We start from the raw sequence: 115343 nt of genomic DNA, 5'->3' as shown, positions 1-115343 counted from the left end.
AACGCTCTTCAGCAAAAGCAAACACTTTTGCCCACCAACGCGCTTCAAGATGGCTTTCTAACTTAGGAATATAAAAATAAGGTCCTGAATTTTTAGCTAACAATTGACGATAGTTATGATAAAAATACATCGCGAAATCAACTAAACCACCAGGGATAGGTTTACCTTTGTATTCAATGTGCTTCTCGATGAGATGCAAACCACGTACACGAGCAATTAATACTGCATGATCAGGGTTAAGTGAATAATGCTTCCCTGTTTCTGGCGCTGTAAAATCAATATCACCGCGCACTGCATCACGAAGGTTAATTTGTCCTTCGACAATTTTCTGCCAACTCGGTGCCAAAGAATCTTCAAAATCAGCCATAAAGACTTTTACGTTGGCATTTAACGCATTGATAATCATTTTGCGATCAACTGGACCGGTAATTTCAACACGTCTGTCAGTTAAATCCGCAGGTATACCGCGAATGGTCCAATTACCATCTCGTATAGCGCGGGTTTCCGGTAAAAAATCAGGTAATTCGCCATTATCAATACGAGCTTGTTTTTGCTTACGCTGCTTTAACAGCTTAGGCACTTCATCTGCAAACTTGGCACATAAAGAATCAAGGAAAGCCACTGCGCCATCATTAAACACTTCATCTTGCCCATTAACAGCGGGGCCGATAAAGGTAAGATCGGTTTTAACCGAATCATCAGCATTTGCTGTGGACTTACTGTATTGAGCTACCAATTGTTCTGCCGTCATAATAATGGCTCCCTTAATGCTGTCTGTTTTGATGCTAATTGTCTTGCTTCATTAATGAATTTTGTTATCAATTACTATTCGTCTCACTCTCATTTATCCGTAAAGCTTAATGTCTCTGTTTAAACAATAAATGCGTTTAATGCGTTTAATGAGTTCAAATAATCAGTTAACGATTGATACTCAAGTGAAGTTAACGGTTATCACCTAAAACTTTCAAATGTCTATTTCGTACTAAAAACTAACCAAAAACGTTTGTAATTGCAACAGTTATCAGTTTACCAAATGACTCAAACACCATTGATGACGATCACAGAAATTGGTCAGGCCAAGATAAGGATAAAACCATAAGTAACTGTAAAACAACAATAAAAAATACAACACCTTATTATAAAAAAACTATAACTTAAATTCATCTTACCAATTTACCAACACATTAAAATGGTAAAAACAGTTGTAATAAAAAAACATATTGTAAATATAAGTTTACTAAACTTTGGTCTATATTATTGAATTAAACAATTTAATAACGTTTTGAGTTAACCTGCACGTAATCAATAAAACATCATAATAAACAGTAGATTAAGCAATCCCACCACATAGCAATATTCAAACAACCGTTTAATTATTACGTTTACGTAAACGTTAGAAACATCGAGTGTTTTAATGATTAAAATACGAGTTACGTAGGCCGATCAACAAGGTCATGTAAATTGGTTTATTTGAAAAAATAATTAAATTATTTTTCAAATAAACCAATAAATGTCATAAAGACCGACAATAAATGCGCCAAGAAGGTTTTTAGCATTAGCAACCCAGAGGCTAGGACGAGTGAGTCGTGCAGGAATGTTAAGCGGTTAGTTATGATAATTGAGATAAGGGTAATGAAGGACAACGCTAAGCCGACAGAGCAAGGGTTAACGAACTAAATACTCGCACAGATAAAGACGGTGTTAGCAATTTTATTATTAAGTGTGCGCTTGCAACCTAGCATTGGCTTTATCATAGAAGCGACCTGCAATGTTACGGAAAAAATGTGGATGAATAACTTTAAAGCTCTAGCCTAAACAGAGCATTTGATAAAATCATGCTTATTAGCCTTTATATATAATAAAAAGCCTAAACACGCGAATGCTTAGGCTTGTTATGTCAGTTAAACATTAACTCAACACAGACAATGAAGGGAATTATTGTAACTCATCGGTATAACAAGCAACGCAGTTACGCCCTATAGCCTTAGCATGATATAAGGCCATATCGGCACGATGAATTAAAGGATCAAGGCTTAAATCCTCTTTATGGACACTACTGACACCAATACTGACGGTAACGGTAAAGTCATGCCCAGAAAAACGAGTATTAATGTTGGCGATAGCATGACAAATATGTTCAGCAAATTCAGCGGCAAAATGCTCTGTTTGCTTTGGCATGAAAATGGCGAACTCCTCCCCACCCATTCGAGTGAATATGTCCGTCGACTTCAACATGTCATTTATTATATTAGTCACATTCTTTAATACCCAATCACCCGTTGCATGACCATATTGATCATTAATGTGTTTAAAAAAATCCAAATCTAGCAATAAAACCGAAAATGGTTCATCGAGGGTTTGGGTTTGAATAAACTCATTCTCTGCAATTTCTTGTCCCGCACGGCGATTGAAAATACCTGTTAAACCATCACGTTGTGCCTGCTTCATAAATTGATTACGTTGTAACCAAGCTGCTATCAGTAATAATAATAAGCCAACAGACAACCCCACAAGTAAAGTAGAGAACATAACAGATGAACTTTTCTCTTTCATAAATAAATCTTTTTGCTTCATCAGCAGTTCATGATCTTGAATTAAATTAGTATTTTCACGAGTTTTTTCAACACTATCGAAACGAACCATTTGATAAGCATTTTCTTTTACTTTCTGCTCATCAAGTAATTGCTTACCAAGTGCAGAAGCAACGACTTGAAACTGATATGCTTTATCAAACTGACCTCGCTTACCTGCAATTAAAGAAAGTACTTCATTAACACGCTTTTTTACTTGCATATTACTGGGTTTATTAGGCAAAGCGTTAACCAACTGCGCAAACATTTCAGCTTGTTGAAAATCGTCTAAATGAAAATAAATAACGCTTAAATAAGAGTGTATTTCATTAATTTCGACTTCAAATTTAAACTTTTGATAGCGCTCTAACGCCACAAGATAAAAATGCTCCGCGTCAGCATACTTTCCCTTATCGAACAGAACATTACCTTGTCCCTTGATTGACATAATCTCAATCAATGGAAAATCATGATCTTTACAATAAAGCTGAGTGTCTTTAAATAATGTATCGGCTTGATCGAAGTGGGTTAGCTTTAAATGGGCAACTGAGTGGTATAGCATCGAAAAACATTGGTTACGAGGGTCTGCACCTTGATTTAAACTTAATGCCAATTGAGCGATCCGTAACATCTCCTCGTAAGATTCAAGTTCTAAATACACATTCAGTAAACGATTATAAGATTTTACTCTTATACTTTGATCTTGATAGTTATCTATACGGGAAAGGTTTTCCTCTAAAAGAGAAAAGGCTTCTTGATAGTTACCAAGTCCTATATTAGCGGTAATTTTAAATAAATAAATATTGGTCAGTTGCTCACCGACAGGATTGAAGCTCAACGCTTTGTCCAAGCTTTTATCTGCTTCAACAAAGTCACCTAAATAAATATACTTTGTACTTAATAATCCATACAGACGACTGTGTTGCTGCGGAGTTAATAATGATTCAGATAAGAATGCCGTATTAATTTTTTCAACAGCATGACTAAAATCAACCTGCAAATACTTTTCTATGGCATCTAACTCTTTATCATAATCAATGATATCAGCAATCACCGCACGGCTTAAAAACAATGTGGTAATGACAAATAGGTAGCATAATTTTAAGAACAAAATATTTACTCTGTAGGGTTTATTACAATCATATACATAGCCATTTCTTTATCACCTGACAACTTGCTAATTTGTGCTTTATCTCCAGACATCACGGCTTCAACTTCTTTTTTTGTTAATCCATTCGCTTTCATAATGCCACGAGGATCAAGTTTATATGCTTCCAATAAAACAGCGTCAGTGCCAAGCTTGGTAAAAAATGTATTCATATTTGACATATGGTGACCTTTTTATTTTTCAAATTATATTGCTAATGGATAAGCAAAATTTACATCTATTTTTTAGCCATCTTTAACGTTACTGGATAATAGAGCCTGCCAAAGTAGCCTCTCAGTTAAACCATCTTAAAATAGCATGATTATATATCACAAGTCATTGTTACATAAAATATTTACATTTTTTTGACGATATTAAATTAACATCATATCATCCTCACACAATCACCACCCCCCTCATCAGCAGCTTGTTTAATAAAATTACTTAGCCAATATCTAAAGCTGTTATGCCTAATTTGGCCAATACTTCTTCATTAAGAGTCATCTTACTCGCTGGAGGGATTAATAATGTGCTAATCATCGTTAATTTAGCATCTGGTAACGTGGACAGCGTCATACGTTCTATAACAGGTAATTGAAATGGTAAATTTGCCGCTTCATATAAAATAATTTCATGACTTAGCGGATACCACTGATTTAAGTGTTCAACCAAAATCTGCAATTTTTCTGTAGTGGTACTAAATTGAGTCAAGGTATGTTCACCCGCAAGAGCTATCTGCCATAGTAAAAGATGCGTAGTCGGATCTGGCACATGGTTATAAAGCATGAACTGCGTAGCCTCAAAGCTTTGGTGACCACTATTTCCAGGATCAATGCCTAAATCAGCCCACAAACAAGCTTCCGCAGAAATCCCCGGTAACATGCTAGCGTCAAAACCTTCACTGCGGGCTTGTTTAATGGATAAATGCCCTACACAAGCAAATACGCCAGGATGACCATATAAAGCGCATACGACTAACTTGCCTAGGCGAACTTCATCTAAGATGGCACCCACCATTTCGGCATAAGTATCACGACGATTTTTTACTTCATTTTTTTGAGCATAATAAGGTTGAAGTGAGCGGACATCTGCATTGAGAGACTTAAGCCAGTGTTCACAAAATCCATCAGGAACAAGTGAAAACACCACATCAGCATGCTCTATATAACTCAAACTCAATGCACCGATTTGTCCGGCAAGTTGTAATCCAGTGCCAACACAAACAAGATTGCCTTTCTTTGGGCTAGTTAATATTGTGTTCTGTGATTGCTCAATCGTCATCGTGGTTTCTTATGTTGTAATGATTACTGTTTAAAATAAAGCATATGTTCAAACAATCAACAGCTTACGCCATTTAGCACTTGATATTTATAAGTTTTAGTTCAAGCGTTTAAATCAAACAATTGAATATTCGCACAGTTAAACAACATCATACCAACATTATTTATACAAGGTTGAATAAAGTTCAAAGTTTACGATAAATATATTTGTCACACTAAAATGGAACTTAGCACGTTAAATTGACTCAAAATCACAACATCTGCTCATAGCCCCTTGTCAGAATGGGGACAGCTTGGGTATGATGACCGACAGAATTTAGGAACTAGCGCAGACAATGATAAACAAAAAACAACGTCTTACCCTTGTAAGCGCAGTAGCGCTTACATTATCTCTTAGCGGATGCAGTGTTTTTGATTGGTTGATTTACAAGCCAGATGTGCCGCAAGGCAATTACATGGAAACACAGCAAGTCGACAAACTTCGTATAGACATGACCAAAGAACAAGCTGAATATATTTTAGGCCGCCCAGTATTGCGCGACAGCTTCTCAGATGACACTTGGTACTATGTATACCATTTCAAAAGTGGTCGAGATGCCAGTATTACGCATAAAGAATTGATCATTCACTTTGATGGCGACAAAATTTCGAGTGTTGTCGGAGATTATGATCTCAGTCCTGAATTCAATACTCCACTTGAAGAAAGTTCATTACCATCGGTGAACGAGCCTGAAGTTAAACCGCTTTTACCCGAAATTCGCCCCGACAGTAAACCTTTGGTTGAAGAGTTACGCCCAGAGTTAAACATTCAAGCTGAACAAAATAATGAATCAACATAAATTACACAATAACATGTGATTTATGTGAATAAAAAAGCAGGACCTCTTACGAGGATCCTGCTTTTTTGTTATATAACCACCAAAAACCTAACCTATCGTCTTACGAATTAAGGTTAATTAACTTTAGCGCCAGTAATTTTATTAATACGGCCTTCATCTTTGGCTTTTTCAGCACGCTTACGACGCACATCTTTAGGATCGGCAATTAACGGACGATAAATTTCTACACGCTGCCCAGGTACAAGAACCTCATCATGTTTAACCTGACGGCTAAATACCCCTAGCTTAACCTCTTCAAGATTAATCTCAGGAAAAAACTTAACCATATCACTTTGTTTAACCGCTTCAATAAATGTGGTTCCCGGCGACACCATCACCGAAATAATCTTTTGCTGTTTAGGCAATGCGTAAATGACATCTACCGAGAATTTTTCTGTTTCATTCGTCACGATAAATCACCTTTGCTCTGTCAGTAAATGCCATCACCATCGACGACATTAACTCTCTAAATACTTTACCAAACGCCATATCAACGAGCACGTTTGAAAATTCAAAATCTAAATCAAATTCAACTTTACAAGCATCTTCGGTCAGTTCAGTAAACTTCCATAAGCCGTGCATATACTTAAACGGGCCATTTTCTAGTTCAAGGGTAATCGATTTAGCTTCAATCACTTGGTTACGTGTAGTAAACGTTTTACTGATCCCCGCTTTACTAACATCAACCGAGGCCAACATGGTTTCACCATCAAATTCAAGTACCTTCCCGCCGACACAACCCGGTAAAAAAGCATGATATGACTCAACATCATTGACTAAATCATACATCTGTAAGGCACTAAATCTAACCAGTACATTCTTGGAAATTTTGGGCATCTGACATCACTATCCTTAATACAATAGTTCGATTTTATCACGTTAAATAAAAAAGGCATCTTAGAGAGTGGTTAAATCTCGTTGGAAATAACACAATCACCAAGAAACTGGGTATAATCGTTGTAATATCATAAATCTCCCCCATATCTCTTATATATTAGAGTTTATCAAATGGGCTCACTGCGGGTTGTCCAGCACCATCCTTCGGTCAACAACGACAATCAGAACGGTAATAAAATGGTAAAAAAGAAATCAACAAAAAATTCCTCAGCGAGCATTGCACGCAATAAACGTGCAACTTTTGAATTCCGCATCGAAGAAAAAGTCGAAGCAGGATTACAACTTATGGGTTGGGAAGTTAAGTCCATCCGCATGGGAAAAGTCAACTTATCTGACTGTTACGTCTATATTAAAGAAGGCGAAGCCTTTATGCATGGTTGTACTATTCAACCGCTTAATACTGCTTCTACCCATGTAATATGTGACCCAGTCAGAACTAAAAAATTGCTGTTAAAGCGCAAAGAAATTGACAAACTTGCCGGCCTAATTGAACGCCAAGGCTATACCTTAGTGCCATTATCAATGTACTGGCGTAAAGGTGCTTGGGTAAAAGTTGAAATTGGTTTAGGTAAAGGTAAAAAAGATCACGACAAACGTGAAGACACCAAAGAACGCGAATGGAAAATTGAAAAAGCTCGCGTAATGAAAAAAGACAAAGAAAGTGCTTAATCTCGTTAATAGACCGTTGAAGCCAATAGTGCCTATAAGTCTTTAGCCAACAAAGGTCTATAACGAACAGATAGTGAACAAACGATTATAATTTGTTAATGTCCGCTAGGTATTCACCTAACAACACGTTATAATTGCGTCAATTGGGGGCGATTCTGGATTCGACAGGATTCACGAAACCCAAGGAGCATGTCGAGGGGCGGTTGGCCTCGTAAAAAGCCGCACCGTTATAGTTGCAAACGACTCTAACTACTCTCTAGCAGCTTAGGCTAGCTAGCCATCAACCACACGTTTCGCACGTGGACAGTGGATTCTGATGGTCATATTACAGTGTGCTAGCGAGGGAACTCCGTCCGGGGGTGAACCGCGAAATAGTACCGGACTCACCAAGTAGCATCCTGTCTTTCGGAGACTGCTTGGTTAAATAAAAGAGAGACTAAACATGTAGTGCCGAGGATGTAGGCTTTCTGGACGCGGGTTCAAGTCCCGCCGCCTCCACCAATTTATAGAAGGGCTTAGCAGCAATGCTAAGCCCTTTTTGTTTGTCTGCTCGCCCAGAATTCTGCTTTGGTTATTATAGTAATGACTGTTACGTAACCAGCATTATTTACTCTGCACCAAAACGTCATTGGTACTTATTGCTTGCAGCAGATTTAAAGCAACTGGGCAAGCATGCGTTCGGGCATTGCTAAAAATATACTTTTGGAACAACAATAACCCGTTCAGATGTGGCAGTAAGACTTGAACCGTTGGCCATAAAAAATCCCTGCTGGCATTGCTGCCTGCTGGGATTTTTTGTTAATCAGGCAAAAGCTAATTAATGGTCACTTACAACGACTAGCTCTATCGCTATTAGCTTTGTTTTTTAACAAACTTCGATTTCAGCATCATTTGGCCATTGCCATCAACTTTACAATCGATGTCGTGGTCACCGTCGACTAAGTGGTTGATTACTGCTTTAGTGCCGACTTTAAGCACGAGTGATGAACCTTTTACTTTAAGATCTTTGATTAAGGTGACTTTGTCGCCTTCTGCTAATAAATTGCCGTTAGCATCTTTTAAAATGATTGCGTCAGGATCAACCACTTCTTCATTTGGGTTCCATTCATTGGCGCATTCTGGGCAAATTAATAATGTGCCGTCTGAATAAGCATACGGAGACTCACATTTTGGGCATGGCGGGATTATATCACTCATATCTTTACTCTCTGTGTTCTTTGCAGTTGTCGAACAAGTTAATCGCGCTAATACGCAGTTCGACAGGCTTTATCGATTGGCGTTAAATAGAAAAGTCTCTACCCTGCCGAATATTGTAATGGCATTATAATGCTATTATCACAAATTGACTACCCTAGGGTGATAACCAACAGACCCACTTACCCGTTAACGTACCTGCTGTCATAGCCACGTGCGTAATCAATAGCATTCAATAGCATAACAATAGGCGAATTGAAACTTAGCTTTTTACTTGTGGATTGGGACGACTTTGATTGTCACCAAAACTCACATCATGCTTTTCAAGATATTCGCGAATAAGCTGACGGGTGACTTGTGATGGAGTGAGATCTTGAGCGGCACACAGTTGTTCAAATGCCTGCTTTTTTAGCGGGTCCATTAATACAGTAAAACGTGCAGTTTTATTTTCCACAGTGAGCTAGCCTTTCATTACGACATGATAATTTGATTATAATCCAGTGTGTGGCTAAAGACCATATTCTGTATTCTTTATTCGCAGAACGATTCACTCGAGCGATTAACTCAGTCCATTAACTAGAGCTATTCACTCAAACTAAGAAACAACTAGGCAGGTTAAACCTAATCATGCCTTAGCCCGAGTGTGTTTATCTGTTAAGCAATGCTCGCTAAACGTGGTAACAGCGCTTTAAAACTCGGTCTTGTTGATAAACTGTGATGCAAGCAATCTTGCACTAATTCACGCAACATTGCCGCTTGTGGTGTGTTGGGGTTATCGATGAGGTTTAGCATGTCATCGACCAAATAACCAAACGCCCTAACCTCAATCGCTTGCATTAATTGCAAATGCTGTGGGGGAAATTGCTTTAAATTTGATGCGGCGCCAAAGTCACCAAACAACACGTTACCTTGGGTATTTATCATGATGTTGTGGGCATAAATATCACCATGACTTATACCATTTTGATGCAAATGAACCAAAATATCAGCCATTTGACTAGCTATATGAGTAATGCGTGCCCAGGTAAATACGGTTTCGGGCTCAAAAGTGTCGCGACTACAGGTTTGCAACGACGGCGGTAAACCTAAATTGCCATAGCTTGGCGGAATAAGTTGCATCACTAAACCCAGTTGCTCTGGTTGATTAATTTGTGCAACCACATTAATCAAGTTTGGGTGCTCGCCAGCGGTTAAGCAACAATCGAGCTCATCTGCTGGATAACCATCGCTGGTCACCATGCCCTTAAACAACTTAATCGCTACATTAGCATCACTACTAAAGCTGGTTTTATTTGAACGTTCAACGCGATGAGTTGCTTGATAAATCAATCCCGACGCACCCTGCCCGAGTAATTGGCCTAAATTAAACTTAGTTAATGGCACTGTAGGTACCCGAGTATTATCGCAATGTTCAACATGACTAAATGCGTTACCCGCAAAAGCCAACCACGCTAAGTTAGGTAGCTCAAATAACCAATCGGGTAACTTGGTGAGCTGGTTAGCAGACAAACGGATTAGGGCTAATTGATGACAGCTTGCCATGCTATTAGGCAGTGCGGTTAATCGGTTACCCGCTAGCGCAAGTTTCTCGAGACGATAACATTGACCTAAACTGTCTGGTAGTTGCTCAATGTGGTTATCGGTTAATATTAACCAACGGGTTTGCTTTGGAATGGATGCTTCAGGTACTGTGCGAATTTGATTGGCTTTAAAACCTATCATTTCTAATTTTGGACATTGGCCTAATACAGCAGGAAGATGTTCAAATAGGTTATTCGATATGAACAAGATTTTAAGTTGATGCAAGTCAGCAAAGTTATCGGGTAATGATGACAATTGGTTATTGCTAAGATCGAGTACTTCTAAAGTATCAGCTAAATCAAACAACTTATCTGGAAACTCTGTCAGTTGTTCTGCGATAGTGATCCGTTGATAACCTTTTAACGAACCATTATTTAATTGCTGCAGTGTTTGCATCATGTTTCTCTTTGGCGAAAATTGTCGTCATAGTAATGGACTACACTCACTGAGACAAATGTCTTACAAACTTTAACCAAAAAAAACCACAGCTAAAGCTGTGGTCAAGACGGATGCTAAAAAACAAAAATAGGGGTTGATGATTTTAGCGCCACTCCCCGCGCCTAACATAAGCATGGGAAAGGGATTCCTACAAACTACGTATAGCCACTTCACTTGAAGTGGTTAACGCAAAACAACAAACAAAAAATAACAAACAGGCTTAAATCAGTTCTGCTAGCATGTTGTCGGTGTAGGTGACTAATTCACCGCCATCACGCACTTTTTCCACATAGTCTGGGTTAGCGATAAATGGGCGACCAATAGCTAACAAGTCAAATTTATTAGCTTCAATTGCAGCGCTACCCGTTTCTGCGGTATAGCTGCCAACGCCCACTAATGTACCAGTGTAAACACTGCGCATGTAAGCAGATGCACTGCCACCTAAATAATCAAACTGAGTTGAATCGTCAAAAATCCCTACATGTAGATATGCGAGATTACGTTTTGATAATTCTGGTAATAAATAATCAAATACTGCACGGTCACGCGGATCCGCGGCCATATTGAAATAAGCACCAGGAGATAAGCGAAGCCCTGTGCGGTCTGCGCCAATTCTGGTTGTAATAGCATCAACGACTTCTAAGGCAAAACGAGACATGTTTTCTGGAGTCTGGCCGTATTCATCATCACGACGATTACTGTCATGGTGTAAGAACTGGTCAATTAAATAACCATTTGCACCATGTATTTCAACACCGTCAAAACCGGCTTCAATCGCATTTGCAGCGGCTTGAGCATAATCTGCGACTAACTGCTTAATATCGTCTAACGTGGCAGGCTTTGGTGTTTGATAAACCAATTCACGCATTCTAGGCACAGTACCTTCAACCGCTTGTGCTGAAGCAGATAACACCTCGCCACCACCAAAAAAGTGTGGATGTGCAACTCGACCAGTATGCCAAAGCTGGGCAAATATTTTACCGCCATTTTTGTGCACTGCATCGGTGACAACATGCCAGCCATTAATTTGAGCTGGAGTAAATAAGCCTGGGGTGTTTGGATAACCTTGGCCGTCAGGGCGAATAATGGTCGCTTCGCTGATGATAAGACCCGCGTCTGCACGGCGAGCATAGTAATCTACCATTTTTTGCGTCGGCACAAGATCATCATCTGCCATACAACGCGTTAACGGTGCCATTAAAATCTTATTTGATAATGTTAAGGTGTCATTGAGTTTGTAAGGTGTAAATAAATTGGCCAGCATTTGACTAACTCCTATCTTGAATATACATTCAAGATTAATCTTAATTGAATATACATTCAAGTAAATTTTGAATGTATATTCAAATTTAGTTAGACTTGAGTGTTATGAGTTATCACGCTTTGTTGTTGACCAAAAGTGAGCAGATATGAGACACGCTGAATTTAATAGAGAAACAGTTTTACGTGCTGCCATGAGCACCTTTTTAGTCAATGGATACGCTAAAACCAGCATGCAAGATCTCACTAAAGCCACGGGGTTGCATCCAGGTTCAATTTACTGTGCCTTTGATAATAAAAAAGGCTTGTTTATTGCTGCGATTGAACAATATCAACAACATCGCAGTGACCAGTTTGAGCAATTATTTGCTAATGATCACTCTGCGATAGACAACTTAGGTGATTATCTAGCAGTAATAGTACAAGAGTGTTTAAGTTGTGATGCGACTCAGTCATGCTTACTGACCAAATCATTAAGTGAGATGGGTGAGCAAGATGAACAAATTAAACAAATAACCTGCCAAATGTTGCAGCTTTGGCATCAATCATTAGCATCAGTGTTTGAAACAGCAAAAGTACAACAGTTGATATCACAAGAAAGCGATAGTCAATTTTTAGCGCAATATTTGGTGATGGGAATATACGGTTTACGGACCGTGGCTCACACTGAACCTAACACGGAAGTATTACAGCCTTTGGCTGATAAGTTGTTGGTCGATTTATTATGCAATAATTCGTTGTAGCATAACACTCCGATTGTAAGCTACGCACATCTCAAACAGCACAAAAAAAGACACCTTATGGTGTCTTTTTTTTGTTAAACTTACATCATTGAATCATAATATTAAGTTACTACGCGCTGTGAATAAACACGTTCACCTAATGAATTCAATATCTTACACTCGCCTTCTAGTACTGCAATAATCGATTTACCTTGACGAAATGAATCAGGGATCATCACACGGCCAGTTTGGCTGATGTGTAAATCAGTCAGCACTGCATTGAACATTTCAAGGCCGACTGGTGCATCATAATACAACACGGTTACCGTCGAAATTGGTGGTTGACCTGCTTCGGCAGATTTAAATTTCATATTTGGACTCTCAGTTCGAGCTTAGTGGTTAAGTGTTTAAATGATATTGATCATATTATTCATCAACACATCTCAGGATAAATAGGTGAAACGATGGCCTATTTATATAGGTTTCACCAAATGAGAGATCCTTTCCCTTATTTTATGGTTTGTTTTAAACAAAGACATACTATCAAATAGTGTTATTGATTAAAAACAATTGATACATAAAGTTAACACAATTGAGGTGTAAATAAGAATAATGCAACCCTGACGTTATGAAATGAGCCCTCTAAGATTAGTAAGTTTTATGCTGTTATCAAGCCTATTTATATAAAATTTAGAGCCAGCACCTAAACAGCACAACTTATTCCTGCTAGAATCGATGACAATTTTTAGCCTTAAACATTTAATAAAACGAGATTAAGATGGGCAGAGCATATCAAAATAAAAAAGAGTCCATGGCGAAAACCGCTGGCCAGAAGACACGTATTTACTCACGTTACGGTAAAGAGATTTATATTTGTGCTAAAGGTGGCGTTGACCCAGATGGCAACCTAGCACTACGTAGCTTGATTGCCCGCGCGAAGAAAGATCAAGTTCCAGCACACGTTATTGAACGTGCCATTGAAAAAGCTCGTGGTGGTGGTGGTGAAGATTATGATACCGCCCGCTATGAAGGCTTTGGTCCTGGCGGAACCATGGTAATTGTTGACTGCTTAACAGACAACGGTAATCGGACATTTACTCAGGTTCGCCAAGCATTTGTTAAAAATGATGCAAAATTAGGTAGCCCAGGTACGGTAGGCCACATGTTCGAACATCAGGCAGTATTTGTGTTTGATGGCGAAGACGATGAAGCCATTCTTGAATTGCTTATGATGGCTGACGTCGACGTTGCCGATGTAGAACTAGAAGATGGCATCATCAGCGTATATGCGCCAGTATCTGAGTTTAACAATGCCCGTACTGTATTAACTGAAGCCTTTCCAGAAATTGACTTTAAGGTAGAGAATTTAGCTTTTGTGCCACAAACCATGACGGAAATTACTGGTGAAGATGTTGAAAGTTTTGAAAAGTTCTTAGCCGCTCTTGATGATTGTGATGACGTACAGAACGTTTACCACAATGCAGATATTAACAACGAAGAATAACGCAAACGAAGTCTGTTAAAGCGTTCTCAGCCTAAGTGCTAGAACGCTCGGCAGCAGAATCTTATAAAGCAATAAAACTCTATAATCAAACAAAGTACCGTTCTCCCCCCTTGTTTCATTGCTGTACCGCTCTTATCGGTAAAACATAGTCTTCCATAATACTTGATATCTGACGTAAAGCCTGTGATCACATTTAGCATTATTATTGTGTTCGTCATTCCGATCTCGTTGAGCACTTTTGAAAAGATCATTTGATATAATTTCAATTCATGGCAATCTGAATGGTAACGTCTATACATATTGTTATTGAATATCAAACATCTTTGAAGTCAATCGTAGCTTCACTTCTGCCACAAAGTGTTTAAAGGATTAACCATTGCTAACATTTATGAACAATGAAGCTGAAAATAACGCAGACCAACAGCAAACTCGCGTTATATCCCTGTTTTCACTCGTCGGAATGTCAATGACTTTTATGATGGGATTCATAAGCTTATTTAATAGTAATCATGAGTTAACCATTACGCTATTCTTCGCCAGTATGATTTATTGTTTCGCTTACATTAGTCTCAAAAAATACCACACACTTAAACTTAGCTCTTATATTACGATTTACTCATTGTATTTATTAATGTTCTATTTGGTGTTTACTGGCGGGGTCGAACAAACGGGGCCATTGTGGATTTTTATTGTGGCGCCAGTATCCGTTTATATACTGGGGTTAACATCTGGTCTAATTAACCTTGCGTTTTTCTTGACTGTTATTGCTATTATTATATTTTTACCTACTGATAGTATCCCGCATGTAACTTATTCAATGGAATTCAAACTACGGTTAATATTGTCATTCCTAACCACTACTTTCCTCTCCGCATTATATGAATATTTAAGAATGATATCCTTCAAAAGTGCATTGGAATTAGGCAAAAAATATCAACAATTAGCGTTATCTGACCCGTTAACGAAACTGGCTAACCGACGTAATGCGTTAACCATTTTGCAGCAAGAAAAATCAAGAACATCAAGAAACGACGATCCCTTGTCTATTTTGCTCTGCGATCTTGATCATTTTAAAATGGTCAACGATAAATATGGTCATAATTGCGGCGATATGGTGCTTACTGAGCTAGCACAAGTATTTACAAAAAGTGTAAGACAGCAAGATTGTGTTGCGCGCTGGGGAGGTGAAGAGTTCTTGTTTATTCTCCCGCAAACTTCAGCTGAACAAGCTTTTGTCATTGCAGAAAAAATTCGCATTAACGTACAACGTCATAGCGTGTATTGTCATGAACAAGACATCAGCCTGACCATCAGTATCGGAATTTCACAGTTAACCGATAATCAAACTATTGATGAGATGATTAATAATGCCGATCGGTATCTGTATCAAGCTAAAAAGAATGGTAGAAACCAAGTATATCCTCAGTAAGCAGGTTCTATCGGCCTATGAGTTAAATTATTTGATAAACTTATCACTACCGCATTAATGCTGTCATTTACTCGATGACCTCGACTTATCATTAACTGTCATCAAAAAACAATAGGGTCTGTCATCGAACTAGATTGTATTTATAAGGCTGTGACATTGCACTATGTTGAGACCAAGAAAGGTTTATGAAGCAAACGGTTAAGGTATTCATGTTTATCAGTATTGGATATTTTCTTAGCATAATATCAATCTAAGTAAAACATTCACTAGCTTCTAGCTCCTAGGTTTTATTTTCATCAGCCTTACATTCGTTCTTGCTGACGTTGACATGATTATCGCTTTCGATAAAATTAAAACAAAAAACGCAGCGTAGGCTGCGTTTTGGGGACTCATTGAAAAAACGAGTATGGTTAACTTAAGTCCATTTCTTGAACTTTTTCGTAAGCAATTTCAGGCGCAGTAACATCTGGTTTATCATGCAAATCTGCTTTTAATTGGCCTTTACGTTGCTTTAGCGCCGCATCTAATTTTTTAGCTGCGCTGGTAATAGCAGGATACATGACTAAGTCAGTTCCTTTAGCCGCAATGCGAGTTCCTTCATAGTTAGTTCTAATTTCTACATCAAATTCACCATGCTCTTTGGCAATGATGACATCTAGCGAAATAAGTGTTGGAAAATGGCTAGCTATTTTAGCGAATTTTTCATCTACGTGTTGTTTGACAGTATCAGTAACATCAACATGGTGACCAGAAAGATTTATTTTCATAGATTGTCCTTAAAAGAATTTACTTGCCAAATTTGTCGCGTATTACAATTGCATGCTGACATAAATCGTGTTGTTGTACAAATGTAGGCAGACATATTTAGACATCGGACATGTGCTTTGTATCACAAGTACTCAAGCCTAAAATGTGTTTTATCTCTACCTGAACACTTTAATGGCTATATCAATATTAAACGTGCATGGGATATGTCAAATTAACCTAACCCCTACATTGATTAAACATCAGATTACTGATTAAGTATAGACACAATTCAGCTCTAAAGATTGCAATTTTTGTGTTGTTTACACAAGTGATGGTAAACCATTCAATTTACCGCTAAAAGCAGTTAATTTATAAGCAACTATACATTTATTATCTTTTCAGACTTTGGTAAATGAAGTCGAATTAATCATTAACAGGAACATTCATGGCGACTAAGCAGCTCCAAATTGACATAATTTCAGACGTAATGTGCCCTTGGTGTATTATCGGTTACCGCCGACTTGAGCAAGCATTAAGTCAATTCAATGATTTAGACGTTAACATTCAGTGGCATCCTTTTGAACTTAATCCAAAAATGGGGCCTGAAGGGCAACACCTAGGTGAACATATTGCCGAAAAATACGGTTCTACACCTGAGCAAAGTGCGCAAAATCGTCAACGATTAACTCAAATGGGTGCCGATTTAGGCTTTGAGTTTAACTTTTCTGACTCATCACGTATTTACAACACTCTTCAGGCCCATCAGCTACTCTATTGGGCGGCAGAGTCTGGTAAGCAAACTGAATTGAAACTGGCATTATTCAGCAGCTACTTTACTGAGCAGAAAAACCCAGATGATATTGAAGTCTTAATTGAAGCTGCAGCGCAAGTCGGTTTAGATACTAATGAAGCACGCGCAGTGCTCACTGACAAACGCTTTGAAGCTGCCGTAAAAGAGGAAGAGCAACTTTGGATCGGCCGTGGGATCCAAGCCGTGCCCGCCATAGTGTTTAATCAACAGTATTTAATCTCTGGCGCCCAAGAACCTGCCACTATTGCTGAATTAATTACCAAATTGACTACCGAAGAAGCTTAATCAGAATAAATAACACAACTAGCGTTCAGTGTTTGAGATTACTCGATAAGTGATAAAGGTGATTAATTTTTTTAAAACCTTTAATTAACTGATTTATATTGGTTTATTAAAATATAGACAAAGCTTGTATAAAGAAAAACCAGCGCAAGCTGGTTTTTCTTTTTAAACAGAAACATCATATCTTGACCTAGACGTCAACGCTTAGTGTTAATCACTCAGGCAGCAAGGTTAGCTGTAGTGATTTGAGGACATGTTTATGTACATTTATTCGACCGAGTTCATAGACAATAGGCGGTGCTTGGTGTTGAATATATAGATATTAATTACCATTAAAGAATACAATATAACGATGAATATTGTACGTTTTAAAAACGTTAAGTCGTTATAAACACCACTTTTATGTGGTTTTAGGAGTACAAAATGGGCTTTAAAGTAACAACCAATTGGCAATCTTCACCTAGTGAAGAAGGTGAATTTAATCGCGACCATGAGGTTAAGTTTGGCAGCGGACAAACCATCCAAACCTCATCTGCTCCTGAATACAAAGGCAATGCAGATAAAGTGAATCCTGAAGAATGTTTACTGGCGGCGCTATCGTCATGTCATATGCTGACCTTTTTAGCCATTGCTCATTTAAAACGGCTTCCTGTGGCGAGTTATATTGATAATGCCACTGCAGATTTAGGCCAAAATGCCGCTGGGAAAATTGCTGTAGTAAAAATGACGCTTGAACCTAAGGTGGTCTTTGCTGAAGGGGTTGAAGTAGATGACGATACATTGGCAAAAATTCATGAAAAGGCGCATGCAAACTGTTTTATTGCTAACTCATTAGCCTGTGAAGTTGACATTAAACATTAATATTTAGCGATACTAAATTCTTTAGAACCATAAATATAACCCTCCAAAAACAGTGTTTAAGGAGGGTTGTTTTTTAAGCTGTTTTACAACTTATTTCGTTTTAATGTCTGCCGCAGAACCTTTGGGAGGTAATGGCTCTCCTTGTAATGGTTTAATAGGCTGTTGCACTAATTCGTCTTTTAAATAATTAATTGCAGCTTCGAGCTGAGCGTCTTTACCGCTAAAAGTAGCATAAGGTAAGTTATCAACTTCAATGTCGGGCTCAACCCCGTGACCTTCAACCACCCAACGACCGTCTATGGCATATTGTGGGTATTCTGCCACTCGAGCCATGCCTTTGTCTGTAACGGAATTACGGCCCGATAACCACACTCCAGCGCCAGCGGTTTGCTTACCGATAATAGGCGCAATGTTTAACGCTCTGATCCCCGCGGAGAATGTTTCACCGTCTGAATAAGTCATTTGATCGGCTAACACCACTAAATGGCCTCTGAAAGTTTGCTGCATATTTGCATTCGTGCTGCCATGAGTTGGCTGCCAAAATGCCCAAGCTCGGCGCAATAGCTTTTCAATAATCCAGCTGTCGATGTTACCGCCACGATTGCGGCGAACATCAATGATTAACCCGTCTTTATCGTAGTTAGTATAAAACTCGCGAGCAAAGCTTTCTATATCACCGCTACCCATGGCGTATAAATGCAAATAGCCAATATTTCCTTTGGAGGCTTTAGCCACTTTATCGCCATTATGTTCAACCCAGTCCAAATAACGTAGCTTGGCATCGGTACCAATATCATGTGGTGTCACTATAGTATTAATGTGTGTTTTGCCACGCTGTAAACCTAATAGCACTTGTTTATTGCCTTGGTTACGTAGCAATTGTGTCACTTCAGCAATATTGGTGACATTTTTGCCATTAATGGTCTTAATCACATCGCCATCTTTAGCATTAACTTCAATACGAGCAAGTGGTGATACAGACAATGGTAACTCAGCATCAGTTTGATAAATATGACTGACGATTACACCTTTATCGGTTTGTGTCAGTCTAGCGCCTAAAGCAGCAGCTTTGGCGGCATCAGTGTCACGAATAATATCACCACCACGCACTTGTGAATGCAGTGAGTTCAGTTCGCCCATCATTTGCATGAAAATATCATTGAGCTCATTACGATCGGTCAGTCTATCGACCAAAGGTTGATACTTAGCTTTAGCGGCTTGCCAATCTACCCCACGCATTTTCGGATCAAAAAACGAATCGCGATGCATCAACCAAGCATCTTCAAAAATTTGCTGCCATTCTTGCGGTGGCGAAATACTTAATTGCCATTGATTAGTACTGACTTTGGCTTGAGATATATCGCTAGGCAGTTTGTCTCCGGCAGCGACAATCATGATATTTTTAGGATCTGATTTTTTGCGCAGCATTAATTTACTGCCATCTTTTGATAATGAGTATTGGCCCACATCTTCACTAAAGGATTCGACTTTCGGGCTTATAGGTTCAAACTTAACGAGTTTTAATTCACTACTTTGTTGATTACTATCAAGTAAGTACAGTTTGTCTTTAGCGACCGTTAAACTGTTGTAATTTCCAGCATCCACTGGTACTTGCCATAAACGTTGATTTAACCCATCCCAATCAACTTTAATTTTATTCACCGAATCAGAATCTTTTTCATCTGCTTTTTTAACGTCTTTATTGATCGTTAATTCAGTTGGTTTAGCAAATGGAAATGACGCTTTAGCATTTAAAGCTAATGCAAAAATTTGGGTGCGTTTGTCAAAAATAGGTCCCATATTACGATCGCCCCAAGGCGAACCTGGATTAGCTTTAAATTCGCGATTAGACAGAAAATATAACCATTTACCGTCAGGACTAAAACTCGGCGAAAAAGATTCATACTTATCTGTGGTGACGGTTTGTGCTTTTGAATCGTTAATTGAATACAACACAATTTGAGGACGTTGCTTTCCAACTTCTGCTTTGGTTAGGGCAATAAATTGACTATCACCAGACCAGTTAATATCTTGATAAGGACCAAGACCTTCGCCATTTTTGATGATTTTCTGGTTATCGTTACGGGTTAAATCCAATAACCACACATTGCCCATATAATCATCGTGAACCAAATAACGACCATTAGGTGATAACGATAAACTGGTGCGTAAGGTATTGCCATCTTTGGTGAGCTGTTTTGCCCCTGCTGAACCGTCGGCTGGATATTGCCAAATTTCTTGCTCGCCAGATGCGTCACTAATGCCATACACCCATTTCCCATCGTCACTTAATAGTGCATCGCGAACTCGGCTATCGGCGGGTGAGTTTATTTGTACTAAACGGCGGCCATCATTACTGGCAATAGCAACATGACTGCGAGCGGTAATCACTACATTATCGCCTTGAGGGGCGAATACCGTTGAAGTGGCATAATCCATAGGATCATTTACCCATTGCTCGCGGCGATGAGCAAAGTCACTGGTGAGTTCAATGTCGAGAGTGGACTCAAGCAGATTATCCAAATTAAGCAGTTTAATGTCGGCACCTTGCTGGAACACAATTCGGTCATGATTAAGTTGGGCGTCGCGCACTTGCCAGTCGGTATATTGGGTGTGCTGTTTAACATCTTTACCGTCTACAGTCATTGACCAAATATTGTCATTCCCAGACTGATCACTCACAAAGTAGACTCGATTATTCCATAACATCGGCTGTTTAACTGAGCCTTGATGTGTTGCCGTTAATTGCTGAGCTTCTTTTTTACTGCCTAACTTATAACGCCAAATCTCACCTTTTGCACCACCGCGATACACTTTGACATTGTCGCCACTGACTTGCAGACCAAATTGAGTAAAGTAAACATATTCACCTTTATCATCAATTGTACCTTCTACGGCGTCAGCTAAAGGTAAATTGGTGATGTTTAAGGTTTGTGGATTAACCGTTTTAAGTACCCAAAAGTTAGCAGGACCAAATGCATTATCAGTGGAATATAATACTTCGCCAGATGCGGTCCAGCCTTGTAAACGTACACGGCTGTTTTCAAAACTAACCCGTTTAGCCACGCCACCTTGAATAGGCATCACATAGACTTCGGTTGCGCCTTCATAATTAGCTGTATAAGCCACCCACTTACCATCTTTTGAAATGGTTGCATCCATTTCTTCAGCCGCCAAACTGGTTAAGCGACTGGCTTTAGTTTGGTTGTTGTTTTGACTGAGTTCAGTAGTCCACAGATCCCCCTCTGCAGTAAACACTAAAGTTTGATCATGCAAAGCGGGTGCGCGGTAATAACCTTGATTTGAAGCGTTAGCAAATATCATTGATGAGCAAGCTAAAGTGCCTAAAGCCAGCATACAATGCGTAACGGAGCGACGGAGTTTCATGGTGAGGAGCATCCTTATTAGCGTCGAGAATATGAATAAACGTGTTATCGAATCGGCTGTTCTATTTATTCTTTAACGTTATCAGAGTTGCAGTGGATTTAGCAGTACAAAAATGTAACTAAAAACGGCTAAACCATATTGGCTTAGCCGTTATTATTTTTAGCCTATTTTAATTTCGATTATTTCGAGGTTAATTGTATTTTAATCTTATGATATTGCTCATAAAGTGGATGTGATGGATTTGATAATTCAGGGAAACGTTGATCCATAGTAATCATATAACGCTCGGCTTGGATAAGTTTGTTGACTGCCATTAAGGCTTGTAAGCGAGCTAAGGCCACATCAGGTGTATCTAGTTGAATAATACCTTTTGATGCGTTTTCATTTTGCTGTTTCAATAACTGTATCTCTTTGTCATTGCGTTGTGACTGAAATTCAATGGTCTTTTTTTGCATTGCAACATCATTGGTTTTAGCTGCCTCCGCTTGTTTTGCACTGTCAGTAACAACTTGTGCCGGCTCTGCACTCATGAGTGTAGGCCGCTCACTTGATTTGATAGTTAATATTTCAGTGATTGGATCACTATTTTCTAAATCATTAATGGATGACTCACTATTAGTTGAAGGTTTGGCTTTCATCGACAAACCTTCAACAGCAATTGCTTTTTCGGCTGCGGCTACAACTGAAAGCGATTCTGCTTGTTGGGGTACAGCTTGCTTCGATAAGGCTGGTTGAGTGGGTAGACCTTGTTCAAGGTCGACACCTATTTGTTGTTGTAAACTCGGGCTGAGCATAAACAATCCGGCCACCAGCAATACCGACGCAGCACTTGAAAATAACCAAGCATTACGTTTCCATAGTGACTTTTTAATCTTTTTCCCCTTTGCTGACACATGAGCACTCGATCGTGCTTTAGCTAAAATAGCTTCATCGAGTTCATCAGATGGTTGCTCCAGAGTTTGCTGGTGATAAGCCTTATTAATTTCGGTTTGTAATACGGTGAACTCAGGCTCATGATCAGTTTGCTTACTCATAATGACGTCTCCTGCCATTGGTTAGCGATACATTGTTTAATACTTTGATAGGCATAGCGAATGCGACTTTTAGTTGCTTCTAAAGTGACATTGGCGATTTCACTTATCATGGCGGCCGTCATGCCCATTTCGATATTAAGCAAAAAGGCTTCTTTTTGCACTGGCGGCAGTTTAGCAATACAAGATTTCATCATATCAGCTTGTTGCAGTTGCTGAACTAGTGGCTCAGGAGAGGCTTGACCATCAGCTTCTAAACTATCCATAGTTTGATCTTCATCAAGTGCCGTGACCTTATCAAGCGGCTTAACCGCGCGCACGTGGTCAATCAATAAATTATGGGCAATTTTATACAACCAAGTGGTGAACTTTGCGGTGACTTGATATTGCACTGCTGCGCTAATCACTTTTCCCCAAGTGTCTTGATATAAGTCTTCTGCTAACTGCTGGTCATGTAATTGACGGACAAAATAACGATACAAAGGGCCTTTGTGTTTAAGGTACAAAGCTTCAAACGCACGTACGTCACCGGCTTGGTAGTCGAGCATCAGTTGCTCGTCACTTCCCACTTGGGGAATTGACGACTCATCCTTAGGGTGTATTGATGTTTGCACCATTTAATCCTTTTTGTGACGCATTTATTGGCTTACCGAACGAGTGTCTGGCTCAGTAATCATAACCTGTCTATCGAGTACACTTGCGGTTTTTACCATTTGTACAAACTCATGGCGATAACCAAAACGGTCTTGGCCCATTGCAGATTCGGCCAGAGTAATTAAGTTAGCATAATCAGTATCGTGGACATAATCATTCTGATTTAACAACTGCCCAAATCCTGCGACTGCCGCAGCAAATCTAAAGTCATCGCTGGTTTGGTGTAGATGCGTCAGCTGCTTATCGCGGTTAATAGGATAAGCGATTAATTGACTGGTTTGTTCGCCAATCGCTTTATATCGTAATTTTAAAAATGCCACTTCATCGGTGTTTACCATTGCGTCTTCAACAGCGGGCTTTTCGATGCCATAACGCAATGGATCGACTAATCGGTTGTGACTGTCGTTATAGCGTAACTCGTACAAGGCGGTAACGGTATGACCAGCACCAACCTCACCAGCATCGACGGCGTCGTTATTAAAGTCACTGCGATTTAACAAACGGTTTTCGTAACCAATCAGTCGGTACTCAGACACCACTGCTGGGTTAAACTCAATTTGCACTTTGACATCGTGAGCAATGGTTAACAAGGTGGCACTGAGTTGATCCACTAGTACTTTTCGTGCTTCATTTAAGGTGTCGATAAAGGCATATTGACCGTTAGCTTTATTCGATAATTGCTCCAATAAATGATCGTTATAACTTGCCGTACCTGAACCCAGACCAAAACCAAGTGTGGATAAACCAATACCGTTTTTGCTTTGACTGGCTACATAATCAACCAATTGCTGATGATCTGTCATCCCCAAATTAAAGTCACAGTCTGTGGCTAATATGACTCGGTTACTGCCGTTTGCAATGAAGTGCTTTTGCGCTAATTGATACGCCAACTGAATACCTTGGCTGCCGTTAGTGCCACCTTGCGCGTTTAACTGACTTAGGGCTGTTTTAATGGCGGTAAAGTTATTACCTGCAACCCCGTCAAGCACCACACCACTGGCACCTGCGTACACCACAATCGACACTTTATCATGCGCCGATAATTGCTGACTCAGCATCAGCATGGCTTGTTTCAATAGTGGCAACTTATCAATAGACGACATAGAGCCTGACACATCAAGTAATAACACCAAATTAGATGCGCCAAGTTGGTCTGCAGCAACATCAAAGCCTTTAATGCCAATGCGCAGTAACTGAGTGTCAGCATTGTACGGTGATGGTGCCAGTTCGGTATTAACGCTAAATGGTTGCTCAGTGCTTGTCGGTGCAGGGTAACTATAGCTAAAGTAGTTGACGAGCTCTTCTACCCTAACAGTATTCTTAGCTGGTAGTTGGCCTTGATTAATTAATCTACGGGTGGTGCTGTAACTGCCAGTATCAACATCAATTGAAAACGTCGATACTGGCGTTTCAGCGGCAAGCATATTGCCGTTTTGCACTACTGATTCAAACTTATCATTAGCAATGGGTACTGATGATAAATTGCGATCGCTTACGCGGATATGCTTATCGCGAACACTATTGCTGCCGATAAACTTACCACTAACCGTGCGCTGCTCAATTGATGCTGCATTGGCTTTAGCGCTGCTAGATTGTTGTTTAACTGGAATGTATAAATCAGCTTGTGGCTCCGATGCCCTCACTAATCCCGCTACCTCATGTAACTCGAGGTTGTCTTGTGAAGTTGAATGAGTTTCACTAGCAGATTGAGTTTTAGAGGTGGATTGAGGCAGACTGCGTTTCGCCGTGTCTGTTGATTCTTGCGCACAACCACTGACAATGATCGCGCTAATAACAATGGCTAATGTACTGCGAGTGAGTTGCTTATGGACATGGTTCATGGTTATACCCCTATCTATCGACCTGTTATTCATATTAGTTACGTACGCAAAGTGACCTTGTATACGGCTAATAACGAGCGCGATGAGTAAAAGGGTTATTTAAATAAAATGTATTTAAAGAGTTTTCGTATTTAGAAATTGAGTGTTAGCCTCATAAAACACTGAAATAGCAGCCAACAGAGCACGGCTTATGCTATTATCTAGCCCCTTTTTTATCGCCTTAATATTGACGTTGACCGCCGCCGTTTCCTACTGAGCGAATTAACTAGATATACTAATAGAATAAGTACGTTAAGGAGTTAACATGCAAGCCCTAGTTGCTGTTGTAATGGGTTCGAAAAGTGATTGGCCTACAATGGAAGCCGCCGCTGAAATTATGGATAAGTTACAAGTGCCTTATCATGTTGAAGTTGTTTCTGCTCATAGAACACCAGACAAGCTTATGGAATTTGCAAGTTCTGCTGCAGATAAAGGCTATAAAGTCATTATTGGTGGCGCAGGCGGAGCAGCCCATTTACCCGGCATGATCGCCTCGAAAACGCGTTTACCAGTATTGGGTGTCCCAGTGCAAAGCAAGGCGCTATCTGGCATGGACAGTCTATTGTCTATTGTACAAATGCCTAAAGGGATTGCTGTTGGCACCTTGGCGATTGGTACAGCTGGTGCATTTAACGCTGGTTTATTAGCCAGCCAAATTTTGGCAATTAGCGACACTGCTTTAGCTGAGCGTTTAGACGCATTTCGTGATGAGCAAACTCGCTCGATCCTTGATAATCCCGATCCGAGAGAAGACTAATGACGTTGCCAAAAAATTTATGGGTATTGGGCGATGGTCAATTAGGCGCCATGCTCAGTCACGCTGGTCAGCCACTGGGTATTAATGTGCGTCCGGTTGATATTATGACGCCATCAGATGTTAAATTACCATTAGAAGCTGATGACATTATTACCGCTGAACGCGAGCAATGGCCTGAGTCTCAACTTAGTTTACAACTCAGCCAACACCCACATTTTATTAATGGCCCAGTATTTGGCCGTTTAGCGGATCGTTTTACCCAAAAAAGTCTCTTAGATGAATTAGATGTTGCGACCTCGCCTTGGCAATTAGTTGATGACAATACCAGTACCGAAGCCCTGCATGAAGCTTATGGTGAACGGGTATTATTAAAACGCCGCACCGGCGGTTATGACGGTAAAGGACAACATTGGCTAAAACAGACAGAAGCGACAACCATTCCTGCCGATTGGCGCAATGAAGCCATCGCAGAACAAGCGATTAACTTTGATGAAGAAGTGTCATTAGTTGGGGTTCGCACTCAAGATGGCCGTTGTTTATTTTACCCACTGACGCTTAACCTACATCAAGACGGTATTCTAATGGCTTCTATTGCACCATTAACCCGTTTAGCCCCTTTGCAAGCTGAAGCTGAAGCCATGCTCAGCAAAGTGATGAATGGCCTTGAATATGTGGGTGTGATGGCAATGGAGTGTTTCCGTGTGGGTGAACACTTAATGGTGAATGAGTTAGCCCCGCGGGTACATAATTCTGGCCATTGGACTCAAGCAGGTTGTCACATCAACCAGTTTGAATTGCATTTACGTGCCTTGTGCAATTTACCTTTGCATCAGCCGCAAGTGAACTTTCAATGTGTGATGGTAAACTTAATTGGCGTTGATAAAGACGATAGATGGTTAAGCCTGCCTAATGCTGAACTATTTTGGTACAACAAAGAAGTTCGCGTAGGTCGAAAAGTGGGTCATTTAAATCTTTCTGTGCATAATACTGCTCAGCTCACTGACAGTATCAACCAACTTAAAGCTTGGATGCCACAGCAATATCAAGCACCATTAAATTGGATTTTGGCAGAGTTTATCAAATAAATCGGCTAAGTAAATTCGACCAATATGGTTATCAGATAAGTATAAGATAACAACAAAAGGAGCCTAGGCTCCTTTTTTATTACTAAATTGATATTAATGTTTGATGGTAGAGATATTATGAGTCATAACAAGTGTCTGATTATTTTAATTCGTTAAATTTAAGTCAATCATATTTAAGTCAGTCTATTATTTTGCATCTTATAGTTTTAATAAATCAGAATACTGCATGACTCTTTCATATTAACCAATGCCTCCAAAACTTCAATTCCTATCGTTCCGTTTTCTATATAAAATAAAGATAAATTATTATCGGTATATTACATATCATTGTTACTTTATATTTATTCACTATATTATGAACACTATTTAGTGTTCATAATATGTACAAAGCAAGTTCGAGCGCACGATTAAATGGTACATTTTTGCAACATTTAATCATTTGCGGTTAATCTATAAGTACCTGTATGAATCAACTCATTGCCATTCGAAATCTAGTCGTCAACATAATAAGGTTAATATTTTAACAAAGTAACTATTGACAAATTTGATGAGACCTATATAACTAATCAATAATGAATTTAACAAATGTAACAAAATCAAGCTACACAAAACTTAATCTCAGCTAATATTGTAAAAATGGAAAATACAACAAATGATAAAACATAACTCATAAACCACTTATATTAAATAAATCACATATACAAAAAACCGCCTTACAAATTAATTTATTATAATAATATTAAGTAAATATATATGTTAAAACACTGATAAATCTTATGAAAACCAACATATATACAAATATAATTCCGTTTCAAGGATAGAAATGGCTCAAATCCTTGGAGCTATATAAATGAGAAATAATCAACCAATAACACAAAAAGAATATGATTATCCGTTAGACTGGATTTTGTTATCCATAACTGACACCAACAGCCATATTAAATATGCCAATAGCTCTTTTTGTACCGTCGCGGGCTTTGAACAACAAGATTTAGTTGGCCAACCACATAACATGGTGCGTCATCCAGACATGCCTGCCGCTGCATTTAAAGATCTTTGGCAACATATTCAACAAGGAGATCCTTGGAAAGGTTTAGTTAAAAATCGTTGTGCTAATGGCGATTATTATTGGGTTGATGCTTTTATTACCCCTATTTCATATAAAGGTGAAATCGTTGAATATCAATCTATTCGAACCAAACCAACTCGTGAACAAATAAAACGAGCAGAAACGATTTATGCACACTTAAAACAAGACAAGATTCATTTTGTTACCCCGAGTAAAATATCCTTACCGATTAAAGTCTATGGCACTTTTACTATAGCAATGTTACCTATGGCTTATCTTGCTGGGCAAGGTAATCTAATGAACCTGGGGTTATTTGGTCTTTCCTATGGCGGTGGCTTGATTGCATTAAACATGGCATTCAAACGTTTTAATCTACTTGTAAAAAAAGCCAGCACAATTTATAACAACCCAATTTCCTCTGCGGTTTATACAGGGAAAACAGACGATATCGCAAAAATTGATTTAGCATTGCAGATGCAAGCCTCTGAACTTAGGGCCGTATTAGGTCGAACACTTGACTCTAGTGAGCAGGTTTCAGCTAGTGCTAAAGAATCTGCCGTTAAAGGAAGTGAAATTCAACAAAACAGTCAGTCACAAATGGCTGAAATTGAACAAGTTGCAACGGCTATGCAACAGATGACTGCTACTTTAACTGATATGGCTTCAAATTGTGCAGAAGCCGCTCAATCATCAAATAGTGCATTATCTCAAACTACATTAGGCGATGATGTGGTTAAGAAAATGGTTCTATCCATCCAAAAAATGTCAACACAATTGGGTACCATGTCTAGTGTTATTGCTGAATTAGAACAGCACAGTAAAAATATTGGTTCCGTATTGGATGTCATTGAAGCCATTGCAGCACAAACAAATTTGCTTGCCCTCAATGCTGCTATTGAAGCAGCAAGAGCTGGAGAGCAAGGTCGAGGGTTTGCTGTAGTAGCTGATGAAGTTCGCTCATTAGCGCAACGCACTCATACGTCAACTACAGAAATCCACGATATGATAAGCCGTTTACAACAAGGCACAGGCTCTGCGGTATCGAGTATGGAACAAGGGCTCAACGATGCCAATGTTTGCGTTGAACAAGCTGAGCAAGCGGGTGTCGCACTTAATGAAATACGCCTTGCCGTAGAGCAAATCACCGACATGACTCACCATATTGCCAGTGCCGTTGAGCAACAATCTCAAGTGTCTAATGAAGTCAATAGAAGCGTTGTTGTGGTGTCGCAATTAGTTAATAGTAGTCATGAATTAGGTGAAGATATGGTCCACCTCGGTAGTAATGTCGTAGATAAAGTCGATTCGCAAATGGTATTAGTTGATCAATTTTTAAAAAGAAATTTAAAAAATACTCACGAAAACCAAAAAAGTTAACTCAAATTAGCTTAAATAATAAAATGGCTTTTGCTTTTAATCGTTAGCAATAGTTGGCGTAGTTGTTAGTAGTTGCTGTTAGTTATGAATAGTTGCTTTGCTGCAAATCAATTTTATCGTTTTTTTTTCATAACAATATATAGCTTGAATTGAGTTAAAATAATACACCACTAATTTGGTGTATTATTTAATAAAAAATGGCCCCTCAATTAAGATTGGTCATTAATGACTCTCTCATTCTAAATGCTACAAAATGTTGATACGGCATTAATACTAACCAAAAAACACTCGCCATAACCATGAAGAATCTAAATCTTCTTTACATTGGTGATACTGAGCAGCATAGCGTTTTGAACGTTTATCGACTTTATTCGCTACTGGCGTTAACCATTTTTTTTCCTTATAGCTACCACGTTTATACCCGCCCCAACCTTCGTGATAGTTTAAGTACTGGTTTTTAGCATCCCACTTCGACACTCCGTTAATTTTATGGGTTTTATAAATAAACCATCCCATAAAATCCATGGCGTCGTCAAAATCACTTCGGCTAGACCAACTGTTACCTGTCTCGCGAACGTAATCGTCCCAGGTCATGGTTTTAGCTTGTGCATAACCATAAGCGTCACTGGCTCGTCCTGTGGGGATAAAGCCTAAAAAGTATTCCATTGGAGGGGCTGCATTGTGTTTGAATGAGCTTTCTTGATACATCATCGCTAAGGGAACATGTACAGGCACGCCCCACTTTTCTCTGGTGTCGACTGCAGCGTCGTACCATGAGCGATGTTCTTTAAAAATAGCACACAGATTATCTGGCTCTTTTGGCGGCGAGGTGGCACAGCCTGTTAGTGACAATAATACGATTGCGCTAACAACACCTAAAAAACACTTCATAACACCTCTACCAGTACCTAACATATTGATTCAAGAATTAGTTTTACATCAATTAAAAATCAATGCAATTATGCTCACATCTTTTGGTTGAATTGTTTTACAAGGGAACTGTCATTCTTTCAACAATGCGCCTCAAACTGAAAAACCTGAGTGACTCTGATTGAGCACATAATTAATGGAATGGGTATTACTGTTTCATTTCACATTGATGGGATTCTGTCTGCCAAATCACAGGTTGCCAGTAGCCTTGATTTTGGCCAATATAGATTTTGTCGGTATTGAATTGTGCTGCAATATGATAACGCTGATTGACGGCGACATCGACCATAAACACTTTCACTTTTCGCGCCGATAACGACACTTTCAATGCGGGTGAGTTAATCAATTCAGCGACAGTAAATTCATGCTGACCTGGTGATAATAAATAATTCGGTTTTGAAATGACGGGGACACCATCTAAATGAGTCACAACCACTCGGTATAAATTGGCACTGTTATCGAGAGGTAAATAACTCGACACAGTACCACATTCTACCATTTCATCAGGCGATGAAGCACAGCCATGTAGGGCTAGTGCTGCAACTACGACAACCGATATTCGCCAAGATGAATGAAGATACATTATTATTTAGCCTCAAAAGTGCCCGCAGGAACCACATCACTAAAATAATCTTCTAAGAAACTCGTAAAATCAGCTTGTGGCTGAGCCTCTAGTTTTTGCTGTTCAAGCAACGACTGTTTTGCTTCATTTTTATAGCTCTGAACCACCTCGTCGGTTAATGGGTACTGGCTTAAATATTGGTGATAATCATCAGCCAACGTTTTAACCCAAACACTGTGATCGGTGCCCTTAACGACCACTTCTTGTATTACTCGACCTGATAAGGTTTTGTCTGGGTCATCGATGGCTTCAGACCAAGTACTTAATGCGGTTTGGTAAGCATGGCTATCTTCACCGTCGAGTAAAATAGCTAAGATTGCTAACTCATCAAAAAGCTCATGCATCCATTGTTTTAAACTAATGGCCTCACCATTACGTTGCAGAGTGAGTCCAGGTTTACGCCCTTCTAATACCACTGCTTTTAAATTGGCAGCAATTTCAGCTTCACCAACGGCATCAGTATCTTTAGATGGAGATAATAAACAATGCAATAAAAATAAATCTAAAAAACGCACTTGCGTTGCGTCTATCCCAACTGGGCTAAATGGATTTACGTCTAAGGCGCGTACTTCAATATATTCAACACCTGCACGGGATAGAGCTTGCGAAGGTTTTTCACCTTTTTGGGTGACACGTTTAGCGCGGATTGGTGCATAAAACTCATTTTCAATTTGCAAAATATTACTATTGAGTTGACGGAACTCACCATCAACATTGACACCTATTTGAGCAAACTTTTTCGATGGCATTTTAATCGCAGCACCAACGCCTTCAAGATAGTCAGGTAATGAGTTATAGCTGATATTCAACGTATCTTGTTCTTTATTGGTATAACCTAAATCACTCATCCGTAATGATGTAGCAAAAGGTAGATATAACGTGCCTTTACCTGTTTTTTTAAACTCAAAATCAACTTCTTGATCTTTTATAAATGAGCTACATAATGCCGGAGTTGAACCAAATAAATACGGTAACACCCAGACTAAACGACGGTAATTGCGGATCAGGCCAAAATAAGATTCAGAAACGAAATCTTCAAAGTTAATGCTTTTGCTACAACAAGCGCTGCCATTGCCGTTAGCAATTTTATCGTCATATAGACGTTGCCATAACTCTTGTGAAACAGAAAAGTTAAAATGGACCCCAGAAATAATCTGCATTAACGCACCATAACGATGGGTTAATCCTTTGCGGTATAAGGTTTTCATTTTACCGTTATTGGAGGTTCCATAACGTGCTACGGGAATGTCGCTAACTGCACCCACATAACATGGCATGCTAACAGGCCAGAGTTCTTGGCCATTAAGGTTTCGAACACTATAAGCATGCGTTTGAGTTAATCCCTCTAATAGCTCGTCAATGCTGTGACATACTGGAGTAATAAATTCTAATAAGGATTCGCTATAATCAGTGGTTATACGCGAATGAGTCAGAGCAGAACCGAGTGCTTTAGGGTGTTCATCTTGTGCTAAGTGACCATTTCCATCGATACGCAATGCTTCACGTTCAATACCACGTGACATGCCCAATAATGCAGCTCGGCCTTGAGTGTCACTTAAGTTTTCGACTTTTTCATTGAAAGACTTCAATTTACTACTCTCTTTTATGGATTCGCATTGCGAGTAAATAGCTAGACCGGATAATAAACGAGATTATTACTGGAAAGCGAAAAATGTAACTCAGTATAAATCAGTTTGTTTGTGGGTCTTAAATAAAAACGGTAACAGTCGTTGTTACCGATGATGGAGCCTTAACATTATATGATATTTGTTGATAAACTGACACTGTATGAAATTCACGATTAAAACACATAATTTAGCTCAACCTATTTATAAAATAGATTGAGCTAAGACTATATGCGGTTAACATTAGCGTATTTCAAGGCTGGTGTTAACCCTATAAGTATCAAGTGTTCAACTAGTCAGCAAGTGTCATTATTTTAACTTGATATCCAAGTTCATGAAGTTGCGGTGCAACGGTTGCTTTATCACCGACCACCAACATGACCATATCATTGATATTTAATAACTTACCGGCAAGTTTATTTAATTCATCTATCGAAATGGTGTTAATTATTTCGTCTTGCTTGGCAGTAAAGTTTTTATCTAAGTGATAGCGTTGAATCATCCTTAAAAAGCCGGCCTTTTGATACGGTGTTTCGTATTCTAACGCTTGGCTTTGCGCAATCGAACTGCGCATAAAGGCGCTTTCTTCGGCGTTCATGCCTGACGCTTGGTAAGCGTTAATCTCTTTAACAAACTCAGCCAATGCTAAACCTGTCACATCACTTTTGACGCTAGCAGACGCAATAAATAGCCCTGAATCTTCGGCGCCACTAAATTGCGTGCGAGCGCCATAAGTGTAACCTTTATCCTCACGTAGATTGAGATTAATACGGCTGTTAAATGCGCCCCCTAACGGGTAGTTCATCAGATAGGCCTTAAAATAATCACCAGTAGTATCATAAGGTAATGATACTTGACCAATGTCAATGACAGATTGAGCAGCCCCAGGCTTATCAATCAAATAAATGGTGTTTTTAAGGTGTGAAGGCAATGCAGGTAATGCTGCAACCTGAGTAGCCTCACCTTCCCATTCATTAAACATCGATAATTTCGGCATAATCTGTTGTTGATTTAAATCCGATACAACAACCATTTGCGCATTACCAGCACGATATTGCTGCTGGTAAAATTGTTTCACATCATCAAGTGTTAGCGCTGATATTGATGTCATGGTGCCATCACTGCTGATCCCCTTTGGGCTATCTGCACCGTAGAGTAATTGAGCGAAACCACTACGAGCTAGATAATTAGGATCAGACATTTGATGTTGTAATCCTTGTAGTTGCTGCTGCTTCAATCGTTCAAAGTCAGCCGCTAAAAAGCCAGGACTAAATAAGCGCTCCTTAACAATAGCAAGCGTCGCATCTAAGTTTTCAGTTAAACTTGATACCTTGATGTAACTTTGTGAATCACTGGCACCAAAGCTAATTGATGACCCGAGCATATCAAGCGCACCAGCCAATTCTTCACTACTGCGTAACGAGCTTGACTCATTAAGCATCGAGGCGGTCAACTCTGCTAGGCCAGCTTTGTTGATCGGCGACAAACGATGTCCACCATCCAAATAAACCAGCAATTCGACCGTTGGCGTTTCATCACTTTCAGTGCCCATAACACTAATGCCGTTGGCCAGCTTGCTGTCCCATAACTGTGGCACAGTCAATAATGGCGCTGCGGTTGATGACGGTATTTTATTGCGATCAAATGATGATTTTGCAAAAGTGATATTGGTTAATCCGGTTACCGCATCTTGTGCAATTGGCATAATGCTCGGTTCAAAATTATCTGCATGGGCAATTAGCTGCGTTTGCCCTTCGGGTACCACGCTCATCACCACCATTGGCTTATTTTTAATGTAAGTATTAAATACTCGCATTACATCGGCTTTAGTGACATTGGCATAACGGGCTAAATCAGATGCCACCATGTCAGGTTTGCCAAAGAAGGTTTGATTAGCAGCAAGTGTTGATACTTTTCCTGCTACGCTTTGCATACCAAAGATGGTATCGGCTTCAAACTGCACTTTGACTTTTTGCAAATCGTCGTCAGTGACACCGCGTTGCTCAAACTCATTAATCGTTTGGTTTATTTTGGTTTCGAGTTCTGCAAGACTACCACCTTTGGCAGGATTCGCTACGGCATAAAGTGACAGCTGACAAGTAAGCTCTTGGCAAGGATGGCTCACTGCAGCTTGTACCGCATAACCATCTTTAACTAAGTTTTTATATATTAATGAGGTTTTACCACCACCGAGAATATTAGCCAGCAAATCTAATGCAGCTTCATCTTTGTGTTGCGCATAAACGGTTGGAAAACCCATATAAATAAGCGGTAAATGAACCTTATCTTCCATCGAGATATAGCGAGTTTTATCTAACGTGACTGCGGTTTTAGCTTCTGGTTTGACTTCTGGTCCACGAGGGATTTCACCAAAATATTTATTTACCCATGCCAATGTTTGCACTTCATCAAAGTCACCACCAATAGTTAAAGTGGCATTATTAGGCCCATACCAACGTTGGAAGAAATGTTTCACGTCATCAACGGTGGCGCGATCTAAGTCATCTGGCCAACCGATGACAGGCCAAGAATACGGATGACCGGCTGGATAAAATGCTTGATTAAAACGTTCATTTAAACGCCCATAAGGACGATTATCAATACGTTGTGCGCGTTCATTTTTAACCGTTTCACGTTGTACTTCGAATTTTTCACTCGTGAGTGCAGGTAAGAAAAAGCCCATACGATCTGATTCTAACCAGAGCATTTTTTCTAATTGATTACTCGGCACGGTTTCAAAGTAATTGGTTCGGTCAGTATTGGTAGAACCATTTAGTGTTCCGCCCGCTTCGGTAACAACTTTGAAATGCTGTTCGTCGGCTACATGTTGTGAGCCTTGGAACATCATGTGTTCAAATAAATGCGCAAAACCACTACGACCAGCTAATTCGCGAGCAGAACCAACATGATAGGTAACATCAACATGAACTAAAGGATCAGACTTATCTTGGTGAAAAATCACCGTTAAGCCATTCGCTAACTGATATTTTTTATAAGGGATACTGACTTGATTTTCAGAAGGTGCAACCGTTTCAATTAAACTTACACCTTGTGGCAAATTTGACGATTGATGCGCGTCGAATGCACAGCCACTTAATGCAGCACTGATTGCTGCAGCTAATATCCATTTATTCAAATTTAATTTCAAAATCGACTCCTTTCTTCATTAAGATAAATATAATCACAGAAAAAATAACGGTATAAAGTTACTCAACAGTATAAAGAACTAAAAACACAATTACGCTGTAACGTAGTAACTTACCGAAAAACATAAAAAATGATGCTGGCACTATAGGAATTTTTAACCAACCAGCCAACAGACATAACAAATCACCGATGATGGGTAACCAAGATAGTAATAAAGCCCACATACCATATTTTTCGAGCCATGCCAGAGCATAACGATATTGCCGACTTTGGATATCTTGTGGACTTTTAGCAAGCCGTCCGGCTCGACCTAAACCATAACTTGTCATCGCGCCAAACGTATTACCAATACTGGCCAACATCAATAATTCGAACCATGACGATGGCGTTTGATTAAGTAATGCCACGAGTAACACTTCGGAACCACCCGGCAATAAGGTTGCAGCCAAAAACGCACCGCTAAACATTAACCATAAACTCGTCATTAATAGACCTTATTGCGCATTAATAGTTTCATTTCAGATTTTATCGCAGTTCTCGCCATGGATATTTACACAGAACATGGATCTAGCTGAACCTATCTTGCAGAATTTTGAACCCGCAAACCTCTAACGTTAACTCACTCATATCAACATAGCGACCCAAACGCTACACAGGCTATAACGGCAAAACATCCATGATTCACGTTTGCAGATTCAATTAAATAAATTGAACAATAGGCCTTAATAAGTTAATTATTAGTAATAAATTTAAAGTTATAATAACAAATTTGTTTATTCATATAAGTTATAACAAAATAACGTTGTTTGTCATTGGATCACTTCATACAATACAATTAATATTAATTAACCTTAGCGGGTTTATTAGCGCATTATTTAGCATCAGCATCTAGTTCGGTCTTAATATAAACTAAATAGTTCCACTACTAAAAATCACCATAAGATGGTGTAGTTCTTGGTAATTCATCGCTCATTAGTGAACACAATGAGTCACGCACAACAACGTTACCTAATAAGATTAGTGACGTCACAATGACATAATTTGGAATTTTCATGATATTGCAAACGTTCAATCGTATCCCTTTTTGGCAAAAAGTCATTGCAGGTTTTGTATTGGGTACACTTACAGGGGTCGGATTAGGCGAGTCAGCCGTGATATTAAAACCCCTTGGCGATCTGTTTATTAGCGCCATAAAAATGCTCGTTGCTCCTTTAGTATTTTGTGCCATTGTGGTCAGCATTACCTCCTTGGGTTCACAAGGTAATTTAAAACGCTTAAGCTTTAAAACCTTGGCCATGTTTATGTTTACTGGCACCATTGCGTCATTTATTGGCTTAACGGTCGGAAGCCTAATCGACATGGGCGGTAATTTAGCTTTAGCGACATCGGAAGTGCGTGAGCGTGATATTCCTGGATTTGCACAAGTATTACTTAACATGATCCCAGTCAATCCATTTGCCTCGTTGGCAGAAGGTAATGTGCTGCAAATTATCGTGTTTGCAGCATTAATTGGTATCGCCATTAATGCTGTCGGCGAGAAAGCCACGCCGTTAAAGAACGTGATTGAAGCGGGTGCTGAAGTGATGTTTCAATTAACACGTATGGTATTAAAACTAACGCCTATTGGTGTATTTGGCTTAATGGCGTGGGTTGTTGGCGAATATGGCTTAAGTACATTGTTACCATTAGGTAAGTTTATTATTGCGATTTATATTGCCGCGCTAATTCATATTATCTTTGTGTATGGCGGTTTAGTGAAATTTGCTGCGGGTCTTAGCCCAGTTCAGTTTTTCCGTAAAGCCTTACCAGCACAAGTTGTGGCCTTTAGTACCGCATCAAGCTTCGGTACTTTACCGGCCAGCACACGAAGTACCGAAGCGATGGGCGTGTCGAAGCGCTACAGTGCTTTTGTACTCCCATTAGGTGCGACCATGAATATGGATGGTTGTGGCGGCATTTACCCTGCCATTGCGGCGATCTTTATTGCGCAAATTTACGGTATTCCGCTTGATATGACCGACTACATGCTAATTGCGGTAACGGCCACAGTCGCTTCTGTAGGCACCGCAGGAGTGCCAGGTAGCGCGATGGTGATGTTAACCGTAACCTTAGGCGTAATAGGTTTACCGCTCGAAGGGATTGCCTTTATCGCCGCGATAGACCGTATTATTGATATGATCCGCACTGCAACTAATGTGACCGGAGACATGATGACTGCGGTGGTGATTGGTAAAAGCGAAGGTCAGCTTGATGTAGAACAATTTTACTCAAATGAAACACCGCAACAGCAAGTAGTGTCTTAGTTTTTATTACGCTTCTTATTGCAGTTCTATCGTCATACAAGATTAATGACAATAAAAAAACGAGTATCAACTGATACTCGTTTTTTGTTATATCATGCTAATAAAATTAGAACTTAGCGTTTGCCCATAACCATACTTTATCGGCATCAACTTTTCCTGCTCCAGCATCACCCGCTGAATAAGATGCGTATTTAACGCCTACGGTGTAATGCTTATCAATTGGTAAACTAAATACCGCATCAATTTCATCACCTAAATCGTTAACAGTGGCACTTGACTCATCTGCTTCAAAATCATGATAAACCAGCGCCCATTTACCACCAACCACACTGCCGCCAATTGACACATAAGTGTCAACTAAGCCTTGCTTTGGTGTTGCCAAAAATTGGTCTGCCCAACCATTAAACGCATGCAAAGTCGCTAACGGAGTTGAAAAACCATATTCGCCATCGTCAGAGCCCAATAGCTCGTAACCAAGCTTAACGGTCAAACCACTAAAGCCAACGCCCACTTCACCAAGCATATAATTTGTAGAGTAAGATGTTGTTTCTGTATCAGTATCTTGAGTTGCGTACTCTAACGTATAAAGTAGTTTAATTTTATCGATATCTTTAGCACCCGCAAAACGAATACCATAGGTGTCGATACCATTGTCTATGTTGGTATCTTCTTCAAGTAAGTAGCTATATGCGCTAAGTTTACCCAAACCGAAATTGTAAGATGCGTTAATAACGTGATCTTTTGAATCAATGTCTTTAACTTCTGCAAAAATACGGTTGCGCTTGTAGATGTAACCATAATCAACACTAAAATCGTTTATCGCATATTGCATGGTAACTGCATCGAATGTTTGGCGATCTTGACGCCAGCCAACATGGCCGATAAAACGTTGGTTATCGATGGCGATAACTTGACGCCCAGCTTTAGCAGTAAAACCATTACGCTTGTATTGTAAGAAAGCTTGGTCTAATTCAGTTGTTTCAGGATCTGCTATCACAGAATAATCTGTATTATTACCAATCGCGTCGTTGTAGTCATTTACCCCAGCCACACTGCGAGAATCTTCAAATTCAACCAAGGCTGTTAACCCGTAATATTCAGCCGTAGCAAAGGTTAAACGAGTGCGTAAGGTCAAAGCATCTGCGTCTTTTAACGCATTGTCTTGATCGACAGATTCATAACGCAAATTTAAGTCTACTTTTGCTGTACCTTGAGTGATTGCATCAGCAACTGTATTAACATTGGTGTCTGCGGCATTAGCGCTGCCCATGGCTAATAACAACGAACAAGTTAATGCTGATAAAGCCCATTTTTTGGTCACAACAGAATTTTGGCAAGCCTTATCCGTAACTTGACTAGCAAGCAATTTATTATTCATCTTACATTCCTAATATTTATTTTAAGTTGAGTTATCAATCTGCTAAATATACGTAAAATATATGGCTAGCAAGTTAACTGGCCGTAACCTTAATAAGTTCACTGTTCAGTTTCCGTGACATATCTTGCATTTTACATACTTGTTTGACTAGATATTAATGGCAATTCAAAATTTGCGACTTTTGACCGTTAAAACTAACGGGCTGTCGAACTATTATTATTTTAGGGACATGTCTTGCTAATATAAAATTATGAATAAAAACGGCCGCTTACATACCTATAAAGAGGTACACTAATAAATTTCTGACTAAAAATTGGCTTTAGTACATATTACCTTTCGATTAATAATACTCAATATAATGGGCACACAAGTAAGCTAAAAAACGAATAATCCAAGTGAATTATCGACATATTTCAAACTGGATTAGTATGTTTATTGAACAAAAAAATTATTAATATTTTAATAACGTAATCGATTTTTTGTTTTTGATTTAAAGGTTAGCAGCCAAGTTCAACAGTAACCCCCGATGCTATTTCCCATATCAATATAACTTGTAATGCATACAGGTTTTATTATTTATCTTTGACAGCCATTAGATAAGACTAATTCTAATAAGGGTCAATAATTCTTTCACAACTATAACGTCACAACAGCTCAGTATTAAAAATTAAGTACACCAACTTGACATCCTCCCCCACCTCAAAATCCCCAAAAGGATTTTGCCGCTACGCGGAATGGAAGGGGATTCCTACGGCGCTAAGCAGTTTTCAGCTTAGTCGCTTCGATGGGTTCCTGCTTCACAGAGCGGCCTAAAGCTGCCGTTTCTCCACAGGCTAACAAGCGCTGCCCGCGCTCTAATATATTGATAGCGCCGACAACATCGGCGTTATTTTCGTAGTTACAATCTACACACAAAAATTGCGCTTGGGTTTTGCGATTATCCTTTGATACATAGCCACAGCAAGGGCAAGTTTGGCTGGTGTATTGCGCAGGCACGGCGAGCAAAACGCCGCCATTCCAAGCGGTTTTGTATTCCAGTTGTCGCCTAAACTCACCCCAGCCTTGGTCGAGAATGGCGCGGTTTAAGCCCGATTTTTGCGCTACTTTCTTGCCATGCTTTTCCGCCGTACCTTTTGATGATTTCGACATATTCTTAATCTGCAAGTCTTCTACACATACCAGCGCGTGGTTTTTGCTGAGGGTATGTGTGTGCTTATGCAGAAAATCCTTACGAACATTGCCGATATCGACGTGTATTTGTGTGACCTTGGCCTTGGCCTTTTTCCAATTGGCACTGAACTTCACTTTCTTGCTCATGCGCCGCTGATATTTAGCCAGCCGCTGCATCTGCGTTTTGAAGCTGTTTTTCGGCTCAATATAGCTACCGTCATTCATTGCCGCAAAACGCGCAATGCCCACATCAATACCTATGGCGCTTGTAGCCACTGGCACAATCTCAACATCGCGCCGTGTTTGAATCGACACAAACCACTTGCCACCTGATTGACTTACCGTGGCGTTACGCACTTCGCCCAATACATCTCTGCTTTTACGGTATTTTAGCCACCCCAGCTTGGGCAGGAAAATACGGTTATTGGCTTGGTCTAATTTGATTTGCTTGGGTTCTGGATAGCGAAAACTATCGCCACTGCCTTTCTTTTTGAAACGCGGAAAATCCGTGCGCTTTTCAAAAAATCCCTTGAAGGCTTTTTCTAAATCCTTGAGCGCATGTTGCAGCGCTTGCGAGGGGGAATTCTTAATCCAGTCGAAGCCCGCTTCGCGCTTCCACTTCGGCAGATCCGCCGCCATTGGCACATAGCCTATGAACTTATTTCCCGTTTCGTGGTTATCTTTCTGCAACGCCAACGCCTTGTTATAGACGAACCGACACGTACCTGCAAAGCGACGCATATTGCGCACTTGCTCGCCGTTGGGCTGTAGCTCGAATTTGAAGGCTTGTAGTCGTTCCATAGCCAAAGTATAGTTTGGCCTATGCAAACAAACAACGATATTCGACACGGTAGACATTGTGTATTCAATATGCACGTTCACTTGGTCTTTGTGACTAAGTATCGGCGCGAAGTATTCACCAAGGAAATACTCGATGAGCTTAAACCCATCTTTGCAGCTGTATGCGCGGATTTTGGGGCTGAATTGATTGAATTCGATGGCGAAGACGACCACGTTCACTTACTCGTTAATTACCCACCGAAAATAGCGGTATCGGCACTCGTGAATAGTCTAAAGGGCGTTTCCAGCCGCAGGATTCGCAAGAAAAAATATCCGTCCATCACGAAAAAATTGTGGGGCGGCGCACTGTGGTCTCCCAGCTATTTTGCGGGCAGTTGCGGTGGCGCACCTATCGACGTGATTCGCCGATACATTGAGCAGCAACAAACGCCGCACTAAAATCAAAACCGTGCCAGCTACGCTGCCAGTGCCTTACATCCCCGACCTGAAGGACTAATGCCGCTCGCTTAACAGTGAGCGGCTCTTTTCTTATGGGGGTAACGTGGTGCTTTATATAGCACTTGTCTTGGAAATGGTTTTCGCTTTCTTTTTTTCGGTAGGATTAATCGCTTTCCATTCTCCCTAAGGTTTTGCAGCTTTTTAGGGATCGTTCCAGGTGTACGTCCAGAGCACCATAGGAACTCATCTTGAATGAGTCTTAACGCATTGATAAAGCTTATTCTTAATGGCTCTACGTCATGAGATTCTGCCATCCTTTTCATTTCTAATCGAACTAGGTTATAAGAAATTAAAATTCCCCATAGTTCTTGATAAATACCTTCGACTTTTTGGCTTCTAAGGACGGCTTGATTGTTCAGTTGACCTTGCTTGAGTTCACCATAACTCTGCTCTATTTCCCATAGCTCCCAATAAACGTTAACGATATCTTTCAATGGATAGGTAATCGGGCATTCTAGTGAGGTTATAAACCCTTTGATTTCTCCTTTAGGCTCAGGAATAAGCACCAAACGAGCTTACCAGCTATCCCCAAGGTGAGGATGTTTTCCTTTTGCATCAGGTGACACAGGCATTTTTATCAGTTTATCGTGCTCTGAGTATTCTTCTAAAACTTCGTACCTAAATTTGCTTTTTATTGGTGTGAGCCAGTGAGTATTCGTTCCTGCTCCACGCCATGATTCAAAAAGCTCTGCAGACATGAAACCACGGTCAAAAAGAGTCAAAGAATTATCTGGGGCTGAGCCTACAAGTTGTTGAGCATAAGATATTTCACTGTTTGTTATGGTGCCAAATGCAGCATCAGAAATGAGGTGCGTTCGTGTTGACATGAGCGTCACAGCAAGGACTGAGGGGAATGTTGCTTTACCTCTGGCGTAGCCTAACTTTTTATTATCTTCAGTTTCTGGCGTTTTAAATTGAGTGCCATCAACGCTAAGAAGCTTAAGACCGCAGACAGAGTCTGACTGTCCTTCAGCTTCCCAGTGAGTTGCTGTGGTGTGAAATAGGTACCGCAATGGTTCATAACCAATGCGCTGTCTAGCTTTAACAATGCTGCTCGTGGCTAAGGGGGGCAAATCGCCTTTTGAATCAGGAAAAGCCAATTCCAATTTATCGCAAACATCGCTAATAGAACGGTTACGCATCAAACCAATCCCAAGTACCAACCAAACGGCTTGTTCAGCAGGGAATTGCCTCTTTCTGACGGCGGCACGGCCTGTTTGATTAACGGCTTCCGATAACCATTCGATAGGGATATTTTTGCGGAATGAGTCGATTGACTCAGGAAAATGAAATTCAGCAGTCGTTTGTAACTCTAGAGAAAATTCAGACATAAAAAAATCGGCCTCAGAAATAAATCTAAGACCGATTATGAAGCCTAGAAAAGATCGTTCAAGTCGCTTAAACGATCGGCATTAGACCTGAAGGACGGGGTTTTACGGCGCGTCTGATAAAAACAAAAAAGCCAATGCAATTGCATTGGCTTTTAAACTTAATCGTTAACGATTAACCTAAAACAGCCAACAACACACCAGCTGCAACCGCACTACCCAGCACACCAGCAACGTTGGGTCCCATTGCATGCATGAGTAAGAAGTTTTGGTTATTAGCCTCTAAACCTACCTTATTCACCACTCGAGCAGCCATTGGCACTGCAGAAACACCTGCTGCACCGATAAGTGGGTTAATTTTCCCACCGGAGAGCTTACTCATTAATTTGGCCATCAATACCCCTGAAGCAGTACCAATACTAAATGCAACCGCGCCAAGGATTAAAATACCCAAGGTTTCGATACGCAGAAATTGATCGGCGGATAACTTAGATCCAACAGCAAGACCTAAAAAGATAGTCACTATGTTGATTAACTCGTTTTGCGCCGTTTTCGATAAACGATCAACCACACCTGATTCACGCATCAAATTACCTAAACAGAACATACCAATTAATGGTGTTGCTGCGGGTAAAAACAAAATGGTTAAGCCAAGTACCATCAGTGGAAAGATAATTTTCTCTTTCTTACTGACTTCACGCAATTGTTCCATTTTAATTTCGCGTTCAGCTTTAGTGGTGAGCAGTTTCATTATCGGCGGCTGAATTAATGGCACTAGCGCCATATATGAATATGCAGCAACGGCAATCGCGCCTAGTAACTCTGGCGCCAACTTAGAGGCTAAGAAAATTGCAGTTGGACCATCTGCACCGCCAATGATGGCAATAGCAGCAGCATCTTGCATACTAAACTCAAATCCAGGTACAAGATTCAGCGCTATAGCACCAATTAAGGTAGAGAAAATACCAAATTGTGCCGCAGCCCCTAACAAAAGTGTTTTAGGGTTAGCAATTAGCGCCCCAAAATCAGTTAATGCACCTACCCCCATGAATATGAGCAATGGGAACACCCCAGTTTCAATGCCGACATGATAAGCGTAATACAGCAAACCACCTTCATCGGTGAAACCTGCATTAGGAATGTTAGCTAATATGGCACCAAACCCAATAGGTAATAATAATAACGGCTCAAAACCTTTAATTATAGCTAGAAATAACAATAAACAACCAACAGCCATCATCAGCAGTTGGCCACCAGTAAAGTTAGCCACACCCGTTTCAGCCCAAAAAGCCAGTAATCCTTCCATTTCGACCTCTTATGCTAGTGATAACAATGTTGAACCTACAGTTACACTGTCACCCTGCTTAACCGCTAACTGAGTTACAACACCATCTTCTTGAGCACGAATTTCGGTTTCCATTTTCATCGCTTCCAAGATAATGATCACTTCACCAGTTTTAACCGCTTGACCATTATTAACTAACACTTTGAAAATATTTCCCGATAACGGTGCAGCCATAGTGCATTTAACTTCGCCAACAGGCGCTGAAGCCACAGGAACCATGGCAACTGGTGCAGCTGAGACTGGCGCGATATGCCCTATTTCGCCACCTTCGCTCACTTCGACGACAAAATGTTGCCCCTCTACGTCAACGGTATACGTTTGTGGACCTTTATCGGCTTTCACTTGTAAATCATCTGCACTTGGGACAGGCTCAAACGCATCCGGGTTGCCACGATTTTTAAGAAATTTAAGACCAATTTGATTGAACAACGCGTAAGTCATCACATCATCATCAGATTCAGCTGCTAGGCTAAAGCCCTGCTCTTTAGCTGTTTTTGTAAGTTCTACACGTAACTTATCAAGTTCTGGTGCAATCAAATCTGCTGGACGACAGGTAATAGGCTGTTCACCCTTTAGCACTCTGGCTTGCAACTCGGCGTTAACTGGCGCCGGCGTCGCACCATATTCGCCTTTTAGAACGCCTTCAGTCTCTTTGGTCATCGACTTGTAACGTTCACCCATCAGCACGTTGATCACCGACTGTGAACCAACAATTTGCGAGGTAGGCGTAACTAAAGGTAAGAAGCCAAGATCTTCACGCACCCGAGGGATCTCTTCAAGCACGGCATCCATTTTGTCTGCTGCACCCTGCTCTTTTAATTGGTTTTCCATGTTAGTCAACATACCGCCAGGTACCTGAGCACGCAAAATACGTGAATCGATACCTTTAAGTGCACCTTCGAAACGCACATACTTTTTACGTACTTCACGAAAATAAGCGGCTATCTCTTCTAACAACACCATATCGTAACCGGTTGCTCTGTCAGTATCTTCAACCATTGCCACTAAGGTTTCTGTGGCACTGTGCCCATAGGTTTGGCTCATTGAAGATATTGCAGTGTCAAGCACATCAACCCCAGCTTCAATGGCTTTTTGGTATGTAGCAGTGCTTAAACCCGTTGTCGCATGACAATGCATCGATACCATTAAATCAGTTTGTGATTTTAGGCGACTGATTAACTCATAGGCTTGCATCGGTTTAAGTAAACCCGCCATATCTTTAATACATAATGAATCGGCGCCCATGTCTTCTAAACGCTTTGCCATGTCGACCCAAGTATCAATCGTATGAATAGGGCTAGTAGTGAACGAAATCGTCCCTTGCGCATGTCCGCCAACGTTTTTAACTGCTTTAACTGCGGTTTCAAGGTTACGTACATCATTCATTGCGTCAAAAATACGGAATACATCTACGCCATTGGTGTGAGCACGTTCAACGAATCGTGTAACAACATCGTCAGCATAATGACGATAGCCTAATAAATTTTGCCCTCGCAGTAACATTTGCTGCGGTGTATTAGGCATGACTTTTTTTAGTTCACGAATGCGGTCCCAAGGATCCTCACCAAGATAACGAATACAAGAGTCAAACGTTGCCCCCCCCCATGACTCAAGTGACCAAAACCCCACTTTGTCTAATAACGGCGCGATAGGTATCATATCGTCGAGGCGTAAACGTGTTGCCAGTATTGATTGGTGTGCGTCACGCAGGACGACATCGGTTAGTGCTAATGGCTTGCTCATAATGACTCCAAATTTATTTCGCGCGGTATTGATGTATCGCAGAGGTGATTGCGGCAACTAGCTTAGGATTTAAAGCTACCTGAGCCGGTGCTCTGGGTATTGCAGTTGCAGGCGCAGCTGTAGCTGCCGCTATAGGCGCAGGGAAAAGCTTAGCAACAATACCAATACCGATGATCAACATACTTAAAAAGATAAACACTAAGCCCATGCCCATTATCATAATGCCCAGCGCATCGGATAACTGCTCAGATATTGATGTCATGTGTCCTCACTTTTTTGTCAAACAGTTAAATTAAGATAAGTTGGTTTAGGCGCGCTAAATCGGTGCAAGAATTAATATTTATCAATTCACCACACCTATTTGACTTACCTATTAAACAAGCGCTAATTCAGCAAGCATAAATATTCAACTCAAGCTTTATTTAATTCAGGTTTTTATGAGCTGAATCCCCCCACTTGCGGGACATCAGCTCAAAATCTTGTCACAAAATATAAACAATATACCACAATAATGCTATCTTTTTGTAAATTGGTCTTACCAAGTGACATGCACAAAGACAGTGCAACTATACAATCAGTAAAAATAAAGCCGATAAAATGAAGATCCCATAACTAAGTAGCATTTTCTGATAGCTAAATAATAAATTCATCATCAATAAGCATGAAACAACATCACTTACCGCTAAACAGACGCAAACATATACATAAATATTCTCAATCAAACAAACACAATGAATAAAGATGTAATAACAAAAGGCGGCTAAGTCAGATACACAACGATATGACTAAGAAGCATCTAATGATGAAGATAATTTGAGGGGGTAAGTGTCAACTTATCTCAGGACGGGACAAATTAACATAAAAAAAGCCCTGCATAAATGCAGGGCTTTTTTTATTATGGTGCGCGTGGGAGGAGTCGAACCTCCGACCGCCTGGTTCGTAGCCAGGTACTCTATCCAGCTGAGCTACACGCGCAAAATCGGTACAACATATCATTCAAATGCATTGCTATAGTTAGTACGATAAAAAAATACCAACATTACATATGAATGAATGGCGGAGAAGGAGGGATTCGAACCCTCGATGGGATTTAAAGCCCATACTCCCTTAGCAGGGGAGCGCCTTCGGCCACTCGGCCACCTCTCCGCAATAAATGGTGCGCGTGGGAGGAGTCGAACCTCCGACCGCCTGGTTCGTAGCCAGGTACTCTATCCAGCTGAGCTACACGCGCATAAATTGGGTTTAGTGAAATATGAATGGTGCGCGTGGGAGGAGTCGAACCTCCGACCGCCTGGTTCGTAGCCAGGTACTCTATCCAGCTGAGCTACACGCGCATTCATATTTAACACTTTAATAGATAATGGTGCGGATGGGAGGAGTCGAACCTCCGACCGCCTGGTTCGTAGCCAGGTACTCTATCCAGCTGAGCTACATCCGCATCGTATATCTATTGTAAGAAATGGCGGAGAAGGAGGGATTCGAACCCTCGATGGGATTTAAAGCCCATACTCCCTTAGCAGGGGAGCGCCTTCGGCCACTCGGCCACCTCTCCGTTTCTTGGCGCACATATTACTGTTTGACGAAAATAAGTCAAACCCTTTTTAGGAAACCTAACTTCATTTGGAGTGTTTTTAAGCACATTGGAGATAATAGCCTCAAATAGTCATGAAAACTGCATTACTTTTTATAACTATTCACATCATCACCAACAATATCAGCTTCATTAAGTCGCTCGTGATTGTGGCAAGTTTACCTTTTTACTAAATTGCATCTTTCAGGGCATTATTGAACTTACCATGTTGTTTTTACAAAATCCCTATTCCACAAACATTAATAAATAATGGCTGGGTTTGTATTGATTGTATTGTGCTAATGCATATAAAAAGTCAAATAATGCGACATAAGCCTTGAATCGAGAATAATCAAAATAATTTGAATGCTAGGCTGGTAACAAAACCTGTTAATCACTGAAATTTCACATTTATTAATACATAAAAGTGGTATTGAACAAACAAAAAAGTCAGCAAATGCTGACTTTAATTATATCGACGACACAATCTGCCGAATATTAGAAATTACCATCTTCAGAAGGTGTTCCAGACTTCTCAGATTGAATACGTTGGTAGATCTCTTCACGATGAACAGAAACTTCCTTAGGCGCGTTAACACCGATACGTACCTGATTACCTTTTACACCTAGAACAGTAACGGTGACTTCATCACCAATCATTAATGTTTCGCCTACACGACGAGTCAAAATTAGCATTCTATTGCTCCTTTAGTTCAATCTGCATAACACGCTTTGTCCGTAATATGCGTTCATTATAAGGTCTGCTTTACATAAAATAATAGTATCTATTTCTAAATACGTCGGTTTATAAAGCACCATCTATTCGAAAATCGTAAATTTGACGATAAATCATCTATTGATACGCAATAAGTAACAAATTAATCACACTTGCTAATCACCACGCAGTTAAATAAATCAATACAGTAAAAACAATAACCAAAATAACTAGAATAAAATCAATAATGATTTGTGTCCAAAGACTTATCGAAAATCATCACCTAACAATACCTATAAACGCTTTTACTGTTCGCGAGTGAGTTCACTATGCCAAATCTACTGTTGGCACTCAAGTTATAAAGTTGAATATCATAGACTTTATAACTTAAGTACCAATATAAGCCCTAATTTACCGACTTATTAGCTTAAACGCTCACGGATCCAAGGTTCAACTGAGGCCAAGGCTGTTTTAAGGTTCTCAGGCTGAGAGCCACCGGCTTGAGCCATATCAGGACGTCCACCACCTTTGCCGCCTACTTGCTGGGCGACCATGGCAACAAGCTCACCAGCTTTGACTCGTTTGGTTAAGTCATTGCTCAAACCTGCTATTAAGTTTACTTTACCGTCTTTGGTAGTACCAAGCACAATAATGGCAGACTTAAGTTTTTGCTTTAACTCATCTTGTAGGCCACGTAAAGAGCCTGGGTCTATGCCATCAAGCATCTTAACCAGCACCTTAACACCATTGATATCAACAGCATCACCCGCCATATCGGCACTAGCCGCAGCGGCTAATTTATCTTTTAACTGAGACAAATCTTTTTCTAGCTGTTTCACTTTATCTAACTGAGCTTTTAATTTACTGACAACAGAAGCACTGTCTGATTTAAGTAACTGTGCAGCTTCATCTAGCACAGCTTGTTGCTCGGCAATATAAGCCATAGCAGCAATACCTGTGACAGCTTCAATACGACGCACTCCAGCAGCAATACCACCCTCAGAAGTGATTTTAAATAACCCAATATCACCAGTGCGGCCAACGTGCGTACCTCCACACAGTTCGATTGAAAAATCGCCCATGGTAACAACGCGTACCTGGTCATCGTATTTTTCACCAAACAATGCCATTGCGCCTTTTTCTTTGGCTTCATCAATAGCCATTTCAGCGGTGCAAAGTTCATGATTACGACGGATCTGGGTGTTAACTAAATCTTCTACCGCTTTCAACTCAGAAGGTTTAACAGCTTCAAAATGAGAGAAGTCAAAACGTAAACGTTCTGGGTTAACTAACGAACCTTTTTGAGTGACATGAGAACCCAGTATTTGGCGCAATGCAGCATGCAATAAGTGAGTCACAGAATGATTTAACTGAGTACGGTGACGTAACTTTTTATCTACTTGTGCAGTTAACTGCTGGCCAACAACCAATTGTCCTTGAGTTAACTTTCCTTGGTGACCTATTGCAGGGCCAAACTTTTGGGTATCCGTAACAGTAAATACTACGCCATCTGCTGTTAGTTGACCTTTATCACCGACCTGTCCACCAGACTCTGCGTAAAACGGAGTGTCATCTAGTACAACAACGGCATCTTGCCCAGCAACCACTGCCTCAGCTGGTTTACCGTCAACATATAAAGCAATCACGTTCGGCTGCCCAGTTAACTCGGTATAACCACTAAATGATGTTTCAGCATCAATAATTAAATGATTGTTATAATCGGCACCAAAGTTACCTGCGGCTTGTGCACGACTTCTTTGTTCAGCCATTGCAACTTCAAAGCCTGCTTCGTCAACATTAATGTCACGTTCACGACACACATCAGCAGTTAAATCGACTGGAAAACCATAGGTGTCATAAAGTTTAAATACAGTGTCACCGTCTAAAGTATTACCTTGTAGAGAATTCAGTGCACCATCTAAAATCACTAAACCACGCTCAAGAGTTCGAGCAAATTGTTCTTCTTCCGCTTTTAAGGCTTTTTCAACAATGGCTTGAGTTTGTTTTAAACCATTAGCTGGATCGCCCATTACACTGATTAGCGTAGGAACAAGCTTATAGAAAAACGCATCAGTAGCACCCAACTTGTTACCATGACGCACAGCACGACGAATAATACGACGTAATACATAACCACGGCCTTCATTTGATGGCATCACACCATCAGCAATTAAGAATGCACAAGAACGGATATGATCAGCAATGACGCGTAATGATTTGTTCTCTAAATCTGAAACTCCAATAATCTCGGCTGTTTTAGCAATCAACTGCTTAAAGATATCGATTTCGTAGTTGGAATGTACGCCCTGCATAATGGCTGCTATACGTTCAATGCCCATGCCTGTATCGACAGAAGGCTTAGGTAATGGCAACATTTCACCGTCTGCTTGACGGTTATACTGCATAAATACGATGTTCCAAATTTCAATAAAACGGTCGCCGTCTTCTTCAGGAGTACCAGGGCGACCACCCCAAATGTGATCGCCATGATCATAGAAAATTTCACTACAAGGGCCACAAGGACCGGTATCACCCATCTGCCAGAAGTTATCTGACGCAAATGGAGCACCTTTATTGTCGCCAATACGAATCATATTCTCAGGGGCTACACCAATTTTTTGAGTCCAAAGGTCATACGCTTCGTCATCTGTTTCATAAATGGTGACACATAAACGCTCTTTTGGTAGCTTGAGTGTTTCGGTTAAAAAGGTCCATGCGAAACGAATTGCATCTTCTTTAAAGTAATCGCCAAAACTGAAGTTACCTAACATTTCAAAAAAAGTATGGTGACGAGCGGTATAGCCTACATTATCAAGATCGTTATGTTTACCACCAGCACGCACACAACGTTGAGATGTGGTCGCTCGTGTATAACTGCGCTTATCCATTCCGAGGAACACGTCTTTAAACTGGTTCATACCCGCATTGGTGAATAGCAGTGTTGGGTCATTGGTGGGAACGAGCGAGCTGCTATCAACAACCTGATGTCCGTTATCTTCAAAGTACTTTAAAAAAGCGCTTCTTAATTCTGCTGTAGTCTGAAACATTAATTGGCCCTGAATATAGAAAATACAAAAGTAACGAGCTTGACAAGCAAGCCTGTAAATCTAGGCATTATATACTGAATTTGGCGAAAGAAGCGAGATGAGTGAATCGATTATAATAGCAGTAAAAAATGATACCTTGTGTGCCTGTAGGGGAATGAATTGTTGTATGGCGTGTTAAATACGACAGTATAAACAAGAGGGACAAGCGTTAAATATCGAATACAAATAAACAGGATGATCATTTTTTTACCCTAGGGTAAAGGCTTATTGATTGGTCTTCCAGGAACATAATTGAGCAAATATATTATTTGATCAAAACAAGAGTTTTACTCAACTTAACGCGACCGCTAAAATCACAATGTTAATTAACTATTTTTGCGTTACGACCTAAAAACCCAAACACCACGGGCTTAATTGATAAAACGTTTAAATGTAATAAAACATATCATCTAAAAAAATCAAATTAACAATAACCTAGAACCGACTAGATTTATTGCTCATAAATGCCTTTTGATTTTTTATTAAACATAGAGAGGTTTTCTTGATGGGAATATTCGCGGCGCGCAACATGCGCAACCGCGATAGATTTTGCGGACTAACTTAGAAAACTTCGCCAGTTTCGAGATCAACATTCTCGTCGCTGTCAGTACTTGAGCCTAATGAGCCAGGAGCAGCTAGTAGCATAGAACGTAAAGTGGTGTCGATTTCATTGGCAATAGCTGGATTTTCTGTAAGGAACTTACCTGCATTTGCACGGCCTTGACCAATTTTTTCACCTTTGTAGCTATACCAAGCACCTGCTTTATCAACAAGCTTATGTGCAACGCCTAAATCAACCAACTCGCCAGTACGATTAATACCTAATCCATAAAGAATTTGGAATTCAGCTTGCTTAAATGGTGCTGCAATTTTGTTTTTAACGACTTTTACGCGGGTTTCGTTACCGATAACTTCATCGCCGTTTTTAATGGCACCAATACGACGAATATCTAAACGAACAGAAGCGTAAAACTTCAGTGCGTTACCACCCGTAGTTGTTTCTGGGCTACCAAACATCACACCAATTTTCATACGAATTTGGTTAATAAAAATAAGCAAAGTATTTGATTGCTTAAGGTTACCAGCAAGTTTGCGCATTGCTTGGCTCATCATACGAGCAGCAAGGCCCATATGTGAATCACCAATTTCACCTTCAATTTCGGCTTTTGGCGTTAATGCAGCAACAGAATCGACAACAATAACGTCTACAGCACCAGAACGGGTTAATGCATCACAAATTTCTAATGCTTGCTCGCCAGTGTCTGGCTGCGAACAAAGTAGGTTATCAATATCTACGCCTAGCTTTTTTGCATAAATAGGGTCAAGTGCATGCTCTGCATCAATAAACGCACAGGTTTTACCTTCGCGTTGTGCTGCGGCAATCACTTCAAGTGTTAAAGTCGTTTTACCTGATGATTCAGGGCCATAGATCTCAACAATACGTCCTAATGGTAAACCACCAGCACCTAGGGCGACGTCCAATGAAAGTGAACCTGTAGAGATAGTTTCAACGTCCATTGTGCGATCTTCGCCCAATTTCATAATTGAGCCTTTACCAAATTGTTTTTCAATTTGACTTAACACGGCGGCAAGTGCTTTCTCTTTATTTGGATCAACCTTCATTATAAAACCCTCTTAAGGCATTCAATACGTTTAGTAAAATGCTATTTGTACTTAGGTGGAATGGTGTGGACCATTTCATTATGTTCATCAGTATACTGTATAGTCATACAGTATCAAGTGCTGATCGTAATTTTTTTCTTACCTTTGAAAATTGCCTTTTTACATCAATATATTATCTTCGTAGATTTTTATATGAATCTATTTATACCCAGAGGACAAATATTGTTAAGATTAGCCTCATAAGATTTACGACTTAAAAACGATTAATAGTGAAGTGTTCATAATGACAGTGATTGATACCAGCGATTTAGAAAAACACACCCCGATGATGCGTCAGTATTTGGGCTTAAAAGCCGCCCATCCTGATATGTTATTATTTTACCGTATGGGTGATTTTTATGAGCTATTTTACGATGATGCTAAACGAGCATCTGAAATGCTGGGTATTTCTCTTACTGCTCGCGGGAAAAGCGGCGGCGATCCTATTCCCATGGCTGGCATTCCCTATCATGCTGTCGAAGGCTATTTAGCAAAATTAGTTAACATTGGTCAGTCTGTGGCCATTTGCGAACAAATTGGCGATCCTGCCACATCAAAAGGCCCCGTTGAACGCCAAGTTGTGCGTATCGTTACTCCCGGCACCTTAACAGACGAAGCCCTACTGCAAGAAAAACAAGACAATTTACTGGCGGCGCTTTATCAAGGTAAAAATGGTTTTGGTTACGCAACTCTAGATATTTCATCCGGTCGTTTTGTGGTTGCAGAATTACCTACTCGTGAAGCATTAGAAGCCGAATTACAACGCACCAATCCTGCAGAATTACTTTACAGTGAAGATTTTACTGACATATTATTAATCAATAACATAAAAGGGATCCGTCGCCGTCCAGAGTGGGAGTTTGATTACGATACTTGTGTAAATTTACTATTGAGTCAATTTGGTACCAAAGACTTACATGGTTTTGGGATTACAGATGCCCGCTTGGCACTTCAAGCTGCTGGTTGCTTAATGCAGTATGTAAAAGATACTCAAAAGATGGCGTTACCACATATCAACTCGATTGTGCGTTTTAATCAATCGGAATCCATTATTTTAGATGCCGCGACGCGACGTAATTTAGAGTTAACTCAAAACTTGTCTGGCGGACGAGAAAATACCCTCTCGTGGGTATTAGATAATACCGCAACCCCTATGGGTAGCCGTATGTTACAACGCTGGATCCATGAACCTCTTCGCAATAGACAAACAATTCAATATCGCCATAATGCCGTCAATGAACTCATTGAACTCGACCTATATCAAACGTTACATGAACAACTAAAAAGCTTAGGTGATATTGAACGTATTATGGCTCGTTTAGCACTACGCAGTGCCAGACCTCGCGACTTTTCACGTTTAAAACAAGCGTTAACACTTCTGCCAGAAATTCAACAAACATTAGCTACATGTCAACAACCTAGATTGAGCGCATTAGTGCAATTATTAGGTGACTTTCCAGAACAGCACGATTTATTAACGCGCGCTATTGTAGATAATCCTCCTGTGTTAATTCGTGATGGTGGGGTTATCCGTACTGGCTATAATAATGAATTAGATGAATGGCGTAAGCTGAGCGAAGGCGCGAGTGATTATTTAGTTGAACTTGAAGCCCGCGAGAAGCAGCAAACTGGAATTAACACCTTAAAAGTGGGTTATAACCGAGTTCATGGATATTATATTGAAGTTAGTCGTTTACAAGCTGACAGAGTGCCTCTGAGTTATCAACGCCGACAAACACTGAAAGGGACAGAGCGTTATATCACCCCAGAATTAAAACAATACGAAGAAAAAGTACTCTCAAGCCAAGGCAAAGCTCTCGCACTTGAAAAACAACTGTGGGAACGGCTATTTGACTTATTGCTGCCAAAATTACAAGAGTTACAGCAGTTTGCTAGCGCCGCTGCCGAACTAGACATACTCAGTAATTTTGCAGAGCGAGCAGAAACCTTTAATTACCAATGCCCACAAATGACTGATGAAATTGGTATTCATATTGAAGCAGGTCGTCATCCAGTGGTTGAAAGGGTCAGTCAAGCGGCTTTTATTGCAAACCCTGTTGCGTTAACACCGCAGCGTCAAATGCTTATTGTCACTGGTCCCAATATGGGCGGTAAATCAACCTATATGCGTCAGGTAGCACTCATTACATTAATGGCACACATTGGTTGTTTTGTTCCCGCGGATTCAGCCAAAATTGGCGAAGTTGATCGGATATTCACCCGTATTGGTGCCTCAGATGATCTAGCATCGGGTCGCTCAACCTTCATGGTTGAAATGACTGAAACCGCAAACATTTTACATAATGCGACCGCAAACAGTTTAGTGTTGATGGATGAAATCGGTCGCGGAACCTCGACTTACGATGGTTTAGCCCTCGCGTGGTCTGCTGCAGAATATTTAGCAAAAAATGTGAGTGCGTTAACGTTATTTGCCACTCACTATTTCGAACTAACCCAACTGCCCGAACTGTTACCATCAGTGATTAACGTCCACTTAGATGCAATAGAACACGACGACACGATTGCCTTTATGCATTCAGTGCAAGAAGGTGCGGCAAGTAAAAGCTATGGGTTACAAGTTGCGGCACTTGCAGGTATTCCAGCTCAAGTGATTAAAGCAGCAAAGCAAAAACTGCATCAACTTGAAAACCGCGATATGAGTTTATCGCAGCAAAATCCGACCCAAGTCAGTATGAACTTATTACCGCCAATAGCAGAGCCTTCAGCTGCATTGGAAAAGCTAGCACAAATTAATCCTGACGATTTAACCCCTAAACAAGCATTAGATTATTTATATGAATTGAAACGCTTAAATAGCCAAAGCTAATCAATACCAAAGTTTGGTATAACTCGGAATAATAGGTCTGTGGAAGTCTGACAAGACTTCCACACCAACATTGTATTTATCGAAAAAGGTAATACATGCACAATGAGAGTTAGAATGACACAACAATAGGCTTAAAATAATAGGCAAATGTAAATAGCGAGGAGATGCTAGAAAGGAGTGAATAGACGTTTTGAATCCGCGTTAAGCATATTTAACCACATGGTAAATGTGCAAATAGCATATGGGGAAATACATTTTATTTATCAACAAATTAACTTTAACCCTACATCGTTTAAGTTCACAACGATTAACGGGATAAACCTAAAAACATGAGTCAGAATTGTTACCGCCCATATAGGTTATTAACCCGACTATCGACTATCACCTTAAATTGTATTTATTCAGATTCCCTATCAAATAACTTTCGATGGTCATCTTTCATTTAATACCCAAAGTAAGTATTAACTATTTATTAATCTCTAAAAAGTGCCTCAACAGACAGACCTTGCGTACCAAGTAAATCTTTTAAGCGTTTTAGCGCTTCAACTTGAATTTGACGAACTCGTTCACGTGTAAGACCAATTTCTGCCCCCACATGTTCTAATGTTGAAGGTTCGTATCCAAGTAAACCAAAACGTCTTGCCAACACTTCACGTTGTTTGGTATTCAGTTCATTTAACCAGCCAACGATTGATTTAGATAAATCTTCATTTTGTACACGATGATCGGGGCCGACCGAATCATCAGCGGCAATGACATCTAATAATGCCTTTTCACTGTCGCCAGCTAATGGTGAATCTACCGAGGTAATTCTTTCGTTTAATTTTAACATACGACTGACATCACCGGTCGAGACATCTAATTTTTCGGCAATTTCTTCAGCGGTAGGCTCATGATCTAATTTTTGGGCAAGTTGCCTTGCTGTGCGTAAATACACATTCAATTCTTTTACTACATGAATAGGAAGACGGATTGTGCGAGTCTGATTCATAATCGCGCGTTCAATAGTTTGTCTAATCCACCACGTAGCATAAGTCGAAAAACGAAATCCACGTTCAGGATCAAATTTTTCCACGGCTCTAATTAGGCCTAAATTGCCTTCTTCAATAAGATCTAGCAGTGCTAAACCACGATTGTTATATCTGCGGGATATTTTAACAACAAGACGGAGATTACTTTCTATCATACGGTTGCGAGATTTTGCGCAGCCTTTGAGGGATTTACGTGAAAAAAACACTTCTTCTTCTGCCGTAAGCAGTGGGGAAAAACCAATTTCACCTAAATATAATTGGGTGGCGTCAAGATTTTTTTGAAGGTCGTCTTGGACTTTTTCTTCAATGTCGAGTTGTTGTACCAAATCGCCTTTTTTGGTTGCAACCTCTTGTGGTTGTTTAGCTAGATCGACAAGTTGTTCTGCTGAAGCAGTACTATTTTTGCGGCTCATAATTGCTCTCCCAAACCTAATTTTATGTATGTAATCTACTTCACTTGCTTATCCTCCGCTATTTATGTTGCTAAACTATTATTGTTTAGGTAGATATCTTAATGGGTTGACAGACTTTCCATGGTAACGCACTTCAAAATGAAGCATCACTTGGCTTGTCCCTGTACTGCCCATTGTTGCAACTGTTTGCCCTGCACTAACATATTGCTTTTCTTTAACCATTATCTTGTCCGTATGAGCATAAGCACTTAAAAAATCATCATTATGTTTGATAATCACTAAGTTGCCATAACCTCGTAGTGCATTACCTGCATAAACAACTCTTCCATCAGCTGCGGCTTTAATAATATCTCCGCGATTGCCAGCAATCTTAATCCCTTGATTGCCTTGTTCTGATGCCGAAAAATATTTAATTATTCGGCCTCTAACTGGCCAGTGCCATTGGTGAACTTGCTGCGGCAAGTTTTCGATAGGACTACTCGAACCTTGGTTAATATTTTGTTGGGTAGTTGTTACAGAATACGCAGGCTTTACTTTGTGATCAAGATCTTTTTTCGTTTCGGCTGGAACCACTGCAACTATGGGCTTTGAGAGAATTATAGGCTTGATTGTTTTAGATTCCGGACGGTTTCCACTCGAAATATAGGGTTGAGAGACCGCGCTAGTTTGTACCGAATTAACATTAGCCTTAGGTTTACGAACTGCGGTCGACGAATGCTTTTTTGGGGCAGTTAACGTCAGTGTCTGCCCTGGATAGATAGTGTAAGGAGCCGCTAAATGATTCAAATGAGCTAGTTCTACAAAATTACGGCTGGCGCCCCATGCTATTGAATAAAGAGTGTCACCTTTCTTTACTTTGTATTTATTGGTTTTTAATGACCCTTTATGATAACGAGGGTTATAATTTTTCGACGATAAACTGTCAACCGGCGCTGGATGATCCGCTTGAAAGCTGCATCCCGAAAGCAAAATAGCTAAAACACAAACGTTCGGCCAACCGGTATTCATCAAACAAAGTCCTTAAGGGGAGAAATACATGATTGTTATGCTAAAACGAACTTATTTCCAACGAGCTTATTTCAAAAGAAATTATGATTAATTTATTAAGGCTCATCTTATCGTGATAACTATGCTAAACCGCCATTAATAAGAGGTACAAACTTTACCGCCTCAACAATCTCTGATTGGAATGATTGTCCAATACGGGTTATTTTGAGCAGTTGTTGAGTATCTTCACCCACAGGAATAATTAATACCCCATGGTCAGATAACTGTTCAAGCAATGCTTGAGGTACCGTAGCCGCTGCGGCCGTCACCATAATGCCATCAAACGGTCCTCGATTTGGCCACCCTTGCCAACCATCACCATATTTGAATGCTACGTTATGTAAATCTAGACGCTTTAGCCTTTGCCTAGCTTGTATTTGTAATGCTTTGATACGTTCAATAGTACATAACTCTGGAATTAACGATGCCAAAATGGCAGCTTGATAACCAGAACCAGTACCAATTTCTAGCACCTTCTGAGGATTGTGCTGCATCAACAACTCCGTCATTCTAGCCACAATATAAGGTTGTGAAATAGTCTGACCTTGGCCTATCGGTAATGCCGTATTTTCATAGGCTTTATGCGCTAATGCACCATCGAGAAATAATTCTCGTGGTATTGTTGCAACCGCATGCAATACCGCAGGATGTATGATCCCTGCATCAGACAATTTTTTCGCTAAATTATTTGCTGATGTTGAAGCTACCCGTGTCATATTTTTATTATCCAATCGGCTAATCCGTCAAGTTGATTGTATGCCGTTAAATCAACAGTTAGCGGTGTTATTGACACATAACCGGCTGCTACAGCACCAAAATCAGTCCCTTCACCCGCATCTTGCTCAGTGCCAACAGGCCCAAGCCAGTATATATCTTTACCCGCTGGATCTTGGGTTTTTATCATACCTTCGGCTTTATGCCGGCCGCCTAAACGTGTCACTTTAATGCCTTTAATTTGCGATAAAGGCAAGTCTGGAACATTAACATTTAAAATTTGGTCACGACTAATAGGGTGAGCCAACAATCCTTTTACAATTTTGGCAGCAAAGATGGCTGCGGTATCATAATGAATTAATGACTTTCCAGCCAGTGATACTGCAATAGCAGGCAAACCTAAAAAACGTCCTTCCATTGCAGCAGCGACAGTACCTGAGTACAGGGTATCATCGCCCATATTAGCCCCTGCATTAATACCAGAAACCACAATATCAGGCTCAGTTTTACACAGTTCCCGAATCGCGAGATGGACACAATCGGTAGGTGTCCCGCTTACAGAAATATAACCATTATCTAAGTTATTAATTCTTAATGGATTAGTCAAGGTTAATGAGTTACTTGCTCCAGAGCAATTACGATCTGGGGCAACGGTTAGTATCTGAGCAAACTCACTGAGTACGTTACTTAACGTAATAATTCCTGGAGCGTTCACGCCATCATCATTACTGACTAAAATATTCATCATCGATTAAGACTCTTGTTTTGTTTGTGCTTGTTGATCTGCAACCATGACTTTTCGTTGTAACTCTTGAACATCTTGATAATCAGCCAGTTCGCGAAGTACTGACGTTGCATAACTTCCCGCAGGCAAAACAAATTCAAGCGTGAGCGTATCAGCGTCAAACTGCCACTTAATGCCTTGAGGCTCAAGTAATAATGGGCGTCGCTCTTGTGACAAGCCCGCCTCTTCAAGTCCCTGTAAGTCAATTGACAAATCAGCTAATGGCGTCATTTCTACTGTTAATGCTTCATCTTGAGCTAAGGGTGTTCCCCTGCCCCACAATGGCGCTGATAGTTGAATATCTTTTTCTGCTAAACGCGCATTGAGAACAACATCCCATGCTTGAACAGTAAAATAGCTTTTACTGCCGGCTAACATGACACAATCACCCGCTAATGTTTGGGCTTGATGAGTCGCTAAGCGATAGGAAACCACTTGATTAAATATGTTAGAACGCACAGCTGATAAATACATGCTGCGTTTATTGCGATCTTTTACATTACGACCACCACTAAGCATTTGTCGCCCTAATAGCAAGTTTTTACCGTCATGACCAAAACGTTGCTCACCAAAGTAATTAGGCACACCCATTTTGGCAATTTGTTGTAAACGCGCTTCAACATCAGCGACTTCGGTAATATTACGTAATGTCAGCACAAACCGATTGCCAAGCAAAGCGCCTATACGCAATTTTTTACTGTGGCGACCGCTCGACAAAATCGTTAATTTATCATCATTAAGCTGCGTCCACTCTGGTGTTTCTTTACCAGGAATACGCACCCCAAACCATTGTTCAGTGATGGCGTTTTTGTCTTTCTGGCCAGCAAAGGTCACTTCTTTTGGATGAACTTTAGCAAACTTAGCCAATATTTCAGCAACATAAACGGTATTCATGCCATTTTTGCGTACGTGAAGCATATGATGTTCGCCTTCGCCCGTCGGCGTAAAAGGCAAAATTTCTTTAACAATAAAATCACTGTTATGAGTGCGTAAATCGGCTTGGCTTATTGGTTTACCAAATAGGTAATGTAATTCTTTCATGCGACAGAATTCTCTATAATTTGTAGGTTATTGGCTTTTCATTAATACAACAGCTTCAACAGCGATGCCTTCTTTGCGCCCTGTAAAACCCAGCTTCTCGGTAGTGGTCGCTTTAACATTAATATTGTCTATGTCGGTCTGTAAATCAACACTTAAACATTGACGCATTGCCTCAATATGGGGTGCCATTTTAGGTGTCTGAGCAATGATGGTGACATCTAAGTTACCTAATACAAACTGCTTTTGCAGTGCAAGTTGATAACAGTGCTTTAATAATACCCGACTATCTGCACCGGCAAAATTAGCATCAGTATCAGGGAAGTGTTTGCCTATATCACCTAACGCCATCGCCCCTAATATCGCATCACTAATGGCATGCAGTACCACATCACCGTCAGAATGGGCAATCAGTCCACTGTCATAAGGGACAGTAACACCACCTAAAACCAGTGGGCTATCACCGCCAAATTTATGTACATCAAAACCATGACCGATACGAATATTCATTTAAAAACCTTATCTTAACTTGCTTTGTGCTGATATTAACGAGTGTGGCTATTTCAGTTAACTATTGTTGTGACATAAACAGAGCTGCTAATTGTAAATCATCAGGGTGAGTCACTTTGATATTATCCATTCGGCCATTAACCAATCCAGGCATAACCCCGGCCCACTCCATTGCACTGGCTTCATCGGTAATAGGTACCTGCGCAGCTAATGCCGCCGATAAGTGGTGACGTAAAACTGAAACAGGGAAAAGCTGTGGGGTTAATGCATGCCATAATAACGCGCGATCGACTGTATGAATAATATTACCGTTAGTGTCACTTCGCTTCATGGTGTCGCGAACTGGTGCTGCGAGAATGGCGCCTTGGGGATGAAGATTTACTGATTCAATCAATTTAGTAATATCTTGATGAGTAACACAAGGCCTTGCAGCGTCGTGCACCAAAGCCCAAGCTTCAGGGTTTATAGACTCAACAAAATCTAATGCGGCTAATACAGAATCGGCACGTTCACCACCACCAACAACGGTTGTCAGCTTTGAGTGATGAGACTGTGGTAACTGACTAAAATAGTTATCTTGTGGGTGTAATGCTACAACAACTTGGTCTATTTCAGCATGCGACAATAATGAATCTAATGTATGGGCGAGAATGCATTGTTGTCCAAGCATCAAATATTGCTTAGGTATATCGACCCCCATACGACTCCCCACGCCTGCAGCAGGAACAATAGCAATGATAGAACGAGGATTGTTTAGCATATATGCAATACCAAGATTGAAAATAATATGATTAAGTAGTACTTAGGATGCCACATAGACTAACGATTTAATTGGTTCAGATCACGTAATTCACTGCCTACGACCCGATAAAACGTTTCGCCTTCTTTAACCATACCTAACTCGTTGCGGGCACGTTCTTCAATGGCTGCAGTGCCACTTTTTAAATCAATAATCTCTTCTTTAAGGATTTGATTTCGAGCAACAAGCTTGTCATTACTTTGTTCTTGCGCTGCGATTTGGGTTTGCAGCACGACATATTCTGAAAAATTGTTGTCACCCTTCCATAGTCGGTACTGTAAAAGTGATAATAAACAAATCAATAAAAATATTAGTCGTTTCATAATATTAAGTTATGTCGAAGTAACCCCTAGAAAATATGTTCATTATAGTACAACAAAAAAGGCCACCTAGTGGTGGCCTTTTTAAGCTAAAGCAAAAATATTATCCTTGGCCTTTCACTTCTTTAAGACCGTTGTATGGTGCTTTTGAACCTAGCGCTTCTTCTATACGAAGCAATTGGTTGTATTTCGCAACACGGTCACTACGGCTTAGTGAACCTGTTTTGATTTGACCTGCCGCTGTACCAACAGCTAAATCAGCAATCGTTGAATCTTCTGTCTCGCCACTACGATGAGAAATAACAACCGTAAAGCCTGCATCTTTAGCCATTTTAATTGCCGCCAATGTTTCGGTTAAGGTACCGATTTGGTTGAATTTAATTAAAATAGAGTTAGCAATGCCGTTGTCGATACCACGTTTAAGAATCTTAGTATTTGTTACGAATAGATCGTCACCCACTAATTGGATTTTATCGCCCATTAATTTAGTTTGGTGAGCAAAACCATCCCAGTCAGACTCGTCAAGACCATCTTCGATAGAAACGATTGGGTAGCGTTGAGTAAGACCTTGTAAGAAGAAGTTAAATTCTTCAGAAGTGAATTTTTTACCTTCACCTTTAAGATCGTAGATGTTGGCTTCTTTGTCGTAAAATTCAGAAGCAGCACAATCCATCGCTAACGTGATGTCTTTACCTAGCTCGTAACCTGCATTGGCTACAGCAACTTTAATTGCAGCAAGTGCAGCTTCGTTAGATGCTAGGTTTGGGGCAAAACCACCTTCATCACCTACCGCAGTTGAATGTCCGTCAGCTTTAAGCACTTTAGCAAGGCTGTGGAATACTTCCGCACCCATACGTAGACCTTCACGGAAAGTCTTTGCGCCAACGGGTTGGATCATAAACTCTTGAATATCAACACTGTTATCAGCATGCTCGCCACCATTGATGATGTTCATCATTGGAAGAGGCATAGAGTAAACACCTGGTGTACCGTTTAGATCTGCAATGTGAGCATATAAAGGTACGTGCTTAGCTGCAGCGGCGGCTTTTGCGATAGCGAGAGAAACAGCAAGAATAGCGTTAGCGCCAAATTTTGCTTTGTTTTCGGTACCGTCTAAGTCAATCATGATTTGGTCAAGTTCAGCTTGAGCCAAAGCATCTTTACCTTTAATCGCTTCTGCAATTGGGCCATTTACAGCAGCAACAGCTTTTAATACACCTTTACCTAAGTAACGTGCTTTGTCGCCGTCACGAAGTTCTAATGCTTCGCGACTACCAGTTGATGCTCCAGATGGTGCAGCAGCCATACCAATAAAACCGCCTTCTAAATGTACTTCTGCTTCAACGGTTGGGTTACCACGCGAATCCATAATCTCGCGACCAATCACTTTAATAATGTTAGCCATAATATCCTCATACTGTGTAAGTAAATTAAAAATTTAAAATAAAAGTTAAAAGCCAATACCAATAAAACCGCTAAAACAACAAATATTGTTGATTTATTGGTATTAAACTTTCAGTTTAGTAATTTTATTCTATTGTAAGGTAGAGTAGATCGAATTGGTCTTTGCTTCAACTTAGTTTTAACCGCAATGAGACATCATAATAGCGATTATCTGATTTATACACATATCTTACACAAAAAAGCCGCTAATGCATGCATTAGCGGCTGTCTCAATTAGCCGATATCGCGTTTTTGATACGCATAAGAAGCAGCAATAAAGCCTTCAAATAATGGATGACCATCTCGTGGAGTTGAAGTAAATTCAGGGTGGAATTGACTCGCAACAAACCATGGATGATCAGGCAGTTCAATCATCTCAATTAATTTACGATCAGAAGACAAACCACTGAACACTAAGCCGGCCTTTTCCATACGTTCGATAAAGTTATTATTCACTTCATAACGATGACGATGACGCTCTACACACGTTGCTGAATTATAAGCTATTGCAGCTTTTGTGCCTTCTTTTAAATGGCATAACTGAGCGCCTAAACGCATGGTGCCACCTAAATCTGAAGACTCATGGCGTTTTTCAACATCACCTTCTTCGTTTATCCATTCAGTGATTAGACCCACTACAGGATAAGGTGTTTGTGAATTAAACTCTGTTGAGTGGGCACCGTCTAAACTTGCTACATTACGTGCAAATTCAATTAATGCTACTTGCATACCTAAACAAATACCAAAGTACGGTAGATTATTTTCACGGGCAAATTTAGCGGCAAAAATCTTACCTTCTACGCCACGCTCACCAAAGCCACCGGGTACTAAAATACCATCAAGGCCTTGCAACACTTCTTCGCCTTTAGCTTCAACAGTTTGTGAATCAATGTACTTAATGTTCACTGTCACACGTTTTTTTATGCCCGCATGTTTTAATGCTTCGTTAACAGACTTATAAGCGTCAGGTAATTCAATGTATTTACCTACCATACCTATAGTGACTTCACCATTTGGATTGGCTTCTTGGTAAATAACGTTTTCCCACTCAGACAAGTCAGCTTCGTTACATTCTAAATTGAAACGCTTGATCACTAACTCATCTAATCCTTGCGAGCGTAATAACGCTGGAATTTTATAGATGCTATCAACGTCTTTTAATGAAATAACCGCACGTTCTTCTACGTTGCAGAATAACGAAATTTTAGCTTTTTCATTAGCAGGAACTGCACGGTCGCCACGACAAACCAGTACATCCGGTGCAATACCAATAGAACGCAACTCTTTAACGGAGTGCTGAGTTGGCTTGGTTTTAATTTCACCTGCAGCGCCTAAGAATGGCACTAAGGTTAAATGCATAAATAAAGTACGCTCACGTCCTAGCTCGGCACCCAATTGACGAATAGACTCTAGAAACGGTAATGATTCAATATCGCCTACCGTGCCACCGATTTCCACAATCGCCACATCATGCCCTTCACCACCCGCGATTATTTTTTCTTTAATCGCATTCGTAATGTGGGGAATAACCTGAATGGTTGCACCTAAATAATCACCACGACGTTCTTTACTAATGACTTCTTCGTAAATACGGCCTGTAGTAAAGTTATTACGGCGGTTCATTTTGGTGCGAATGAAGCGTTCGTAATGACCTAAGTCGAGATCGGTTTCAGCACCATCTTCAGTCACGAATACTTCACCGTGCTGAGTGGGGCTCATAGTACCCGGATCGACGTTAATATATGGGTCAAGTTTCATAATGGTTACATTGAGGCCACGCGCCTCTAAAATTGCTGCTAGCGAAGCTGCTGCAATGCCTTTACCTAGTGATGAAACAACGCCACCAGTAACGAAGATATACCTTGTAGTCATGCTGAACCTGAGAAATTAGATTGGAAAATTACGTGCTTGTAAGAAAGCACTAGGACGGGGCGATATTATAGCAAAGCCACCTTGATTCGACAAACTTAAACGCGCTAATTTTAGCTAATTTGCTTTTTCGTAATGCTTTATTAAATTCCAGTATCCGTCTAATTCAGTCAATGTATGTTGTTGTATGGTTTTGCCACTATCCGCTACACATTGCTCTACCCCTCTAAATCTGCGTTCAAACTTATGATTGGCTTGGCGTAAAGCTTGTTCAGGATCGACCTTTAAATGCCGAGCAAGATTAACCACGGCAAACAATAAATCACCCATTTCATCGACGATTCTGGGTTGATAAAAATCAGGATCTTCATGTCGTTTGTTAACTTCAACCAATACTTCATCGATTTCTTCGTGGATTTTGGCCACCACAGGATCAAGCTCGGCCCAGTCAAAACCGACTTTAGCCACTCGATGTTGAATTTTTCGCGCTCGAGACAACGCGGGTAATGCTTGAGGAATATCATCTAAAGCAGAGTGCTGTTGTTTTTGTTCGCGCTCATTAGCTTTTAACTTATCCCACGCTTGGCTTAAGTCTTGAGTATTAGTAATCGCCACAGTGGCTTCACTGCCTGATTGACCAAATACATGAGGATGGCGACGAACAAGCTTATCGTTAATACGCGCCACCACTGTGGAAAAATCAAACTTACCTTGCTCTTGTCCCAGTTGACAATAAAACACCACCTGAAACAGTAAGTCACCGAGTTCATCAGGTAACTCTTCCCACGCCTGCCTCTCAATCGTATCAACGACCTCATAAGCCTCTTCTAAGGTAAAGGGCACTATACTGGCAAAATCTTGGGCAAGATCCCACGGGCAACCAGAATCAGGATCGCGTAATTGTTGCATTATGGTGAGTAACGATTGAATGTCTGCCACAAAAATGTCCTCTTTATTGAATAAAACTGAATGAAAAAGGCACCTAACAAGTAGATGCCTTTTCGATCAACACATGATGTTAGTTATAATCGACGCGACTCAATAACACCGTCAACTTGCGATAATTTAGCCAGAACCCGAGATAAACCATCTAAATTGTACAGTTCAAGTTCAAGCTCAACAGTTGCAGTTTGGCTTTTAACGTCTGAAGATGAACTCATGGCCATCACATTGGATTTCTCAGCAGCAAGTACTGTGGTTAAATCGCGCAATAAACCACTACGATCGTTGGCAAGTACCCTGACACGAATACGATAACCACCGGAGTAATTCTCACCCCAAATCACATCGACACTTCGTTCTGGATGAGCACGCATTAACTCTTTGACTTGCTCGCAATCACTACGATGTACAGAAATACCTCGTCCCATGGTGATATAACCAAAAATTTCATCGCCAGGCACTGGCTGGCAACATCGAGCAATGTGGCTCATTAAATTGCCGACACCATTAACTTCAACTTGACCTTTGTCAGATTTCTTCGGTTTATGTGTCGATTTCTTTATGATGTCTTCAAGTAAGTTTTCGTCAGTCTCTTCTACTTTGCGAATTTTGGTTTCAGTGAAGTTAACCACTTGGTTTAAGCGTAAGTCACCCCCACCGATGGCGGCCAACATGTCATCCATGGTATTTAAATTAAAGCGTTCAACAGCCACTGCGGCATCTTTAACTTTTAGGCCAACTCGGGCTAATTCTGATTCAAGCATCTCTTTACCCGCAGCAATATTTTTATCGCGGTCTTGTTGCTTAAACCAATGTTGGATTTTTGAGCGTGAACGTGACGATTTTATATAACCTAAACTAGGGTTGAGCCAATCACGTTTAGGATTGGGCGTCTTTGAGGTGATAATTTCAATACGCTCGCCAGTTTCAACCTGGTAAGTAAATGGAACAATACGGCCATCGACTTTTGCGCCAATGCACTTATGCCCCACATGCGAGTGAATATAGTAGGCAAAATCGAGCACAGTTGAACCTAACGGTAAATCAACAACTTCACCACTTGGCGTAAAGACATAAACTCGGTCTTCAAACACTTGACTGCGAACTTCATCAACCAAATTACCACTTTCGGCAACGTCTTCTTGCCATTGTAAAATCTTACGTAGCCAATTAATTTTTTCTTCGTAACCCGTTTGCTTAGTGTTACCCGCACCTTCTTTGTATTTCCAATGCGCTGCAACACCCAGCTCAGAATCTTGATGCATGGCTTCTGTACGAATTTGAATTTCGACTGTTTTGCCTTCAGGGCCAACCACCACAGTATGAATAGATTGATAACCGTTAGGTTTTGGATTGGCAACATAATCGTCAAATTCACGCGGAATATGATGCCAGAGATCATGCACAACCCCTAATGCACCATAGCAATCTTGTAATCTTTCGGTCACGATACGTACCGCACGAACGTCAAAAAGCTCATCAAATTTAAGATCTTTGCCTTTCATTTTACGCCAAATACTGTAAATGTGCTTAGGACGACCGTACACTTTTGCGCGAATACCATCACTATCTAAACGTTGTTGCAACTGGGTGACAAATTTGTCGATAAACACTTCTCGGTCTACGCGTTTACCATCAAGCTGTTTGGCAATGTCTTTATAAACAGTTGGATGCAAGTAGCGAAAAGAAATATCTTCAAGCTCCCACTTTAATTGACCAATACCTAAACGATTAGCTAATGGCGCATAAATGTCAGCAATTTCACGTGCTACCAGCACCCGAGTTTCTTCATCGGCATTTTTGACGGCTCGCAATAAATAAACACGTTCGGCTAATTTGATGACTACGGCGCGAACATCTTCAACCATTGCGAGGAGCATTTTACGAATATTGTCTATTTGAGGTTCGGCATCACGAGCGTTTTGACTGACTTTTAAAGCACCGATGGCGTCCATGGTGACGACACTGGCAACTAACCTAGCGAGGTTTTCACCATATTGCTCTAAGATTTGCTCTTCATTAAGCACACCCGCTTCCAATAACACAAATAGTACTGCGGCTTGCAGTGTTTCAATGTCCATATTCAACGGCGCTAAGATTTCAATCATTTCGCGAGCACGCGCAAGCAGCTCAGTATGAGCCTGCTTATTTTTAACAGGTAAAGCTTCAACTTGTTGGATCAGCGACAATAACGTTTGCGCGTCGTCTTTGTCGTCGATGTAACGAGCTACCCATTCATCTAATTGGAATGCTTGCGTATTAAAATGTGCTTCGCGAACAGATACCATGAACCCTTCCTTAGCCGCATGACCGACTGACATCCAACCATATTCACACTTGGCATACTGTGTTGATATGGTATTAACAATAACTAAACGACCTATCTTGAAGCTCTACACACTTTTGTCAATTTAATAGCGTTTAGTTGAACAAATTTTTAGCATATTGCACATGTATGACTAAAACAGGCAGCTTATTACTTTAATTAAAAAACTGGTACCTAATTACTGTAATTCAAATAACACCATGGCTTCAATATGATGTGTCTGTGGAAACATATCCACTAATCCAACTTGGGTAATTTGATAACCGTTAGCTAATAATACACTACTGTCACGCGCTAAACTGGCTGGATTACATGAAACATATACCACTTTTTTAGGTTGCATTTTCTGTAACCACTGTAAACTTTCAAACGCGCCCGCTCGAGCAGGATCAAGTAATAGTTTATCAATTTTGCCTAACCAAGTTTGCGTTGATAGATCGGCACTTAAATCTGCATGATAAAAACTGACATTATCCAGTTGGTTGTCGACCGCATTTTGCTTGGCTTGTTGCACCATTTCGGGCACACCTTCAACAGCGATAACCTCCGCCGCTTTTAATGCCAACGGTAAACTGAAGTTACCTACACCACAAAACAAATCTAAAATACGCTCACCGGCCTGAGGCTCTAACCATTTGATGGCTTGATCCACCATAGCCTGATTAATGACTTCGTTTATCTGAACAAAATTACCTGGTGTAAACGAGCAACGTACAGACTCCTGCGCCAGATGATAATAAGGTAGCGTTACCTCGTCATCAGCTTGTAATAACGGATACAGTTGAGTTAACTGCCCTTCATCATCTTGCAATAAAAAGTGCAGTTGATGTTTTTCAGCAAAACCCGTTAACCAACGAATATCTGATGCAGGCAATACTTTAGTCACTCTTAACACCGCAAAATTACCGTTATCGGCCTGGGTAAGTTCAACGTGACCTAAACTAGACTTGGCTTTAAGTTGATTTAAATTAACTGCCAATGGTGTAATTAATGCCGACAACGACTCTGCTAATACTGGACACTGTTCAATAGAAACAATTTTATTGCTATTGCCTGCACGAAACCCAAGTTGTAAACGCCGAGTATTTTTATCAAATAATGTTGCCAGCCTTGCGCGCCGACGGTAATGCCACGCATCGCCCACTATGGGTTTAGCAATAATATCGGCATCAATGGCTTCTGCACTCGACAGTTTGCTAATAAGGTCCACCAAAGCAGCCTGCTTATGATCGCGTTGCGCATTGATGTCCATATGTTGTAAATCACAACCGCCACATTGATGATAATGTGGGCAATGAGGTTTGACTCTATCAGCGGATGCAAGATCAATAGCGATTAGCTTGGCTTTAGCATAGCTTTTCTTTTGTTCCACAAATTGTACCGTGGCAGTCTCGCCAGGTAACACGCCAGGAATAAACACCACTTTGCCTTGATGTTGCGCAATCCCGGCACCTAAATGATCAAGTTGAGTAACGCTGAGGCTTAGCTTTGCTGATAATTGCTTAGATTTGTTCGGTTTTGCTTGGAAAAATTGTGCCATTTAGGCCTCAGGTATTAAATAAAAAACTAGTCAAGAGTGCGCCATTTCTGGCAGTCTAGACCCAATAATCGCGATTTAGCCACAGGGACACACCTAACCGCTATGAAAAGTACCAACAATATGACCAAATACAGCCTACGCTCTTGGGTTCTGGTACTTGCGTTAGCGCCCACTATTGTAGTGGGTATTCTACTTGGAAGTTATTTCACGATAAACCGCTTTTATGAATTGGAACAAACCTTAATTGAAAAAGGCAGCAATATTGTTGAGCCATTAGCCATTGCCAGTGAATTTGGTATTATCAATCAAGATCGAGAATCGACTAAACGCTTACTCGCCGCATCACAAATAAACAACGCATCCCTTATCCTATCTATTGCTGTATTTGATGCCGAAAACCAACTCTTTGTCACCTCGCATTACCACAAAGATTTTGAAACCATGCGTTATAAACAACCGTTGGCGAACTTAATCGGTACAGAACATCAAACTATTGGTGATACCTTAATCATTCGAGTGCCAATAATATCTCATACTGGGTTAGAACCAAAATATGTTACCCGGATAAATAGCCAGAATGACGACGGCACCGATAATGCGTCTTCAGCCAATGGCATCGTTGCACCTATTTACAATAATCAACAAGAACAAATATTAGGATATATTTCAGTATTATTGAATAAAGAAAATGCCTTGCTTGAACAACATCGCGCTGCAATAGCCGCGTTTATTATCGTATTGATTGGCGTACAATTTAACTTATTTTTCACCTTCCGCTTAGTTAAACACGTTAACTACCCCATTACCGAAATGGTCCGAGTCGTTGCCAAAATTCGTGAAGGTAAACTTGATACTCGCTTAGAGGGCAACTTGATTGGTGAACTTGATCTGCTTAAACGAGGGATCAACGCAATGGCTGGCTCATTGTCTGAATACCACGATGAAATGCAACAAAACATTGATCAAGCAACCTCTGACTTGCGCGAGACGCTTGAGCAAATTGAAATTCAAAACGTCGAGTTAGATATTGCTAAAAAACGAGCCCTTGAAGCAAGCCGGATAAAATCAGAGTTTTTAGCTAACATGTCGCACGAGTTACGCACACCACTCAATGGCGTTATCGGCTTTGCAAGACAGTTATTAAAAACACCACTGCATACTAGCCAGCTAGACTATATAAAAACCATTGAACGCAGTGCCAGTAACCTACTCGGTATTATTAACGATATTCTCGACTTCTCTAAACTAGAAGCCGGTAAAATGATATTAGAAAAAATGCCTTTTGCGCTGCGTGACACGCTTACGGAAACGCTGACTATAATTGCGGGTAGTGCGCAAGAGAAAGGATTAGAACTGGTTATCGACATTGATGCTAATGTGCCTGAAAATGTCAGTGGCGATGCAATGAGAGTCAGCCAGATTATTACTAACTTAGTCGGCAACGCTATCAAGTTTACCGACAAAGGCAGTGTGATACTCAAAATACACTTAGTGGGCCAGGACGAAGATAATATTACTTTACGCTGCGAAGTTATTGATACTGGGATTGGTATTGATGAGAGCCAGCAAGAATATTTATTCCAAGCATTTGGCCAAGCTGACTCATCCATTTCACGTCGCTTTGGTGGCACCGGATTGGGCTTAGTGATTACTAAACGCTTAATTAACCAAATGGGTGGCCAGATAGGCTTTACATCGGCCCCCAATAAAGGTTCCAATTTTTGGTTTATTCTCCCACTTGGGATCAGTCAATTTGAAATTGGTGAAGTATTGCCAGTTGATGCATTGCAACATAAATCAGTCTTATTATATGAACCACGGGAATTAACTCGCGATACTTTAAATCGCCGTTTAGTGTCATGGCAATTAATTATCACTAATGTTGCCAACCCAGAAAACCTTACCTCTGTTTTACACACTAAAAACAGCAAATTTGATTACATCATCATGAGTTGCCATGGTTTTGCTGACACAGCGTCTTTTATTCATTTATTACAACGAGCCAGACAACATACCGACTGTCTCATTTTATTGCACGACTGTTTAGATCAAAACATGATTATCAATGTGTTAAAAGTCAATGCAGATGTGTTGCTCAGCACCCCTGTAAGCGATTTAACCCTAGCGCATCATTTAATATATCCACCAGTGCCTTCTACTTTTGTGAGTTTACCAGAACAAATAAGTCAAGATGTCACACCTCGCCAAAATGCATCAGTATTAGCTGTTGACGACAATATCGCCAACCTAAAATTAATTGATACTTTACTAAAAGAATTAGTGGTTGATGTGGTTACCGTAAATAATGGTGCGGATGCAATAACGCAGGCAAAGAAACGCGCATTTGACTTAATCTTCATGGATATTCAAATGCCTGGAATCGACGGTATAACGGCAACGCGACAAATACGCTCTGAATCACTCAACCGTAATACTCCAATTATCGCTGTAACTGCGCATGCTATTGCTGAAGAGCGCGATAATATTTTATCCAGCGGAATGGATGGTTTCTTAGCAAAACCCATTGACGAATTGTCCTTAAAAAGTGTTATCAGTCGATGGATGAATAAGCCACAACTCACCCATTTTGATACCCAAATATTGAATTGGGATTTATGTTTAACACAAGTCAATCAGAAAACCGATTTAGCGTTGGATATGCTAAAGATGCTGGTGAACTCATTACCAGAAACAACAAAAGCTATCGAAAAAGCATTACTGACAAGAGATGCAGACCTACTACTTCAAGTCGTACATAAATTGCATGGGGCAACATGTTATTGCGGCGTACCAACAACACAAAAACTGTGTCGAGATATAGAGTCTGGATTAAAACATAAAATTGACCTTAATGACTTAGAACCTGAAATACTAGAGTTACTTGATGAGTTAACTAAGGTAGAATTAGCAGCAAATCAAGTGATAAATCAGCTATCAGTGGATACTCCAAATGACCAGTAAATCCGGTTTTTTTAAACGCCTTAAAGCATTATCGTTACCGCAAAAGCAGCTTTTTGCCCTAGCGCTATGTCAACGTATGCTCCCGAACTACCAACTTTTTTCTGAAGTGTGTGAATTCGGCCAACCTCAAGTATTAAGTACAGCATTAGATTTGTTATGGCAAAGCCAGTATGACAAAAAACTTAAATTCAATATCGATGTGCATTTGCAGCGCCTCGATGAAAACACTCCTGAGCCGAGCGAATTTGAAGCCTATGGAGCTTATCCAGCAATGGATGCTGCTGTCGCGATTGCCAGCCTTATGGGAGCGATAGACGGTAAGATTGAAGAAGATATAACGAATATCAGCAAGTTATCATCGAGTACTGTGGCCAATTATATTGAAGCCATTAGTGATGAATCCTTAATGGATGAAGCGCTCGATGAGTTTGTATTTTCACATCCAGTAATGGAAGAAGAAAAACAATTACAAGCCATGTTACTCGATATTATCGAAGCAAATCCGGAAATAAATAGTGAATTAGTTAAAGGTTTACGTAAAGATATTATTGAAGCTGGTGTGTCTAATATCGGTATTAGTCTGTAATACACAGTCTAAGCCTTGCAATAAACATTGTTTAGCCTGAACTTATTCAGGCTTTTTATTGAGTGCCGTCCATGAGAAGAATTTTTTATCAAGGTTTCACCTTCAGCAATGCTAATGGTAAGACTGATGACTGGACGCTAGTTATTGGCAATCAAGTACGAGTTGGTTCGTTATTTGAACTAAGAAGACAAGTACACTTTTTTACTGAGCTAGGCATATTACCTCCGCCTAAAGTATCAAAGGCCAGTTTAAACAATAAATCAAAAAAATAATCACCGTTTAACTTTAACCTAATTGCATCCGCCTACCAAAAAGCAGTACAGTGACCTTATTACCATTTTGTTAAGGAATTGCGAGGGATGTCCAGTATTCTTACCCCGCTAATCGCTGTTTTTATAATTATGCTGCTTGGCAGTATTGTTCAAAAATTGAGACTGTTGCCACCAGATACCGATCTGATCCTCAATCAATTTGTCTATTACATTGCCTTCCCGGCAATTTTACTGATTGTTTTAGCCGAAACTCGTATTGAAGATATTATTCAATGGGGCTTTATTGGCGCATTTAGTCTCGCGATGGTCATCACTTACGCCATAGTGATTGTTGTATCACTTTGGTGTGCTCCAAAGCAGCAAGCTGTTGCCGCCATGCGAGCCTTAAACGCCACATTTGGCAATACCGCCTTTATTGGTATTCCATTGCTGAGCTTGTTATTCCCAGGACACAAAATGGCATTAGTTGCGGCTTCAATTGCCAGCTTACTGTCGGTGTTCATGTTTGCTTTTGCGTTAGTGTCTATTGAACTTGCCAGCCGAAATAAACAATCAACCGACCACGCTATCGTCATCATGGGTAATGCACTGTATAAAAATCCGATTGTGCTAGGCAGCCTCATTGGTATCACCTTATCAGCATTGCATATCACCTTACCTGAAAGTCTGGCTTTGGTACTTCACCAAGTGGGTAACACCTCCAGCCCTTGTGCACTATTTGCTATAGGTATGGTACTTGCCAAAGCTTTACGACATCAATCTTTTGCAAAGATGTTCAGTCTTAGCCTGATTACAGAATTGAGTTTAATTAATTTACTCAAATTAATTATTCAGCCTTTTATTGCCTTTGGATTACTCAAATTATTTGGCGTAGAACACGAATTACTGATAATGGGAGTGCTTTTAGCAGCATTACCCACGGCAGCAAGTGTGTATCTACTGGCAGATCGCTACCAAATTAATGCTAATGGAAGTGCCCAAGGGATTTTATATGGCACATTAGTGACCTTTATTAGTTTGCCTATAATAGAAATACTATTAAAATCCACTGGTTAATCATTAACCGCTAGCAGGCGATAAAATAGTCAGCGATAATTTCACACCAACTACTTTACTGTATATAAAATCAGTATATACTGTTTATCAATACAGTGGTTTGAACGTTTCATTGACAAGGATTCACTATGCTTTGCCAACTCAGCATCAATAATTTTGCTATCGTGCGTTTTTTAGAACTCGACTTTAAAGCCGGTATGACAAGCATCACCGGAGAAACGGGTGCAGGTAAATCGATTGCTATCGATGCCCTAGGATTGTGCTTAGGAAACCGCAGTGACGCAAACACCATCAGACCGGGTGCAACTAAAACAGAAATTAGTGCAAGGTTTACCCTCCATGATGTCCCTTTAGCCAAACGCTGGCTAGAAGACAACGATCTCGATGCTGAAGATGAATGTATATTGCGTAGGACTATCAATAATGACGGTCGCTCGAGAGCCTATATCAATGGTAATCCAGTCCCTGTAACCCAATTAAAATCAGTAGGTCAGCTCCTCATTGGTATTCATGGCCAACATGCTCATCATGCCATGCTTAAAAATGACCATCAGTTAGCTTTACTCGACAGTTATGCCAACCACAAGCTACTGATAGATAGCGTTAGTGCCAGCTATCAACGCTGCAAACAAGTGGAAAACGAGCTAAAACAGCTTGAACAAGCTCAGCATGAACGTATTTCGCGTCAACAGTTACTGCAATATCAAGTAGAAGAACTTAATGAGTTTAATTTAGGCATAGATGAATTTGATGAAATAGAACAAGAACACAAGCGCTTAGCCAATGGCACAGATTTAATTGAACGCTGCCAAGCGGGTTTACATTTATTGACAGAAAGTGATGAAGGCAATATAGAATCTCTACTCAATAAAGTGGCCAGTATTGCTGATACGCTTCAAGGCTATGATGAATCCCTTGCGCCTATTAGCACTATGATCAGCGATGCGTTAATTCAAGTACAAGAAAGTGCGAGTGAAATTGAAAGTTATTTAAGCAGTTTAGAGCTTGATCCAGAACATTTTGCCTATTTAGAAAAACGCCTTTCAACAGCTATGCAATTGGCACGTAAGCATCATGTGAGTGCTGATAAGCTGGCACTACATCATCAAGCCTTGATGAGTGAATTGGCAGAACTTGCTGACGACGAGACTAAATTAGATGGTATAAGACAGCAACTTGAAGACACTAGAAACGCCTATTTAACCAATGCGCAAAAACTTAGTCAAAGTCGTAGCCGTTATGCTAAAGAATTAGACAAGCTAGTTACCCAGTCTATCCATGAGCTCAATATGCCTAAGGGTAAATTTACTATTCAAATTAATCATAATCCGGACAACATTTCAGTTAATGGCTGCGATAGCATTGAATTTATGGTGACCACAAACCCTGGGCAACCATTACAACCGATTTCTAAAGTTGCCTCTGGCGGTGAGTTATCGCGTATTGGATTAGGGATTCAAGTGATCACAGCTAAAAAAGTGGCAACACCGACATTAATATTCGATGAGGTTGATGTCGGTATTTCAGGTCCAACGGCTTCTGTGGTTGGACGCATGTTGCGCAGCCTCGGAGAGTCTACTCAAGTGTTGTGTGTCACTCATTTACCCCAAGTTGCGGGTAAAGGTCATCAACATATGTTTGTAAACAAATTCAATAAAGCGGGTGCCACAGAAACTACGATGCAGGCATTAGATAAAGATCAACGGGTTAATGAATTGGCACGCTTACTAGGTGGAGACGTGATTACTGAAAACACCTTAGCTAACGCCCGAGAGTTATTACAATAAAGGTCATGACTTATCAAAAATCAAGATGCATGTTACCATTGTGTTAAATGGATTTTGCGGATAAAGAATGATGATGTTGTTAAAAATGATTGGTGTGCTGGTTGGATTAATAAGCAGCTTATTAGTATTTGCCGTTGTCTGCTTAGTGGCAATCAACGCTTCCGACAGAACAAAGTCTCCTAATACGTTATTAGTTGAAAGCTGGCTAAAGCAGCAACCTGTTGCATCGAGTGAAAACGGGGTTGAGTATGCTATGAAGATGCTGAGCACTATCGAGGGTGCTAAATCGAATCCACAAGAAACATCGCTCAGCTTTAGTACTCAACAAACTAAATTAATTCGCGACTTTAAAGAAGCTTGCCACTTAGCAGATTGGGAAACTTGCAATGAGTTTTTTAATCGTAATAGTGTAACAATTAACCGTGCTATTAATGCCCATCAAGCCAATATTGATAAATACAATATATTAGTCGCTATGCCTGATTGGCAAGAAAATGATCAGTCTTTAATCCCTCAAGATCAAATTCTCTGGTCTCAACTGTTTCAGTTAAGAGAGCTAAGTTTACTTGAAACGATGAATCGCTCGGGATCTATTGCCAGCAAAATAGGGGTTGATGCTGCAATAGCATTCCTAAACAAAGAAACGCATTTTTGGAATAATGTATATCACTCATCGGGATCGTTACTGGTTCATATGATTGTCAGTGGTGTACTGAAGGAGCAACTCCGCTTTGCGGGTACTTTAGCTCAAAGCAATAAAGAAGTGGTTAAAAATATCAGTGCTTGGCAATCCCCTTTCAGTTTAAATCAAAATGACTATGAACGTATATTTTCAGGTGAGTGGCTCTTTGGTCACAACGCCATGCAGCAAATGGTAATGGAAGCTCAACAAGATACAGCACCATTTTACGAGCAATGGTTAGCTAAAATGTTTATTAAACCCATTGATGATGATAACTTGCGGGCTGAATATTTCGTTAATATGGTTAAAGAACCTGTATCAACAGATGCATCGCTTATGCTTAAAAAACCAGAATATTGCAATAACGACAATAGCCTGCTGCAGTTATGGCAATTACGCTACAACCCAGTGGGTAAAATATTAAGCTGCTCTTATTATGAAACAGATCTTAAATTGCGCATCGTCAATATGAATAATGAAATAGAACAGCTACGCAGCAATTTAATGATGACTCAATAAATCTTAGTATCTCTGAGTTTGCAATGACAAGAATCAAATATGAAAAAAGAGCACATTGCGTTCTTTTTTATTCGATGTTTATGACTACGTTATAGATAATAAACTGCCAACTGCACACCTATTAACGAAAAAAAACCTGCTAATACATCATCAATCATAATACCAAAACCGCCATGTACTTTGGCATCAAGCCAACGTATTGGCCAAGGTTTAACTATGTCAAAAAAACGAAATAAAACAAAGCCAAGTACTAACCACATATAGCCTAGAGGCGCAGCTATCATAGTGATCATCAAACCAACCACTTCATCCCACACAATAGCGCCATGGTCGTGGACTCCCATATCTCTAGCCGCTTTACCACAAATATAAATCCCAACAAGCATACTAATACAGGTAATAATCAGGTAATTCGTAAGGCTTAACTGCTGCATCAATAGCACCAACGGAACGGCGGCTAAGGTACCAAAAGTACCCGGTGCTTTCGCCGCTTTGCCACTGCCAAAGCCTAATGCTAAAAAGTGAATAGGATTAGCTAAAGATAGCTTGTTGACAAATTTATCTTGGGTAAGTAGTTTCATAATGCTTCAATTAAAAATGTTCAAAACTGCGAGATATTGGAGAAAAAGCTTTACCGTCGTCTACGAATTTTAATTTATCTCCAGCACAAATTTGGCCAATTTTGACAAACTTGACGCCGGCATTAATTAACGCAGTATCAATCGCGCCACGTTGAGACTCAGGAACAGTGAAAAGTAACTCGTAGTCTTCACCACCAGTAAGTGCATAACTTAATGCTTCTTCTCGGCTTAGGTTAGCAGTTAACGACGCAGATAACGGCACTTGGTTGACATCAATAATCGCACCAACCGTAGAAGCACTTAACACATGGCCAATATCAGACATTAAACCATCTGATAAATCGATAGCACTCGTAGCTAATGTACGAAGAGCTTGACCAGCTAACACACGAGGAGTTGGATAATAATGGCGATTAATAAGGTATTCTTTATCTTCTGGATTAACTGTTTTAACCCCTCGGAGAATATCCAAGCCTAAAGCTGAATCCCCTAAAGTACCAGTAACATAAATCCAATCACCTATTTTGGCTCCGCAACGCGTTAAGGCTGTACCTTTCGGGACTTGGCCATTAATTGTAATACTGATGCTGCGAGGTCCACGGGTTGTATCACCGCCAATAAGAGCAATACTGTAATATTCTGCAATTTCAAACAGGCCTTCACTGAAGTGTGCTAACCAAGGCTGGTCCACATAGGGTAATGTCAGGGCTAACGTAAACCACGCGGGTTCAGCCCCCATAGCCGCCAGATCAGAAAGATTAACCGCTAACGATTTATACCCTAAAGCATGAGCCGGAATATCAGCTAAAAAATGGACATTTTCAACAAGGGTATCACAAGAAATAGCGATAGATTTATTGTCGGCTGGATTCACTAACGCACAGTCGTCGCCAATGCTTAACTCAACATCGCGCCTTTTTTGACCTTTATTGCGGAAGTAATGTTCGATGAGATCAAATTCTTTCACATTCAGTCTGGTACGGTAAACCGTCCACCTTAATTTTGAAACAATTAATAAGAATTGAAAACGGTATCCGAAGATACCGTTCTGGTGTTACTTATGTTTTACTAACTTATCAAGCATGCCGTTAACAAACTTATGACTATCTTCAGCACCAAAGGCTTTTGCTAACTCAATACCTTCGTTAATGGCCACTTTAAATGGCACATCTTTGCGGAAGGTTAACTCGTAAGTGGCCAAACGCACAATGGCTTTTTCTACTGGTGACACTTCTTCAAAATTACGGTCAAGATGTGGTTTTAACAACTCATCAATCTGCGCAGTTTTTGATGCTACACCCGTTAGCAATTCACGAAAATAAGCCACATCAACACCGTCAGTGTTTTGTTCTGTTAAAAACTCATGTTCTACATCAGCAACATTATTTTTACTTAACTGCCATGAATAAATGGCTTGAACGGCTAAACGGCGGGCCTTACGGCGCTCTGAAGGTTTCATACTTTTCCTACTATTTACAGCTGTTGTTCTAATTGTTGCAGTACATTAACCATTTCAAGCAAACTAAGGGCTGCTTCGCCACCTTTGTTACCTGCTTTAGTACCTGAACGTTCAATAGCTTGCTCAATGGTATCTGTAGTTAATACACCAAACGCAACAGGAAGATCATACTCTAATGCAACTTGTGCAAGACCTTTGTTACATTCACCAGCAACAAAATCAAAATGAGGTGTGCCGCCACGAATGACAGCGCCTAATGCTATGATTCCGTCAAACTTTCCACTTGCCGCAACACGTTTAGCGGCAAGGGGTAATTCAACTGCACCAGGTACTCGAACAACGGTAATGTTGTCGTCGCTGACCTGGCCGAAACGCTTTAATGTGTCTATTGCACCATCAAGCAGACTTTCAACTAAAAAACTATTGAATCGCGATATTACGATCGCCACTTTGGCATTTTTCGCTTCGATATTACCTTGAACTATGTTCATTCTATCTTACCTAAATTAGCTAAAGCACCCAGCTCGGGGCAAAAAGAGGCGCTATGATATCACAGCCATTAGCCCTGAGCTCTATGCAATTAATGAAATTGTTAAATTTACCATCAGCCAATATTATTCGGCGATATAATCGGTCACTTCCAAGCCAAAGCCTGACAATGAATGGTAACGTTTTGGTGAACTTAATAGGCGCATACTGGTCACACCTAAACTTGCCAAAATTTGCGATCCAACACCCACACGGCGTGATGTTCCCTGCCATTGAGCTGGCGCGGGTGATTGACCATTGTCCTCGGCTTCAAATGCTTTGACTTTAGCCAGTACATCACTGGTATGTTCGTCATTACCGAGTAACACTAAAACACCACCTTCAGACGCAATGAGCGCCATGGCTTTTTCTAATGGCCAACTACGCTTTTGGTCGCGTTCTGAATGCAGTAAATCATTAAAGGTATTCTGTAAATGTACCCGCACTAAACAATTTGGCTTCACTTCATCTTTAACTAAGGCATAGTGAAGTTGATTATCAATAGTGTCTCTAAATGTCACCATAGTAAATTCACCAAAACGGGTTGGCAATTTGCATTGAGCTTCACGCACAACAGTGGTTTCGTTAGTATTACGGTATTCAATTAGGTCTGCAATTGTGCCCATTTTAATGCCATGTTTCTCACTAAACTTGGCTAAATCTGGGTGACGAGCCATGGTGCCATCTTCATTTAAAATTTCAACAATCGCTGCGGAAGGTTCACATCCCGCTAAACGGGCTAAATCGCAACCCGCTTCTGTATGGCCTGCTCGCGTTAATACCCCACCCTCTTGTGCCATCAATGGGAATATATGGCCGGGTTGGACTAAGTCTGCTGCCTTAGCATCTTTAGCCACTGCAGCTTGTATCGTCACTGCACGATCATGGGCCGAAATCCCGGTTGTAACACCCGTTGCCGCCTCTATAGATACTGTAAAGTTGGTTGTAAACTGGGCATTATTGTTAGTAACCATTAAAGGTAAATTAAGTTGCTGACAACGTTCTTTGGTCAACGTTTGGCAAATTAATCCTCGGCCATAAGTTGCCATAAAGTTGATTGCTTCTGGCGTCACTTTTTCAGCGGCCATGATTAAATCACCTTCATTCTCTCTGTCTTCATCATCCATCAAGATAACCATTTTACCTTGACGAATATCTTCAATGATTTCTTCTATGCTATGTAACGCCATTGTCAGACCTTTATTAATTTAGTTATTGATTTAATCTTGAGGTATTAAATCTATTGGTAATATTTTTTTGTTTGGGCACAAATATTATTTACTGTGGTCGTTAACGCAAAAAACCTGACTTAGCGAGCAGTTCCATGGTCACACCAGATGTAGGCGGTGTATGCTCTGCTTGAGGCTGCATTAAACGTTCTAAATAACGAGCAATCAAATCGACTTCAATATTGACACTATCACCGACTTTTAGATCCACCAGCGTAGTTTCACCCGCAGTGTGAGGCACTATGGTTAACCTGAAACGTGCTCCATCAACTTCATTAACAGTTAAACTAACGCCATCAATTGTGATCGACCCTTTATGTGCGATATATCGTTGTAATGAAACTGGAGCCGCTAACCAAAATTCTATTGCCTTGCCTCGATAAGCACATTGCTCAACCTTAGCAATCCCATCAACATGGCCGCTGACCATATGTCCGCCCAACCTTGTGGTGGCTGACACCGCTTTTTCAAGATTTACCTTTTGGCCAACTTGATAATGACTGAAACCAGTTAATCCAACAGTTTCGGCCGAAATATCTGCAACATAGCCATCAGCTAATCGTTCAACTACGGTTAGACACACTCCGTTTGTGGCAATGCTGTCACCTAGCTTTACATCAGCCAAATCTAACTTACCACTGGCAACGGTTAAACGAATATCGTTACCTTTGCGATCAATTTTACGTAATGTACCAAGGGCTTCGATTATCCCAGTAAACATAATGACTCACTTTTTGCTTTTAAACTTTGCTGTTGCTCAGGTTTTAGGCCTCACAACTCGCACATTAATATGGTTGATTATATCTGAGGATATATCGCTTATCTTGTCCAACGTTGCGCTCATCAATTAAGTGCAATGCAGGAATTTTCTCCATTGCATTGTAATCAGGTAACTGCAACATGTTCCGTCCATGGCTGCCTAATAGTTTAGGCGCCTGATAAAGTACGATATCGTCGGCTAAGTTTTGAGCGACAAATGCCCCAGCTAAAGTGGCGCCCGCTTCAACCAATACAGCATTAGCATTTTCACCTAAATACATTAGCAAGGCTAATAACGGGATTCTACCTGACGAGTCACACTCTAATACTAAAAAAGACACATGCTCAGGAAATGTCGCTTTAACACTGTCTGCATAATGACGACCAGAAACTAACAATATCGGACTTTTAATCGCAAACAACTGTTGAGCTGCAGTTAATCTTGCTCGACTATCGAGCACCACTCTTAAAGGTTGGAATATTTCATCTTTGGTATGATGAGTGGTTAGTTCACCTAACGCTTCATAGCGAACATTTAAGCTAGGATCATCAACAAGAATGGTTTCAACACCGGTGATTAATGCGCAATGGCTAGCACGATACTTTTGTACATCTGCTCGTGCAGCTTCACCGGTAATCCACTTTGATACCCCATTAGATAACGCGGTTTTACCGTCTAAACTGGCGGCTATTTTAACCGTAACCCAAGGAACTCCTGTCTTCATCCGCTTCATAAAACCAAGGTTAAGGGCATAAGCTTGTTCTGTCAGTAATCCCACATCAACCTGAATATCTGCATCACGAAGCATGTTAATACCTCTGCCAGACACTTCTGGGTTAGCATCAGTAACAGCAACCACAACTCTAGCTACCTTGGCGTTTATCAAGCCTAAAGCGCAAGGTGGCGTGCGGCCATAATGACTACAAGGTTCAAGAGTGACATAAGCGGTCGCGCCTTCGGTAGAAAAGCCATTATCAAACGCCATTTGAAGAGCATTGACTTCGGCATGCCCTTGGCCTGCTCGTTGATGAAAACCTTCACCAATAATCTGTCCATCAGCAACAATCACACATCCCACACAAGGATTAGGCCGAGTGGTATAACGTCCCCGCTCTGCCAACATAATGGCACGGCTCATCATTTCAATATCGAAGCTAGACCAGTTAGGCATGGTAGGTATCTCTTTTTCGATGCCATGTTATTTACACGAGTGACATAGACACATCACACGATAAACATTGCTTTAATCAGTAATTATTTTTGCAGTTTAGCTATGGCTTCACCAAATTGAGACACATCTTCAAAGGCTCGGTACACAGACGCAAAGCGAATGTAGGCAACCTTATCAAGGCTCATTAACTGTTCCATCATTAGATTACCAATCATTTCAGAGTTAACTTCACGTTCGCCAGTGGCTCGCAATGTTGATTTGATTTTGGTGAGAGCTTGCTCTATTTCATCAATTGAGACTGGACGTTTTTCAACTGCCCGCAACATGCCTCCACGCAGCTTATCTTCATCAAAGGGTTGCCGAGTTCCGTCGCGTTTTATGACGCGAGGCATAACTAATTCAGCGCCTTCAAATGTAGTAAAACGTTCATGACATTCGGTACATTCCCGGCGGCGACGGACTTGGTGACCATCTGCCACTAAACGAGAATCTATAACTTTGGTATCGGTCGCGCTACAAAAAGGGCAATGCATTGAACCTCCTGCAGAAAAAACAAAATGGCCGCTAACAATTAGCGGCCATTAAAGTTTATCCTATTTGCGACACAAGGTTAACCTAAACCTGTATGCCTATCATCAATAGCGATTAACCATATACAGGGAATTTAGCACACAAGGCCAATACTTGGCCTTTAACGCGCTCAATAACTGCGGTATCAGATACATCATCTAAAATATCGCAAATCCAACCGGTTAATTCTTTTGCTTCAGCTTCTTTAAAGCCGCGACGAGTAATAGCCGGTGAACCAATGCGGATACCAGAAGTAACAAACGGTGAACGCGGATCGTTTGGCACTGAGTTTTTGTTAACAGTAATGTTTGCATTACCCAATGCGGCATCAGCTTCTTTACCTGTTAAATCACGGCCAATTAAGTCCACCAACATTAAATGGTTTTCTGTACCACCAGAGACGATTTTATAACCGCGAGCTAAAAATACTTCAACCATAGCTTTTGCATTTTTAACCACTTGTTGTTGATATACTTTAAACTCTGGCTCTAATGCCTCTTTAAATGCAACCGCTTTACCCGCGATAACATGCATTAACGGGCCGCCTTGGCCACCTGGGAATACTGCTGAGTTGAGTTTTTTGTATAACACTTCGTCATCGGCTGCAGAAATGATAATCCCGCCGCGTGGGCCAGCTAACGTTTTATGTGTTGTAGACGTAACTACATGGGCATGTGGGACTGGTGTTGGATAAACACCAGCAGCAATTAAGCCTGCAACGTGTGCCATATCGACAAATAAGTACGCACCAATTTTATCAGCGATTTCGCGCATTTTAGCCCAATCAACTATTCCTGAAAACGCTGAGAAACCGCCGATCATCATCTTAGGCTTATGCTCAATTGCTAAGCGTTCCATTTCGTCATAGTCAATTTTGCCAGACTCATCGATACCGTAAGGAATAATGTTATAAAGCTTGCCAGAGAAGTTAACTGGAGAACCGTGAGTTAAATGACCACCATGAGCCAAGTTCATCCCTAAAACGGTATCACCTGGTTGCAATAGCGCCATAAATACAGCGCTGTTTGCTTGTGAGCCTGAATGAGGCTGCACATTGGCGTAAGTTGCACCAAATAATTCTTTTGCACGTTCAATCGCTAATGTTTCAACCACATCAACGAATTCACACCCACCATAGTAACGCTTACCTGGATAACCTTCGGCATACTTGTTGGTTAACTGAGAACCTTGCGCTTCCATCACACGTGGACTGGTATAGTTTTCAGACGCGATCAATTCGATGTGTTCTTCTTGACGACAAGTTTCGTCTTCAATGGCTTTAAATAATTCTGGATCATAATCCGCAATATTCATCGCTTTCTTCAACATGGTAGCTCCAACATCATTATCTATATAGTAGGGTTGCGCGGTATTCTACCCTGCAACGATAATGATTTACAGTAGAAACAACATGAAATTCACTGTGTTCTTAATACAAAACGATTCATGTTTAAGCAACAAAGCGATCTAATTAAGGAGCTTGTTTAAGCTTAAAAACACCCAAAATTAAATCATACAATTGCCTGTTGAGTTCAGCTCATAATGCAGTAGAATTATCTTCATCTTTGTTGACAATTAGACAGTATCATTATGGCTCAATTTGTATACAGCATGCTTAGAGTGGGTAAGATTGTCCCGCCTAAAAAGCAAATATTAAAAGACATCTCTCTAAGTTTTTTTCCCGGTGCAAAAATTGGTGTACTCGGATTAAACGGTTCAGGTAAATCAACTCTACTGCGCATTATGGCGGGTATCGATACCGAAATAGAAGGTGAAGCAAGGCCGATGCCCGGTCTAAAAATAGGTTATTTACCGCAAGAACCTCGCTTAAACGAACAACAAACCGTTCGCGAAGCTGTTGAAGAGGCATTAAGCGAAGCCAAAAATGCATTAATACGTTTAGATGAAGTTTATACTGCTTATGCAGAGCCAGATGCAGACTTCGATGCCCTAGCTAAAGAGCAAGGTGAATTAGAAGCTATTATTCAATCTCAAGATGCCCATAACCTTGATCATATTCTTGAACGAGCGGCAAACGCATTACGTCTACCGGATTGGGATGAAAAAATTGCAGTGCTCTCAGGTGGTGAACGTCGACGTGTAGCCATTTGTCGCCTGTTACTTGAAAAACCAGAGATGCTGTTACTTGACGAACCAACCAACCATTTGGATGCTGAATCAGTGGCATGGTTAGAACACTTCTTACAAGAATATAACGGTACCGTAGTGGCCATTACCCATGACCGTTACTTCTTAGATAATGCCGCGGGTTGGATTTTAGAACTCGACCGTGGTGAAGGTATTCCATGGGAAGGTAATTACTCTTCATGGCTTGAGCAAAAAAATGCCCGTTTACAGCAAGAATCTTCAACTGAAAGTGCTCGTCAAAAAACCATTGCAAAAGAATTAGAATGGGTGCGCCAAGGCGCCAAAGGTCGTCAGTCTAAAGGCAAGGCCCGTATGGCTCGCTTTGAAGAATTGAACACTAATGATTATCAAAAGCGTAACGAAACCAATGAATTATTTATTCCACCAGGACCTCGCTTAGGCGACAAAGTCATTGAAGTGACTAATTTAACCAAGTCATATGGTGACCGCGTTCTGATTGACGATTTGACATTCACGGTTCCTAAGGGGGCTATCGTCGGCATTATTGGTGCTAATGGTGCAGGTAAATCAACCTTATTCAAAATGATCTCAGGCGAAGAACAACCAGACAGTGGCTCTATTTCTGTCGGTGATTCGGTTCAAATTGCATCAGTTGATCAGTTCCGTGACTCAATGAATGATAAAAATACCGTGTGGCAAGAGATTTCTGGCGGCCAAGATATTATGCGGATCAACAACACTGAAATTTCTAGCCGTGCTTACGTAGGCCGCTTTAACTTCCGTGGTGGCGATCAGCAAAAAATAATTGGTTCATTATCGGGTGGTGAGCGCAACCGAGTCCACTTAGCCAAATTATTACAAGCCGGTGGCAACGTATTATTACTCGACGAACCAACCAATGATCTGGATGTAGAAACACTGCGTGCACTAGAAGAAGCGTTATTAGAGTTTCCTGGTTGTGCAATGGTTATTTCCCATGACCGTTGGTTCCTAGACCGTATTGCGACCCACATTCTGGATTACCGTGACGAAGGTAAAGTGAGTTTCTATGAAGGAAACTATACTGAATATTCTAACTGGCTAAAAGAGACTTTAGGAACAGATGTAATGGAACCGCATAGATTAAAATATAAGCGTTTAAATAAGTAACCTCCATTCTGGATAATATGCTCATTTATTGCGGTCATTCCACCTTTATCCAGAGTTTAAGTGTAATCATACGCTTAAAGCATAGCGTTAAATAATAAAGCAGAGCCAAAACACTCTGCTTTATTTATTTTGTCGAATATTTCTGAGTTTGATCTAGCGATTTATCAACATGCGTCAAAAACTTGTCAATTTATTGTGAACAATGCACCACAATCTGTTTGTAAAGCAAAAATAACTTCAGTATTATAAAATATTAATGGATTATAATACTCTTTGCTGATTACACCCAGCCTAATACAGAGTGTCGATGGTTCCAGATTGCAGAGAATTTTAATGGAGAAATCAGTGAGATACGGTTCATTTAGCCTTGCTTTATTGTGCTTATACGCAAGCAACTCATTTGCGGCACTCGAAGTCATTACCACGTCAGAAAAGCAGACTCTCAATCAAATTGAAAATCAATACGATATCGATACCCTGCTAATTACTGTTAACGACAAATTCTCACAGCTTAATAAAAAAGCTTATGACGCAGAAGGTCTGAAAAAAACAATTGCTTCTGAACAACAGCGATATGATGAATTAATTTCCGAATTACCAAAGATTATTCGAGCTAAAACAGCGCTTGCTGAAACATATAAGCAAATTGAAGCATCTATTTATACAGTTGATGAATTAACGTTAAAGGCCGAGCAAGACAGTAAACGTCTTGAAGCTGAAAAAGTTGAAATAATCGCTGAATATGAGGCGATAAATAAAAAACGCTCCGACAAAAGTCAACAATTATTTAAACTAAAAACTGACATTACGAACCGTTTAATTTCTGATTTATCCAAATCAAGTAGTACATTGCCAGTGAATATTAATGGTTCTACCGAATGTTCAAAGTATCAGTCAATCGCTGATTGTTTAAAAGAGTCAAAAAGTAGCATTTTATCTAGCACTCGTAATGAATCACCTTTTTTAAATGACAAAAGTGTTTTATTGTCATATGAAGTCATTGATGCCAACATGAACATGAAGGGTGATTTACATTATAAAGTGGCTATGAAGTTTAAACCTTCTTATAACAATAAAATTGATTCAATATTGAATGAAGAGTTAGGCCTAAAATCAGCGATGGTTACATTAGTGAGTAACGTAGCAGCTGATTGGTATATCAATGGCACTAAAATCGGTACGGGTAAAAAACTATTCCATGAAATGCCATTGGGCAAACATGGCATTCTAGCATCTTACCAAAACCAAGATAAATCCAGTGTGGAAAACATTGAAGGTAATGGTGTATTTAATTATAAATTCACAAATGTAACTACAGCAAACTCATCAAGTGATAAGGCAAAAGTTGTTTCAGCTGAAGCACCAAACGGTGTGCTTAAGCCAGTAGCCAACCAAGCGCAGCCAACGCCTAAAAAAACTAAGGCTAAATACACCTTATTTTCTGACCAAACCAGTATAAAACTTAATGATGAAGAAGCTAAAAAACAATCATCAGGTGAAGGTTATGAGTACTTTATGGGAGTGACACCAGCTAATAAAAAACAAAACATTGAATTTACCAACGAACCAGTTGAAAAATAATGGTTCGTAAATGTTTTGACATAAAACATTATTAAGCTTAATTTTCCTCAACTTAATAATAGTAGTGAAAGCCATATCATTTGATATGGCTTTTTCATTACTATTACTCATTAATATCCATAGCCAAAGTGACGATCCCTGTTACAAATAAAAGCCAAAAATTTACATAAACTGACACTCAACGATGTAAAAATAAATACAATATTCAGGCTCCATATAAAAGCTTTAGCGACTGTTGTTGTACAACAACATCTTCAATTATTCTTTACTGAGATGCATATTCAAATGATCAAAAATCTTGGCTCATTTCTCTTTTCAATATCCATACTGCTTTTAGTATATATGGTGACAACGCCTAGCGTTATCGCGGCCCAAAAGTCTCCTAAGACAGATAAAATCATCCCTGTCGTGACCGCAACAGTAGAAAAACATGAACTTTCACAATCGGTTACTTTAATAGGGAAACTTGCTGCTACTCATGCGGTAATGATAGCGCCACAAGTAGCAGGGAAAATAGACAGTATTGAAGTCACATCAAACCAACATGTCAGTAAAGGACAAGTATTACTAACACTAGATAACCGCAAAGCAAAAGCCAGTGTGACCGAAGCTCAAGCTTACTATAAGGATGAAGTTCGTAAGCTTAATGAATTTAACAAGTTGATTCACGTTAATGCTATCACTCAAACAGAAATAGAAGCTCAAAAAGCGAATGTCGATATCGCGTTCGCACGACTCGAATCAGCCAAAACCGACTTGGATTACCACACATTAACGGCACCATTTCCCGGTAATGCAGGTTTTATTAATTTCAGTCGTGGGAAAATGGTCAGTATCAATGAATCACTGTTATCACTTGATGACTTATCCGTATTACAGCTCGATCTACAAGTACCAGAGCATTATCTTTCACTACTAAGTACCGGGATGTCGGTAAGCGCTACAAGCAGAGCATGGAATAAAATCATTTTTACAGGCAAGATTATCGCAATTGATCCTCGCGTTAATTCAGCAACACTCAATCTCAATATTCGTAGTCAATTTGATAATAAAAAGGGGCAATTAAAACCCGGCATGATGATGTCAGCAACACTCGTATTTCCCAGTGTGTCATCTCCTATTGTCCCAGTACAAGCGCTTGAATATTCAGGCACAAAACGTTATGTCTACGTGATAAATAAAGACAATATTGCCACCCGCACCCAAGTAATGTTAGGCGCGAGAATTAAAGATCAAGTGTTACTAGAATCTGGTATCAATATAGGCGATCACATTGTTGTGCAAGGACTGGTGAACATGCGTGACGGTGTAAAAGTGAAAGACTTAGCGACTCAGTCTACAACAAGCCCTGTTAAACAGGAGCGCGAATAATGTGGCTAAGTGATACGGCAGTTAAGCGCCCTGTTGTTGCAATTGTACTGAGTTTATTACTTTGTGTGTTTGGCTTAGTGTCATTTTCTAAATTGTCAGTTAGAGAAATGCCCGATGTACAAAATCCTGTAGTAACCGTCATGACCACTTATAGCGGTGCATCGGCCACTATCATGGAAAGTAAAATAACGAAGACTCTCGAAGATGAGCTGACAGGGATCAGTGGTATCGATGAGATCACTTCAACGACTCGAAACGGCATGTCACGTATTTCAGTCGAATTTGAACTTGGTTGGGACTTAACTGAAGGTGTGAGTGACATACGAGATGCAGTGGCCAAAGCGCAACGCCGCTTACCTGACGAAGCAGATGATCCCATTGTATCCAAAGATAATGGTACAGGTGAGCCATCGATTTACGTCAACTTAAGCTCTGAAAATATGGACCGCACTCAGCTCACTGATTACGCCCAACGAGTATTAGAAGATAGATTCAGTTTAATTACTGGTGTTAGTTCGGTTAATATTTCAGGTGGCTTATACAAAGTCATGTACGTGCAGTTAAAGCCACAATTAATGGCAGGTAGAAATGTGACTACCAACGACATAATTAGTGCCTTAAATACCGAAAATCTTGAAACACCCGGTGGCGAAGTTCGTAATGACACCACTGTCATGTCTGTCAGAACAAAACGATTGTATTACAGCCCAGAAGATTTTAACTACTTAGTTGTCCACACCGCAGACGATGGTACCCCTATTTACCTTAAAGATGTCGCTAGTGTGTTTATCGGTGCAGAAAACGAAAATTCGACCTTTAAGAGTAATGGCATTGTCAATTTAAGCCTAGGAATAGTGCCGCAATCAGATGCCAACCCATTAGACATTTCGATGCAAGTACAACAAGAAGTCGATAAAGTGCAGAGTTTTCTGCCCGAAGGGACACAATTAGTTGTCGACTATGATGCCAATGTGTTTATTGCTCGCTCCATTAATGAGGTTTACAACACCTTATTCATAACTGGTGTGCTGGTTGTGTTGGTGCTGTACATTTTCATCGGTCAAGTGCGAGCGACACTCATACCAGCCATAACCGTTCCAGTATCATTAATAGCCTCTTTTATGGCAGCTTACAGTTTAGGTTACTCCATTAACTTATTAACCTTAATGGCACTCATTTTGGCTATTGGACTGGTGGTTGATGACGCCATCGTTGTGGTGGAAAATATTTTTCATCATATTGAGCAAGGCGAACAACCACTTCTAGCGGCTTATAAAGGGACCCGTGAGGTTGGTTTTGCGGTTATGTCCACAACGTTAGTGTTAATTATGGTGTTTTTACCTATCTCATTTATGGATGGCATGGTGGGTTTATTGTTTACAGAATTCTCCGTGATGCTGGCAATGTCGGTACTGTTTTCATCACTTATCGCACTGACACTTACCCCAGTAATGTGCAGTAAGCTATTAAAAGCCAATGTGAAAAAAAATCGCTTTAATCTTGCTATAGATAATGGCTTTAATCGATTAGAACAACGCTATCGTGGCATGGTCAAATGGGCACTTCGTTGGCGAATAGCGGCACCAATTATTATCATCGCCTGTATCGGTGGTAGTTACTTATTAATGCAACAAGTCCCTTCACAGCTCTCACCGCAAGAAGATCGTGGAGTTTTGTTTGCGTTTATTAAAGGTGCCGAAGGCACCAGTTATAATCGCATGGTCGCCAATATGGACATTGTTGAAAATCGATTAATGCCACTATTAGGCCAGGGAGTGGTGAAATCATTTAGTGTTGAAGCCCCCGCATTTGGTGGCAGAGCGGGTGATCAAACCGGATTTGCCATTATCCAACTTGAAGATTGGCAAGATCGTGATACAGATATTAAACAAGCTTTAGCATTAATCAGTCAAACTTTAAAAGATATTCCCGATGTAATGGTTCGTCCGATGCTACCTGGATTTAGAGGTCAATCAAGTGAACCAGTTCAATTTGTATTGGGGGGCTCCGACTATTCTGAGTTATTTAAATGGGCCCAAGTACTGCAACAAGAAGCCGATGCAAGCCCTATGCTTGACGGTGCTGATTTAGATTACGCAGAAACAACCCCAGAACTTGTCGTTACGGTAGACAAACAAAGGGCTGCAGAGTTAGGAATCAGCGTCTCAGAAATAGCGACAACCTTAGAAATAATGTTGGGCGGGCGCAGCGAAACAACCTTTGTTGAACGTGGTGAAGAATATGATGTATACCTCCGCGGTGATGAAAACAGCTTTAATAGTGTCACAGACCTCAGTAAAATTTATTTTAGAAGTAGCAAAGGCGAATTAATCACCCTCGACACCGTCACTCTGGTTGAAGAAGTTGCCTCACCGCAGCGGCTAAGCCATACCAACAAACAAAAATCAATTACCATTAAAGCAAATTTAGGTGAAGGTTATACGCTAGGGGAAGCACTCGACTTTTTAGAGCAACGCGCAATCACATTACTACCAAACGATATTTCAATTGCCTACACTGGTGAGTCAAAAGATTTTAAAGAAAACCAAACCGGTGTGCTCATTGTGTTTGCTTTAGCATTACTGATTGCTTACCTAGTATTAGCAGCTCAATTTGAAAGTTTTATCAATCCGGCAGTTGTCATGTTTACTGTTCCGATGGGTATTTTTGGTGGTTTTATTGGCTTGGTACTCATGCATCAAGGGATGAATATCTATAGCCAAATCGGCATGATAATGTTAATTGGTATGGTCACCAAGAATGGTATTTTAATTGTCGAATTTGCCAATCAATTACGTGATCGCGGTTTATCACTCGACAAGGCTATTATTGATGCTTCAGCGCGTCGTTTACGGCCAATATTAATGACCGCATTCACCACTCTAATTGGTGCAATACCCCTGATTATGTCATCCGGAGCTGGCAGTGAAAGCCGCATTGCGGTTGGAACTGTGATATTCTTCGGCATGGCATTTGCGACCGGAGTCACCCTATTAGTGATCCCAGCAATGTACCGACTCATCTCTTCGTCAACTCACTCTCCAGGGTTTGTTGAAGCACAACTTAATGACGCCATTGCCGCCCAACAAGCGCAACAGCCTTAATTTTCACAGGTGTAATAATGACAACGCTTGCTGTATTCGTAGATGTGCAAAATATTTATTACACCTGTAAACAAGGTTTTGGGCGTTCATTTAATTACCGTGCCTTATATAAACGTTTATCTGCTCAAGGTAACATCAGCCACGCTATTGCCTACGCAATAGCGCCTGCAGATGACGGACAGGTAAAGTTTCAAGACGCACTAAAACATATTGGCTTTACCGTGAAAACTAAGCCCTATATTCAACGTAGTGATGGCTCTGCAAAAGGTGATTGGGATGTTGGGATTACCATCGACATGCTTGAGATAGCGCCTACAGTAGATGAAGTCATTTTACTGTCTGGAGATGGCGATTTCGATTTGTTACTTAAAAAAATCAATCAAACAACGACATGCTACACCCATGTAATTAGTGTTGAGCGCCTTACTGCAAAGTCGTTAACCGACCAATGTCAGCAATTTACAGCCATTGATAGCACGCTATTAATTTAATCATTTGCGCAATCGTTTTTCAGATTTCGTCGATGGCAGTACTTATTCTAATAATGCTAAACTTCAATTAAACTTTTCAAACATTAAATTGAAGACTTACATTATGAGTAACTCAGAGAAACGTTACAAAGAACCAATGATTGACATCCTCCCCCACCTCAAAATCCCCAAAAGGATTTTGCCGCTACGCGGAATAGAAGGGGATTCCTACGGCGCTAAGCAGTTTTCAGCTTAGTCGCTTCGATGGGTTCCTGCTTCACAGAGCGGCCTAAAGCTGCCGTTTCTCCACAGGCTAACAAGCGCTGCCCGCGCTCTAATATATTGATAGCGCCGACAACATCGGCGTTATTTTCGTAGTTACAATCTACACACAAAAATTGCGCTTGGGTTTTGCGATTATCCTTTGATACATGGCCACAGCAAGGGCAAGTTTGGCTGGTGTATTGCGCAGGCACCGCGAGCAAAACGCCGCCATTCCAAGCGGTTTTGTATTCCAGTTGTCGCCTAAACTCACCCCAGCCTTGGTCGAGAATGGCGCGGTTTAAGCCCGATTTTTGCGCTACTTTCTTGCCATGCTTTTCCGCCGTACCTTTTGATGATTTCGACATATTCTTAATCTGCAAGTCTTCTACACATACCAGCGCGTGGTTTTTGCTGAGGGTATGTGTGTGCTTATGCAGAAAATCCTTACGAACATTGCCGATATCGACGTGTATTTGTGTGACCTTGGCCTTGGCCTTTTTCCAATTGGCACTGAACTTCACTTTCTTGCTCATGCGCCGCTGATATTTAGCCAGCCGCTGCATCTGCGTTTTGAAGCTGTTTTTCGGCTCAATATAGCTACCGTCATTCATTGCCGCAAAACGCGCAATGCCCACATCAATACCTATGGCGCTTGTAGCCACTGGCACAATCTCAACATCGCGCCGTGTTTGAATCGACACAAACCACTTGCCACCTGATTGACTTACCGTGGCGTTACGCACTTCGCCCAATACATCTCTGCTTTTACGGTATTTTAGCCACCCCAGCTTGGGCAGGAAAATACGGTCATTGGCTTGGTCTAATTTGATTTGCTTGGGTTCTGGATAGCGAAAACTATCGCCACTGCCTTTCTTTTTGAAACGCGGAAAATCCGTGCGCTTTTCAAAAAATCCCTTGAAGGCTTTTTCTAAATCCTTGAGCGCATGTTGCAGCGCTTGCGAGGGGGAATTCTTAATCCAGTCGAAGCCCGCTTCGCGCTTCCACTTCGGCAGATCCGCCGCCATTGGCACATAGCCTATGAACTTATTTCCCGTTTCGTGGTTATCTTTCTGCAACGCCAACGCCTTGTTATAGACGAACCGACACGTACCTGCAAAGCGACGCATATTGCGCACTTGCTCGCCGTTGGGCTGTAGCTCGAATTTGAAGGCTTGTAGTCGTTCCATAGCCAAAGTATAGTTTGGCCTATGCAAACAAACAACGATATTCGACACGGTAGACATTGTGTATTCAATATGCACGTTCACTTGGTCTTTGTGACTAAGTATCGGCGCGAAGTATTCACCAAGGAAATACTCGATGAGCTTAAACCCCTCTTTGCAGCTGTATGCGCGGATTTTGGGGCTGAATTGATTGAATTCGATGGCGAAGACGACCACGTTCACTTACTCGTTAATTACCCACCGAAAATAGCGGTATCGGCACTCGTGAATAGTCTAAAGGGCGTTTCCAGCCGCATGATTCGCAAGAAAAAATATCCGTCCATCACGAAAAAATTGTGGGGCGGCGCACTGTGGTCTCCCAGCTATTTTGCGGGCAGTTGCGGTGGCGCACCTATCGACGTGATTCGCCGATACATTGAGCAGCAACAAACGCCGCACTAAAATCAAAACCGAGCCAGCTACGCTGCCAGTGCCTTACATCCCCGACCTGAAGGACGGGGTTTTACGGCGCGTCTGATAAATTTAAGATCACTGTATTAGGGTTACCAATATTGTAATAATAAATTTTCACGAAATCAGTTTATAGTCTTAGGCTATTAATACATTGCTGATGGCTATTGATTATCATGATTATTATCTACATTTTAACCCCACTCAGTAAATACCACTTGGGTAGTAAAGATGGTATTATTCACTTGATATGATTAAAATATTTAATAAAGGATGATATGTCGTTAATAGGTTACCCAAAGACCCTGGTTGATTATATTTTAACCTACAAAGTGCGCAATATATCTGCACAGGTTACTTTACTGGCATTGGTGATCTTTTGCGTTATTCTCACACCAAAAACAACATTAGCCGAGCCATTAAAAATCACTTTAGCAGCTGAAGATGGCTGGCCGCCTTTTGCCAACGAATTTGGAAGCGGCATTTCTCATAATCTAATTCATCAAGCCTTCAAACAAGTTGATGTAGACGTTTCAACTATTGTAGTGCCTTATACTCGCGGACTCATAATGACCGAGCGAGGTTCTGTTGATGGCGTATTTAATGTCACTCGGGAGCAAAGTACCATTGATCGCTTTGTGTTTGGTAATGAGCCTCTTTTTACCGTAACCGCTTCTTTTTTCTTTGCTAAAGAACACCCTATAATCGCCAATAATAAATGGCAGCTCCCAAGCAGAAGTATTATCGGGATTGTGAATGGTTATGAATATGGTGACGAATTCAACACACTGGTTGAACAACGAAAATTGCAAGTCATCACGGTCAACAGTCAACGTCAGCTGATCAATTTATTATTAGTAGGCCGAATTGATACCGCGATTATGTTCGATCTTGTAGCAGATGTTTATATTCAACAGATAGGGGTTGAAGACGATATAATGGCTAAATTCATTAACCATAAAAGTGAAATTTTTGTCGCGTTCTCTAAACAAAATCCGCAAGCAGAGCGCCTTAGCCAGTTATTAGACGAAGGGCTATTAACATTGCAAAAGCAGGGTAAATATCAGCAACTGCTTCAGCCTGAAAATGATTAACCACAATATTATAAGGTCATAGCGATATGAGCCATTCTCCTGCGGAGCCTAAATACAGTCCAATCTACTCTTTTGCTGTACAAATTTATTATGAAGATACTGATTTTTCTGGCGTAGTTTATCATCCAAATTTTTTAAAGTATTTTGAACGTGCGCGGGAACATGTCATTGGCGCTGAGGTACTCAGCCAGCTTTGGCAGCAACAACAATTGGGTTTTGCTGTCTATCGCAGCGATATGTTATGTCACGATGGCGTTGAGTTTGCAGATATTATCGATGTGCGCACGCAATTTTATTTTGAGAGTAAGTACCGCACAGTATGGAAACAGGAAATATGGCGGCAAAATGCTAAAAAACCCGCAGTAACAGCAACAATAGAAATGGTTTGCATGAATCAAAAACGTCAGTTGGCGCCTATGCCTGCAACATTAATCAGTCAGTTGTCAGTTGGATTTTAATCATTCACTCTCTACCTAAAAAACTGCATTCAGTTTTATAAGGCATTAACACACAACCTATGAGCCATTAGATATCGGATAGTTAAGTTGCGGGTAACTATGTTCAAACTCGCAAACTGTGAATGGCTTAGCAAAGTAATCACCTTGAATGGTATCTACTCCAAAACCCGTTAACACCTCTAATACTGATTTTGATTCAACGCCTTCAACCGTCACTTTAAAACCCAAATTTTTAGCCAGTTCTATACTGGTCTTCACAATGTGTTTGGCAGCAGTAGAGGTTTCAAATTCATTTAAAAAGGCTTTATCAATCTTAACTTCATCTACAGGGAGATAACGTAAATATGCCAACGATGAATGCCCTGTACCAAAATCATCAATGGCAAGTTTAACCCCAATATCACGCAATTGATTTAAAATAACAATGGTATTTTCGACAGATGTCATTAAAGCACTTTCGGTGATTTCAATAGTAATCGATTCGGCAGGAACTAGGTATTGGGATAGTTTAGTGGCAACATCGACAGCTAAATTGGGATTATCTAAATCAGTAGATGACAAGTTTAGAGCCACATTAATGTAAATCCCCAAATTGCGCCATTTAGCTTGTTGAGCGATGACCTTATCAAGCACCCAAGCACTTAACATTTCGATCATACCCGTTTGTTCCGCGAGTGGAATAAACTCACTAGGTGAAATTAATCCTAAGCCTTCATGTTGCCAACGGATCAAAGCTTCAACCTGTTTACATCGACCACTTTTTATATCCAACTTAGGCTGAAACACCATAAACAGTTGGTTTTGCTTTAAACCTTTAGGTAAGCCATTGATAATTAGCAATTCTCGATACTGTGCTATATCGTCATCTTGATCATAAAAAGCCATCTGCTGTTTTAATGTTTTGGCTTTTTTCAGTGCTAAATCTAATCGGCGCAACATTAAACTGACATCGGCATGGTGTTCATTTAACGATAAGACGCCAAGCTGCACTTTGATGCTAATCGGTTGTTGTTCTATTTCGAACAGGGTTTGTAAATCATTTTTTATCGCAAGCAATTGTTCACTAGTCAACGGGTTATGAAAAAATAATAGAAACTCATTACCGTTCATCCTTGCGATAAATTGTGCTTTACAGTTGAGGTTAGTGATTTTTTTAGCAAACGCTTTTAGAAGTTTATCGCCAAATATAAAACCAAACAAATCATTTACAAAACGAAATTGTCGAATATCTATCAGCACTAACATGCCTTCTGAAATAGGCATTATGGACAGCATTCTGCGTTTAAAACCGACACGATTAGCTAATCCCGTTAACTTATCTCGTTCACTACTTAAATAATTTGATTGATGTAAATTATTGAGGGCGTTAGCAAGGGGTTTTAATAATATTGAAGGTGAATCGATTACAAATGAATCTTGATTTAATAATTGTAATTCAAGTGAACGAGTTAATTGCCGAATAAATCGATATTGACGCCAATAAAAATACCCGACAATGCACAGCATAACCGTAAGTATAAATAACATCGTTATCAGCAAATAATTCATTATGTATTCATTATGTTCTAATTTTATGCTTTCTTTATACGTTAAATTAGCATTATATTTGAATATTATATTGTGTTGGCTCAATGACTCTAATTGGTAACAATAAGCCCAATACGACTATTCGTAACTTTGTTTAATCGAATGGTACAATTCAATAAACTCATCACTAGCAAGATCTTCTGGGGTCACGGGTAAGCCTCGCTCAGCAAAAACGCCTAATCTTTCCTCTAATTCTTCACCCGCACGCAACTCTCCGGTATAAAATGCAGCAGACCGAATAAAATCTAGATAAGTCACTTTTTCAGGCATGTAATGTAAGTCTGCCCAGCGTTCCACCACTTCCATCACCTCAGGAGCAAAGTCCCAAGTTTTTAATACAGCACGACCAATCGGCCCCTGCATTTTACGCACTAAACTGCGTAAGTCTTCAATTCGGCTAAACAATTCTGGGTGAACTTCTGCTTCAGTTAATACCGGTAATGCACCAATATTATGCACTAAACCCGCAAGGGTAAGCGTGTCACGGTCTAATTTTTTAGTGGGATGGCGTTTGTTATACATTTCAAGCACCGCACAAGATGAAGCGGTCACTTCAATAGATGTTTTCCATACTTCGTCCATTACCTCCCAAACCATTTCGTTTGTTGAGATAAATAACTGCTCCATAGCCACAGACGTCGTAATGGACTTAATTTGTACTAAGCCAATACGGCTCACCGCGGCATTGATGCTTTCTGCTTTATTACCACGAGAATATAAAGCACTGTTAGCCACTTTAATAATACGCGCTGAAATCGCAGCATCTTGCCCTATAATGTCTGCTACTTGTTTAAGGCTTGAATCTTGGCGGGACACAACTTCTTGAACACGCATAGCCACTTCAGGTAATGTTGGTAGAACTAAAGCGTCATCTTTAAGCTTTTTTAATAGTCCTACCAAGAGTTGATGTTCCGTGGACATGAAGTCTCCATAAATAAATAATTACTAATATTAAGATTATATACCCAAACCGAAAACGTTTGCGATCACTGAGCTAACTAGAATTCAATTAATTATAGCTTTCGGTTTTGGTTTATCGGTAAAAAAATTCTTCAATACTCTAAAAACACAACCAACCTCACAAATACCAAGGCTATATTTGTCCCAGCTAATATCCTTAAGTAAGCTTCGGCCCTTGAATCATACCATGTTCAACTAGGTCGAGAAAAACCATGTTTAAACCTGAATTATTATCTCCCGCTGGTACACTTAAAAATATGCGTTACGCCTTTGCTTATGGCGCAGATGCTGTTTATGCAGGCCAACCTCGTTACAGTTTACGAGTGCGAAATAATGATTTCAAAATGGAAAATCTTGCTTCTGGTATTGAAGAAGCTCACGCCCTAGGCAAAAAATTATATGTCGTCAGCAATATTGCACCACACAATGCCAAGCTAAAAACATATATTAAAGACATGGAACCCGTGATTGCGATGAAACCCGATGCGGTGATCATGTCAGATCCTGGGTTAATAATGATGGTGCGCGAAACGTTTCCAGAGCAAGTGGTTCACTTATCAGTTCAAGCTAATGCTATTAATTGGGCATCCGTCAAATTCTGGCAGCAACAAGGTATTAAACGGGTCATTTTATCTCGTGAATTGTCATTAGATGAAATTGAAGAGATCCGTCAACGTTGTCCAGATATTGAGCTTGAAGTATTTGTTCATGGTGCATTGTGCATGGCGTATTCTGGCCGTTGTTTATTGTCTGGTTACATGAATAAACGCGATCCCAATCAAGGCACTTGTACCAATGCGTGCCGTTGGAAATATGATGTGCATCAAGCACAGCAAACCGATTCTGGCGATATCATCCCTGTAGCACCAACTGTGCAGCTAGAAAACCCAACATTAGGCTCTGGACAACCCAGTAGCGACATAATTCTGTTACAAGAAGCTGGTCGTCCTGGCGAGTATATGCCAGCTTTTGAAGATGAACACGGCACCTATATTATGAATTCAAAGGATTTGCGAGCCATTCAACATGTGGATCGCTTGACCAGAATGGGCGTTGATTCATTAAAAATTGAAGGTCGTACTAAGTCTTTTTACTATGTTGCGCGCACAGCACAATTGTATCGTCAGGCCATAGAAGATGCAGCCGCAGGAAAAGACTTTGATCGTACTTTAATGAATAACCTTGAAGGTTTAGCCCATCGTGGTTATACCGAAGGTTTTTTACGCCGTCATGTTCATGATGAATATCAAAACTATCAATATGGTCATTCGGTTAGCGACAGTCAGCAGTTTGTGGGTGAGTTTACCGGCAAACGTAACGAGCAAGGGTTGGCAGAAATTGATGTGAAAAATAAATTCTCTGTTGGTGACAGTGTAGAAGTGATGACAACCGAAGGTAATTTTGTTATCACTATTGAATCATTAGTGAATCGTAAAAATGAGCAAATCGATGCTGCACTGGGTTCGGGTCATTTTGTATTTATGGCCATTCCACATAATATCAATGTCGATAAAGCCATGCTAATGCGTAATTTACCTGAGGGAATGGACACTCGAAACCCTCATCAACCTGCTTAACTTAAGGTTTTTATGGCATTAATTATTGACGATAGCTGTATTAATTGTGATATGTGCGAACCCGAATGTCCTAATGAGGCCATTACTATGGGTGAAGAAGTGTATGAAATTGATCCCGCATTATGCACCGAATGTGTTGGCCATTATGACAAACCGACATGTGTATCTGTGTGTCCGATTGACTGTATCGATCCCGACCCCAAACACGTCGAGTCGCAAGACGAGTTATTAATAAAATATAAAGTACTCACAGGTAAAGGCTAGATACTTAAGAGGCTCAACAATTTATTTATAATTTGAGAATAATAAATGCAAAAAAACAGCGCGAATAACGCCGTTTATTATCGCCAATGTTAATCCTTGGTTTGTAATGCATGCAGTAATTTTGCCATTTGTTCTATTCCCACTTGAGCAGGTTTAGGTAAATTATCTAACTCAATAGACATTAATAGGTTTTTTACTTCTAAACCTAATTCAGTATCCCCTTCAATACGTAATTTACGTTGAAAAAACAGTGTATCGGGATCTTCCTTGCCCGCTGCAACTAAAATTAACTCAGGCACATTGGCACTTAATGTCACATCCGGCTGAGTTAATCCTCGCACTCGCAATTCTTGTTCAATACCCACCTCAAAGTGTAAACCAATATCATCAATACAGATCCCTACCCACTTTTGTTTGAGGAAATGGAGTTCATCTGACTTTAATTGTTCTGTTAACACTAAATTCAATAGCTTATTGAGCGCGATCATTTTTAACTTATCTGGCATCAAATTAAGCGAACGACGACCCACCTTAGGCGCAATATGTAATAAGTGTTGTGAAAATTGGTGTGCAAACGCTTGAGCCATTGTAAATACCTGCCTACAAAAATAACTATTAATTAAGATAGTCTACTGGCAATTTATCTAACTAAACCTGTTTTAAATCAATTCATGTTAACTCAATCACATTTACACTCCTGATCTTTGAAAAAAACGAGAACACCAACATGGAACTCTTATGCCCCGCCGGTAATATAGCGTCACTCAAAGCCGCACTTAACGCTGGCGCTGATGCGGTTTATCTCGGACTTAAAGATGACACCAATGCGCGTTCCTTTGCCGGTTTAAACTTTTCGACCCTTCAACTAGCGCAAGCTACCAAACTGGCTCATGGCCAAGGACGAAAAGTATTTTTAACCCTTAACACCTTCCCGAAACCTGGACAAGAACATCGCTGGTATCAAGCTGTTGATTTAGCAGCTCAATTAGAAATGGACGCCCTCATTGTTGCTGATTTGTCATTGCTAGATTATGCCCACCAGCACTACCCTCACCTTACCTTGCATTTGTCTGTACAGGCTAGTGCGACCAATTTAGGGGCGCTGTCGTTTTATAAAGAAGCATTTAATATCGAACGTGCCGTTCTCCCTAGAGTACTGTCAATAAAACAAGTACGAGATTTAGCTAAAGTCAGCCCGGTCGAACTTGAAGTCTTTGCCTTTGGCAGTCTATGTATTATGGCTGAGGGTCGATGTCATTTATCGTCCTATGTGACAGGACAATCACCTAATACTGGCGGGTCGTGCTCGCCAGCCAATCATGTGCGTTGGCAAGATGACGGCAATGATAAACTCACCAGGCTTAATGACGTGTTAATCGATAAAGCTGATATAAGCCAGCAACTTGGGTATCCTGTGGTCTGTAAGGGCCGTTATATTGCCGAGTATGACCATGACGCGAAATATTTACTTGAGTCACCCACCAGCTTAAATACGTTAAGCTTATTGCCTCAACTGGCTCAAGCAGGAATAAAATCACTCAAAATTGAAGGACGACAACGAAGTCCTGCTTATGTGAGCCAAGTTACTCAAGTTTGGCGTAGCGCGATTGACACTTATTTCGCCAACCCCGAGTCGTTTTGCGAACAACCACAATGGGCACAAGTGTTAGCAAAAGTATCCGAAGGACAAATAACAACATTGGGTGCTTACGAGCGTCAATGGCAATAAGGTTATAAAATGAAAATATCTCTTGCTCCAATTAGCTACTGTTGGTCAAAACCTAACGTAGAAGCGTTTTATCAACACGTTGCTTTAAGTGATATCGATACCGTATATTTAGGTGAAACGGTATGCAGTCGCCGTCGAGAAGTGAAGTTTAATGACTACCTTGAACTCGCGAATATGCTTAAATCTCATGGTAAGCATGTGGTGCTATCAACAATGGCCCTGATAGAAGCACAATCTGAACTTAACGAATTAAAGCGTGCTATCGATAATGGTGATTTCAGTATTGAGGCTAATGACATGGCTGCAGTACATTATGCACACCAAGCTAAAGTCCCTTTTGTTTGTGGGCCAACAATCAATAATTATAATCGAACCAGTCTTGATTTATTGCACCGTAAAGGGATGTACCGCTTTGTTATGCCATGTGAATTATCGCAACAATGGTTAAGTAACGTTATCAACTACGGCGGTAAACCGGCTTTTGAAATAGAAGTGCTTGGCCATGGCTATATGCCATTAGCACTCTCAGCGCGCTGTTTTACTGCCAAACATTACCGGTTACCTAAAGATAAATGCCAAACCATTTGCCAACGTCATAGCAAAGGCTTACTTGCTCAAACACAAGAATCGCAACCCTTATTGCGTCTAAATGGCATCCAAACTCAATCAGCGGCGCAGGTAAATTTAATTAACCAAATCCCACAGATGCTCGATATGGGAATTGATTACTGGCGAATATCACCTAACAAATTAGCCGATATAACTCTGGGTTCAGACTTAGCCCATGCTTTAGAACAAGTCAAAACGGATACACTTAACAAAGAAGCACTGTTCACAAAACAGTTTAATGACAATAAATCTGTGTCGGCGGCCAGCCATCATTGCAATGGTTATTGGTTAGGATTACCCGGTATGGATTATGTGCTTGAGTCCAATCCTCCAAGGCTATAATCTAAAAAACACTCGCTAGCCATTAATCAATAGGTCATATATTGACACAATATTGATATTTTTTAATGGCTATCGAGTAGTTGTAAATTCCACAAAACCAAAATAAAAACACGCTAATTACAAAATACTAAACATTTAGTTAAATTAGTATTTCATTATATAAAAAGTGATTCTTTCAAAGCAAATAACTACTCACATTTCACTAATATCTATTCGGTTAAGTTATCATTTTACAAGCTGTAAATAAGGGGGTAACCTTGCCTACCAAAAAATACAACTGAATGGACATTCAATGTCTGTCCATGATAAACAGTTGGAAAGGACAGCTTTCCCAACTTAAAGCAAATATGTAGGGTGAATTTAACGTGACACAGAAAAAACACAGCATCAAAACAATCCTCACCTTTATTATTCCATCACTGATTGGTTTATTATTGTTTATGACCCCAATTAACATCGAAGGGTCTATTACCATTCCAATCGCTATCATCTCAAAAGCATTGCAAAGCCAAATGGGCAGTTCGATTCAGCTTATTGTTACCTGTATTGTTGTATTAATGGCATTCGCCTCACTGTTTACTCAGATCATTAATCCTAAATTTGTGCGTAAAAACACTTTTTTACGCACTTTACTGAAAGTAAATTTATTCTGGTTAGTCGTGCGGATACTGGGGGCAATCTTTATTGTCATGGTTTACTTGCAAGTGGGACCGGATGCGATTATTTCATCGTCAACTGGCGGCCTAGTACTCAATGATTTAGTCCCAGTTTTGTTCTCGGTATTTATTTTTGCCGGTATGTTATTACCCTTATTACTTAATTTTGGCTTATTAGAGTTTTTTGGTACTTTATTAACCAAAGTGATGCGGCCAATATTTAATTTACCAGGACGAAGTGCCATTGACTGTATGGCGTCTTGGTTAGGTGATGGCAGCGTGGGCATTTTAATGACCACCAAACAATACGAAACCCGTTTCTATACTGCCCGTGAAGCTGCTGTCATAGGTACTACGTTCTCTGCAGTGTCAATAACGTTCAGTCTAGTGGTGATATCACAAGTCAAACTAGAACATCTTTTTGCGCCATTTTATCTCACCGTATGTCTAGCAGGCTTTGTTGCCGCAATCATAGTTCCTAAACTACCTCCACTATCATGGAAGAAAGATCTTTACATCGATAACACTCCTCGCCACGAAGATGACGAAACGATCCCAGCTAATCATGGGGTATTTTCATGGGGATTTGATCAAGCAATGCAACGAGCATCCACTGCTGGTGGAATTAAACATGTTCTGACTGAAGGGATTAAAAACGTTGTCGATATGATATTTGGTGTTATCCCCGTTGTTATGGCTATTGGCACAGTAGCTTTGATATTAGCGGAACACACACCAATTTTTAATTACTTAGGTATGCCATTTATTCCATTTTTAGAATTACTCCATATTCCAGAAGCTACCGAAGCCTCAAAAACGATTGTTGTTGGCTTTGCGGATATGTTTATTCCATCCATTTTAGCCAGTTCGATAGAATCTGACTTAACACGCTTTGTGATTGCTGCTTTATCTGTTACTCAGCTTATTTATATGAGTGAAGTGGGTGCACTTTTAATTGGCAGTAAAATCCCTGTTAACTTTTTTGAACTATTCGTCATCTTTATTCTACGAACGTTAGTAACCTTGCCTATTATTGCGTTAATGGGCCACTTGCTGGTTTAATTTCACAAGCGAACTCAACACCACTAAATAAACTGAAGCGCATGCGCTTCAGTTTATGTTAAAAATTTTCTGCGTAACCGAGATAAATCGAGTATGCTTAAAAAGTAACATTAACGACATATCATTATAATGCTGAATAACTAAGGGCAAACCATGGACGATAGGCGTAAGTTTTCTCGTATTTTATTTGCAGCCAGTGCTTACCTCACGCAAGCAGAGAAAACATGGCAAACAAAAATTTTAGATTTAAGTCTCAATGGCGCCTTAGTAGAAAGACCTGCAGATTACAATGAGCAGCCAGATAGCATGTTAACGCTAAAATTTATGCTAGCAGACTCCGCTATTGAATTAACAATGGAAACTGAAATTGTGCATAAAACGCCTGAACATCTTGGCTTAAAATGTACACATATTGATGTTGACAGTATCACCCACCTTCGAAGAATAATTGAATTAAATATGGGTGATGCCCAGCTATTAAACCGTGAACTTACGTTTTTAATCGCTCCGTAGTGACTAATAAAAAATTAATTAATAACGTCGCGAAAACAAAAAAAGGTAAATCATTGATTTACCTTTTTTATATGAGCCATTTGCACAATGGATGATTAATGAATGAGCTCAAGTAGCTCATGAATAGTTTTTACCGGAGTGATTTTGGCGCCTAACCCTTCCATGGTTTTATGGTAATTCCGAAATGGAATAAAAATCTCCGTAAACCCGTGCTGTGCAGCTTCTTTTACCCTTGGAACACCACTGTCAATTGGACGTACATCGCCGTTCAAACTCAACTCACCCATAATACAAGTGGTTCTAGGCACCACAAAGTCATTTAAGCTGCTCAATAATGCCGTAACAAGCGCTAAATCAATACAGGTTTCTGATTCATCAATTTTCAATCCGCCGACAATGTTGAAAAAAGTATCATGATATATCTTGGTTTTAGTATGTTTACGTAAAATCCCCGTTAACATCTTAATTCGGTTCATGTTAAGACCGACACATACACGCTGCGGAAATTCAGACTCAGTTTCAGTCGTTAAACATTGTATTTCTAACAACAAATTACGATTACCTTTACGAATACAGGTAATTGTCGAACCAGGTGATTCTGTGGTGGAGCCCGATAAAAATATTTCGCTAGGGTTATCAACACTGAGCATTCCACGCTCACTCATACGAAAAATACCCACGGTATCGACATCACCAAAACGGTTTTTATTGGCTCGTAAGGTACGAATTTGGCCATCATTAGTGTCAATATGTAGCAAGGAATCCACAATATGGACTAAGGTTTGCGGTCCAGCGATTTCATTATTTTTATTCACATGAGCAATAATAAACATAGTCACGTTATTTTTTTTACAGTATTGCGTAAACGCTTGTGCAGCGGTTTTAACTTGCGACGGCGATCCTGGACTCCCATTTGCAGAATCTGTAACGACTGCTTGAATAGAATCGATTACGGCAAATTTAATTTGCTTGGCTTCTAATTCCTCAATAATCGCTTCTACGCTGGTTTCAGACAACAGAAACAAGTTATCTTCGTTATAATTAAGCTTTAAACGATTAACGCGATTCTTAAATTGGGATAATGACTCTTCTGCAGTACAGTACAACGACGCCATTGATTGTGACATTCGTGCAACTAAATCGGATAACAAAGTTGTTTTACCCGCACCAGGATCACCTGAAATAATATTAACAGAACCAGTTGTTAATCCACCGCTTAATACTCTGTCTAACTCACCAATTTCAGTGAGTCTTTTTTCAGCTTCAACAGATTCAACTTCACTCAGCTTTTTGGAACCACCACCAACAGCACCAGCGTAGCCCAATACCGATGAACGCGAGGTTGAACTCTTTGATGCCGACAACCTCATTTCAACTAAAGAGTTCCACGCACCACAACGACATTGTCCCTGCCAACGCGGATAATCTTGACCACAATCGTCACAAACAAATGTCATTTTTGGAGCTTTTGCCATGTTAAATCCCATGTTGTAAATTAATTAAGACATTTTAATTCAAACTACTCGATCTAAAAAGTTATCAATAGTTACAGAGAAAATGCGTTTATTATTGTGCCAAATGACTATCGACAAAAGCAAAGTGGCGACTTAAATAACTCATGCTCACAACAATAATAATGTTCTTTAACCAGAATCTTGCCAACGGTTAAAATTTTGCTCACACTTATAAAAATTAAGTATAAATAACAATAAGTGGATAAGTACTTAATCAATATTGCATTATCTGTAACACATCATGTTAATCTGAGTTATGCTGCTATTCGTAAGCATATCATTTCAACATCGTTTACTAACAACACATAAATGTATAATGCAATAAAGATCAACGCTTTCTTGCCGATAACATTATCAGCCAGACTCACAATAAGCATTTAAAACGACATAATAATGAGTTTAGAAAACCACAGTGCATTAATTGAACAACTAAAGCCTCTGATCATGGAACCTGATTTTCAGGACATTTTCGAACAGTTGACAGTTGACGAATCAAATTCAACCCGTTTCCTATTGAAAATGGAGTTGAATCGTATCTCGTCTTTGTGCACGCGTATTATTGATTTACGTGATAAAACAGAACTGCCTTGTGAAGAGGTACTCATCGCTGGCCAAAGGCATTTTCTAGACGAACCTGCTAAAGATGCATTACTACAATCACTGCCATTATACTGTAACAAATACACTCTTGGTGTATACGAGCATGTGATAAAAAAACATAAATTACGCCGCCTTAAACTAAGAGAAAACTTCACGGTAGATGTGATTACCGAAAACAATCCATTTATTGTTCCTGGTGTTGTATTAGGCAGTTACTTTAATCGCTGCGAAGAAAGAATGAACTATAGCATTCGCATTATGGTTTCTCAGGAAGGGCTCAAAGAGATTAATGGTGTAACGCTGGATTTATCAGTCGGTGGTGCTCGTATAAAGTTGCCATTAAAACATCACTTAGACCAAGACAAGCCTTTACGAGTGAAGCTACTAGAACTCAGTGATGAATTTTACCTAGACGACTTGCACCAAGGCGTTGATTATCAAGTAGTTGATATTCAAAACAAAGATGGTAGTGCCGTATTTAGATTAAAAAGACTTGGGGGGGAGAGGCATTAGACAGTTTATTATCCCAGCTTATCCGAGGTTATAAATTCCGTTATAAAGTAGATGTTAACGATGTCATTGTTACCGCGACAGGATTAGGCTATGAGCGCCATTACTTACCGCTGCTAACACATTTACCACTTTTCGTTGCTATGGTTGACGGCAAACCGCAGGTGACTTACGAATTATTGGGGAGAGGAAACCAACCTATCCAGCATTATTTTCAAGATGAAAATGAAATAAGTCAATTATCCAGTTTTATTAATAGCAGGCGCTTAACCCAATTAATCAAGTATCCTGATAATTCTGAACATAGTTACTTATTTAGTTTTATCCATAACGCCAATGGTAAATTACATTTTTACTCTGCCACGTTCGCGGAGCTAAAAGCGACCAAAAACATTAATTTATTCTTAGGTTTTGCCTCAACAAAAACCAGTTGGAGAGTATTTAAAGTGGTCTCACAGGCGATTGATCACAGTAAAAATTACAAAACCTCAACTTTACCTGGTGATGATGCCCGTTATTCTTCCCTAACAGAACCACAATTAGGTCAATTTAGTCATACATTGCAATTAATTGATTTAACCAACGAAGACGCTCGTAAAGATTACCAGGACTGGTTTGATCAATCAGATGTCAATGGTTTAAAAATTTTTGCCCAAGCAAAAATTAAGCAGCACAGTATCAAAAAAGTATCCATGCCATTTAGTGAGCGAAGACATGAAGCTCGATTTGCCTTCAAAACCTTAATTACCGTCCAACAAGGTGATAAGCAGGCATCGGGTATCACTCACGATATTTCGAGTCGTGGTTTACAAATTATGTTAGAAAAGACCGCCAACTTTGATGAACCTGGTGCCATAACATTATCATTTCCAAGACTTCAAGCCGCAGCGGGTAAAACGAATTTATCAAATTTACCATATCAATTAATACGAAGCCGAATGAATGGACTGATTTTACATGTCAGTGCCACTATTGGCCATTCACCACATGACGGTGTAGAGTTTTTAAATAAACTCATTGCCCGCAACAAACAAAAACTTGAGCAATTATCTGATAATGAAGGCCAGAAAAAAGAATTAGCAGACGGAATGAAAAACCTTTTGATGCGCCAATTACCAGGTGTTCCTTACTTTATTGAAAGAACAGCAAAATCGGCACAAATGGCATATATAGGAATAGGCACAACGACAGATGAAATAAGCCATTTGTTTGCCCAAGACAGTGATAAAGTCCTTGAATACAACTTAAAACCGCTACTGGATAACAAGGTATTGAAACAACAAATTATAGATCCTATAAAATTAATGAAACCAAATGATAATATGGCCTTTTTTGAGGTATTTATAAAACTTACCCGCCTCCCTAGAGGCGCAATAGATATCCAATGCAAACTCAAGTCTGAAGTGGGCAATAGAGAACAACAAATAGAGTTTATCTGTCAAAGTAAGAAAACAGGTCGTTTCATGGCTTTAAGAGTGTACCTAGGAGCAACTAGTAAACCTGATATGAGCTATATTAGACGTGAGCTAGAATATATTCATATACATGCCATTCATCGTGCCAAACAGTTAGAAGATCAATTATGGAGAGTCATTGGCTCTGGGGAATTACTCGATATTACCACCGAAGTTGAATTCCGCTTTCCAAGTGTCATGACGCTAACCTAATCAATGCTCTGCTAGGCCCAAATACCATTGTTTAATTTGTACAAAATGATCTTGCTCTGCCTGTCGTTCTGTCAACATACCTGCGTGATTATAATCCATTAAATTACCCTTTTCTTTAGCGAGCAATGTGTACTTAATCTGGGTAAAACCACATTCATCGATCATATCGCGTACATCTGATGGATTGCCTAAAACATGATCATTTTTCCCCGCAATGAACCAAGCCTGTGGCCATAGTGCTTTTGTTGCAGCTTGGGCATAGTGAAAATGATCGTCATGATCAATCCAATCCCCCTTAACCCAATCAATGGTTTGCAATAAAGATGCACGGCTTTCATTGTCCATACCGACACGAAGCCGACTGGCATCAAAGTAGCCTTGTTTGGCTATATACAATGGCGCAAAACGATTCCAGAAAAAATCTACCATTAACCATTTCTTAAATGACTTCACCTTGATAGTGCGTTTAGAGCCAAAAGTTAATAGTGATGCAACACTGGATTGTAAATGAGTATAGCGAGCCAAACTGCTTGCCATTAATACCCCTCCCCATGAATGTGCACACCAATGTACTTTATTCACCAAAGGGTGACGCTGGGTAATAAAATGTTGTACTAAAGGCAATTGTTCACGAATGACTTCACCTTGACCCAAAGAGAAATGACGATCAATAACAGGCTTACTCAAGCCACGTCCGGCTGTATCCATAACATAAACATCAAAACCAGCCTTAGCCAAAAAACACCCTAGACCGCGCCCTGTGTCGCTGTAAAATACCCTGCCATTTGACATAGCACCATGCAACATCAAAATGGGGATCCCCAGAGGTGTTAATGTCGTAGGACGAATATGCCGAAGATGTAATGAACCATCACGGTATGGAATATAGAGAGAGTCTTGGAGGATATCTTTAGTCAAAATAGGCAGTTATATTAGTAATAATAAATCTAAAACTAACATTACTGCCATGAATTACAACTAGAATAGAGTAACTATTCTATATTTAACGTGCTTTATAAGCATTAATACTGTCTTTATAGCTGTAAACAAAAAACCAAGGCACGTAAATCGACATGTTGTATTGAAGCATCTGCGGCGGCAATTAATTTAGGCTTAGCATGAAATGCCAATCCTAAATCAGCGGCCTGGATCATCGCAATGTCATTGGCACCATCACCAATCGCCACTCGTTGGCCTGATGCGATAGACCATTGTTCAGCACACTGATTCACCACGTTAGCTTTGTATTGAGCATCCACGACATCACCGGTCACTTCACCGCTGAGCTTACCATCAATAATAACCAGTTCATTGGCAAACGCGGCGTCTAAATTCAGTAATGTCTTTAAATGGCACACAAATGGAGTAAAGCCACCGGAAGCGACTACTAGCTTCCATTGATGCGTTTTTAATTCGGCTAACATCGCTTCAAGGCCTGACATTAATGGCAAGGTATCGCATAATTGCTGAATAATCGCCGCATCGGCTCCAGCAAGCTTGCTGACACGTTGTCTTAAAGATTGTTCAAAATCTAGTTCACCACGCATTGCACTTGCTGTAACGGCGGCAACTTCTTCACCAACGCCAGCCATCAAGGCAAGTTCGTCAATACATTCGATTTCAATCGCTGTGGAATCCATATCCATCACCAACAAACCCGGTTGATTGAGGCGAGCTAAAGGCTGTTGAATAAGCACAATCTCAGCAGCTATATTCGTTGGGAATGACGCAATCCATTGATCATTCGCCACTTGGGCCGCCAATTCAAAACCTAATAAATCATTCTGCCTGTCAAGCTTTGCAATATGGGCATTCGTTGGAATAGAGGATAACCAAGACTCAATTTCAGTTGAGCATTCAACACTAAAAATCACTCGACAACGGTACGATAAATGAGCTTGCAAATTATTCAAATAATCTGATTCTCGATAACGATATAACACACAGTTTAGATGTTGATATGTCTCACAACTACCTGAAAATAACCAATTTAGTAAAATATTATCTTGTTGATCAAGCATCAATACGGCCTCTTAGTATGTTACGACTATCTACTAACAAATTTTTCGATTAGTATAGCTTTTAGATGATTCTCTGTAATTAGATGACTACTGAAGGGCTAACCGTAAAAAAGCCTCAAATAACAGGTTCTAATTAAATAGAAAAAACACTGAGGATTAAAGTGATTTTTATTAAAGGCCTTAAGAAAAGACAAAAATTCAGCAGAATTGTGCAAATCATTGTAGCAATAGTACTGATATTCGGTCTAATACAATTGTGGCAGTCGAGCTTACGTAATGGTCAAAAATTACTAAACTCACAAACAAAAGTGATGGCTCGACTGTTAGCACAACAGGCTGCTAATGGTGCAGCTCCTGCAATGTATTTGCAAAATGATGAACAACTTCAATGGTTAGCATCAGCACTTGCGGCTGATCCTAAAGTGATGTCGGTGAATATCTATAATTCGCAAGGTGTCAGATTGGCTTTTGCACAAAGTGTGTCGTATGAAAACTTAGAAGCCGATTCAGAAACATTAAAAGGTTTATTAAAACCGTATCCTCCATTAATTGAAAACGTGATTCAAGATAATAATAATTTAGGGTACGTGGAAGTACGTTTAAATCTCGATATTTTTTTTGATGAAATCAAAGTGCTGTATGAACAAAATATGCAATTACAACAGATGATGTTGATTGTAGCTGGCTTTATTGGCTTATTACTTTCGCGCGCATTATCATTTAAACGAGCAGATTTTGATCGCCGAAAAACACGGCTCAAATCACATAAAAAAATCAAAAAGACATCGTTGACTCCCCACTCTGCAACAGATATTGATAGCAAAGAGTAATCTACAAACAAAAATGGGCACTAATCAGTGCCCATTTTATTATGTACCATAAAGATTAAAGCGTTAATGCTGCATCTAAGGTCATAACAATCATCTCGCTGAATGTAGTTTGACGCTCATCAGAAGTGGTTTTTTCACCAGTACGAATGTGGTCAGATACCGTCACGACACACAAGGCTTTTGCACCTAATTCATGTGCAACACCATACAAACCAGCAGCTTCCATTTCGACGCCTAAAACACCCATCTTTTCCATCACATCAAACATTTGAGGATCTGGAGTGTAGAATAAATCAGCAGAGAAAACGTTACCAACACGGATCTTCGTTCCATGTTTTTTAGCTGAATCAACGACAGCGCTTAATAAGCTGTAATCAGCAATAGCAGCAAAATCGTTATCTTTAAAACGTAAACGATTCACGCGTGAGTCTGTACATGCACCCATACCAATAATCACGTCACGCACTTTTA

At 40.2% G+C, this 115343-nt stretch carries 95 protein-coding genes, 6 tRNA genes, 1 other RNA gene and 1 pseudogene (2 of these 103 running past the window's edge); 36 read left to right on the top strand and 67 right to left on the bottom strand.

The genetic code is table 11. The features are described 5' to 3' along the window. The 4 genes from aceB to FCN25_RS15945 all read right to left on the bottom strand — a co-directional run. On the bottom strand, nt 1-751 hold the 5' end (the start) of the coding sequence (gene aceB / locus FCN25_RS15960) for a malate synthase A (RefSeq protein WP_137226407.1). The gene continues 905 nt to the left of window position 1, outside the view; only the first 751 of its 1656 coding nucleotides appear in the window; it begins with the start codon at nt 749-751; its stop codon lies off the left edge, out of view. 1184 nt (nt 752-1935) lie between these two features. Beyond that, nucleotides 1936-3681 (bottom strand): GGDEF domain-containing protein, encoded by a 1746-nt coding sequence (locus tag FCN25_RS15955; RefSeq protein ID WP_137226406.1) that lies wholly within the window; start codon nt 3679-3681, stop codon nt 1936-1938. Between the two features lie 5 nt (nt 3682-3686). Continuing rightward, nucleotides 3687-3899, bottom strand: coding sequence for a hypothetical protein (locus tag FCN25_RS15950; RefSeq protein ID WP_137226405.1), 213 nt, complete (start codon nt 3897-3899; stop codon nt 3687-3689). Nucleotides 3900-4161: 262 nt separating this feature from the next. Then, nucleotides 4162-4998 carry an SAM-dependent methyltransferase gene (locus tag FCN25_RS15945; protein WP_137226404.1) on the bottom strand — a complete coding sequence of 279 codons (837 nt, stop codon included), beginning with the start codon at nt 4996-4998 and terminating at the stop codon, nt 4162-4164. Between the two features lie 334 nt (nt 4999-5332). On the opposite strand from FCN25_RS15945, the gene FCN25_RS15940 reads away from it, so the two are divergent. Next, the gene (locus FCN25_RS15940; RefSeq protein ID WP_137226403.1) at nt 5333-5836 is read left to right on the top strand and encodes an outer membrane protein assembly factor BamE; all 504 of its coding nucleotides are present in this window, start codon (nt 5333-5335) and stop codon (nt 5834-5836) included. 113 nt (nt 5837-5949) lie between these two features. On the opposite strand, the gene FCN25_RS15935 is transcribed toward FCN25_RS15940, so the two are convergent. Both FCN25_RS15935 and FCN25_RS15930 read right to left on the bottom strand, forming a co-directional pair. Further along, the gene (locus FCN25_RS15935; RefSeq protein WP_137226402.1) at nt 5950-6285 is read right to left on the bottom strand and encodes an RnfH family protein; all 336 of its coding nucleotides are present in this window, start codon (nt 6283-6285) and stop codon (nt 5950-5952) included. Then, entirely contained in the window at nt 6275-6712 is a 438-nt protein-coding gene (locus FCN25_RS15930) for an SRPBCC family protein (RefSeq protein ID WP_137226401.1), read from the bottom strand. Before FCN25_RS15930 ends, FCN25_RS15935 begins: the two co-directional genes overlap by 11 nt. Nucleotides 6713-6949: 237 nt before the next feature. Between FCN25_RS15930 and smpB the strand changes: the two genes are divergently transcribed. Both smpB and ssrA read left to right on the top strand, forming a co-directional pair. Next, nucleotides 6950-7441, top strand: a complete 492-nt coding sequence (smpB, locus tag FCN25_RS15925; protein WP_137226400.1) for an SsrA-binding protein SmpB — start codon at nt 6950-6952, stop codon at nt 7439-7441. A 145-nt stretch (nt 7442-7586) separates the two neighbouring features. Beyond that, nucleotides 7587-7942, top strand: a transfer-messenger RNA (tmRNA) gene (gene ssrA, locus FCN25_RS15920). 351 nt (nt 7943-8293) lie between these two features. Here the strand turns inward: ssrA and FCN25_RS15915 are convergent. The 4 genes from FCN25_RS15915 to FCN25_RS15900 form a co-directional block, all read right to left on the bottom strand. Then, on the bottom strand, nt 8294-8638 hold the full coding sequence (locus tag FCN25_RS15915; protein WP_137226399.1) for a zinc ribbon domain-containing protein YjdM: 345 nt from the start codon (nt 8636-8638) through the stop codon (nt 8294-8296). A 259-nt stretch (nt 8639-8897) separates the two neighbouring features. Next, nucleotides 8898-9089: a ribbon-helix-helix domain-containing protein gene (locus tag FCN25_RS15910; protein ID WP_011636565.1), complete on the bottom strand. Its 192-nt coding sequence runs from the start codon at nt 9087-9089 to the stop codon at nt 8898-8900. Between the two features lie 200 nt (nt 9090-9289). Beyond that, nucleotides 9290-10612 carry a leucine-rich repeat-containing protein kinase family protein gene (locus FCN25_RS15905; protein ID WP_254693786.1) on the bottom strand — a complete coding sequence of 441 codons (1323 nt, stop codon included), beginning with the start codon at nt 10610-10612 and terminating at the stop codon, nt 9290-9292. Nucleotides 10613-10874: 262 nt separating this feature from the next. Next, entirely contained in the window at nt 10875-11918 is a 1044-nt protein-coding gene (locus FCN25_RS15900) for an alkene reductase (protein WP_137226397.1), read from the bottom strand. A gap of 145 nt (nt 11919-12063) precedes the next feature. Here FCN25_RS15900 and FCN25_RS15895 point away from each other — a divergent pair, with 145 nt between their 5' ends. Next, a complete protein-coding gene (locus tag FCN25_RS15895) occupies nt 12064-12657 on the top strand; it encodes a TetR/AcrR family transcriptional regulator (protein WP_137226396.1) in 594 nt (197 codons plus the stop codon). 101 nt (nt 12658-12758) lie between these two features. Here the strand turns inward: FCN25_RS15895 and FCN25_RS15890 are convergent, their stop codons facing one another. Then, nucleotides 12759-13007 carry a TIGR02922 family protein gene (locus FCN25_RS15890; protein WP_137226395.1) on the bottom strand — a complete coding sequence of 83 codons (249 nt, stop codon included), beginning with the start codon at nt 13005-13007 and terminating at the stop codon, nt 12759-12761. Between the two features lie 407 nt (nt 13008-13414). Between FCN25_RS15890 and FCN25_RS15885 the strand changes: the two genes are divergently transcribed. Together FCN25_RS15885 and FCN25_RS15880 are read left to right on the top strand one after the other, a co-directional pair. After that, a complete protein-coding gene (locus FCN25_RS15885; RefSeq protein ID WP_137226394.1) occupies nt 13415-14140 on the top strand; it encodes a YebC/PmpR family DNA-binding transcriptional regulator in 726 nt (241 codons plus the stop codon). Nucleotides 14141-14516: 376 nt separating this feature from the next. Next, nucleotides 14517-15569: a GGDEF domain-containing protein gene (locus FCN25_RS15880; protein WP_137226393.1), complete on the top strand. Its 1053-nt coding sequence runs from the start codon at nt 14517-14519 to the stop codon at nt 15567-15569. Between the two features lie 410 nt (nt 15570-15979). Here FCN25_RS15880 and raiA read toward each other — a convergent pair whose 3' ends face one another. After that, nucleotides 15980-16336, bottom strand: a complete 357-nt coding sequence (gene raiA / locus FCN25_RS15875; RefSeq protein ID WP_137226392.1) for a ribosome-associated translation inhibitor RaiA — start codon at nt 16334-16336, stop codon at nt 15980-15982. Nucleotides 16337-16761: 425 nt separating this feature from the next. Between raiA and FCN25_RS15870 the strand changes: the two genes are divergently transcribed. Together FCN25_RS15870 and FCN25_RS15865 are read left to right on the top strand one after the other, a co-directional pair. Further along, nucleotides 16762-17412, top strand: coding sequence for a DsbA family oxidoreductase (locus FCN25_RS15870; RefSeq protein WP_137226391.1), 651 nt, complete (start codon nt 16762-16764; stop codon nt 17410-17412). A 420-nt stretch (nt 17413-17832) separates the two neighbouring features. After that, nucleotides 17833-18270 carry an OsmC family protein gene (locus FCN25_RS15865; RefSeq protein ID WP_137226390.1) on the top strand — a complete coding sequence of 146 codons (438 nt, stop codon included), beginning with the start codon at nt 17833-17835 and terminating at the stop codon, nt 18268-18270. Nucleotides 18271-18360: 90 nt separating this feature from the next. Here FCN25_RS15865 and FCN25_RS15860 read toward each other — a convergent pair whose 3' ends face one another. From FCN25_RS15860 to FCN25_RS15845, 4 genes are all read right to left on the bottom strand, one after another. Beyond that, nucleotides 18361-21657: a S41 family peptidase gene (locus FCN25_RS15860; RefSeq protein WP_137226389.1), complete on the bottom strand. Its 3297-nt coding sequence runs from the start codon at nt 21655-21657 to the stop codon at nt 18361-18363. A 179-nt stretch (nt 21658-21836) separates the two neighbouring features. Next, nucleotides 21837-22691: a hypothetical protein gene (locus FCN25_RS15855; protein WP_137226388.1), complete on the bottom strand. Its 855-nt coding sequence runs from the start codon at nt 22689-22691 to the stop codon at nt 21837-21839. Next, nucleotides 22688-23305, bottom strand: a complete 618-nt coding sequence (locus tag FCN25_RS15850; RefSeq protein WP_137226387.1) for a sigma-70 family RNA polymerase sigma factor — start codon at nt 23303-23305, stop codon at nt 22688-22690. The genes FCN25_RS15855 and FCN25_RS15850 overlap by 4 nt, the downstream gene beginning before the upstream one ends. Nucleotides 23306-23326: 21 nt before the next feature. Next, the gene (locus FCN25_RS15845; protein WP_137226386.1) at nt 23327-25183 is read right to left on the bottom strand and encodes a von Willebrand factor type A domain-containing protein; all 1857 of its coding nucleotides are present in this window, start codon (nt 25181-25183) and stop codon (nt 23327-23329) included. Between the two features lie 304 nt (nt 25184-25487). Here FCN25_RS15845 and purE point away from each other — a divergent pair, with 304 nt between their 5' ends. The 3 genes from purE (at nt 25488) to FCN25_RS15830 (ending at nt 29510) form a co-directional block, all read left to right on the top strand. Beyond that, on the top strand, nt 25488-25979 hold the full coding sequence (gene purE, locus FCN25_RS15840) for a 5-(carboxyamino)imidazole ribonucleotide mutase (protein WP_137226385.1): 492 nt from the start codon (nt 25488-25490) through the stop codon (nt 25977-25979). Further along, the gene (gene purK, locus FCN25_RS15835; RefSeq protein ID WP_137226384.1) at nt 25979-27064 is read left to right on the top strand and encodes a 5-(carboxyamino)imidazole ribonucleotide synthase; all 1086 of its coding nucleotides are present in this window, start codon (nt 25979-25981) and stop codon (nt 27062-27064) included. Before purE ends, purK begins: the two co-directional genes overlap by 1 nt. Nucleotides 27065-27914: 850 nt before the next feature. Then, entirely contained in the window at nt 27915-29510 is a 1596-nt protein-coding gene (locus FCN25_RS15830; RefSeq protein ID WP_137226383.1) for a PAS domain-containing methyl-accepting chemotaxis protein, read from the top strand. A 273-nt stretch (nt 29511-29783) separates the two neighbouring features. Here the strand turns inward: FCN25_RS15830 and FCN25_RS15825 are convergent, their stop codons facing one another. From FCN25_RS15825 to FCN25_RS15805, 5 genes are all read right to left on the bottom strand, one after another. After that, the gene (locus FCN25_RS15825; protein WP_137226382.1) at nt 29784-30401 is read right to left on the bottom strand and encodes a hypothetical protein; all 618 of its coding nucleotides are present in this window, start codon (nt 30399-30401) and stop codon (nt 29784-29786) included. A gap of 187 nt (nt 30402-30588) precedes the next feature. Then, nucleotides 30589-31023, bottom strand: a complete 435-nt coding sequence (locus FCN25_RS15820) for a hypothetical protein (protein WP_137226381.1) — start codon at nt 31021-31023, stop codon at nt 30589-30591. Nucleotides 31024-31025: 2 nt separating this feature from the next. Next, on the bottom strand, nt 31026-32651 hold the full coding sequence (gshA, locus tag FCN25_RS15815) for a glutamate--cysteine ligase (RefSeq protein WP_137226380.1): 1626 nt from the start codon (nt 32649-32651) through the stop codon (nt 31026-31028). 328 nt (nt 32652-32979) lie between these two features. Next, nucleotides 32980-35823: a pitrilysin family protein gene (locus tag FCN25_RS15810; RefSeq protein ID WP_137227432.1), complete on the bottom strand. Its 2844-nt coding sequence runs from the start codon at nt 35821-35823 to the stop codon at nt 32980-32982. A 70-nt stretch (nt 35824-35893) separates the two neighbouring features. Beyond that, nucleotides 35894-36319 carry a YqaA family protein gene (locus FCN25_RS15805; RefSeq protein ID WP_137226379.1) on the bottom strand — a complete coding sequence of 142 codons (426 nt, stop codon included), beginning with the start codon at nt 36317-36319 and terminating at the stop codon, nt 35894-35896. 567 nt (nt 36320-36886) lie between these two features. Here FCN25_RS15805 and FCN25_RS15800 point away from each other — a divergent pair. After that, a complete protein-coding gene (locus FCN25_RS15800) occupies nt 36887-38137 on the top strand; it encodes a dicarboxylate/amino acid:cation symporter (protein ID WP_137226378.1) in 1251 nt (416 codons plus the stop codon). A 106-nt stretch (nt 38138-38243) separates the two neighbouring features. Here the strand turns inward: FCN25_RS15800 and FCN25_RS15795 are convergent, their stop codons facing one another. Next, on the bottom strand, nt 38244-39515 hold the full coding sequence (locus tag FCN25_RS15795) for an alginate export family protein (RefSeq protein ID WP_137226377.1): 1272 nt from the start codon (nt 39513-39515) through the stop codon (nt 38244-38246). Nucleotides 39516-40271: 756 nt separating this feature from the next. Then, entirely contained in the window at nt 40272-41486 is a 1215-nt protein-coding gene (locus FCN25_RS15790) for an RNA-guided endonuclease TnpB family protein (protein ID WP_137226169.1), read from the bottom strand. 21 nt (nt 41487-41507) lie between these two features. On the opposite strand from FCN25_RS15790, the gene tnpA (FCN25_RS15785) reads away from it, so the two are divergent. Next, nucleotides 41508-41924, top strand: coding sequence for an IS200/IS605 family transposase (gene tnpA, locus FCN25_RS15785; RefSeq protein ID WP_137226376.1), 417 nt, complete (start codon nt 41508-41510; stop codon nt 41922-41924). A 68-nt stretch (nt 41925-41992) separates the two neighbouring features. On the opposite strand, the gene FCN25_RS21020 is transcribed toward tnpA (FCN25_RS15785), so the two are convergent. From FCN25_RS21020 to recA, 14 genes are all read right to left on the bottom strand, one after another. After that, nucleotides 41993-42493: a hypothetical protein gene (locus FCN25_RS21020; RefSeq protein WP_217495317.1), complete on the bottom strand. Its 501-nt coding sequence runs from the start codon at nt 42491-42493 to the stop codon at nt 41993-41995. A 6-nt stretch (nt 42494-42499) separates the two neighbouring features. Further along, nucleotides 42500-43315 carry an IS4 family transposase gene (locus FCN25_RS21015; protein WP_217495316.1) on the bottom strand — a complete coding sequence of 272 codons (816 nt, stop codon included), beginning with the start codon at nt 43313-43315 and terminating at the stop codon, nt 42500-42502. A 172-nt stretch (nt 43316-43487) separates the two neighbouring features. Next, a complete protein-coding gene (locus tag FCN25_RS15775) occupies nt 43488-44618 on the bottom strand; it encodes a sodium ion-translocating decarboxylase subunit beta (protein WP_137226375.1) in 1131 nt (376 codons plus the stop codon). Between the two features lie 9 nt (nt 44619-44627). Further along, a complete protein-coding gene (gene oadA / locus FCN25_RS15770; protein ID WP_137226374.1) occupies nt 44628-46400 on the bottom strand; it encodes a sodium-extruding oxaloacetate decarboxylase subunit alpha in 1773 nt (590 codons plus the stop codon). Between the two features lie 13 nt (nt 46401-46413). Next, nucleotides 46414-46662 carry an OadG family transporter subunit gene (locus tag FCN25_RS15765; RefSeq protein ID WP_137226373.1) on the bottom strand — a complete coding sequence of 83 codons (249 nt, stop codon included), beginning with the start codon at nt 46660-46662 and terminating at the stop codon, nt 46414-46416. Between the two features lie 636 nt (nt 46663-47298). Next, nucleotides 47299-47375: transfer RNA gene (locus FCN25_RS15760), tRNA-Arg, on the bottom strand. 79 nt (nt 47376-47454) lie between these two features. After that, nucleotides 47455-47546 (bottom strand) — tRNA-Ser (locus FCN25_RS15755). An 8-nt stretch (nt 47547-47554) separates the two neighbouring features. Next, a tRNA-Arg gene (locus tag FCN25_RS15750) sits at nt 47555-47631 on the bottom strand. Nucleotides 47632-47657: 26 nt separating this feature from the next. Continuing rightward, nucleotides 47658-47734, bottom strand: a tRNA-Arg gene (locus tag FCN25_RS15745). Between the two features lie 27 nt (nt 47735-47761). Further along, nucleotides 47762-47838, bottom strand: a tRNA-Arg gene (locus FCN25_RS15740). A 22-nt stretch (nt 47839-47860) separates the two neighbouring features. Next, nucleotides 47861-47952: transfer RNA gene (locus tag FCN25_RS15735), tRNA-Ser, on the bottom strand. Nucleotides 47953-48468: 516 nt separating this feature from the next. After that, entirely contained in the window at nt 48469-48666 is a 198-nt protein-coding gene (gene csrA, locus FCN25_RS15730; protein ID WP_076496509.1) for a carbon storage regulator CsrA, read from the bottom strand. Nucleotides 48667-49107: 441 nt separating this feature from the next. Continuing rightward, complete coding sequence (gene alaS, locus FCN25_RS15725; protein WP_137226372.1) at nt 49108-51732, bottom strand: alanine--tRNA ligase; 2625 nt, start codon at nt 51730-51732, stop codon at nt 49108-49110. A 600-nt stretch (nt 51733-52332) separates the two neighbouring features. Further along, entirely contained in the window at nt 52333-53394 is a 1062-nt protein-coding gene (gene recA, locus FCN25_RS15720; RefSeq protein ID WP_137226371.1) for a recombinase RecA, read from the bottom strand. 283 nt (nt 53395-53677) lie between these two features. Here recA and mutS point away from each other — a divergent pair, with 283 nt between their 5' ends. After that, nucleotides 53678-56260 (top strand): DNA mismatch repair protein MutS, encoded by a 2583-nt coding sequence (gene mutS, locus FCN25_RS15715; RefSeq protein WP_137226370.1) that lies wholly within the window; start codon nt 53678-53680, stop codon nt 56258-56260. A 472-nt stretch (nt 56261-56732) separates the two neighbouring features. On the opposite strand, the gene rpoS is transcribed toward mutS, so the two are convergent. From rpoS to rlmD, 13 genes are all read right to left on the bottom strand, one after another. Next, nucleotides 56733-57704 carry an RNA polymerase sigma factor RpoS gene (rpoS, locus tag FCN25_RS15710; RefSeq protein WP_137226369.1) on the bottom strand — a complete coding sequence of 324 codons (972 nt, stop codon included), beginning with the start codon at nt 57702-57704 and terminating at the stop codon, nt 56733-56735. A gap of 78 nt (nt 57705-57782) precedes the next feature. Continuing rightward, on the bottom strand, nt 57783-58712 hold the full coding sequence (locus FCN25_RS15705) for a peptidoglycan DD-metalloendopeptidase family protein (protein ID WP_137226368.1): 930 nt from the start codon (nt 58710-58712) through the stop codon (nt 57783-57785). Nucleotides 58713-58831: 119 nt separating this feature from the next. Continuing rightward, nucleotides 58832-59467 carry a protein-L-isoaspartate(D-aspartate) O-methyltransferase gene (locus FCN25_RS15700; protein WP_137227431.1) on the bottom strand — a complete coding sequence of 212 codons (636 nt, stop codon included), beginning with the start codon at nt 59465-59467 and terminating at the stop codon, nt 58832-58834. Beyond that, the gene (gene surE / locus FCN25_RS15695; protein ID WP_137226367.1) at nt 59464-60213 is read right to left on the bottom strand and encodes a 5'/3'-nucleotidase SurE; all 750 of its coding nucleotides are present in this window, start codon (nt 60211-60213) and stop codon (nt 59464-59466) included. The genes FCN25_RS15700 and surE overlap by 4 nt, the downstream gene beginning before the upstream one ends. Before the next feature lie 3 nt (nt 60214-60216). Next, a complete protein-coding gene (truD, locus tag FCN25_RS15690) occupies nt 60217-61290 on the bottom strand; it encodes a tRNA pseudouridine(13) synthase TruD (protein WP_137226366.1) in 1074 nt (357 codons plus the stop codon). 27 nt (nt 61291-61317) lie between these two features. Then, nucleotides 61318-61797 (bottom strand): 2-C-methyl-D-erythritol 2,4-cyclodiphosphate synthase, encoded by a 480-nt coding sequence (ispF, locus tag FCN25_RS15685; protein ID WP_137226365.1) that lies wholly within the window; start codon nt 61795-61797, stop codon nt 61318-61320. A gap of 61 nt (nt 61798-61858) precedes the next feature. Beyond that, complete coding sequence (gene ispD / locus FCN25_RS15680) at nt 61859-62557, bottom strand: 2-C-methyl-D-erythritol 4-phosphate cytidylyltransferase (RefSeq protein WP_137226364.1); 699 nt, start codon at nt 62555-62557, stop codon at nt 61859-61861. A gap of 59 nt (nt 62558-62616) precedes the next feature. Then, on the bottom strand, nt 62617-62919 hold the full coding sequence (gene ftsB / locus FCN25_RS15675) for a cell division protein FtsB (protein WP_137226363.1): 303 nt from the start codon (nt 62917-62919) through the stop codon (nt 62617-62619). Between the two features lie 100 nt (nt 62920-63019). Further along, nucleotides 63020-64321, bottom strand: a complete 1302-nt coding sequence (eno, locus tag FCN25_RS15670) for a phosphopyruvate hydratase (protein ID WP_137226361.1) — start codon at nt 64319-64321, stop codon at nt 63020-63022. 272 nt (nt 64322-64593) lie between these two features. Beyond that, nucleotides 64594-66231 (bottom strand): CTP synthase, encoded by a 1638-nt coding sequence (locus FCN25_RS15665; protein ID WP_137226359.1) that lies wholly within the window; start codon nt 66229-66231, stop codon nt 64594-64596. 114 nt (nt 66232-66345) lie between these two features. Next, nucleotides 66346-67167 carry a nucleoside triphosphate pyrophosphohydrolase gene (mazG, locus tag FCN25_RS15660; RefSeq protein WP_137226357.1) on the bottom strand — a complete coding sequence of 274 codons (822 nt, stop codon included), beginning with the start codon at nt 67165-67167 and terminating at the stop codon, nt 66346-66348. A gap of 83 nt (nt 67168-67250) precedes the next feature. Next, complete coding sequence (gene relA / locus FCN25_RS15655; protein WP_137226355.1) at nt 67251-69458, bottom strand: GTP diphosphokinase; 2208 nt, start codon at nt 69456-69458, stop codon at nt 67251-67253. A gap of 216 nt (nt 69459-69674) precedes the next feature. Then, entirely contained in the window at nt 69675-71036 is a 1362-nt protein-coding gene (gene rlmD, locus FCN25_RS15650) for a 23S rRNA (uracil(1939)-C(5))-methyltransferase RlmD (RefSeq protein WP_137226353.1), read from the bottom strand. Between the two features lie 102 nt (nt 71037-71138). On the opposite strand from rlmD, the gene barA reads away from it, so the two are divergent. The 6 genes from barA to FCN25_RS15620 all read left to right on the top strand — a co-directional run bounded on the left by barA (nt 71139) and on the right by FCN25_RS15620 (nt 78899). After that, nucleotides 71139-73997, top strand: a complete 2859-nt coding sequence (barA, locus tag FCN25_RS15645) for a two-component sensor histidine kinase BarA (RefSeq protein WP_137226351.1) — start codon at nt 71139-71141, stop codon at nt 73995-73997. After that, nucleotides 73987-74583 (top strand): YjaG family protein, encoded by a 597-nt coding sequence (locus FCN25_RS15640; RefSeq protein WP_137226349.1) that lies wholly within the window; start codon nt 73987-73989, stop codon nt 74581-74583. Before barA ends, FCN25_RS15640 begins: the two co-directional genes overlap by 11 nt. Before the next feature lie 71 nt (nt 74584-74654). Next, nucleotides 74655-74855 (top strand): DUF3319 domain-containing protein, encoded by a 201-nt coding sequence (locus tag FCN25_RS15635; protein WP_137226347.1) that lies wholly within the window; start codon nt 74655-74657, stop codon nt 74853-74855. 87 nt (nt 74856-74942) lie between these two features. After that, nucleotides 74943-75911, top strand: a complete 969-nt coding sequence (locus tag FCN25_RS15630; protein WP_137226345.1) for an AEC family transporter — start codon at nt 74943-74945, stop codon at nt 75909-75911. Between the two features lie 128 nt (nt 75912-76039). Beyond that, on the top strand, nt 76040-77698 hold the full coding sequence (gene recN / locus FCN25_RS15625) for a DNA repair protein RecN (RefSeq protein ID WP_137226343.1): 1659 nt from the start codon (nt 76040-76042) through the stop codon (nt 77696-77698). A 67-nt stretch (nt 77699-77765) separates the two neighbouring features. Further along, nucleotides 77766-78899, top strand: a complete 1134-nt coding sequence (locus tag FCN25_RS15620) for a hypothetical protein (protein ID WP_137226341.1) — start codon at nt 77766-77768, stop codon at nt 78897-78899. Between the two features lie 89 nt (nt 78900-78988). Here the strand turns inward: FCN25_RS15620 and FCN25_RS15615 are convergent, their stop codons facing one another. The 9 genes from FCN25_RS15615 to glyA form a co-directional block, all read right to left on the bottom strand. Then, complete coding sequence (locus FCN25_RS15615) at nt 78989-79480, bottom strand: phosphatidylglycerophosphatase A (RefSeq protein ID WP_137226339.1); 492 nt, start codon at nt 79478-79480, stop codon at nt 78989-78991. Nucleotides 79481-79490: 10 nt separating this feature from the next. After that, on the bottom strand, nt 79491-80447 hold the full coding sequence (gene thiL, locus FCN25_RS15610) for a thiamine-phosphate kinase (RefSeq protein WP_137226337.1): 957 nt from the start codon (nt 80445-80447) through the stop codon (nt 79491-79493). Nucleotides 80448-80534: 87 nt separating this feature from the next. After that, nucleotides 80535-80939, bottom strand: a complete 405-nt coding sequence (gene nusB / locus FCN25_RS15605) for a transcription antitermination factor NusB (protein WP_137226335.1) — start codon at nt 80937-80939, stop codon at nt 80535-80537. Between the two features lie 14 nt (nt 80940-80953). Continuing rightward, nucleotides 80954-81430 carry a 6,7-dimethyl-8-ribityllumazine synthase gene (gene ribE, locus FCN25_RS15600; RefSeq protein WP_137226333.1) on the bottom strand — a complete coding sequence of 159 codons (477 nt, stop codon included), beginning with the start codon at nt 81428-81430 and terminating at the stop codon, nt 80954-80956. A gap of 123 nt (nt 81431-81553) precedes the next feature. Next, nucleotides 81554-82657, bottom strand: a complete 1104-nt coding sequence (gene ribBA, locus FCN25_RS15595; protein ID WP_137226331.1) for a bifunctional 3,4-dihydroxy-2-butanone-4-phosphate synthase/GTP cyclohydrolase II — start codon at nt 82655-82657, stop codon at nt 81554-81556. A gap of 100 nt (nt 82658-82757) precedes the next feature. Next, nucleotides 82758-83417, bottom strand: a complete 660-nt coding sequence (locus FCN25_RS15590) for a riboflavin synthase (protein WP_137226329.1) — start codon at nt 83415-83417, stop codon at nt 82758-82760. 64 nt (nt 83418-83481) lie between these two features. After that, the gene (gene ribD / locus FCN25_RS15585) at nt 83482-84627 is read right to left on the bottom strand and encodes a bifunctional diaminohydroxyphosphoribosylaminopyrimidine deaminase/5-amino-6-(5-phosphoribosylamino)uracil reductase RibD (protein ID WP_137226327.1); all 1146 of its coding nucleotides are present in this window, start codon (nt 84625-84627) and stop codon (nt 83482-83484) included. A gap of 83 nt (nt 84628-84710) precedes the next feature. Further along, a complete protein-coding gene (gene nrdR / locus FCN25_RS15580) occupies nt 84711-85160 on the bottom strand; it encodes a transcriptional regulator NrdR (protein WP_137226325.1) in 450 nt (149 codons plus the stop codon). 112 nt (nt 85161-85272) lie between these two features. After that, complete coding sequence (gene glyA / locus FCN25_RS15575) at nt 85273-86526, bottom strand: serine hydroxymethyltransferase (protein WP_137226323.1); 1254 nt, start codon at nt 86524-86526, stop codon at nt 85273-85275. 261 nt (nt 86527-86787) lie between these two features. Between glyA and ettA the strand changes: the two genes are divergently transcribed. The 5 genes from ettA to FCN25_RS15550 all read left to right on the top strand — a co-directional run bounded on the left by ettA (nt 86788) and on the right by FCN25_RS15550 (nt 95002). Continuing rightward, a complete protein-coding gene (ettA, locus tag FCN25_RS15570) occupies nt 86788-88455 on the top strand; it encodes an energy-dependent translational throttle protein EttA (protein ID WP_137226321.1) in 1668 nt (555 codons plus the stop codon). Between the two features lie 345 nt (nt 88456-88800). After that, nucleotides 88801-90036 carry a hypothetical protein gene (locus tag FCN25_RS15565; RefSeq protein ID WP_137226319.1) on the top strand — a complete coding sequence of 412 codons (1236 nt, stop codon included), beginning with the start codon at nt 88801-88803 and terminating at the stop codon, nt 90034-90036. A 342-nt stretch (nt 90037-90378) separates the two neighbouring features. Next, the gene (locus FCN25_RS15560) at nt 90379-91407 is read left to right on the top strand and encodes an efflux RND transporter periplasmic adaptor subunit (protein WP_302628590.1); all 1029 of its coding nucleotides are present in this window, start codon (nt 90379-90381) and stop codon (nt 91405-91407) included. Beyond that, on the top strand, nt 91407-94511 hold the full coding sequence (locus FCN25_RS15555; protein WP_137226315.1) for a multidrug efflux RND transporter permease subunit: 3105 nt from the start codon (nt 91407-91409) through the stop codon (nt 94509-94511). The genes FCN25_RS15560 and FCN25_RS15555 overlap by 1 nt, the downstream gene beginning before the upstream one ends. 17 nt (nt 94512-94528) lie before the next feature. Next, nucleotides 94529-95002 carry an NYN domain-containing protein gene (locus FCN25_RS15550; RefSeq protein ID WP_137226313.1) on the top strand — a complete coding sequence of 158 codons (474 nt, stop codon included), beginning with the start codon at nt 94529-94531 and terminating at the stop codon, nt 95000-95002. 215 nt (nt 95003-95217) lie between these two features. On the opposite strand, the gene FCN25_RS15545 is transcribed toward FCN25_RS15550, so the two are convergent. Next, nucleotides 95218-96432, bottom strand: coding sequence for an RNA-guided endonuclease TnpB family protein (locus FCN25_RS15545; RefSeq protein ID WP_137221894.1), 1215 nt, complete (start codon nt 96430-96432; stop codon nt 95218-95220). A 21-nt stretch (nt 96433-96453) separates the two neighbouring features. Between FCN25_RS15545 and tnpA (FCN25_RS15540) the strand changes: the two genes are divergently transcribed. The 3 genes from tnpA (FCN25_RS15540) to FCN25_RS15530 all read left to right on the top strand — a co-directional run bounded on the left by tnpA (FCN25_RS15540) (nt 96454) and on the right by FCN25_RS15530 (nt 98431). Beyond that, nucleotides 96454-96870: an IS200/IS605 family transposase gene (tnpA, locus tag FCN25_RS15540; RefSeq protein ID WP_137226311.1), complete on the top strand. Its 417-nt coding sequence runs from the start codon at nt 96454-96456 to the stop codon at nt 96868-96870. Nucleotides 96871-97157: 287 nt separating this feature from the next. After that, nucleotides 97158-97973: an ABC transporter substrate-binding protein gene (locus FCN25_RS15535; protein ID WP_137226309.1), complete on the top strand. Its 816-nt coding sequence runs from the start codon at nt 97158-97160 to the stop codon at nt 97971-97973. 26 nt (nt 97974-97999) lie between these two features. Then, on the top strand, nt 98000-98431 hold the full coding sequence (locus tag FCN25_RS15530; RefSeq protein WP_137226307.1) for a thioesterase family protein: 432 nt from the start codon (nt 98000-98002) through the stop codon (nt 98429-98431). Between the two features lie 57 nt (nt 98432-98488). On the opposite strand, the gene FCN25_RS15525 is transcribed toward FCN25_RS15530, so the two are convergent. Both FCN25_RS15525 and FCN25_RS15520 read right to left on the bottom strand, forming a co-directional pair. Beyond that, a complete protein-coding gene (locus FCN25_RS15525) occupies nt 98489-99958 on the bottom strand; it encodes a bifunctional diguanylate cyclase/phosphodiesterase (protein WP_254693660.1) in 1470 nt (489 codons plus the stop codon). A 138-nt stretch (nt 99959-100096) separates the two neighbouring features. Beyond that, nucleotides 100097-100939: an HDOD domain-containing protein gene (locus FCN25_RS15520; RefSeq protein ID WP_137226303.1), complete on the bottom strand. Its 843-nt coding sequence runs from the start codon at nt 100937-100939 to the stop codon at nt 100097-100099. Between the two features lie 251 nt (nt 100940-101190). Here FCN25_RS15520 and yegQ point away from each other — a divergent pair, with 251 nt between their 5' ends. Continuing rightward, a complete protein-coding gene (yegQ, locus tag FCN25_RS15515; RefSeq protein ID WP_137226301.1) occupies nt 101191-102555 on the top strand; it encodes a tRNA 5-hydroxyuridine modification protein YegQ in 1365 nt (454 codons plus the stop codon). A gap of 12 nt (nt 102556-102567) precedes the next feature. Then, nucleotides 102568-102819, top strand: coding sequence for a YfhL family 4Fe-4S dicluster ferredoxin (locus tag FCN25_RS15510; protein WP_137226299.1), 252 nt, complete (start codon nt 102568-102570; stop codon nt 102817-102819). 89 nt (nt 102820-102908) lie between these two features. Here the strand turns inward: FCN25_RS15510 and FCN25_RS15505 are convergent, their stop codons facing one another. Continuing rightward, entirely contained in the window at nt 102909-103406 is a 498-nt protein-coding gene (locus tag FCN25_RS15505; protein ID WP_137226297.1) for an SCP2 domain-containing protein, read from the bottom strand. Nucleotides 103407-103546: 140 nt separating this feature from the next. On the opposite strand from FCN25_RS15505, the gene FCN25_RS15500 reads away from it, so the two are divergent. The 4 genes from FCN25_RS15500 to FCN25_RS15485 all read left to right on the top strand — a co-directional run bounded on the left by FCN25_RS15500 (nt 103547) and on the right by FCN25_RS15485 (nt 107730). Then, nucleotides 103547-104548, top strand: coding sequence for a peptidase U32 family protein (locus FCN25_RS15500; protein WP_137226295.1), 1002 nt, complete (start codon nt 103547-103549; stop codon nt 104546-104548). Between the two features lie 9 nt (nt 104549-104557). Then, nucleotides 104558-105499: a U32 family peptidase gene (locus FCN25_RS15495; protein ID WP_137226293.1), complete on the top strand. Its 942-nt coding sequence runs from the start codon at nt 104558-104560 to the stop codon at nt 105497-105499. A gap of 440 nt (nt 105500-105939) precedes the next feature. Then, the gene (locus tag FCN25_RS15490; RefSeq protein WP_254693783.1) at nt 105940-107217 is read left to right on the top strand and encodes a YjiH family protein; all 1278 of its coding nucleotides are present in this window, start codon (nt 105940-105942) and stop codon (nt 107215-107217) included. Between the two features lie 153 nt (nt 107218-107370). Continuing rightward, nucleotides 107371-107730, top strand: a complete 360-nt coding sequence (locus FCN25_RS15485) for a PilZ domain-containing protein (RefSeq protein ID WP_137226289.1) — start codon at nt 107371-107373, stop codon at nt 107728-107730. Nucleotides 107731-107825: 95 nt separating this feature from the next. Here the strand turns inward: FCN25_RS15485 and radA are convergent, their stop codons facing one another. Next, nucleotides 107826-109205: a DNA repair protein RadA gene (gene radA / locus FCN25_RS15480; protein WP_137226287.1), complete on the bottom strand. Its 1380-nt coding sequence runs from the start codon at nt 109203-109205 to the stop codon at nt 107826-107828. Nucleotides 109206-109637: 432 nt separating this feature from the next. Between radA and FCN25_RS15475 the strand changes: the two are divergent. Further along, nucleotides 109638-112021, top strand: a pseudogene (locus FCN25_RS15475) (PilZ domain-containing protein). On the opposite strand, the gene FCN25_RS15470 reads toward FCN25_RS15475, so the two are convergent. Beyond that, nucleotides 112022-112939 carry an alpha/beta fold hydrolase gene (locus FCN25_RS15470; protein WP_137226285.1) on the bottom strand — a complete coding sequence of 306 codons (918 nt, stop codon included), beginning with the start codon at nt 112937-112939 and terminating at the stop codon, nt 112022-112024. Nucleotides 112940-113055: 116 nt separating this feature from the next. Continuing rightward, nucleotides 113056-114042, bottom strand: coding sequence for a phosphoserine phosphatase SerB (serB, locus tag FCN25_RS15465; RefSeq protein WP_137226283.1), 987 nt, complete (start codon nt 114040-114042; stop codon nt 113056-113058). A 161-nt stretch (nt 114043-114203) separates the two neighbouring features. Between serB and FCN25_RS15460 the strand changes: the two genes are divergently transcribed. Next, a complete protein-coding gene (locus FCN25_RS15460; RefSeq protein WP_137226281.1) occupies nt 114204-114872 on the top strand; it encodes an AhpA/YtjB family protein in 669 nt (222 codons plus the stop codon). Between the two features lie 55 nt (nt 114873-114927). Here the strand turns inward: FCN25_RS15460 and deoD are convergent, their stop codons facing one another. After that, a protein-coding gene (gene deoD, locus FCN25_RS15455) for a purine-nucleoside phosphorylase (protein WP_137226279.1) crosses the window boundary here: on the bottom strand, nt 114928-115343 show its 3' portion. Its footprint extends 295 nt past the window's final position; 416 of the gene's 711 nt are visible here — the last part of the coding sequence; its start codon lies off the right edge, out of view; it ends in the stop codon at nt 114928-114930.

Origin of the sequence: Shewanella sp. MEBiC00475 (assembly GCF_005234075.1) — a bacterium.
Classification (GTDB): Bacteria; Pseudomonadota; Gammaproteobacteria; order Enterobacterales; family Shewanellaceae; genus Shewanella; species Shewanella polaris.
This window is presented reverse-complemented; position numbering and strand designations above follow the sequence as displayed.

Coding starts and splice junctions, on each gene's coding strand:
- FCN25_RS15950 (WP_137226405.1), bottom strand. CDS start 3,899: ATGTCAAATATGAATACATTTTTTACCAAGCTTGGCACTGACGCTGTT.
- FCN25_RS15945 (WP_137226404.1), bottom strand. CDS start 4,998: ATGACGATTGAGCAATCACAGAACACAATATTAACTAGCCCAAAGAAA.
- FCN25_RS15940 (WP_137226403.1), top strand. CDS start 5,333: ATGATAAACAAAAAACAACGTCTTACCCTTGTAAGCGCAGTAGCGCTT.
- FCN25_RS15930 (WP_137226401.1), bottom strand. CDS start 6,712: ATGCCCAAAATTTCCAAGAATGTACTGGTTAGATTTAGTGCCTTACAG.
- smpB (WP_137226400.1), top strand. CDS start 6,950: ATGGTAAAAAAGAAATCAACAAAAAATTCCTCAGCGAGCATTGCACGC.
- FCN25_RS15915 (WP_137226399.1), bottom strand. CDS start 8,638: ATGAGTGATATAATCCCGCCATGCCCAAAATGTGAGTCTCCGTATGCT.
- FCN25_RS15905 (WP_254693786.1), bottom strand. CDS start 10,612: ATGCAAACACTGCAGCAATTAAATAATGGTTCGTTAAAAGGTTATCAA.
- FCN25_RS15900 (WP_137226397.1), bottom strand. CDS start 11,918: ATGCTGGCCAATTTATTTACACCTTACAAACTCAATGACACCTTAACA.
- FCN25_RS15895 (WP_137226396.1), top strand. CDS start 12,064: ATGAGACACGCTGAATTTAATAGAGAAACAGTTTTACGTGCTGCCATG.
- FCN25_RS15890 (WP_137226395.1), bottom strand. CDS start 13,007: ATGAAATTTAAATCTGCCGAAGCAGGTCAACCACCAATTTCGACGGTA.
- FCN25_RS15885 (WP_137226394.1), top strand. CDS start 13,415: ATGGGCAGAGCATATCAAAATAAAAAAGAGTCCATGGCGAAAACCGCT.
- raiA (WP_137226392.1), bottom strand. CDS start 16,336: ATGAAAATAAATCTTTCTGGTCACCATGTTGATGTTACTGATACTGTC.
- FCN25_RS15870 (WP_137226391.1), top strand. CDS start 16,762: ATGGCGACTAAGCAGCTCCAAATTGACATAATTTCAGACGTAATGTGC.
- FCN25_RS15865 (WP_137226390.1), top strand. CDS start 17,833: ATGGGCTTTAAAGTAACAACCAATTGGCAATCTTCACCTAGTGAAGAA.
- FCN25_RS15860 (WP_137226389.1), bottom strand. CDS start 21,657: ATGAAACTCCGTCGCTCCGTTACGCATTGTATGCTGGCTTTAGGCACT.
- FCN25_RS15855 (WP_137226388.1), bottom strand. CDS start 22,691: ATGAGTAAGCAAACTGATCATGAGCCTGAGTTCACCGTATTACAAACC.
- FCN25_RS15850 (WP_137226387.1), bottom strand. CDS start 23,305: ATGGTGCAAACATCAATACACCCTAAGGATGAGTCGTCAATTCCCCAA.
- FCN25_RS15845 (WP_137226386.1), bottom strand. CDS start 25,183: ATGAACCATGTCCATAAGCAACTCACTCGCAGTACATTAGCCATTGTT.
- purE (WP_137226385.1), top strand. CDS start 25,488: ATGCAAGCCCTAGTTGCTGTTGTAATGGGTTCGAAAAGTGATTGGCCT.
- purK (WP_137226384.1), top strand. CDS start 25,979: ATGACGTTGCCAAAAAATTTATGGGTATTGGGCGATGGTCAATTAGGC.
- FCN25_RS15830 (WP_137226383.1), top strand. CDS start 27,915: ATGAGAAATAATCAACCAATAACACAAAAAGAATATGATTATCCGTTA.
- FCN25_RS15825 (WP_137226382.1), bottom strand. CDS start 30,401: ATGAAGTGTTTTTTAGGTGTTGTTAGCGCAATCGTATTATTGTCACTA.
- FCN25_RS15820 (WP_137226381.1), bottom strand. CDS start 31,023: ATGTATCTTCATTCATCTTGGCGAATATCGGTTGTCGTAGTTGCAGCA.
- FCN25_RS15805 (WP_137226379.1), bottom strand. CDS start 36,319: ATGACGAGTTTATGGTTAATGTTTAGCGGTGCGTTTTTGGCTGCAACC.
- FCN25_RS15800 (WP_137226378.1), top strand. CDS start 36,887: ATGATATTGCAAACGTTCAATCGTATCCCTTTTTGGCAAAAAGTCATT.
- FCN25_RS15795 (WP_137226377.1), bottom strand. CDS start 39,515: ATGAATAATAAATTGCTTGCTAGTCAAGTTACGGATAAGGCTTGCCAA.
- FCN25_RS15790 (WP_137226169.1), bottom strand. CDS start 41,486: ATGGAACGACTACAAGCCTTCAAATTCGAGCTACAGCCCAACGGCGAG.
- tnpA (WP_137226376.1), top strand. CDS start 41,508: ATGCAAACAAACAACGATATTCGACACGGTAGACATTGTGTATTCAAT.
- FCN25_RS21015 (WP_217495316.1), bottom strand. CDS start 43,315: ATGTCTGAATTTTCTCTAGAGTTACAAACGACTGCTGAATTTCATTTT.
- FCN25_RS15775 (WP_137226375.1), bottom strand. CDS start 44,618: ATGGAAGGATTACTGGCTTTTTGGGCTGAAACGGGTGTGGCTAACTTT.
- oadA (WP_137226374.1), bottom strand. CDS start 46,400: ATGAGCAAGCCATTAGCACTAACCGATGTCGTCCTGCGTGACGCACAC.
- FCN25_RS15765 (WP_137226373.1), bottom strand. CDS start 46,662: ATGACATCAATATCTGAGCAGTTATCCGATGCGCTGGGCATTATGATA.
- csrA (WP_076496509.1), bottom strand. CDS start 48,666: ATGCTAATTTTGACTCGTCGTGTAGGCGAAACATTAATGATTGGTGAT.
- alaS (WP_137226372.1), bottom strand. CDS start 51,732: ATGTTTCAGACTACAGCAGAATTAAGAAGCGCTTTTTTAAAGTACTTT.
- recA (WP_137226371.1), bottom strand. CDS start 53,394: ATGAAGGTTGATCCAAATAAAGAGAAAGCACTTGCCGCCGTGTTAAGT.
- mutS (WP_137226370.1), top strand. CDS start 53,678: ATGACAGTGATTGATACCAGCGATTTAGAAAAACACACCCCGATGATG.
- rpoS (WP_137226369.1), bottom strand. CDS start 57,704: ATGAGCCGCAAAAATAGTACTGCTTCAGCAGAACAACTTGTCGATCTA.
- FCN25_RS15705 (WP_137226368.1), bottom strand. CDS start 58,712: ATGAATACCGGTTGGCCGAACGTTTGTGTTTTAGCTATTTTGCTTTCG.
- FCN25_RS15700 (WP_137227431.1), bottom strand. CDS start 59,467: ATGACACGGGTAGCTTCAACATCAGCAAATAATTTAGCGAAAAAATTG.
- surE (WP_137226367.1), bottom strand. CDS start 60,213: ATGATGAATATTTTAGTCAGTAATGATGATGGCGTGAACGCTCCAGGA.
- truD (WP_137226366.1), bottom strand. CDS start 61,290: ATGAAAGAATTACATTACCTATTTGGTAAACCAATAAGCCAAGCCGAT.
- ispF (WP_137226365.1), bottom strand. CDS start 61,797: ATGAATATTCGTATCGGTCATGGTTTTGATGTACATAAATTTGGCGGT.
- ispD (WP_137226364.1), bottom strand. CDS start 62,557: ATGCTAAACAATCCTCGTTCTATCATTGCTATTGTTCCTGCTGCAGGC.
- ftsB (WP_137226363.1), bottom strand. CDS start 62,919: ATGAAACGACTAATATTTTTATTGATTTGTTTATTATCACTTTTACAG.
- eno (WP_137226361.1), bottom strand. CDS start 64,321: ATGGCTAACATTATTAAAGTGATTGGTCGCGAGATTATGGATTCGCGT.
- FCN25_RS15665 (WP_137226359.1), bottom strand. CDS start 66,231: ATGACTACAAGGTATATCTTCGTTACTGGTGGCGTTGTTTCATCACTA.
- relA (WP_137226355.1), bottom strand. CDS start 69,458: ATGGTATCTGTTCGCGAAGCACATTTTAATACGCAAGCATTCCAATTA.
- rlmD (WP_137226353.1), bottom strand. CDS start 71,036: ATGGCACAATTTTTCCAAGCAAAACCGAACAAATCTAAGCAATTATCA.
- barA (WP_137226351.1), top strand. CDS start 71,139: ATGAAAAGTACCAACAATATGACCAAATACAGCCTACGCTCTTGGGTT.
- FCN25_RS15640 (WP_137226349.1), top strand. CDS start 73,987: ATGACCAGTAAATCCGGTTTTTTTAAACGCCTTAAAGCATTATCGTTA.
- FCN25_RS15635 (WP_137226347.1), top strand. CDS start 74,655: ATGAGAAGAATTTTTTATCAAGGTTTCACCTTCAGCAATGCTAATGGT.
- FCN25_RS15630 (WP_137226345.1), top strand. CDS start 74,943: ATGTCCAGTATTCTTACCCCGCTAATCGCTGTTTTTATAATTATGCTG.
- recN (WP_137226343.1), top strand. CDS start 76,040: ATGCTTTGCCAACTCAGCATCAATAATTTTGCTATCGTGCGTTTTTTA.
- FCN25_RS15620 (WP_137226341.1), top strand. CDS start 77,766: ATGATGATGTTGTTAAAAATGATTGGTGTGCTGGTTGGATTAATAAGC.
- FCN25_RS15615 (WP_137226339.1), bottom strand. CDS start 79,480: ATGAAACTACTTACCCAAGATAAATTTGTCAACAAGCTATCTTTAGCT.
- nusB (WP_137226335.1), bottom strand. CDS start 80,939: ATGAAACCTTCAGAGCGCCGTAAGGCCCGCCGTTTAGCCGTTCAAGCC.
- ribE (WP_137226333.1), bottom strand. CDS start 81,430: ATGAACATAGTTCAAGGTAATATCGAAGCGAAAAATGCCAAAGTGGCG.
- ribBA (WP_137226331.1), bottom strand. CDS start 82,657: ATGGCGTTACATAGCATAGAAGAAATCATTGAAGATATTCGTCAAGGT.
- FCN25_RS15590 (WP_137226329.1), bottom strand. CDS start 83,417: ATGTTTACTGGGATAATCGAAGCCCTTGGTACATTACGTAAAATTGAT.
- ribD (WP_137226327.1), bottom strand. CDS start 84,627: ATGCCTAACTGGTCTAGCTTCGATATTGAAATGATGAGCCGTGCCATT.
- nrdR (WP_137226325.1), bottom strand. CDS start 85,160: ATGCATTGCCCTTTTTGTAGCGCGACCGATACCAAAGTTATAGATTCT.
- glyA (WP_137226323.1), bottom strand. CDS start 86,526: ATGTTGAAGAAAGCGATGAATATTGCGGATTATGATCCAGAATTATTT.
- ettA (WP_137226321.1), top strand. CDS start 86,788: ATGGCTCAATTTGTATACAGCATGCTTAGAGTGGGTAAGATTGTCCCG.
- FCN25_RS15560 (WP_302628590.1), top strand. CDS start 90,379: ATGGTGACAACGCCTAGCGTTATCGCGGCCCAAAAGTCTCCTAAGACA.
- FCN25_RS15555 (WP_137226315.1), top strand. CDS start 91,407: ATGTGGCTAAGTGATACGGCAGTTAAGCGCCCTGTTGTTGCAATTGTA.
- FCN25_RS15550 (WP_137226313.1), top strand. CDS start 94,529: ATGACAACGCTTGCTGTATTCGTAGATGTGCAAAATATTTATTACACC.
- FCN25_RS15545 (WP_137221894.1), bottom strand. CDS start 96,432: ATGGAACGACTACAAGCCTTCAAATTCGAGCTACAGCCCAACGGCGAG.
- tnpA (WP_137226311.1), top strand. CDS start 96,454: ATGCAAACAAACAACGATATTCGACACGGTAGACATTGTGTATTCAAT.
- FCN25_RS15535 (WP_137226309.1), top strand. CDS start 97,158: ATGTCGTTAATAGGTTACCCAAAGACCCTGGTTGATTATATTTTAACC.
- FCN25_RS15530 (WP_137226307.1), top strand. CDS start 98,000: ATGAGCCATTCTCCTGCGGAGCCTAAATACAGTCCAATCTACTCTTTT.
- FCN25_RS15525 (WP_254693660.1), bottom strand. CDS start 99,958: ATGTTATTTATACTTACGGTTATGCTGTGCATTGTCGGGTATTTTTAT.
- FCN25_RS15520 (WP_137226303.1), bottom strand. CDS start 100,939: ATGTCCACGGAACATCAACTCTTGGTAGGACTATTAAAAAAGCTTAAA.
- yegQ (WP_137226301.1), top strand. CDS start 101,191: ATGTTTAAACCTGAATTATTATCTCCCGCTGGTACACTTAAAAATATG.
- FCN25_RS15510 (WP_137226299.1), top strand. CDS start 102,568: ATGGCATTAATTATTGACGATAGCTGTATTAATTGTGATATGTGCGAA.
- FCN25_RS15505 (WP_137226297.1), bottom strand. CDS start 103,406: ATGGCTCAAGCGTTTGCACACCAATTTTCACAACACTTATTACATATT.
- FCN25_RS15500 (WP_137226295.1), top strand. CDS start 103,547: ATGGAACTCTTATGCCCCGCCGGTAATATAGCGTCACTCAAAGCCGCA.
- FCN25_RS15495 (WP_137226293.1), top strand. CDS start 104,558: ATGAAAATATCTCTTGCTCCAATTAGCTACTGTTGGTCAAAACCTAAC.
- FCN25_RS15490 (WP_254693783.1), top strand. CDS start 105,940: ATGACCCCAATTAACATCGAAGGGTCTATTACCATTCCAATCGCTATC.
- FCN25_RS15485 (WP_137226289.1), top strand. CDS start 107,371: ATGGACGATAGGCGTAAGTTTTCTCGTATTTTATTTGCAGCCAGTGCT.
- radA (WP_137226287.1), bottom strand. CDS start 109,205: ATGGCAAAAGCTCCAAAAATGACATTTGTTTGTGACGATTGTGGTCAA.
- serB (WP_137226283.1), bottom strand. CDS start 114,042: ATGCTTGATCAACAAGATAATATTTTACTAAATTGGTTATTTTCAGGT.